Below are 109883 nucleotides of genomic sequence, written 5' to 3' on the forward strand. Positions count from 1 at the left end.
GCGACCTCTCCCGGTCGGCCGCGAGGCCGCCGGAGATGGCGGCGCGCGTCGCCGGGTCCGGCGGCACGGGGCGGGCCGGCACGCTCGCCAGGTTGGGCCAGGGCTGGTCGAGGCCGGGCGGCGGCTCCCGCCCCTCCAGATGCGCGCCGAAGACGTTGCCGACCATGCGTGCCACGTCGAGGTCGGGGTGCACCGCGGCGCAGCCGCCGAGCGCGGCGAACAGGCCGAGCGCGGCCAGCGCCCGCCGGGCGCGTGCTTGATCCCCCGCGCGCAAGCCCATACCTTGCCTGGGGGTCCCGTGATGTCCGGCACGCGGGCGCATGGCTTCCCAATCCTTCGCGGGTCGAGGGTTAGCCCGAACGGCAGGCCGGCGGAAGCGCCGAGTGGCAGCCTTCGGCGGGCCGATCCCCTTCCCCGTGACAGGGCCGCAATGCTTCGCGCAATACTTCGGTTGAGGACGGGACGCGCATGGCGCAGGACCAGAACGGCGACAAGACCAGCTTCCGCCTGCCGGACCCTGCCGTCGTCTCCCGCACCATGGCCGATGTCGCGGAGCGCGGGCAGCGCATCGTGGCGGATTTCCTGAAGCGCCAGGCGGAATCCGGCGCCAAGGGACCCGACCCGCTGAACATCGGTTCCGCCTTCATGGAAATGACGACGCGGCTGATGACCAATCCCGCGCGGCTGATGCAGGCGCAGATCGGCTTCTGGCAGGACTACCTGACGCTGTGGCAGAACACCGCGCGGCGCATGATGGGCGAACCCGTCGGCCCGGTGATCGAGGAGCCGAAGGGCGACCGCCGCTTCAAGGACGATGCCTGGCGGGAGAACGAGGTCTTCGACTTCATCCGCCAGTCCTACCTGCTGTCGGCGCGCTTCTTCACCAACGTGGTGCAGGGCGCCGAGGGGCTGGACCAGAAGACGGCGCAGAAGGTGGACTTCTACACGCGGCAATTCGTCGACGCGATGAGCCCGTCCAACTTCCTGATGACCAACCCCGAGGTCCTGCGCCGCACCGCCGAGACGGGCGGCGAGAACCTGCTGAAGGGCCTGTCGAACCTTCTCGCCGACCTCGAGCGCGGGCGCGGGCAGCTGCGCATCCGCATGACCGACGACAGCAAGTTCAAGGTCGGCGAGAACATCGCGGTCACGCCGGGCAAGGTGGTCTATCGCAACGACCTGATGGAGCTGATCCAGTACGCGCCGGCCACCGAGACGGTGCTGAAGCGCCCGCTGCTGATCCTGCCGCCCTGGATCAACAAGTTCTACATCCTCGACCTGCGGCCGAAGAACAGCTTCATCCGCTGGGCGGTGGAGCAGGGCCACACGGTCTTCGTCTGCTCCTGGGTGAACCCGGACGAGAAGCTGGCGGAGAAGGGCTTCGACGACTACATGCGCGAAGGCCCCTATGCCGCGCTCGACGCCATCGAGAAGGCGACGGGGGAGAAGACGATCAACGCCATCGGCTATTGCCTGGGCGGCACGCTGCTGGCCTGCACGCTGGCGCACATGGCGGCGCGGAAGGACAACCGCATCCGCTCCGCCACCTACTTCGTCACCATGACGGACTTCGAGGAGGCGGGGGAGCTTGGCGTCTTCATCGACGAGGAACAGCTGCAGGGCCTCGAGGAGAAGATGTCGAAGCGCGGCTTCCTGGAGGGGCGCGAGATGGCGACCACCTTCAACATGCTCCGCGCCAACGACCTGATCTGGTCCTTCGTGGTGAACAACTACCTGCTGGGGCAGGAGCCCTTCCCCTTCGACCTGCTCTACTGGAACGACGACAGCACGCGCATGCCGGCGCGGATGCACAGCTTCTACCTGCGGCGGATGTACCAGGCGAACGACCTGGTTAAGCCCGGCGCGATCGAGCTCGACGGCGTCGCGCTCGACCTGCGGAAGATCAAGGTGCCGACCTACATGATCTCGACGCGGGAGGACCACATCGCGCCCTGGAAGTCCACCTATCGCGGCACGCAGGTCTATGGCGGCAAGGTGCGCTTCGTGCTGGCGGCGTCGGGGCACATCGCCGGTGTGGTGAACCCGCCGGAAAGCGGGAAATACAGCCACTGGGTGAACGAGGACCTGCCCCCCGACCCTGAGGACTGGTTCAAGGGCGCGACAGAACTCGCCGGGTCCTGGTGGCCGGACTGGCAGCGCTGGGTCGGCGGGCTCGACAAGGCGACGGTGCCGGCCCGGACCCCGGGCGACGGCGCGCTGGCGCCGATCTGCGACGCGCCGGGCGAGTACGTGAAAGTGCAGGCGAAGGACTGATGCGCCCGGCGTGAGGAACGCCGGCCGCCATCGGATCGCCGGCAAGGCCGTTCCGTATGGCCGGGAACGGCCGCCCTATCGTCCGAAGCGCATCCCCGGCCGCGGGTCGAGCAGCATCGCATCCGGGTCGAGCGCACCGGTGAGGCCGCCGAGGCGCGATTCGGCCAGCCCCGTCGCCTCGGTCTGCGCCAGCGCGGTGGCGATGCGGGCCTGCGGCAGCGGGCCGGGATTGGCCAGCCGCGCCAGCACGACATTCCCCCCCGGCTCGAACAGCGCGGGGTCGAGCGCCGCCGCGGCCGCCGCCCTGTCGCCGCGGGCAAGCGCCGCCTGCGCGGCTGCCAGCGCGCGCGCCACCGCATCCGGATCGGCCCCCGCGCGGGTGCCGAGGGCGGCGCGGATTTCGGTGCGGGCGGCCCGCATCTCAAGGTTGACGCCGGCCGGCAGCGGCGCCCAGCGCGTGTCGCGCGCCAGTTCGGCGGTCACCAGTTCCAGCTGCGCCGCGGCGCGCGCCAGGCGCGCGGGGTCGCCCAGCATGGACCGCCCGCCATCGGCGAAGGCGGCGGCGGCCTCGGCCAGCATCTGCCGCACCGGGTCGATCGCCCCGGGCGCAAGCGCGGGCGGGATGCGGGCCGAGGCGGGCGGCGTGCGCATCTCCGCGCAGCCCGCGGCCAGCGTCAGACAGCAGAGCAGCGTCACCAGGCGCATGGAACCCTCCGGCCGCCAGCCTTGGCGGCAAGAGGGCCGGGACTCAACCCCCCATCGCCTCAATCGACGTCATGGGTGCGGAAGAAGAGCGGTTCGCGACGCTGCAGCGCCACCCAGGCGGCCTCCGTCCCCTCCCGCGCCGCGGGCAGGGGCGGCAGCCGGCCCAGGCGGTCCACCGCATCCCCCCCCGCGCCGAGGGTCGCGAGGGCGGCGGCCGCGCGGGCGCGGTCCCCCGAACGCAGCGCCGTGGCGGCGGCGTGCAGCGCATCCACCGCGGCCTGCGGCGGGGCATCGGCGCGCAGGCCGAGCGCGGCGCGCGCCTCCGCCCGGCCGCGCCGCAGCGGGATGGCCGCGCGCGGGTCAAGATCCCGCGCCGGCCCGCCACGCCCCATCACGGCGGCCAGGTATTCAAGCTGCCACAGCGCCTCCGCCGCGGCGGCGGGGTTGCCGGCCAGCCGGCCCGGATCGACGAAGGCCCGCTGCGCAGCCAGGATGATCTCCGGCGTCGGCTCCGGCCCGCGCGGCCGCTGCACGGGGAGGGGCAGCGTCGCCTCCTCACGCGCGGGAAGGGCGGCGCAGCCGGCGATCAGCGCCGGCAGCAGCAGGGCGGTGCGGCGCGGCAGGGCGGTGCGGGGGGGAAGGGGCATGGCGGGTTCCTTCGTCACCGGACCCAACGTGCCACCCGCCCCGCCCGCAGGCTGGCGCTGGCCGTCAACCTCCCGCGAGGCTGGCTCGGTGGCGCTTCGACAGCGCGACGTAGTTCGGCGCGGTGCGGTCGAAGCGCGCGCGCTCCTCCGGCTCCATCACGCGGACCAGCTTCGCGGGGTTGCCCATCCACAGCTCGTTCGGGCCGATGCGCTTGCCGGGCGGCAGCACGCCGCCCGCGCCGAGCATGCCGCCTTCCTCGATCACCGCGCGGTCCAGCACGGTGGCGCCCATGCCGACGAAGGCGCGGTCCTTCAGCGTGCAGGCATGGACGATGCAGGCATGGCCGATGGTCACGTCGTCGCCGATGATCAGCGGCTCCGCCCCCGCATTCAGGTGCAGGATGGAGCCGTCCTGGATGTTGGTGCGCGCGCCGATGCGCATGACGTTGGTGTCGCCGCGCAGGACGCAGTGGTACCAGACGGAGCTGTCGGCCCCGATCTCGACATCGCCGATCACCACGGCGGTGGGCGCGACCCAGGCCTCGGGGTGGATCACCGGCAGCTTGCCCTCGAAGGGCAGGACCGGGCCGCGGGCGCGCGGCGGGTGCAGGTCGTCCAAGGTGGTCCTCCCCTTATTCGGCGGCGAGCGGCAGCGCCGGCGCGACATCGACACCGAGCATCAGCCCGATGTTCTGCACCGCCGCGCCGGATGCGCCCTTGCCGAGGTTGTCGAGCTTCGCGACCAGCACCGCCTGGCCGCGCGCCTCGTTCCCGTAGACGCGGAGTTCGAGCCAGTTGGAGCCGTTCAGCTCCTCGGGCGCAAGTCGCGCCTTCGGGTCCGCCGCCTCGACCCGCACCCAGGCGGAGCGCGCATAGGCGGCGCGCAGGCATTCCTCCAGCGCCGCCGGCTTCGGCGCGCCCGACAGCAGGTCGAGGTGCAGCGGCACGCTGACCAGCATGCCCTGCGCGAAGTCGCCGACGGAGGGGACGAAGATCGGCCGGCGCGACAGGCCGGAATAGTGCTGCATCTCCGCCAGGTGCTTGTGTTCCAGCGTCAGGCCATAGAGGAAGAAGGGCGGCGCGGTGCGCGCGGGCTCGAACTCCGCGATCATGGACTTGCCGCCGCCGCTGTAGCCGGACACGGCGTTGACTGTGACGGGGTAGTCGGGCGGCAGGATCCCGGCTTCCACCAGCGGGCGCAGCAGGGCGATGCCGCCGGTCGGGTAGCAGCCGGGATTGGCGACGCGCGCGGCGCCGCGGATGGCGTCTTCCTGCGCCGGCGACAACTCGGCGAAGCCGTAGACCCAGTCCGGGTGGACGCGGTGCGCGGTCGAGGCGTCGATCAGCTTCGGGGCGTCGGCGCCGAGGGAGGCGGCCATGGCCGCGCTGTCCTTCGCGGCGTCGTCGGGCAGGCAGAGCACCACCAGGTCCACTTCCGCCATCAGCGCGCGCTTGGCGGCGGGGTCCTTGCGGAGCGCGTCGGGGATGGAACGCAGCGCCAGGCCCGGGAAGCGCGCCAGGCGTTCGCGGATCTGCAGGCCGGTGGTTCCGGCCTCGCCATCGATGAAGACGCTCGGGATGGGTCCCTTGGGCATGGTCGTTGTCCTCTCGCCACACAGATGGGGGCGGCAGCGGCCCCGGAAAAGCAAGAGGGGCGGGCCCTTGCGGACCCGCCCCCCTGGTATCGCAGCCATGCGGCCGGGCGCGACGCCCGGTCCGCCCGGCGTCAGCGCTTGGAGAACTGGAAGGAACGTCGGGCCTTGGCCTTGCCGTACTTCTTCCGCTCGACCACGCGGGGGTCGCGCGTCAGGAAGCCGGCCTTCTTCAGGATCGGGCGCAGCGCCGGCTCGTAGTAGGTGAGCGCGCGGGAGATGCCGTGGCGCAGCGCGCCGGCCTGGCCGGACAGGCCGCCGCCGACCACCGTCGCAAAGACGTCGAACTGCTGGTAGCGGTCGGCCACCAGGAAGGGCTGGTTGATCAGCATGCGCAGGACCGGGCGCGCGAAATACTTCGACGCGGTCTTGCCGTTGATCTCCATGTTGCCCTTGCCGGGCTTCACCCACACGCGGGCGACGGCGTTCTTGCGCTTGCCGGTGGCGTAGGACCGGCCAAGCGCATCGCGCTTCGGCTCGCGCATGGCTTCGGCGGGCGCGGCGGCGGCGGGGCCGCCGGCGGCGTTCACCAGGTCCTTCAGCTCGGCCAGCGAGCCGCCGGTACGCGGCGAGGAGGTCTGCTCGCTCATGCTCAGATCGCCTTGTTGGTGGCGCCGCCCGAGGCGACGTTCTTGCGGTTCAGCGCGGCCACGTCGAGCGACGCGGGCGTGTTGCCGCCGTGCGGATGCTCGGGCCCCGCATAGACATGCAGGTTGCGCATCTGGCGCCGGCCGAGCGGGCCGCGGGTGATCATGCGTTCCACCGCCTTCTCGATCACGCGCTCGGGGTGCGCGCTCTCAAGCCGTTCCCGCACGGTGCGGCCCTTGATGCCGCCGGGATAGCCGGTGTGCCAGTAGAAGACGGACTGCTCCGCCTTCTGGCCGGTGACGCGCACCTTCTTCGCGTTGATGACGACGACATGGTCGCCGCAATCGACATGCGGGGTGAATTGCGGCTTGCCCTTGCCGCGCAGGCGGTTGGCGATGAGCACCGCGAGGCGGCCGAGCACGAGGCCCTCCGCGTCGATCAGCACCCATCCCTTCTGAACCTCCGCCGGCTTCAGCGAGCGGGTCTCTCTCGTCAGCATCTTCGTTCCGGTCGTCCGGGTTGAACGTGGCCGGCCTTATCGGGGCGGGGGGCGCGGAAGTCAAGCGAAAGCCCCGGGTCCGGGGCTGTGGTATCATGCTACCGGCACCCTGCGCGAGGCGCCGCGCCGGGCTTCCGCCGCGCCGCCACGCTGCTATCGTCCCCGTCCCGAGACGACGGAGACCCGCATGCGCCGCCCCGCGATGGCCGCCCTGGCCTGCATCCTCGGGGCGCTCGCCCCCCTGCCCGGAAAGGCCACCGGGATCGCGCTGAACCACGAGCCGCTGCCGCCCGGCACCACGCTCGCGGCCTGCATCGAGCATGGCCGTGCCGCCATCGTCGCGGCGGGGCTGCGCTTCCTGCGCACCACGCCGAACGCCGCCTGGGGCGAGGGGATCGCGCCGCAGGGCCAGGCCTCGGACACGCTCTACACCATCTATTGCACGCCCGACGGGCGCTTCGCCTTCGTCGTCGGCGCCGCCGACCGCTACGCGCAGGTGGATGGCACCGTCTCCGCCCTGATGACCGCGCTGCGCGCCTCGACCCGCGGCGGCGTGGTGCAGGGCGCACCGGGAGGGCAGCGCAAGTGACCGACCTCCCCCTCGGCCTGCGCCGCAACACCTCGAACTACGGCGACCGCGACTTCGCGCTCTACCTCCGCCGGTCCTTCGCCAAGTCGATGGGCTATTCGCAGGCGATGCTGGACAAGCCCGTGGTCGGCATCGCCGACACCGGCAGCGACTACAACAACTGCCACCGCACCGCGCCCGAACTGGTGGAGGCGGTGAAGCGCGGCGTGCTGGCGGCGGGCGGCCTGCCGCTGGCCTTCCCGACCGTCAGCCTCTGCGAGCCCTCGCTCAGCCCCTGCTCCATGCACTACCGCAACCTCATGGCGCTCGATACCGAGGCGATGCTGGCGGCGCAGCCGATGGACGCCGCCGTGCTGGTCGGCGGCTGCGACAAGACCGTCCCCGCGCAGCTGATGGCCGCGGTCAGCGCGGGCATCCCGAGCGTGATGCTCGTCACCGGCCCGATGCTGGCGCAGAGCTTCGAGGGCGAGCGCCTGTCCGCCTGCACCGACTGCCGCCGCTACTGGGCGAAATACCGCGCGGGCGAGGTGGACGAGGCCCGCATCGGCGAGATCGAGGGCAAGCTCGCCACCACCGCGGGCACCTGCGGCGTGATGGGCACGGCCAGCACCATGGCCTGCATCGCCGCCACGCTCGGCTTCATGCCGCTGGACGCGGCGAGCGCGCCGGCGGTCCATGCCGACCGGCTGCGCATGGCCGAGGAGGCGGGCGCGCAGGCGGTGCGGCTGATCGCGAAGCCGGTCGCCCCCGCCGCGCTGGTCACGCGGGAGAGCGTGGAGAACGCCGCGCGTGTGCTGCTGGCGCTCGGCGGATCCACCAACGCCGTCGTCCACCTGGCCGCCATCGCCGGGCGCGCGGGGCTCGCGCTCGACCTCGCCCGGCTCGACGCGCTGAGCGAGGAGACGCCGGTGCTGGTGGACCTGAAGCCCACCGGCGAGGGCTACATGGAGGATTTCCATGCCGCGGGCGGCATGCGCGCCCTGCTGTGGGAACTGCGCGACCTGCTGCATCCCGGCACGCCCGACCTCGACGGCGTGACGCTCGCCGAGCGGATCGGCGACGGGCGGCACTTCGTGGACCGCCGCTACATCCGCGCCCGCGCGGCACCCGTCAGCCCGGTGGGCGGGATCGTGACGCTGCGCGGCAGCCTCGCCCCCGACGGCGCCATCCTGAAGCGCAGCGCCGCCACCCCCGCCCTGTTCGAGACGGAGGCACGCTGCATCGTCTTCGACGGGCTCGAGGATCTGGCGCGGCGGATCGACGACCCCGCGCTCGACGTGACGGCGGCGGACATCCTGGTGCTGAAGGGCGCGGGCCCGCGCAGCCCGGCGGGGATGCCGGAGGCGGGGTATCTTCCCATCCCGAAGAAGCTGGCGCGGGCAGGCGTGAAGGACATGGTGCGGATCAGCGACTGCCGGATGTCCGGCACCGCCTTCGGCACCATCGTGCTGCATGTCTCGCCCGAGGCGGCGGTGGGCGGGCCGCTGGCGCTGGCCGAGACGGGCGACCGCATCCGCCTGTCGGTGCGCGACCGCCGGCTCGACCTGCTGGTGGAGGAGGCGGAGCTTGCGCGCCGCCGCGCCGCCTGGACGCCCGCCCCCGCGCCCGCACGCGGCTGGGACCGGCTGGTTCACGAACAGGTGACGCAGGCGCCGCTCGGCGCCGATCTAGCGTTCCTGCGACCGCCGGAGGGCTGAGCCGCCCCGCCCCCGGTTCCGGGGATGGCGGCGGGAGGTCGGGACAACGCTCGTCATCATCGGAGCCTCGGGCCGCACGGGGGCGGAGCTGTGCCGCGCGCTGCATGCGGCGGGCCTGCCCTTCCGGCCGGTGGCGCGCGACCTGTCGCGCTGGCGGGCCTGCGGAATCCCGGTCTCCGGCCGGCCGGGCGACCTGACGCAGCCGGAGGGCCTGGCGCGGGCCGTGGCCGGCGCGACGGCGATCGTGAACTGTGCCCATGCCCGCCACACGCCGGCGCTGCTTGCCGCCGCGCCACCGGCGGCGAAGCTCATCCTGCTCGGCTCAACCCGGCGCCATTCCCGCTGGCGGGACGCGCATGGGGATGGGGTGCGCGCGGGGGAGGCCGCCTTCCTCGGCTCGGACCGGCGGGGCGTCATGCTGCACCCGACGATGATCTACGGCGCGACGGGGGAGGACAACGTGCAGCGCCTGGCGGCGCTGCTGCGCCACCTGCCCGTGGCGCCGCTGCCGGGCGGCGGGCGGGCGCTGGTGCAGCCGATCCACCAGGCGGACCTGACGCGCTGCATCCTGGCGGCGCTGGCGCGCGAATGGGACGCGGCGCGGGCGCTGGTGGTGGCGGGGCCGGCGCCCCTGCCCTATCGCGACTTCACCGCCGCCGTGGCGCGCGCCGCCGGGCTGCGGCCGCCGCCCGTGGTGCCGCTGCCGGGCGCGCTGCTGCGGGCGCTGGCGCCGCTGGCGCGGCTGCTGCCCGGCCTGCCGCGGATCCGCGGCGACGAGATCCGCCGCCTGCTGGAGGACAAGGCCTTCGATGTCGGGCCGATGCGACGGGAACTCGGCGTGACGGGGATGCCGCTGGAGCGCGGCCTGGCGCTGACCTTCGGCGCGTCGCCCCTTGCATCCCCGCCCGCCCCGCCGCACACAGCCGCCGAACACCCGGCGGAGGCCCCGACATGCCCGTCATCAACCGAATTGCCGAATTCCATCCCGAGATGACCGCCTGGCGGCGGGACTTCCACGAACACCCCGAACTCGGCTTCGAGGAGGTGCGGACCGCCGGCATCGTCGCCGCGAAGCTGCGCGAATTCGGCTGCGACGAGGTGGTGACCGGCCTCGCGCGGACCGGCGTGGTCGGCGTGATCCGCGGCCAGGGCGCATCGTCGCGCGCGGTCGGCTTCCGCGCGGACATGGACGCGCTGCCGATCGAGGAGCAGACGGGCAAGCCCTACGCCTCGAAGACGCCGGGGAAGATGCATGCCTGCGGCCATGACGGGCACACGACCATGCTGCTCGGCGCCGCGAAATACCTGGCGGAGACGCGCAACTTCGACGGCACCGTCTACCTCGTCTTCCAGCCCGCCGAGGAGAACCTGGCGGGCGGCGAGGTGATGGTGAAGGAAGGCCTGTTCGACCGCTTCCCGATGGACCGCATCTTCGGCCTGCACAACTGGCCCGGCGCGCCGGAAGGCGTCTTCCTGCACGCGCCCGGCCCGGTGATGGCGGCGGTGGCGAACCTGGAGGCGCGGATCACCGGCCGCGGCGCGCATGGCGCCATGCCGCACAACGGCGTCGATCCCATCCTGATCGCGTCCCACGTCGTCACCGCGCTGCAGAGCATCGTCGCGCGCAACGTGAACCCGCTGGAGGCGGGCGTGGTCACCATCGCGCACATGGAAGGCGGCCACACCTTCAACGTCATCCCGGAAAGCGTCGCGCTGCGCGGCACCGCGCGCTGGTTCCTGCCGGAGGTGGGCGACCTGCTGGAGGGGAAGTTCAAGGCCATCGTCACCGGCATCGCCTCCGCGATGGGCGCGACGGCCGAATGCAGCTTCACCCGCGCCTATCCCGCGACGGTGAACGAGGCGGAGAGCACCGGCATCGCCGCCCGCGCCGCCGCCGCGGTGGTGGGGGAAGCCCGCGCGCGCCCGCTGCCGCAGCCCACCATGGGGGGCGAGGACTTCTCCTTCATGCTGAACGAGAAGCCAGGCGCCTACCTGTTCCTCGGCGGCGGCACGGGCGAGGGGGACGCGATGGTCCACCACCCGAGATACGATTTCAACGACGCGATCCTGCCCATCGGCGCGTCCTGGTTCGCCACCCTGGCGGAGACGGTGCTGCGGCGCGGATAGCGCGGCGGCCGGCCGGGGGGCACCGCCCCCCGGTGCTCAGCTTCCGACCTTCAGCGTGCTCGTCAGCCCGCGCAGGCAGGCCAGGATCGACAGCGGCGTGATCCTGCCGGTGCGGGGGTTCTCCTCGCTCGGCACGTTCTCGATCGTCATGGTCAGGCGCGCGGCGGCGGCGTCCACGCGGATGGTGTGGGTGTTGCGCGTGACGCCCGGGTCGGCCCAGATCTCGACCGTCGTGCGCTGCGGGCCGATGCCGGCCAGCGCCAGGGCGGCGGCGACGTTGACATTGGCGGGGAAGCCCTGCGCGGCGTCGAAGGCGTTGCCCTTGAAGACCAGCAGCGGCGCGCCGGTCACCGCCATCACGTCGATCCCGTGCTTCTCGAGGTGCGGCGCGCCCACCAGGCCGCGCGGGGGCTTGCGCGTCTCGATGGTGACGGACGCGACCTCCCCTTCCGCCGCGGCGCGCACGGCATCGAGGCCGAGCAGCGCGCCCGTCGGCACGACGATGCGCGCGCCGGTCCGCCGCGCCTCCTCCACCAGGTGCATCCGCGGCAGCAGCGCGCCGACGGAGGAGGGGACGAAGATCCGCCCGCGCGCGATGGCAGCGGTCGCCACCTCCTCGAAGACGGAGGCCGGCGCGGCTTCCACCACGATGTCGGCCTCGGCCAGCGCGGCCAGGCCCACGATGGGGGGCGTGGCGCGGAAGCCGGCGAGGTTGGCGCGCGCCTTCGCATGGTCTCGCGCCGCGACGGAATGCAGGCGCAGCCCCTCCACCCCGGCATCGAGCGCACGCGCCAGGTGCAGCCCGATGGCGCCGAGCCCGGCGATCCCGACGGTCAGTTCACGCGACATTGGACAGCACCCCCAGGCGAAGCCGCCGCCGCGGCTGCGGCGGGAAAGGGGCGGGCTAGCATGGCGCGCAGGCGCTTCCCACCCCCTGCGCGCGGCGGCATCATGCGGGCCGGCGTGACTGCTGACGCATTCCCGCCCCCTCAAGCGCCGGGCGGCCGCATCCGCGGCCTCGGCTTCGCGGCAGCTGCCGCGGCCGCCATCCGGCGGCTCGCCCGGCATGAAGAACGCCGGGCGGCATCGGACCGCCGACGAAGCCGTTCGGCATCACACCACCGGGCTGCGCCCGCCATCGACGTTGATCGCGGTGCCGGTGATGTAGCCGCCCTTGTCGGAGGCGAGCAGCGTGGCGAGGGCCGCGAATTCCTCCGCCCTGCCGATGCGGCCGAGCGGGACGCCGCGGCCCTGCTCGGCCTTCCACTCCTCCCACGACAGGCCGCGCGGGTCCTTCGCGTGGCGCTGCACCCACTGGTCGCTCTCGATGATGCCGACCAGCATGGCGTTCACCAGGATGCCGTGCGGCGCCCCTTCCCCGGCCAGAACCTTGGTCAGCGCCATCCCGGCGGCGCGGGAGACGGCGGTGGGCGCGCCGCCGGCGGGGGGCGCCTTCGCGCCGGTGTTCAGCACGTTGATGACGCGGCCCCAGCGGCGCTCCGCCATGCCCGGCCAGACCGCGCGCGTCAGGCGGATGGCGGCGAACAGCTTGAGGTCGAGATCCGCCTGCCACAGCGCGTCGTCCACCTGCAGGAAGGGCGCGCGCTGGCTGGTGCCGGCGTTGTTCACCAGGATGTCCACCGGCCCGAGTTCGGCCACCGCCTGCCGCGCGGCGCCTTCGCAGCCCTCCGCAGTGCTGACATCGGCGGCGACGGTGGCGATGCGCGCGCCCTGGAAACGGCCGGCGATCCCGGCCTTCGCGGCATCCAGCGCCGACTGGTTGCGGGCGACGATGGCGACGGCGGCGCCGGCTTCCACGAAATGCTCGGCGATGGCGCGGCCGAGGCCCTTGGAGCCGCCGGTGATCAGCGCGGTGCGGCCATCGAGACGGACTTGCATGGTTTCCCCCCAGGATTGCCGCGGGAGGATAGGGGCATGCGGCGTGGCGCACCACCGCAGGGCCGGGCCCGCCCCGCCCTGCACGAGGCCGCACCGCTGCGCCGCCAGCTGCGGCGCATGCCATCGGGGGTGGGGGGAGTGGGGCGACCTACGGGACTCGAACCCGTGACATCCAAGACCACAACCTGGCGCTCTACCAACTGAGCTAAGGCCGCCGCACAGGGGGCGGCATGTAGGCCAGAGGGGGTGGTGGCGTCAACCGGCCGCGGCGCGCACCGCCCCTGCCCGCCGCCCCTCGATCCAGCGGCCCATCCGCTCCAGCGCCGCGTCCAGCACCGCGTCGCCCTTGCAGAAGGCGAAGCGGGCATAGTGGTTGGGCGCGTCGGGGCCGGCGAAGAAGGCGGTGACCGGGATGGCGGTGACCTTCGCCTCCACCGTCAGGGCGCGGCAGAAGGCCACGTCGTCGCCGGCGAAGCCGAGGGGGCGGAAATCGGCGGTGATGAAGTAGCTCCCCTGCGTCGGCAGCACCCCGAAGCCGAGCCGCGCCAGCCCCTCGCCCAGCCGGTCGCGCTTGGCCTGCAGCGCGGCGGACAGTCCCGCGAAATAGGCGTCGTCCTTCGCGAGCCCGACGGCGACGCCGCGCTGGAGGTTGGGCGGGGTCGTGAAGGTGAGGTTCTGGTGCGCCTTGGCGACGTTGGGCGCGAGGCTGCGGTCGCAGGTGACGTAGCCGATCTTCCAGCCCGTCAGGCTGAAGGTCTTGCCGGCCGAGCCGACCCGCATGCAGCGTTCGCGCATCCCGGGCAGGGTCATCAGCGGGATGTGCTTCCAGCCGTCGAAGGTCAGGTGCTCGTACACCTCGTCGCAGACCGCGTAGCAGTCATGGCGCTGCAGCAGTTCGGCGACGAAGGCGAGCTCGGCGGCGGTGAAGACCTTGCCGGCCGGGTTCATCGGCGTGTTGAGCAGGATGGCCTTGGTCTTCGGCCCGAAGGCGGCCGCAAGCTCGGCGCGCGGCAATTCCCACCTCGGCGGGCTCAGGCGCACCAGCTTCGGCACGGCGCCGAGAAGCTTCACCACCGGCAGGTAGGTGTCGTAGAGCGGCTCGATCAGCACGCATTCGTCGCCGGGGTTCAGGACGGCCATCAGGCAGGCGGTGATCGCCTCCGTCGCGCCGGAGGTGACGACGACCTCGGCATCCGGGTCGACCTCGATCCCGTAGAAGCGGCGATTCGCGGCGGCGACGGCCTGGCGCAGCTCCGGGCTGCCGGTCATCGGGGGATACTGGTTGCGGCCGTCGAGCAGGGCGGCGGCGGCGGCGTGGATCACGTCCGGCGGGCCGTCATAGTCGGGGAAGCCCTGGCCGAGGTTGATCGCGCCGTGCTCGACCGCGAGCGCCGACATGACGGTGAAGATGGTGGTGCCGGTGGCGGAGAGCAGGTCGTTCTGGGGCTTCACGGGGGTGTCCGGGGCGTCAGGGGGCGCGGATATTGGCGGGGCGAGGCGGGCGGCGCAACGGCCCGGCACCCCGACGCCCAACAAACGTGCTGTTTGCACAAAAAAAGTGCGGTCCGTGTCGCGAGGCCGCGAGAAACCGCGGCGCGCGGCGTTGCCGGGCTGGCACGCCCCATGCAAAACGACGCCGCGCGACCGGGTGGCCCGGAGATGCGGCAGCCGGGTGACGGACGGCGCGCAGCATCGGGCCGGGGCGGCGTGGCGCGGGGGCAGGCCCCGACGCCTGGACTTCCGGGGAGGGACGGCGCGCGGGCCATGCGGCCGGCGGGCGGAGCACGGAGCCGATGAAGAAGATCGAAGCGATCATCAAGCCCTTCAAGCTCGACGAGGTGAAGGACGCGCTGCACGAGATCGGGCTGCAGGGCCTCACCGTGGTGGAGGCGAAGGGCTTCGGGCGGCAGAAGGGCCATACCGAGCTCTATCGCGGCGCCGAATACGTCGTGGACTTCCTGCCGAAGGTGAAGATCGAGGTGGTCTGCCCGGACGAGCTGGCCGAGCGCGCGATCGAGGCGATCACCACCGCTGCGCGCACGGGCCGGATCGGCGACGGCAAGATCTTCGTCAGCGACGTGCAGGAGGTGATCCGCATCCGCACCGGGGAGCGCGGCGAGGAAGCGGTGTAGCCCACGCGGCCCCGCCGGGGCCGCGGGATTTTCACGCCCCCGCATGGCGCGGGGGTGGAAACGGGCCGGGGCGGCGCTTGCGCCGCGGACGGCTGGCCGGATCGCCGATGGGCCCCGAGGGGGACGCGGCGGCACCGGGCGCGAGGCAGGGGACCGGTCCCCGCCCCGCGGCATCTGGACCGGGACGAGCAGGGGAACAGGACCGCACACGATGGCGAAGAAGCCGGCATCCGGGGGCGCCAGCGCCGCCGTCTCCAAGGTCATGGAGATGATCAAGGAGCACAGCGTCGAGTACGTCGATTTCCGCTTCACCGATCCGCGCGGCAAGTGGCACCACACCGCGCAGCATGTCTCCACCATGGAGGAGGACATGTTCACGGACGGGATCATGTTCGACGGCTCGTCCATCGCCGGCTGGAAGGCGATCAACGAGTCCGACATGATCCTGATGCCGGATGCCGCGACCGCGGTGATGGATCCCTTCTCGGCCAAGCCGCAGATGATCCTGTTCTGCGACATCGTGGAGCCGTCGACGGGCCAGATGTACTCGCGCGACCCGCGCAGCACGGCCAAGCGCGCCGAGGCCTACCTGAAGTCCACCGGCATCGGCGACACGGCCTTCTTCGGCCCCGAGGCCGAGTTCTTCGTGTTCGACAGCGTGAAGTTCGGCACGGGCGGCAATTTCGGCCACTACAGCCTCGACAGCGTCGAGGGGCCGGGCGCCAGCATGAAGGACTACCCCGAGGGCAACATGGGCCATCGCCCGGTGGTCAAGGGCGGCTACTTCCCGGTGCCCCCCGTGGACAGCGAGAGCGACCTGCGCGCCGAGATGCTGTCGACCATGGGCGAGATGGGCCTGGCGATCGAGAAGCACCACCACGAGGTGGCGCAGTCCCAGCATGAACTCGGCACCAAGTTCGGCCCGCTGGTGCAGCAGGCCGACCACATGCAGATCTACAAGTACTGCGTGCACAACGTGGCGCACAGCTACGGCAAGACCGCGACCTTCATGCCGAAGCCGATCTACGGCGACAACGGCAGCGGCATGCATGTGCACCAGTCGATCTGGAAGGCCGGCAAGCCGGTCTTCGCGGGCAACGGCTATGCCGACCTCAGCGAGATGGCGCTCTACTACATCGGCGGCATCATCAAGCACGCCAAGGCGCTGAACGCCTTCACCAACCCGACCACCAATTCCTACAAGCGCCTGATCCCGGGCTTCGAGGCGCCGGTGCTGCTGGCCTATTCGGCCCGCAACCGCTCCGCCTCCTGCCGCATCCCCTATGCGACGAGCCCGAAGGCCAAGCGCGTCGAGGTGCGCTTCCCCGATCCGGGCGCGAACCCCTACCTCGCCTTCGCGGCGATGCTGATGGCGGGCCTCGATGGCATCAAGAACAAGATCCATCCCGGCGACGCCATGGACAAGGACCTGTACGACCTGCCGCCGGAGGAGCTGAAGGGCATCCCGACGGTGTGCGGCAGCCTGCGCGAGGCGCTCGGCGCCCTTGCCGCCGACCACGACTTCCTGCTGGCCGGCGACGTGTTCTCGAAGGACCAGATCGAGAGCTACATCGAGCTGAAGTGGTCCGAGGTGTACAAGTTCGAGCACACCCCGCACCCGGTCGAGTTCGAGATGTACTACTCGGTCTGAACCGGGCGGCATCCGGCCCGGCGCGCAGGCGCCGGGCCTCTCCTCGCCAGGGGCCGGGTCGCGACAGGGGTCGCGGCCCGGCCCCCTTGCCTGTACGCCCCCGGCGCATGGCTTGATCGCGCGGCCTGGGCGGGAATATCGTGCGGCCCGCAGGGTCCGGCGCGGCCGCTGCGTCGCCCCCCGCCGCCATCCGGCCCCGCCGGATCCCGGCCGTCACCCATCGGGGCGGATCATGCAGGCGGCCTGACGGATCAATGGCCACGCGGCGACGAGCCCGCGCGGCAACGGAGAATGGCTCGATGCCCGATCTCGCCACCCTGACCTTCGCAGGGGCGTCCTTCGGGATCCGGCGCGACGATCCGCGCCCCGCCTGGTTCCTGTTCGGCGTGCGCAAGTCCGGCAGCTCCATCATGAACGCGATGGGCGCGGCGCTGGCTGGGATGAACGGCGTCAACTACGTGGACGTGGCGGGAAAGCTGTTCGAGACGGGCGTCGCCGTGCCGGCCTGGCAGCGCGACCCGGGCATGGGGGCGCTGCTGGCGGGCGGCAACCTCTATGGCGGCTTCCGCAACGCGCCGCTTGCCATCGCCGGCCATCCGCTGCTGCGCGCGGGGCGGGCGGCGCTGCTGGTGCGCGACCCGCGCGACGCGCTGGTGAGCGAGTATTTCTCCAACGCCTATTCCCATTCGGTCCCGGCCGGGGGCGAGGCGCGCGACCTGATGCTGGAGCAGCGCGCGACCGCGCTGCGCGCGCCGGTGGCGGAATATGTGCGCCGCATGGCGCCGGCCCTGCGGGAGACGCTGCGCGAATACCGCCCCTTCCTCGGCAACCCCAACCTGAAGCTGTACCGCTACGAGAGCGCGATCATCGACAAGGGCGCCTTCCTGCGCGACCTCTGCGAGCATTTCGGCTGGACGGCGACGGACCACCAGATCAGCCTCATCCTCGGCTGGGCGGACGTGATCCCGGCGGAGGAGAACCCGACGCGCTTCGTCCGCAAGGTCGTCCCGGGCGACCACCGGGAGAAGCTGGACCCCGCCACCATCGACGCCCTGGACGGCATCCTCGCCGAGGAGCTCCGCCTGTTCGGATATGCTCCGCACGGGGCATGAGGCATGGCCTTTCCGCTTGCATCATGGCCCGGGCTGGCACATGTCTGTCGGCGCCCCGAATGATTGAACAAGACCCGGTATGTTCCACCCTGCGTGCTGGACTGGACGTCGCGCGCGGTCCCCGCAGGGTCCGACGGGCAGCTCTCACCCCTTCCATCACAACATCGTGATCCCGAGGCGGCACCATGCCGGATGATCTGACGGTCGCGGCCGGCCGGCGCGTGCCCGGCCCGGCCGAGCGGGTGCTGCCCTACATCGCGAACGAACGGCAGCGCTATGCGGGCGCGGTCGACCACCTTGAGCCCCATTGCGGGCTGCGCGGCTGGGCGCTGGACACAGCGAGCCCCGGCCTGCCGCTGCGGCTGCAGGCGCGTTCCGGCGGCCGTGTCCTGGCCGAGGCCCCCTGCATCATGGACCGGCCGGACATCGACGCAGTGGTCGGGCGGCTGACGCAGTGCGGCTTCATCATCGGCTGGAGCCGCTTCGACCGGGCGGCGCTGAGGGAACTGGCCGATGCCGCGCCCGACGCGCCGGTCGAGGTCGTGGTCGCGGCCACGGGCGCGGTGGTGCCCGTGGTGTGCGACCCGCTGAAGCTGGGCGAGATCGCGCGCCTCGCGCTCGGCGCGCCCGCCGGCGACCTGATCCCGCCCTTCCGCTACGTCAACGACTACCTCGCGATCGAAGGGTCCGGCCTGTTCGACGCCGAGTGGTACCGCGCGGCCGAAGGCGCCCGGTTCGACCCGGGCATGCCGCCGCTGCTGGACTACATCCGGCGGGGCGAGGCCGCGGGCGCGCGGCCCAGCTTCTATTTCGACCCGTCCCGCTACGCCGCCGCGGCGGGGCTGCCCACGCCCGCGGGGGCGCTGCTGCATGCCATCCGCGAAGGGGCCGGCAGGCTGCCCGGCCCGCATTTCGACGAGGCCTGGTACGCCGCGGCGCACGCCACGCCGCCCGGCGCAGCGGCGCTGGCGCACTACCTGGCGCATCGCGACGCGCATGCGCCGAACCCCTGGTTCGACCGCGCCCACTACGCCGCCGCCAGCGGCGCCGCCGGCGCGCGCGACCTGTACCGGCACTTCGTCTCGATCGGCTTCCGGCAGGGGCTCCTCCCCTCCGCCCGCTTCGAGGCGGCGGAGGACGCCCTGCCGGCCGAGGCGCGGGCGTGGCTCGTCGCGCTGCGGCGCGAACTCGGCCTGGTCGCGGCGCCGGCGGAAACCCCGCCCGAGGCCGGGGCGACGCGCCTGCCGGATGTGGCGCGGCTCGGCCATGCCGGGACCGAGGCGCTGCTGCGCGGATTGGCCCCCCCGGCGCGCGCCGCGGTGGAGGCCGCGGCGCAGGACGCGCTGGACGCGGACCCGCCCCTGCGCGCGCGCGCCGCGCTGACGTTGGCGATCGCGCGCGGCCTGGCGGGCGATGCGCCCGGCGCCGCCCGTGCTGCGGCGGTGTTCCTGGAGACGCCCTTCGACCTGGACGCCGCGACGCGCACCGAGATCGAGGGCCGCCTGGAGGCCGCGAACCACGCCCTGCACGAACGCATGCGCGCCGAGGAGGCGCAGGTGGTCTACCGCCTGCTGCACGCCCGCGGGGTGCGCAGCACGCTGGTGGTGCTGCGCCTGCTGGAAGGCGCGCTGGACCGGCGCGACGTCGAGGCCGCCGCCCCCTATGCGGCGGAGCTGGAGGCGGCGACGGCCGGCGGGCTCAGCACCTGGGCGCGCGTCGCGCTCAGCCGCTACCACCACCTGCGGCGGGACGAGGCGCGCGCCGCCGCGGTGCTGGCCGGGATCCCCCCGCTGGCCGGCACCGAGCCGGTGGCGGAGGCGGTCGTGCTCAACCGCCTGATCGAGAGCGACGCGCTGGATGCGGCCGCGGCGCGGCTGGCCGCGGCGCCGGAGCCGCTGCCGCCGCAGCTCTTCGCGCCCGCCTTCCGGCTGGCCGTCTGGCGCCGCGACGCCGCGGCGGCGGATGCGATGCTGGACCACCCCGAGGCGCGCAACCTGGCGGACTGGCTGCTGGCGGAGGCGATCTTCCGCGTGACGGTGCCGGGCGATGCCGCGGTGGGGCCGCGCGGGCGGCTGCTGGGGCGCGTCCACGCCCTGCTCGAGGCGCAGGGCCTGCGCAGCAACGCGGTGGTGCAGGCGCGCATCTACCACCTGCTGCACAGCCGCCGCTGGGACGAGCTGGGCGCGCTGTTCGAGGAGATCGCCCGCACCCCCTTCGGCACGAGCCGCGAGACCCTGCTGCGGAAGCTCGAATACTACTGCTACGCCGACAACACCGACGGCGCGGAGGAGATCTACCAGCGCCATTTCGGCGGCACCGACCTCGACAAGTGGGAAGGCATCACCATCCTGCGGCTGCTGAGCGAGCTGAAGCGGTGGGACGAGGCCGGGCGCGTGCTGCGCACGCACATCGCCAAGGGCCACGACTTCGGCGCGGCGGTCCACATGGCGATGCGCGTGGTCCGCAAGGCCGAGCTGCACGAGGCGGTGCTGGACGCCGCCCGCGAGGCCGCGCCGCGGCAGGAGCCGGGGGTGCGCGACTTCCTGTCGCTCGTGAACGAGGACCTGGCCATCATCCGCAGCGCGCGGGCGCTGACCACCAACATGCAGGGCGGCGGCGCGGGCGCGCGCTACCGCAGCAGCTGGGTGCTGCAGGGGACCGAGCCGCCGGAGGAGGAGGAGGCGGAGCTCTGCACCTTCCTCTGCACCAACCAGCGCTACTTCCTGTCGATGCTGACCTTCCTCTGCTCCTTCCTCGGCCAGGCGCCGCAGGTGGGCGGGCGGGTCTTCGTGTTCCTCGACAAGGACGTGCCACGCCACTGGTACGGGTCGGTCGCCATGGTGGCCGCGCGCTTCAACCGCCCGGTGGAGGTGGTGCCGGAAGCCGACTTCCTGGGGCGGGAGGTCGAGCACCGCGTGGACTACGGCTTCTTCGCGCAGGGCGGCAACCTCTCCCGCGCCGCATATTTCCGGCTCTACGCCGCGCGCTGGCTGCTGGACCGCCACGCCTTCCGCCGCGCCGCCTACATCGACACGGACACCATCTGCCGCGGCGACCTGTCGGGGCTGTTCCGGCTCGACCTCGGCGACAAGCTGATCGCGGCGGCGACGGAGGACTACTCGCTCGACGTCGCGAACGCCGCGGCGCGCAACGACCTCGACCCGACCGCCTACTTCAATTCCGGCGTGCTGCTGCTGCGCTTCGACAGCGCGGAACTGCGCGCGGGGATCGAGGAGGCGATCCGCGTGTCGGAGAAGGAGCCGCAGCGCCTGGTCTTCCACGACCAGTGCGCGCTCAACATCGCCTTCCGCGACCGCGTCGCGGCGCTGCCGCCCCGCTACAACTTCTTCCTGCGGCCGAGCCGGGAGCGCAACGGCCACATCGAGGACGGGCTGATCCTGCACTTCCTCGACCGACCGAAGCCCTGGGACATCGTCTTCGACCGCACCTACCGCGAGGAATGGCGCGTCTGGGCGCTGATGCTCGGCTCCATCCTGCCGCAGGGGCTCTATGTCGACATCTTCGCGGCGGCGAACCGGGACTGAGCCCGGCGCCGCCCCTTCCAGACCGACCGAGGTACCAGCATGACGTCCACCGCCGAACCCGGCCCCCAGCCCGCCCGCACCCCCCCCGCCCGCCCCGGCGCGCCCGCCGACGTGCCGACGCGCGAAGTGGCGATCGCGGCCGGCGATGGCGGGCGGCTCGTCTTCCGCGTGGCCGAGGACGCGGCGGGCGGCGCGCCGCCGGTCTTCAGCCTCGGCGTGCGCAAGTCGGGCAGCACCATGCTGCACAAGATCGTCCACTACCTGGCGCGGCGGAACAACGTGAACGCGGTGGACGTGCCGGGCACCTTCTTCCGGCAGGGCTTCACGGTGGCGGACTGGATGAAGGCGGACCTGTCCGAGGTGATCGCGCCGGGCAATGTCTATCTCGGCTTCCGGTCATTCCCGGCGAACCTCGCCGCCCTGCCCGCCTTCGCCTCGGCGAAGAAGATCTTCATGTTCCGCGACCCGCGCGACGCGCTGGTCAGCCAGTATTTCTCGGACGCCTATTCCCACTCCCTCCCCTCGCGCGAGACGGAGAAGGGCGCGAAGGCGGCGGAGCATTTCGAGAAGAAGCGCGCGGAGGCGCTCGCCTCCGACATCGAGACCTATGTGCTGAAGCATGCGCGGGGCTTCGACAACACGCTGCTGGCCTTCGGCGCGATGCTGCACGACCCGACCTGCCTGCAGCTGCGCTACGAGGAATACATCTTCCAGAAGAAGCGCATGATCCACAAGATCCTGCAGCATTTCGGCTGGAGCCTGCCGCCCGGCCAGGTGGAGGCGCTGCTGAAGACTGTGGACGAGGTGCCGAACACCGAGGAGAAGCAGCGTTTCGTCCGCCGCGTCATCCCCGGCGACCACCGCGCCAAGCTGAGCCCGGAAGCCATCCGCCGGCTCAATAACATCCTGCGCGAGTCGATGCGGCTCTACGACTACTACTGACGGCCGGCGGGCGCCCGGAGCGGGGGCGCCCGCCGCCCGCCGCGCTCAGGCCGGCGCGAGCCGCGCGCGCGGGTCGTGCCGCGCCACGCGGGACAGCAGGTATTCCACCTCCGCCCGCGCCGCCGGCGTCAGCCCGCTGCCCGGGCGGCGCTGCGCGTCGGCGGCAATGATGCCGCGCCGCTTCAGGACGTGCTTGCGCACCGCGAGGCCGAGGCCCGGCTGCTGTTCGTAGCGGATCAGCGGCAGGTGCGCGTCGAACAGGTCGTGCGCGCGGTCCCGCTCGCCGGCCGCGGACAGCCGCACGAGGTCGACCAGCATGTCGGGGAAGGCGTAGCCCGTCATCGCGCCGTCGGCGCCGCGCTCCATCTCGAAATCCAGGAAGATCCCGCCATTGCCGCAGAGGATGGACAGCGCCCGCATCTCCCCCTTCGACTGCGCCGCGCGGATAGCCGCAATCTTTTCGAGCCCCGGCCAGTCCTCCGCCTTCAGCATGACGCAGGACGGGCAGGCCTCGACGATGCGACGGATGGTGCCGAAGGGCATCTGCACCTGGAACAACTGCGGATAGTCCTGCAGGACGAAGGGGATGTCCTCGCCGATCGCCTCGACCGCCTGGCGGAAATAGGTGACGACGGCGTCGTCGGTGCGCAGGTGGCTCGGCGGCGCGATCATCACCCCGGCCGCGCCTGCTTCCATGCTGTTGCGCGCCAGCCAGCGCATCTGCGCGAAGCCCGGCGCGGTGACGCCGACGATGATGCCCGCCTTCCCCGCGCGCGCCGTGATGCGCCGGACGAGCGCGAGCGATTCCTCGGCGTCCAGCTTCGGCGCCTCCCCCATCACGCCGAGCACGGTCATCCCGTCGCAGCCCGCTTCGAGGAAGAAGTCCGTCATGCGGTCGATCGAGGCGTCGTCCACGCGCCCGTCGTCGTGGAAGGGCGTCGGCGCGATGACGTAGACGCCCTTCGCGGTGGCATCGAGCAGCGGCATCCGTGGTCTCTCCTCAGTCGGTGAGCGGGGCGGGCATGGCGAGGCCGAGCTTCGCCGCGGCCGCCTCCAGCCCGGACAGGATGGCGGGGGACAGGGCCACGCCCGCGGCCAGCGCCTGGCGGCGATGGGCAAGCCCGGCCTCGCCAGGCAGGCGCACGCGTTCCACCCCCGGCAGGGGCGGCGCGGCGCGGCAGGCGGCGGCGGTCCAGCTGGTCTGGCGCAGGAAGGCCTCTCGCCCGCCGAAGGCGTCCGGGTCGAGGACCTGCACGGTGACGGCGCCGCAGAGCCCCTTCGGCGCATCGGCGCGGCCGAAGCCGGAAAGCCCCTGGGTCAGCGCCTCGGTCAGCAGCGCCCAGCCATAGCCCTTCTGCCCGTGGTCCAGCCCGCCAGCCGGCAGCAGCGCGCCTCCGGCGTCCAGCACGCGCGGGTCCCGGCTGGGGTTGCCCGCAGCGTCGATCAGCCACTCATGGGGATAGAGCCGGCCCTCGCGCGCCATGCGCATCGCCATGTTGTTGGTGGTGATGGAGGCGCTGATATCGATCAGGATGGGGTCGCCATCGGTCGGGATGCCGGCGGCCACGGGGTCCGGCGCCAGCACGCCGCCGCGCCCGCCGAAGGGGGCGACGGTGGCGGCCGCGGGGGCGGAGGTGGAGAGCACCACCATGCAGCCGCGGTCGGTCGCCTGCGTCAGGTAGGCGGCGAGGCAGGCGATGTGGTGGCTGTCGGCGATGGCGACGGTGCAGCTTCCGTAGGTGGCCGCCCGGTCCAGCGCCAGGTCGATCGCGCGGCGCACCAGCCAGGGGCCGGGCAGGCGCAGGCCCCGCCAAGCGATGGCGGCGCCACGGTCGCGCACCACCTCCGGCTCTCCCTCTCGGCGCATCGCGCCGGTCGCGATGTCGTCGAGGTAGCGCGGCAGCAGCGCCAGGCCGTGCGTGCCGTGGCCCAGCAGGTCGGCCTCCACCAGCACCTCGGCCAGCACCCCGGCCTTCTCCGCCTCCAGCCCCGCCCGGGTGGCAAGTTCCGCGGCAAGCCGCACGAGCGCGGCGGCCGCATGGCGCGGCGTGGCGTCTCCCCCGATGGCGTCCATCTCCCCCCTCACCCGATCCGTGGCGGCTTCGCGCATAGCACCGGAACGGCCGCGGGGGGACTGGCACGGGCGCGCATCGGGCATGGCGGGCGGTTCGGGGTGGACCCATATGGCGGGGATGATCCCGCTGTCCGTCCTCGACCTCTCCCCGATCCCCGAAGGCAGCGAGGCCGGCGACGCGCTGCGCAACTCCGCCGACCTCGCCCGCCATGCCGAGGCGCTGGGCTACCGGCGCTTCTGGATGGCGGAGCACCACAACATGCCGGGGATCGCCAGCGCAGCGACCGCGGTGGCGCTGGCGCATGTGGCGGCCGGCACGCGGACCATCCGCATCGGCGCGGGCGGGATCATGCTGCCGAACCACGCGCCGCTGGTGGTGGCGGAGCAGTTCGGCACGCTGGCCGCGCTGCATCCCGGGCGGATCGACCTCGGCCTCGGCCGCGCGCCGGGGACGGACGGGCTGGCGGCGCGCGCGCTGCGCCGCAACCTGGACGGCGACGTCGACGACTTCCCACGCGACGTGGTGGAGCTGCTGGAGTATTTCCGCCCCGCCGCGCCGGGCCAGGCGCTGCGGGCGGTGCCCGGCGCGGGGCTTGCGGTGGAGGCCTGGATCCTGGGGTCCAGCACCTATGGCGCGCAGCTCGCGGCGCATCTCGGCCTGCCCTACGCCTTCGCCTCGCATTTCGCACCGGCGATGATGGAGCAGGCGGTGGCGATCTACCGGGAGCGGTTCCGCCCCTCCGAACGGCTCGCCGCGCCGCATGTCATGCTCGGCGTCAACGTCTTCGCGGCGGAGACGGATGCCGAGGCGCAGCGCCTGTTCTCCTCGCTCCAGCAGGCCTTCCTGAACCTGCGCCGCGGGCTGCCGGGCAAGCTGCCCGCGCCGGTGGAGGGGCTGGAGGCGCGGCTCGACCGGCGGGAGGCCGCGATGCTGTCGCAGGCGCTGTCCTGTTCGGTCGTCGGCGGGCCGGAGACGGTGCGCGCGGGGATCGAGGCCTTCGCGGCCCGCACCGGCGCCGACGAGCTGATGGTGACCGCGCAGGTCCATGACCACGCGGCGCGGCGGCGGTCCTTCGAGATCCTGGCCGAGGTCGCGATCCAGGGGCGGGCGGCACTTATCCACGCCTGATCCGCCCCGGACGCGGCGCGGGCCGTTGCCGGGGCCGGGCGGGACCGGGTACGAGGCGGGCCATGCGCAGCCCCTTCCCTTCCATCCCCGACCGTCCGGGCCTTGTCGCCCTGGCCCTTGCGTCGCTGCTGCTGCTCGGCGCGGCGGGCGACATCGCGGCGCCGCTGCTGCCGGCGGTGCCGATCCTGCTGGCGCTGTCGCTGCTGGGCCTCGGCGCGGGGCTGGTGCTGGCGCGCCGCCGGCCCGGGGCGGGCTGGCCGCGGGGGCTGTCCGGCGCCTGCGCGATCCTCGCGCTCGGCTTCGGGCTGCTCGCGGCGCTGCAACATCTGGCGGGCACGGGGCGCGGCTTCCTCGCGGCCCGCTTCGATGCGCCGGCGGCGCTGCAGGATGCGCTGATCGGCCCGTCGCCGGGCACCCCGCGGGAGGCGGCGGAGCTGCGCGCCGCCCTGGCCCTGCCCGATGCATCGCTGCGCCCCCGCCCGGCCTCGGCCGACGAGTTCCTCTACAACGCGCTGCTGCTGCGCGCGCGCGACGAGCCGGTGCGCGCGGCGCTGTCCCTGGCCGAGGCGCTGCGGCGCGCGCCGGAGCCGCGGCCGGATGCGATGCTGCTCCAGGCCGGGCTGCTGGCCGGCGGCCTGCCTGCGGTGCGCGAGGCGCTGTCCGACCCGCCCGCGAGCCTGTCCCCGTCCGCGCGCGCGCACCTGGCCGCGCTCGCCCTGCCGCCGGCCGGGCGCGCGGCGGCGTTGGCGGAGCTGCTGGCGCGGGAGCCGGACCGCCTCCTCCTCGCGGCCGACCTGGCGCGGGCGCTGCTGGCGGCATCGCTGCCCCAGGGGCCCACCATCGCCACCGCCCGGCGCATCGCCGCCGCGCTCGACCTGATGGAGGATGCGGACCGGGCGGAGCCCTTCGCCGCCGCCTTCCTCGACCCCGCGGGCCCGGCGCGGCTGGGGCAGGAGCTGGCGGATCTGGCGTGGGTGCGGGACGTCGCCACGCGCCGGCTCGGCGTCGCCGCGCTGGCGCCGCCGCCGGGGATGCCGAACGCGCCGATCCTGGTGCGCGTGACGCCGCCCGAACCCGCCACGGCGGTGCAGTTCCTGCGCACCGTCGATGCGCAGGGGGAGGTCTGGGCCGACATCCCACAGCGCACCGACGACACGCGCGAGGCGGCGCGCGACCCGGTGCCGACGCTCCGGCTGATGCGGCCGCACCGGGTGCAGCCGATGCGCTTCCGCTACCTCGACCGCGACGGCGTCGCCTCGGACCCCGTGGAGTGGACCTTCGACCCGGCGCAGGCGATGCGGGATGCGGCGCAGCGGGCCTTGCAGCGCCAGGGGGCCTTCGCGCTGTACCAGCCCGGCCGCGTTGCGCGCGACAGGCTGAACCCGCTGCCGATCGCCGGCCAGTTCCGCGCCGGGCTCGCCGCCGTGGAATGGTTCACCGACGCCGATGGGCGGCCGCGTTCGGTCGCGGTCGGCATCCCGGACGAGGCGGTGCTGGCGGGCGAGGCGCAGCGCACCCTGGTGGAGTTCAGCGTGCCGCAGGGGGCGCGGACGCTGTTCCTGGCCGCGGTCTATGCCGATGGCTCGCGTTCCGCGGTGGCGGAACTGCCGATCCGGTAGCTTGCCGGAGCGCCGCGATGCGGGCAGACGTACGGGCTCGACCCCAGGGAAACGACAGATGCCCCACGCCGCCCCCGCCGGTTTCCAGCACGGCCTGACCCTCGATGCCGCGCGGACCATCGCGGATGCCACCCTCGCCAAGGGGCGGGAGCTTGGCCTCGCGCCGCTCACGGTCGTGGTGCTGGACCAGGCGGCGGTGCCGAAGGCGGTGCTGCGGGAGGACGGGGCGAGCCTCGCGCGGGTCGAGATCGCCTGGGGCAAGGCGAATGGCGTGATGGCGATGGGACTCGGCGGGCGGGAACTGCTGCGCCGGTCCACCGCGATGGCCGGCTTCGTCAATGCGCTGTCGGACCTGACGGGTGGGCGCGCCGTGCCGGTGCCGGGCGGCGTGCTGGTGAAGGATGCGGATGGCGCGGTGCTGGGCGCGGTCGGCGTCTCGGGCGATGCGTCGGACAAGGACGAGGTCTGCGCGGTGGCGGGCATCCGCGCCGCGGGCCTCGCGCCCGACACCGGCGACCCGGCCTGACCCGCGCCCTTGTCGCGTGGCGGGAAAGGGAGTGACTCTCCTTCCCGTCCCACGGCAAGGAGCAGGACATGCTGAAGATCCACGGCGTCGCGCGCAGCCGCGCCTTCCGCTGCATCTGGGCGGCGGAGGAGGCGGGGCAGGCCTATGAAGTCGTCCCGGTCGGCTTCGGGCCGGGGCTGAAGGCGGCGGTGGCCGGGGTGAACCCGAACGGCAAGATCCCGGCGTTGCAGGACGGCGCGCTGACGCTGTTCGAGAGCCTGGCCATCAACCTGCACATCGCGGCGAAGGCGGGCGCGCCCTTCATGCCGGCCGGCGACGATGCGTCCCGCGTGATGCAATGGACGCTCTGGGCCGCGACGGAGGCGGAGCCGGCGCACCAGCAATGGGGCTACAACACCTATCTGCTGCCGGCCGAGAGGCGCGACGCCGCGGCGGCGCGGGCGGGCGCCGAGGCGCTGGCGCAGCGGCTCGCGGTGCTCGAGGGCCATCTGGCCGCTGGCGGGCCCTGGCTGCTCGGCAAGGCCTTCACGGTCGCGGATGTGAACCTGGCCGGGGTGCTCTACGGGTCCTGGATGAACGGCTTCGACTACGGCCCCTTCCCGCGGACGAAGGCGTGGCTGGATGCCTGCCTGAACCGGCCGGCGGCGCTGGCCGCGCGGAAGCAGCGGGAAGGCTGAGCGGCGGGGAGGACGGCCGCCGGGCCGCCCTCCCCTGGCCCGGCGTCAGCGCCAGACGAAGTCGCTGACGCTGCAGGTCTCGATCCGGCGGCGTTCGGCGGCGCGGCCATCCATGTAGACCACCCGCATGTCCACGGTGCAGACGCCGGTGGCCGGCAGGCTGATGGACATGCGCTGGCCCGGCTGCATCACGTTGGCGCCCAGCCGGTCCGGGCCCCAGTTGCCGTCGCTGGAGAGCGAGACGTAGATCTCGCGGATCGTCACGCCGGTGCCGTTGACGAAGTTGAAGGACGGGTTGCCGACCACTCGGCCCGGCTGGACCATCGCGCCGGCCCCGCCGCCGATGCCCGCCCCGGCGCCCGCGCCCGACCTGCCGAAGACGATCTGCGACAGGTTGCAGGCATTCACCTGCATCCGCGTCTCCTCGCCGCCGCCCTGGTAGGTCACGCGCACGTCGAGCAGGCAGTCGCCGAAATTCGGCGTCACCCACACCCGGTTGCCGGGCGGCAGCACGCCGGTGCCCAGGATGTCCGGGCCCCAGTCGGAGATGCGGGAGGAGGAGACATAGGCGCGTTCGATCACGCGGCCGGTGTCGTTGACCAGCCAGAAGCGGTTCTGCGCCTGCGCCTGGCCGGGCGAGGCGAATAGCCCGGCAAGCCCTGCCAGCACGGCAAGGGCGACGAGCAGGTGGCGACGCATGCGCGGTTCTCCGTCAAGGGCTGTTTCGCGCGCCGAAGAGTAACAGGCCTCGCGTGACGGGCGAGTGAAAGCGTCGTCATCTGTCATGACGCGATTGTCCGTTTCGATGTCAGGCGTCACGCTGTCGCGACCTCACGCATGCGTGAGCGCGGCGGGCTTCGTGACCAGACGGGATGGAGTGCGGGATGTCGGGACGGATGGATCAGGCCGAGGAGATCAGGCGGCTTTCGGCGGCGCTGGTGGAGCTGCGCGCGGAGCTGCTGGTGACGCAGGCCTCGCTGGCCGGCGTCATCGCCGAGATCGCGAGGGCGACGCCGGAGCCCCGGCTGGCGGTGGGCGAGGCGGTGGCGCGGATGCTCGGCTTCGCCGAGGCCGCGTCGGTCGGCCTCACCGCGCAGCGGGGCGCGCGCGCCCAGGCGCCGACCGAGGCGGCGCTGCGGATGGCGGACTGGGCGGAAGGGATGGTCGCCGCGAAGGCCTGACCGCCGGGCGCCAAGGCCCGGCGTGACAATTCGGCACTACCTCGGCACCGCATGTTGCAGCGCAGCCATGCTGCGGTGGCGCGGCGGGCGGGGGCGCTGCTAGGCTGCGCGCGATGTCCCCGTCCGTTCCGCCCCGCCGCGCGGCGCTGCTCGCCGTCGCGTTGCTGTCCGCCTGCGGCGCCGCAGGGTCCCCGCAGCCGGCCACCCCCCCGGGCGGGGCGGCGGAACCGGCGGGCGTGTTCGGCAACTACCTGTCCGGCCGCTTCGCGCAATCCGAGACGGATACGCGCATCGCCGCGGACCGCCTGCTGGAGGCGCTGCGGCGCGAGCCGGACCAGCCGGAGGTGCTGGCCCGCGCCTTCCTCGCCACGCTGCTCGACGGCCGGGCGGATGCGTTGCGCCTGGCGCGCCGCCTGCCGGACAACCAGGCGGCGGCGCTGCTGCTGGTGGGGTCCGAGGCGCAGGCCGGGCGCTGGGACCGCGCGGAACAGCGCGTCCGCGCCCTGCCGCGCACCGGCCCGGCGCAGATCCTCCAGCCGCTGCTGCTGGCCTGGGCGTTGCAGGGCAGGGGCCAGACCGACCAGGCCATCGCCACGCTGCGGCCGCTGAGCGAGGGGGGGCGGCTGCGTGGCCTGCACGCCCTGCACCTGGCGCTGATCGCCGACCTCGCCGGCCGCCCGAGGGAGGCGGAGCGCGCCATCCGCACCGCGCTGGCCGAAAGCCCGGAACCGTCGCTGCGGCTGCTGCAACTCGCGGCCGGCGTGCTTGCCCGCAGCGGGCGGGAGGCGGAGGGGCTGCGCCTCGTCGAAGGGCTCGGCCGCGGGCTCGGCGACATCGCCGTGGCGGCGGGGACCGAGGCGGGGCGCCGGGCGCTGGTCGCGCCGCGCGGCGTCGCCTCGGCGGTGGAAGGCATGGCGGAGGCGAAGCTTGCCCTGGCCGCCGCGCTGCGCCAGCAGGGCGCGGGGGAGGCGGCGCTGATCCTGGCGCGGCTGTCGCTGCGGCTGCGGCCGAACTTCGCCGCCACCCTCCTGCTGGTGGCCGACCACTATGCCGAGGAACGCCACCCGGAGACCGCGCTGGCGGTGCTGGAGCAGGTGTCGCCGGGCGACCCGCTCGGCCGCGTCGCGGCCCTGAAGCGCGCCGCCATGCTCGACCGCATGGACCGGGTGGACGAGGCGGAGGCGCTGCTGCGCAGGATCGGCGCCGAGGCGCCGGAGGCGCCGCAGCCGGCCGCGCGGCTCGGCGACATGCTGCGCGCGCGCAACCGCTTCGCCGATGCGGCCGCCGCCTATGACGAGGCGATCGGGCGCATCGCGGCGCCGCAGGCGCCGGACTGGCCGCTGTTCTACGCGCGAGGCATCGCGCTGGAACGCGCGGGCGACTGGCCGCGGGCCGAGGCGGATTTCCAGCGCGCGCTGCAACTCTCGCCCGAACAGCCCTATGTGCTGAACTACCTCGCCTATACCTGGGTCGAGCTGGGCCGGAACCTGGCCGAGGCGCGCCGCATGCTGGAACGCGCGGTGGAGTTGCGGCCGAATGACGGCAACATCGTCGACAGCCTCGGCTGGGCGCTGTTCAAGCTGGGCGACATCCCCGCCGCGGTGCGCTGGCTGGAGCGTGCGGTGGAGCTGGAGCCGCGCAACAGCATCATCAACGACCACCTGGGCGACGCCTACTGGGTGGCGGGGCGGCGGAGCGAGGCGCAGTTCCAGTGGCGCCGCGCGCTGGGGCTGGAGCCGGAGGCGGGCGACGTCCCGAAGATCGAGGCCAAGATCCGCGACGGCCTGGCCAACCCGCCCGCCGCCACGGCGCGCCGGACGGACTGAGGGGACGGGGCACGCCCCCCGGGGGCGCCCCTGCCGCAGCCATGCCCAGCAGCTTCGCCGCCGCCAAGGTCAACCTCTATCTCCGCGTCACCGGCCGACGCGCCGATGGCTACCACCTGCTCGACAGCCTCGCGGTCTTCGCGGGGGTGGGGGACGAGGTCGCGGCGGCGCCCACCGATACGCTGACGCTGTCGGTCGGCGGGCCGGAAGCGGGGGCGCTGGCGGCGGAGGCGGACAACCTGGTCCTGCGCGCCGCGCGCGCCCTGGCAACGGAGGCCGGGGTGGCGCCGTATGCCGCGCTGACGCTGACCAAGCGCCTGCCGGTCGCCTCCGGCATCGGCGGCGGGTCGGCCGACGCGGCGGCGGCGCTGCGCGTGCTGGATGCGCTCTGGGGCACGGCGGCCGGAGCCGCGCGGCTGCGGCGGGTGGCGGCGACGCTCGGCGCCGACGTGCCGGTCTGCGTGGAGAGCCGCCCCGCGCGCATGGGCGGCATCGGGGAGGTGCTGGAGGAGGCCCCGCCCCTGCCCCGCTTCGGCCTGCTGCTGGCCAATCCACGCATCGCGCTGGCGACGCCGGCGGTGTTCCGCGCGCGCGGCGGCGGCTTCTCGGCCCCGGCCGCGATGCCGCCGCGGCTGGCGGATGCGGCGGGGCTGGCGGCCTGGCTGCGGCCGCTCGGCAACGACCTGGAGGCGGCGGCCGTCTCGCTCTGTCCCGCGGTGGCCGATGTGCTGGCGGCCATCGCGGCCCGGCCGGGCTGCCTGCTGGCGCGGATGAGCGGGTCCGGCGCGACCTGCTTCGGGATCTTCCCCGACCCGGCGGCGGCGGAGCGCGAGGCGGCGGCGCTGCCGGGCGGGTGGTGGCGCTGGGGCGGGGCGCTCATACCGGGCTCATGAAGTGCTGACGCACTTCATGCTTCAAGCGCCAGCGCGCCTCCGGCGCTCGGCTTCGCCGCACTTGCGGCGGCGCCCGTTCGGGCGCTCGGCCCGCTGCGCGGGCCGCAGGTCGGGACTTCGTGGGCAGGGCATCAGCGCCCCAGCCATGCCTTCAGCCGCGCCGGCGCCTGCGCCATCGCCGCCTCCGGCCCGCAATAGCTGAGCCGCAGGAAGCGCGCGCCGCGGTCGCGGTCGAAATCCACCCCCGCGCTGGCCGCGATGCCCGCGCCGTCCAGCATGCGGGCGCAGAAGTCGAGGCTGTCATTGGTCAGGTGTCCGACATCGCACCACAGGTAGAAGGCGCCGTCGGCCTGCGCGATGCGGTTGAGCCCCGCCGCCGGCAGGCCGGCGAGGAGCGCGGCGCGGGACCGGGCGTAGCGCGCCTTGTTCGCCTCCAGCTCCTCCGTGCAGTCGAAGGCGGCCTCGGCGGCGACCTGCGCGACATGGGGGGCGCTGATGAAGAAGTTCTGCGCCAGGCATTCCACCGGGCGGACCAGGTCGTCGGGCAGGACCAGCCAGCCGATGCGCCAGCCGGTCATCGAGAAATACTTGCTGAAGCTGTTCACCACGATGGCGCTGTCGCTGAAGGCCGCGGCGCTGGCCTCCGCCACCGTGCCGTAGGACAGGCCGTGGTAGATCTCGTCCGAGACGAGCCGCACGCCGTTGGCATGGCACCAGCGCGCGATGTCGCGCAGTTCCGCGGGCGCCAGCATCGTGCCGGCGGGGTTGCAGGGGCTGGCGACGATCAGGCCGGCCGGGCGCGGGTCCAGCCTTTCCAGCATGGCGAGGGTGGGCTGGAAGCGCGTCGCGGCATCGCAGGGCAGCAGCTGCGGCACCATGCCGAGCGCGGTGAGGATATTCGCATAGGGCGGGTAGAAGGGTGCCGCCATCGCCACGCGGTCGCCGGCATCGAAGGCGGCGAGGAAGGCGAGCGGGAAGGCCCCCGACGCCCCGACCGTGACCGCGACGCGCGCGGCCGGCACCTCCACCCCGTAGCGGTCGGCGCAGTGCCGCGCGATGCGTGCGCGCAGCGAGGGCAGGCCGAAGGCTTCCGTATAGCCCATCGGCGCGCCGGCGCCGAGCGCGCGGATCGCGGCTTCCGCCGCGCCGCGCGGGGCGCCGGTGCCGGGCTGCCCGACCTCCATCCGCAGGATGCCGGGCGCATCGGGCGGCAGCGCCGCGGCGCGCGCATTCGCGGCCGCGATCACGTCCATCACCAGGAAGGGCGGCGCAGCGGCCCCCTTCCCCACCTTGAGCGCCATCAGCGGTCCACGGCGCCGAGCGCGAGGCCGGCACCGCGCGGGTCCGTCGCGCCGGTGCAGGAGGAATTGGCGCCGGGCAGGTAGCCCGGGCAGCTCAGCAGCTGCGCGCGGCCGGGATCGGGCACCGCCGCGACCGCCGCCGGGGCATCGGCCCCGCGCAGCGCGCCGAACAGCGGCAGCGCGACGGCCAGCGGCGCCATGTGCTGCCCGCTGCCCGCCGCCGCCGCGCGGAAGCTGCGGAGATTGGCGTTGTGCGCGATGCCGGCCGAGAGCAACGGCGGCGCCACCTGCCCGATGCCCGGCGCGGCCGCCAGCAGGATGCCCGTGCCCGGCGCGACGCGGCCGGTGCCGAACAGGTTGTTCATGGTGAAGGCGCAGCTGACCGCCATGCCGTCGCGGTCCACCACGGCAAGCCCGGCGGAGGCCGGCAGCACGGGCCATGCGGCATCGGCCGGGACCTCCGCCGTCACCAGCGCGGCCGGGTCGCCGCCGCGCTCGCGCCAGGCGCGGGCCACGGCGACGCCACGCGCCGCGGCGGCATCCGGCGCCGCGCCGGACTGAAGGGCGGCGAAGGCGGCGGCGGCGGCCAGCCCGCCATCGGCCGGCACCGGCAGGAAGGACAGCGTGTCCTGCCCGGCGCGGAAGGCCAGCGGGGGGGCGAGACGCGGCAAGGCGGCGCGCATCTCGGCCGCGGTCAGCCCGCCGCCGGCGGGGGTGGAGGCTTCCTCCAGCCGTCGCGCCAGCTGGCCCTGGTGGAGATCGCCCACCCCCGCGGTCCGCAACGCGCCGAGCGTGCCGCCGAGATCCGGTTGCAGCAGGCGTTCCCCGGTGGCCAGCGGCTGGCCGTTCGGCCCGGCGAAGACCGCCGCCGCCCAGGGATCCGCCAGCAGCGGGCCGGCGACAGCGGCCAGGTCGGTGGCCAGCGCGCGGCTGACCTCGAGCCCGAGCCGCGCGGCGCCCTCGGCCGGGGCGACCAGTTCCTCGAAGGGGCGACGGCCGCCGCGGCTGTGCAGCGCGAACAACCCGCGCGCCATCATCGGCAGCGCGGCGGGCCGGTCCGCGCGGGGCGGCACCGCTTCCCGCCCACCGGGGGGGAACAGCACCGCCTCCGCCTCGTTGCGGCGGGGGTTGAAGACGAGGCAGGCGCCGCCGCCGCCGAGCCCGGCGCGGGAGGGGAGCGAGGCCGTCATCATGAAGCCGGCCGCCACCGCCGCATCCACCGCCGACCCGCCGGCCGAGAGCACGTTGCGGGCGGCGAGCGCGGCGCGCGGCTCCTCCGCCGCGACGCCGCCGAGGAAGCCGCGGACGAAGCCCTGTTGCCCCGCCTGGGGCTGGCCGCCGCCGCCCACCGCATTGCCGGCCGATTCGAGCAGGCCGCAGCCCGGCAGCAGCAGCGCCGCCGCGGTGGCAAGGACAGCCGCGCGGGATGCACGGCGCGGTTCGGGGTTCGCCGGGCGGGCGAAAGCCTCTAGGCTGGGCGCCATGCGCCGCCGCCGCCGGGCCTCACCCTGGGCAATGCCCCCCTGGCTCTCCCCCGCCACGCTGTTCGCCATCCTGTTCGCCCTCGCCGTGCTCGCCCCTGGCCTGGCATCGGCGCAGGCCCCGCCGCCGCGGATCATCACCATCAGGGATGCGGAGACGGAACACCTCATCCGGCGCTTTTCCCATCCCCTGTTCCGCACCGCCGGGGTCGATCCCGCCCTGGTGCGCGTCACGCTGATCCAGAACCGGGCCATAAACGCCTTCGTCAGCACCGGCAACCGGCTGTTCATCCATACCGGCCTCATCCAGCAGGCGACCTCCGCGCAGGAGTTGATCGGCGTGCTGGCGCATGAGACCGGCCACATCGCCGGCGGCCACCTGGCGCGGCTGCCGGAGGAGATGCGCGCGGCGATGATCCGCAGCATCGCGGCCATGCTGCTCGGCGGCGCGGCGGCCGTCGCCTCGGGCCAGGGCGGCGCGGCGGCGGCGGGGATGCTGGGCGGGCAGGCCGCGGCGATGGGGGAGTTCTACGCCTTCACCCGCAGCCAGGAACAGGCGGCGGACCAGGCGGCGGTGGGCTACCTGGAGCGGCTCGGCTGGCCCGCGCGGGGGACCGAACGCCTGCTGGAGCGGCTGCTGGAGCAGGAGTTGCTCGCCGTCGGCCGGCAGGACCCGTATTTCCGCACCCATCCCCTGTCGCGCGACCGGCTCGACTTCATCCGCGAGCACCTGTCGCGCAGCCGCAACGCCGACGCCGCCCTGCCCGCGGGGTTCGAGGAGGGCTTCGCGATGGTGCGCGCCAAGCTCGACGGCTTCATCGACGCGCCGGCGATGACCTGGCGGCGCTGGCCGGAAACCGACACCTCGGCGCCTGCGCGCTATGCCCGCGCCATAGCGCAGTTCCGCTCCGGCCGGATCGCGGAGGCGGTGGCGATGGTGGACGCGCTCCTGCGCGAAAGCCCCGCCAGCCCCTGGCTGCACGAGCTGAAGGGCCAGATCCTGTTCGAGGGGCACCGCCCGGCCGAGGCGCTGGCGCCCTACGCCCAGGCGGCGCGGCTGGCACCGGACGAGGGGCTGATCCGCCTGAACCACGCCCGCGTGCTGATCGAGCTGGGCGCCCCCGCGCAACTGCGGCTGGCGGTGGCGGAGCTGGAGGCGGCGCTGCGGACGGAACGCGAGAGCGCCTTCCTGTGGCGCCAGATCGCCACCGCGCGCGGCCGGCTGGGCGAGATGCCGCTGGCCGACCTCGCGCTCGCGGAGGAGGCGCTGCTGCTGGGCGATGCCCGCACCGCCCGCACGCTGGCGCGGCGGGCGGAAGCGGCGCTGCCCCCTGGCCCGATGCGGCTGCGCGCGCAGGACCTTGCCAATGCCGCCGCGCCGGAGAACCTGCCCGCGCGGTCGCGGAACTGACCCCGAAAGGACCACCCATGCGCTGGCTCGCCCTTCCCGTCCTCGCGCTCGGCCTCGCCGGCCCGGCGCTCGCCCAGGGGTTCACCGCGGAGCAGCGGGCGGAGATCGTGCGGATCCTGCGCGACGCGCTGCGCCAGGACCCCGCCATCCTGCGCGAGGCGCTGCAGGGGCTGGAGGAGGCCGACCAGCGCGACCGGGCCGAGGCGCGGCGCGCCGCCATCGCGCAACAGGGCGACGCGCTGTTCCGCGACGCCGCCGACCCGGTGAAGGGCAACCCGCGCGGCGACGTGACCATCGTGGAGTTCTTCGACGCGCGCTGCGGCTACTGCAAGCAGATGCACCCGGCGATGGAGGCGCTGCTGCGGCGCGACGCCAATGTCCGGGTGGTGCTGAAGGACCTGCCGATCCTGGGGCCGGCCAGCGTCGTCGCGGCCCGCGCCCTGCTCGCCTCGCACCGGCAGGGGCGCTACCCGGCCTTCCAGGATGCGCTGATGGCGCTGCGCGTGGAGCCGACCGAGGCGGTGCTGCGCCAGCAGGCGGAACGCATCGGGCTCGACTGGGCGCGGCTGCGGCGCGACATGGACGACCCGGCGCTGCAACGCCGGATCGAGGCGAATCTGCGCCTGGCCCAGGCGCTGGGCATCGAGGGCACGCCGGCGCTGGTGATCGGCGAGACGCTGGTGCCCGGCGCGGTGGACCTGCCCGCGCTGGAGCGGCTGGTGGCGGAGGCGCGCGGCGCGGCGCGGCGATAGGCGCCGCCCCCGGATTGCCCCCCCGACGCGGCCGTATAGACTGCCCGCCGGGAGAGGGGTGAATGGGGGCGGGCCTCGACACGATCGGGATGCTGGCGCGGCTGGTGTCGTTCGACACCACCAGCGCGCGCTCGAACCTTGCCCTGGTCGGGTTCGTGCGGGAAAGCCTCGGCGCGCACGGCATCGACAGCCACCTGGTCTTCGACCCGGGCGGGGAGAAGGCGGCGCTGCATGCGGTGATCGGCCCGCGCGTGGCGGGCGGCGTCGCGCTGTCGGCCCACAGCGACTGCGTGCCGGTGGAGGGGCAGGCCTGGCAGGCGGACCCCTTCGCGCTGCGCCGGCGGGACGGCCGGCTGGTCGGGCGCGGCACGGTGGACATGAAGGGCTTCTGGGCCAGCGTCATGGCCGCGGCGCCGCGGCTGGCGGCGAAGGGGCTGAAGCGCCCCGTGCATCTCTGCCTGTCCTTCGACGAGGAGACGACCTTCGCCGGCGCGCCGCTGCTGGTGGACAGCCTGGCCGCCCACGCCCCGCCGCCGGCCATGTGCATCGTGGGGGAGCCGACGGCGATGGCGCCGGTGGTGGCGCACAAGGGCTATGCGTCCTGGAACGTGACGGCGACCGGGCTGACCGGCCATTCCTCGCTGACCCACCGCACCGCCAATGCGCTGGAGGCGGCGGCGGAAGCGGTGGCGGTGCTGAAGCGCATCGCCCGCCGCTTCGCCGCCTCCGGCCGCCGCGCGGCGGGATTCGAGCCGCCATGGACGACCGTCCACACCGGCACCTTCCGGGCGGGCACCATCCTCAACATCGTGCCCGACCGCGCCGACTTCGTCTTCGAGGTCCGCACCGTCCCCGGCGACGATGCCGGGGCGGTGCTGGCGGAGCTGGAGGCGGAACTTGCGCGCGAGGTGCTGCCGGAGCTGCGCGCGGTGGCGCCGGGGGCGGGCTTCGCCTTCGCGCGGCGCTGCCACGCGCCGCCCTGCGACCTGCCGGAGGACAGCCCGCTGCTGGCGCTGGCGCAGGGCTGCGGGGCGCGCGGCCCCGCCGCGCGCGTGCCCTACGGGACCGAGGCGGGGGTGTTCCAGGCGGCGGGCATCGCGAGCCTCGTCTGCGGCCCCGGCGACGTGGCGCAGGCGCACCAGCCGGAGGAATGGATCGCCGAGGCGGAACTCGCCGCCTGCGACCGCTTCCTCGACGCGCTCGGCGACCGGCTGGCGGCCTGAGATGGGGGCGCCGGGCGACCTTGGCGGGATGCAGTCGGGCATGCCGCGGCTGGATGTCCGGCTGCCGCGGCCGGACCTCGCGCCCTGGCGCGCGGGGAATGCGGGGCTTCCCGGCGTGTGGCGCTTCGCGGCGGCCGAGCCGGGGCCGCATCTCGTCCTCTGCTCCCTCGTGCATGGCAACGAGATCGCGGGCGCGCTGGTGCTGGCGCGCTGGCTGCGCGACGGCATCCGGCCGCGGCGCGGCACGCTGACGCTGGTCTTCGCCAACCTGGCCGCCTTCGACCGCTTCGACCCGCAGGACCCGACCGCGAGCCGCTTCGTGGACGAGGACATGAACCGCGTCTGGGCGCCGGAACTGCTGGCCGGCGCGCGACGGTCGGCGGAGCTGGACCGCGCGCGGGCGCTGGTGCCGGTGATCGAGGGCGCGGATGTGCTGCTCGACCTGCATTCGATGCTGTGGCCGTCCGACCCGCTGATGATCGCGGGGCCGGGGGCCGGGTCGCGGGCGCTCGGCAGCGCCATCGGCTCGCCGGGGCTGGTGGTGTCGGATGAGGGGCACGCGGCGGGGCTGCGGATGATCGACCATGCGCGCTTCTCGGCCGGCGGGCGCGCGTTGCTGGTGGAAGGCGGGCCGCATTGGCAGCCGGAGACGGTGGCGCAGCTGGAGGACACGGCGGCGCGGCTCCTGCGGCACCTCGGCATGGCGGAGGAAGGCGCGGGGCTGCCGCCCGCCCCGCCCCTGCCCCCTGGCCGCCTGGCGCGGGTGACGCGCACGGTGACGGCGCAGAGCGCGCGCTTCGTCTTCCTGCGCGGCTATCGCGGGGGCGAGGTGATCGCGCGCCGCAACACCGTCATCGCGCTGGACGGCGAGGCGGAGGTCCGCACGCCGCACGACGAATGCCTGCTGGTCATGCCGAGCCCGCGCACGATGCGCGGCCACACCGCGGTGCGGCTGGCGCGCTTCGAGGGGTGATGCCGGCTACCCTTCCAGCCCCAGGTCACGCAGCGCGTGCTCGCGCAGCTTGCTTTTCTGCACCTTGGCGCTGGCGGTCATGCCGATGGCGTCGAAGCTGTCCACCAGCCGCAGGTGGCGCGGCACGCGGAAGCCGGCGCAGCGTTCGCGGCACCAGGCGATCAGGTCCTCGGGCGTCGCCGCCGCGCCGGCGCGCAGGATGACATAGGCCGCCGGCACCTCCACCAGCCGCGGGTCGGGCACGCCGACGACCTGCGCCTGCACGACATCGGGATGCTGGTGCAGCACGTCCTCCACCTCGGCCGGCGCCACGTTCTCGCCGCCGACGCGGATCAGTTCCTTCGCGCGGCCGGCGAAGCGCAGCCGGCCCTCGGCGTCCATCACGCCGAGGTCGCCGGTGTGCAGCCAGCCCGCGGCGTCGATCGCGCGGGCCGTCTGCTCCGGCATGTTCCAGTAGCCCTTCATCACCGCCCAGCCGCGCACCAGGATCTCGCCCAGCGCGCCGGGCGGGCAGTCCCCGCCGGTGGCGGCATCCAGGATCCGCACCTCGAGCCCCGGCAGCGGGCGCGCGAAGCCTTCGAGCCGCGGGCCCGGATCGTCGTCCCACGGGCCCATCGCGACATTCGGCGAGGCTTCCGACTGGCCGTAGGCGGCGCATAGGCCCGGCATGCCGAAGCGTTCCTGCGCCTGGCGCAGCACCGTCGTGCTGGCGGCCGCCCAGCCGCCGCGAAGGCGGATCGCCTCGTCCGGCGCGCGCGGCTCTCCCAGCATCATCAGGAACATCGTGTCGTTGCCGGAGATGTGGGTGATCCCTTCCTCCTTCATCAGGCGGATGGCTTCCGCCGCGTCGAAGGTGGGGGTGGTGACGTAGCAGGCGCCGGCGACGAGCGAGGTGAGGAGCGAGAGCGTGACGCCCGCGACGTGGAACAGCGGCCGCTGGCTGAGGTAGCGGTCCCCCGGCCGCAGGCCGAGCCGCCGGCCGGCATGGAAGGCGTCGCGCAGCAGGCTGTCATGCGACAGCATCGCGCCCTTCGGCGCGGAGGTGGTGCCGGAGGTGTACTGGATCAGCGCGACGTCGTCCGGCGCGGTGGGCAGGGTGCCGGGGTCGAAGCCCGGATCGGCCGCCATCTCCAGTTCCGCCGCGCGCGTCGCCGCGGCGGGCAGGTCGGTGCCGGCGACGATGACGCGGCGCAGCCGCGGCAGGCCGGGCGCGGGCAGGCTGTCATCGATGCCGGGCAGGATGGCGCGCAGCATCGCGATGAAGTCCACCTTCAGCAGCCGGTCCTGCGTGACCAGCACCGCGACCTCCGCCTGGCGGAGGCAGTACTCGATCTCCGGCCCCTTCCAGCGCGTGTTGACCGGCACCACCACGGCGCCGAGCGAGCCCGCCGCCAGCAGCAGCACGGCCCAGCGCACCGAATTGCCCATGCAGAGCGCCATGTGGTCGCCGCGCCGGAGGCCGAGGCGGTGCAGGTTCGCCGCCGTCCGCCGCACCTCCTCCCGCAGCTGCGCGAAGGTGATGCGTTCGCCGGCCGCGACGATCGCCTCCGCCTCGGGCCAGGCATCGGCGGAGCGGGTCAGCGCGCCCCAGAAGGTCGTCCTCGGCCAGTCTTCCATCATCCGCCCCTCACGCCAGCAAGCCGCGCGCGATGACCATGCGCTGCACCTCGGACGAACCCTCGCCGATGCGGAACAGGCGCATGTCGCGGAAGGCGCGCTCCACCTCCTGCCCGCGCATCACGCCCATCGCGCCGTGGATCTGCACCGCGCGGTCGGCGACGCGGCCGGCCATCTCGGAACAGTGGAGCTTGCACATGCTCGACGCCACCGCGATGGGCTCGCCGCGCGCGCCGGCGCGGATGGTCTCGTAGAGCATGGCGCGCGCGGCCATCACCTCGGTCGCGCTGTCGGCCAGCATCCACTGGATCGCCTGGCGTTCCGCCAGCGGCGCGCCGAAGGTGGTGCGCGACTTGGCGCGCGCGATCGACAGTTCCAGCATCCGGTCGGCGGTGCCGAGGCAGATGGAGGCGACGCCGAGCCGCCCCTCGGCCAGCGATTCCAGCGCCAGCGTCATCCCCTGCCCGACCTCGCCCAGCACGGCGTCGGCGCCGAGGCGGCAGTCGTCCAGCGTCACCTCCGCGACGGTCCAGGCATCGGTGCCCATGGTGCGGTCGACGCGCCCGACATGCAGCCCCGGCGTGCCGCGTTCCACCAGGAAGCCCGTCACGCGGCCGCGGCCACGCCTGGCGGGGTCGGTGACGGCGAGGATGAGGAAGAGATCGGCGACATCGGCGTTGGAGATGAACTGCTTGGCGCCGGACAGGCGCCAGCCCTTGCCGTCGGGCACGGCGCGGGTGCGGATGGCGGCGGCGTCCGACCCGGCTTCCGGCTCGCTCAGCGCGAAGGCGGTGCGGCTTTCGCCGCGCGGCAGCTTCGGCAGGTAGCGCGCGCGCTGCGCGGGGGTGCCGTGCCGCTGGATCGCCATGGGCGTCAGCCCGCTGCTGCTGGCGACGAGGACGGGCAGGATCGGGTGGCAGCGCGCCAGCTCCTCCTGCACCAGGCAGTATTCCGCGAGGCCCATGCCGGCGCCGCCATGTTCCTCGGCGAGGCGGAGGCCGAGGATGCGCTGCCGCGCGAGCGCTTCCGCAAGGCCCGGCGGATAGTCGCCGCCCTGGTCCATCAGCCGCGCGAAGGGCACGAGTTCGCGTTCCGCGAAGCGGCGCAGGCCCGCCCGCATCTCCGCAAGCTCCGGTCCGATCTCCATGGCGATCATGCGGCGGGAAGGGCTGGAATTGACGTATCCTCCGCTGCGAGTATGGCGATGCCGCGGAACGGGGGTCAACGCCACGCCTGACCCGCGGGTAAGCCGGGGGGGGCCACGCAGTTGCCGACGAGGACGAGGACGGCCGCGAAGCCCGTGCCCTTCGACCGCAGCCAGGACTACGGCGCGCGGCGCGCGGTGATCCTGGCGGAGGCGGCACGGCAGTTCAACGCGCGCGGCTTCGCGCTCTGCTCGATCGACGACATCGCGGAGCGGCTGCGGATCACCAAGCCCGCCATCTACTACTACTTCCGCAACAAGCAGCAGCTTCTGTACGAATGCTACGTCCAGGCCTTCGACGCGGCGGATGACGCGCTGTCCCGCGCCACCGCCGAGGGCCGGACGGGGCGCGAGAGGCTCGAGCTCTATGTCCGGGCCTGGCTGCTGAACGGGCTTTCGCCGGACGCGCATATCGTGCCGCTGCGCGAGCAGCGCGCCCTGCAGCCGGCGCTGCGCCAGAAGCTGGACCGCCGGCGCCGGGCCCGGCGCGACCGGCTGCGGGCCCTGGTGGCCGAGGGGATCGCGGACGGCTCCATCCGCCCCTGCGAGCCGAAGGTGGTGGTCAGCGCCTGGGCCGGGGCGGTAGCTTGGATCCTGGAAAGCTACGACCCGACGGGGCCGCTGAAATTCGAACAGGTGGCGGAGGAGCTGATCGCGCTGCTGCTGCGGGGCCTGGCGACGTAGCGGGCCCGGCTCGCCCGGCGATTCACGCCCTTCGCATGCCCGCCTGCGGCGCGCACGCCCAGGACGATCGCGGGCTATTCCAGCGTGATCCGGTTCTCACGGATCACCCGCGCCCAGAAGGCCGTCTCGCTTTCGAGATAGGCGCCGAACTCGGCGGGCGGCATCGGTGCGGGGGCCGAGCCGAAGGTGGCGAGGCGTTCGCGGATGGCGGGTTCGGCCAGCGCCTTCGCGATCGCCGCCGCGATGCGCGCGGTGACGGCGGGCGGCGTGTCGGGCGGGGCGACGATGCCGGACCAGCTGAGCCCGTCGACGCCGGGGAAGCCCTGTTCGCGGATGGTCGGGATCTGCGGCTGGGCGGGGTGGCGGTCCGGCCCGATGAGGCCGAGGATCTTCGCCCGCCCGTCGCGCACCAGCGGCAGCTGCACCAGCAGGTCGGCGAACAGCCCATCCACCTGCCCGCCCGCCAGGTCGACCAGCGCCGGCCCCGCGCCGCGATAGGGCACGTGCAGGATGTCGAGCCCGGTCGCGCGGCGGAACAGCTCCAGCCAGGCATGGCTGATGCTGCCCATGCCGTTGGACGCCAGGCGCAGCGGCTCACCCCGGCCGCGCACCCAGGCCACCAGCGCCGGCACGGTGTCGGCGGGGATGCGGGCATTCACCGCCAGGCCGGACCCGCTGACCACCACCCGCGTCACCGGGGCGAAGCGGCGCGGGTCGTAGGCGATGTTCGTCTCCAGATGCGGGGTGATGGCGAAGGTGGACACCGCGCCGAACAGCAGCACCGAGCCGTCCGCCGGCGCGCGGGCGACGAACTGCCCGGCCACCACCCCGTTGGCGCCCGGGCGGTTGTCCACGATGACATGCCCGCCGAGTTCCCCGCCCAGCCGCTCCGCGATCAGCCGCCCGATGAGGTCGATCGGGCCGCCGGCCGCGAAGGGGATGACGATGCGCGTCAGCGCGGGGAATGCGGGCTGCGCCGCGGCGTGGCGCGCTGACAGCGCCGCGCCGCCGAGAAGGACGCCCTTCGCGAGACCCCGCCGCAGCATCGAAGCGCCTCCTCCACCCTCCCGTTGCCGGCGAGCATGACTTACCCGCCGGTAAGGGGTCAACGGGAAGGTGGCGGGCGGTTCAGTTGATGGCGAAGCAGTAGAACAGCCCCGCCCCGCCGCTGCTGCGCAGCGCGTCCTGGCTGCACCCGCGCGAGGGGTGGGAGGTGTTCCAGGAGCGCGAGGGGGCGTCGTCGCGCAGGCCGATGCGGTCGTGGTGGCCGACCATGGCGGAGCCGTCCGGCCCGCTGTAGGTCCAGTTCCGGCAGGTGCGGTCCTCGGAGCCGGCGATGGCGGTGCCGTCCTCGTTCGAGCCGGTGAGGATGTCGTGCTCGTTGGGGTTGTCGCCGCGGCCGCGCACCACCTGCCCGCGTTCGTCGACATTGGTCTCCTTGGTCATCGCATTCGCCTCGGAATGCAGGTCCGCGACGCTGCGGGCGATGACCGTGCCGTTGGCGTTCCGCCAGGGGCCGGTGCCGATGCGGTCGCGCGCGTTCACGGCGCCCTGGCCCTGGGTGCTGAGATAGGCGCGCCAGGTACGCCCGCCCGCCCCGGCCGCCTGCGCCAGCGCCTGGCAATGCGCATCCGCGCCCGCCAGCCCGCCAAGGTCGGCGCCGCGGCCGAGGCCGGTGCTGGTGACGAAGAAGGTCATGTCGGCGGCGCCGGGCGGCGACTGCGCGTCCACGGACACCGCAGCACCCCCCAGGATGGCGGCCGCGACGGCCAGCCCCAATGCCTTGCGCATGTGCGTTCCTCCCGTTCCTGACGCCGGATCGAGCCGGCGCGGGGCGGGAGTATGCCGCGCCGTGGCGGCAGCGCGACACAAATCGTCGCGCAAGGTCGCGTCAGATCACCTGGTAGCGGGCCTTGGCCGCACGCTCGATCGCGCCGGCGATCAGGCGGTCGATGTCGAGACCGATGCGGAGATCCTGCAGGAAGCGCAGCTCCTCCTGCGTGGTGTCGCCATCCGCCGCGCAGACCTCGCAGGCGAGGAGGTAGGCGGTCTCGCGCAGGCGCATCGGCAGGGCGTCGCGGATCAGCGTCAGCGCGCGGTCGAGGCCATCGGTGCGGGCGAGGAGCTTGGCGACCGAATCGGTCACCGTCTCGATCTCGCTGCTGTGGAAGTCCGAGAAGGCGGGCAGTTCCTGCACGAGGCGCGACATCATCGCGAGTTCGGCATCCGACATCGGGCCGTCCACGACCGACATCAGCACCATGGCGCAGACCAGGGCCTCCTGCGCGGAGAAGGGCGCGACATGGGTTTCGGCGCGGCTGGGCATGGCGTGGTCTCCGGCATCCTGTCGCCGTCTCCCTCGCGCGGCGGGCGGCCGCGGTCAAGGCGCGCGGGCGTCAAGGCTCCGACAGGAAGCCCCGCGTCTCCGCCACCGCGTCGCGCAGGCCGAGGCGGCGCACCACCACGCCGTCCGGCAGCCCCGCCAGCAGGCGCGACGGGCAGGAACGGTCGAGCAGGACGAAGACGCCCTTGTCGTCCCCCCGGCGAATCAGCCGCCCGAAGGCCTGGCGCAGCCGGTGGCGGGCGATCGCGTCGTCATGCGCCTTGGGCTGGCCTTCCGACAGGTGGGTGCGGCGTTCGCGGTGCAGGATGGAGGGGCGCGGCCAGGGCACGCGGTCGAAGACCAGCAGCCGCAGCGACCGGCCCGGCACGTCCACCCCATCCCGCATGGCGTCGGTGCCGAGGAGGCAGGAATTCTCCTCCGCGCGGAAGACGTCGACCAGCGTGGCGTTGTCCATGGCGTCGATGTGCTGGGCGTAGAGCGGGATGCCGCGCGCCGCCAGCGGTTCCGCGATGCGGCCATGCACGTCGCGCAGGCGGCGCACCGCGGTGAACAGGCCGAGCGCGCCGCCGCCCGACGCCAGGAACAGCGCGCGATAGGCGCCGGCAAGCTGGCCGGGATCGCCCTTGTCGATGTCGGTGACGACCAGCGCGCGGGTGCGCGCGGCGTAGTCGAAGGGGGACGGCACGGCGGCGCGGATGGCGGGCGCGGGCAGGTGGGCCGCGCCGGTCCGCGCCTCCGCCCCGCGCCAGGCGGCTTCGGTGTCGTCCCCCGTCGCCTCCGCCGCGTCGCGCAGCGTGGCGGAGGTGATGAGCACGCCATGCGCGGGCGCCGCCACCGCCATGGCGAAGGGCTGGGTGGGGTCGAGGTGGTGGCGGAACATGCCCGCATCCACGTCCCGCCCCTCGCGCCGGTCGAGCGCGAACCAGTCCACGAAGCCGGGCCGGGTGCCGGGCGGGCGCGGCGGGTCCGCCAGCGTCCCCAGCATGGCGCCCCAGGAGCCGAGCGGCGTCAGCGCGCGGCGTTCCAGCCCGCGGCAGGCGGCCTCGATGCGGATGCGGTCGCCGACCTCGAGCTCCTCCGCCTCGTCCTCGAGCCGGGCGGCCAGCCGGTCCCGCAGGGTCTGGAGCGGCGCCTGCAGGCGGCGGAGCGCCTCGGCCAGCGCCTCGCCGGCGGCGGCCACGCCCTCGTTCAGCGGGTGCAGGTCGCATTCGATGCCGTAGCCGAGGTCGTCGTCGCGGGCGCGGGCCAGCACCTGCCGGCGGACGGCGGCCAGGAATTCCTCCGCCGCGCCGCGGCCATCGGCCTCGCCCAGGCGCGAGGGCCAGCCGGGGCCGGGCAGCGCGCGCGCGGCCTGCAACGCCTCCTCGAGCGGCATCAGCAGGTCGGGGCGGTCGCCGACCAGCTCCTCCAGCCGCCGCGCGAGCCCCCGCGCGCGGGACCGGCCGCCTTCGGCGCCGAGCAGCCAGCGGCGCAGCTCCGCCGTCTCGCCGCCCGTCAGGTCGGCGGAGAAGGCGGCGTCCGCCGCGTCGAACAGGTGGTGCCCCTCGTCGAAGACCAGGCGCAGCGGGCGGCTGTCCTCGCCGCCGCCGAGCGCGGCCTGGATCATCACCAGGGCGTGGTTCGCCACCACCAGCGTCGCGACCTTCGCGCGGCGGATCGAGTGTTCGACGAAGCACTGCTTGTAGTGGCCGCAGGCGGAATGGATGCATTCCCCCCGCCGGTCCGCCAGCGGCCAGACGGCGTGGTGGCCGAACAGCTCGCTCAGCCAGCCGGGGAAGTCGCCGCCCATCAGGTCCCCGTCGCGCGTCGCCAGCGCCCAGCGCGCGACCAGCGCCAGCGGGAGCGTCTGCCCGGTCATGGAGGCGGAGCCGACCGCCTCCTCCATGTTCAGCAGGCACAGGTAGTTCTCCCGCCCCTTGCGGACGACGACGCGGCGGCGGCGTTCCGCCGGGTCGGGGTAGAGCCGCGCCGTCTCCTGGTCGATCTGGCGCTGGAGGTTGCGGGTGAAGGTGGAAATCCAGACCGGCGCGCCGTTGCGCTCGGCCCAGAGGCTGGCGGGGGCGACATAGCCGAGCGTCTTGCCGGTGCCGGTGCCGGCCTCGGCCAGCACCAGGTTCGGCACGCCCTGCGCCTCCCGCGCCTGGAAGGCGGCGGCGGCGGCGGAGGCGTAGTCGGCCTGCTGGGGGCGCTGCTCGGCGCCCTCGCCGAGGATGTCGGCCAGGCGGCGGCGCGCCTCGGCCGGGGTGATGGGCTGGTGGGCGGGGGGTGGGGGCGGCGCCTCCTCCTCCCAGTCGGGCAGGCGGCGCCAGACCTTCAGCGGGTCGAGCGAGGCGCGGGCATCGGGCTGGCCGAGGGCGGCGAGGACGGACCGCGCCCAGGGCCAGTCGGCATCGGCCGCGAGCTTCTGCGCCAGCATCGCCGCATCGCGGTTCAGCGGCGCGTGGCGCCCGGCGGCCAGGTGCCGCAGCAGGGCGGTGGCAAGCTCCGGCAGCAGGGCGGCCGCCGTCTCGTCATCCGCCGGCGGGTCGCGGTCGAGCGCGATGGCAAGGCCGCGCGGCGTCGGGGCCGCGGGATGCGCCGGGCGGCAGAAGGCGAACAGCTCCAGCAGGTCATGGCTGGGGAAGGGACGCAGGCCGAGCCGCTTCGCGGTGGCGGGCGCATGGACCAGCAGCGGCGGCGGCAGGTCGCGCAGCCGCCGCCCGATCTCGGCGGCGGGCAGCGTCAGGATCTCGCCATCGGGCGTCAGCAGCGCGCCATGGCCGAAGCCGGCGACGAGGGCAGGCGCCTCGGGCAGCAGCAGGCGGGGCTGGCCAGCCGCCGCGGCGGCGCGGGGGGCGCTCATGCCGCCCATGTGGCGGCGCGGCGGGCGCGGGCAAAGGGGAAGGGCGACATCATCCCGCCCCACGCGGCAGGACCCCCCGCCCCACCCCCTTCCCGCGGGCGGGGAAGGCAGGGGCCGGGCGGGGAAGAGGCCGTGCCTGGGGTCAGGCCGCGGCCTTCAGCGCGGGCATGCGTTCGGCGATCTGCACGGCGTTCAGCGCCGCGCCCTTCAGCAGCTGGTCGCCGCAGACGAAGAAGTCGAGCCCGTGGTCGCCGAAGACGAGGCTCTGGCGGATGCGGCCGACCTCGCAGTCATCCTGGCCGGTGGCGGTCAGGGGCATCGGGTAGAGCTTCGCCGCGGGGTCGTCCACCAGCTTCACGCCGCGGGCGGCGCGCAGGACCTCCCGCGCGGCGTCGGGGGTGACGGGGCGCTCGGTCTCGATCGTCACGCTCTCGGCATGGACGCGCATGGTCGGGATGCGGACGGCGGTGCAGGAAACGGGAAGGTCGGGCAGGCCCATGATCTTCCGGGTCTCCCACACGACCTTCATCTCCTCCCGCGTGTAGCCGTTCGGCTGGAAGGAATCGATGTGCGGGATGACGTTGAAGGCGATGGGGTGGGCGAAGACCTCGTTGCGCGCCTTCTCCCCTTCCACCAGCACGCGCCGCGTCTCGCGCTCCAGCTCGGCCATGCCCTCGGCGCCGGCGCCGGAGGTGGCCTGGTAGGTCGAGACGATGACGCGCTTCACGCCGAAGGCGGCGTGCAGCGGGGCCAGGGCCACGACCAGGATGGCGGTGGTGCAGTTGGGGTTGGCGATCAGCCGCGCATCGCCGGCCGCGGCCGCGTTCACTTCCGGCACCACGAGCGGCACGGCGTCGTCCAGTCGGAAGGCGGAGGAATTGTCCACCACCGCGACGCCCGCCGCGACCAGGCCCGGCGCGTGCTGCTTCGCGAAGTCGCCCGACACCGCGAGCAGCGCGAGGTCGAGCCCGCGCGCGGCTTCCGGCGTGAACTCCTCGATCGCGATCTCGCCGAAGGGGGTGGCGACCCGCGTCCCGGCCGAACGGCCCGAGGCGAAGAGGCGGAGTTTCGTCACCGGGAAGCGCCGCCGCCCCAGGACCTCCACCAGCTCCCGCCCCACCGCACCGGTGGCGCCGATCACTCCGACCCGCATCGCAGGCTGCTCCCTTCCGTCCCGCCGGGCGGAAGGCCCGCGGCAGCGGCGGCATAGCGCAAAACCCGGGCCGGGGCCAAATGCGCGAAAACGTGGCCAGCCCTGCCGGCGGCGGTGGCACCCCGGCCGGGGTCGCCTCCCCCGCCCGGCCCGCCTATAAGGCCCGTCCGCCAGACCGCATGAGACGCAGCAGCCCATGACCGCCCCCGACCTCTCCACCGTGAAGGCCTGGCCGTTCGAGGAGGCCCGCAAGGTCGCCGCCCGGGTCCAGGGTTCGGGCAAGGGCTCGGCGCTGTTCGAGACGGGCTACGGCCCGTCCGGACTGCCGCATATCGGCACCTTCGGGGAAGTGGCGCGCACCTCCTGGGTGCGGCACGCCTTCGGGCTGCTGACCGGCCTGCCCTCGCGCCTCGTCGCCTTCTCGGACGACATGGACGGGCTGCGGAAGGTGCCGGACAACGTGCCGAACCGGGAGATGCTGGCGCGGCACATCGGCCGGCCGGTGACCGCCATCCCCGACCCCTTCGGCACGCATGAGAGCTTCGGGCACCACAACAACGCCCGGCTGCGCGCCTTCCTGGACCGCTTCGGCTTCGACTACGAATTCGCCTCCTCCTCGGACTACTACCGGTCGGGCCGCTTCGACGCGGCGCTGATCCGCATGGCGGAACGGCACGAGGAGGTGCGCGGCGTGATCCTGCCCACCCTCGGCCCCGACCGGCGCGCGACCTATTCCCCCTTCCTGCCGATCCACCCGAGGACCGGCGTGGTGATGCAGGTGCCGATGGAGGAGGTGCGGCCCGCGGAGGACCTGCTGGTCTGGACCGACCCGGAGACGGGGGAGCGGCACGGCACGCGCATCACCGGCGGGCATTGCAAGGCGCAGTGGAAGGCGGACTGGGCGCTGCGCTGGCACGCGCTCGGCGTCGACTACGAGATGTCGGGCAAGGACCTGATCGACAGCGTGCGCCTGTCCTCGCGCATCTGCGCCGTGCTGGGAGGCGAGCCGCCGGTGGGCTTCACCTACGAGCACTTCCTCGACGAGGAAGGCGGCAAGATCAGCAAGTCCAAGGGCAATGGGCTGACCATCGAGGAATGGCTGCACTACGGCCCGCCGGAAAGCCTGAGCCAGTTCATGTACAACCAGCCCTCCCGCGCGAAGCGGCTGTTCTTCGACGTGATCCCCCGCGCGGTGGACGAGTACCTGCAGAACCTGGACCGCCTGCGCGCCAACCCCGCGCCGGACAACCCGGCCTGGCACATCAACGGCGGCGCGACGAACGACGCGGGATCGCCGGTGTCCTTCGCGATGCTGCTGAACCTGGCCAGCGTGATCAACGCCGACCGGCCGGAGATGCTGTGGGGCTTCCTGCGGCGCTACGCCCCCCATGCCAGCGCGGAGACGCACCCGATGCTGGAGCGGCTGGTGGGCCATGCCGTCGCCTACTACCGCGACCGCGTGCTGCCGACGAAGCGGCACCGCCCGCCGACGGAGGGCGAGCGCGTGGCGCTCGCGGCGCTGGCCGCGAGCCTGCGGGACCGGGTCACCGACCTCGGGGCGATGCCGCCGGAGGACCAGGCCCGCGCCATCCAGGACCTGGTCTACGACGCCGGCCGGCGCGAGCCCTTCCTGGAGCCGGCGAAGGATGGCGGGCGGCCGGGCGTGTCCCGCGCGTGGTTCAACGCGCTCTACCAGGTGCTGCTGGGCCAGCCGGAGGGGCCGCGCTTCGGCGGCTTCGTCGCGCTCTACGGCATCGAGGCGACGATCGCGCTGATCGAGGGCGCGCTGGCGCAGGACGCCGCCCCGGCATGAAGGCCCTGCTGCCGCTGCTGCGCAAGCACGGGATGACGGTGTTCGGGCTCCTGCTGCTCGTCGCCGCGGTCTTCGTGGTGCAGAAGGAATTCCGCACCCTGTCGGTCGCCGACATCCGCCGGGCGCTGGGCGCGATCCCGACGGCGTCGCTGTGGATCGCGGCGGGCTGGACGCTGCTGGCCTATGCGGTGCTGACCATCTACGACCGGCTGGGCAGCGTCTATGCGGGACATCCGGTCAGCTACGCGCGGACCTCGCTGGCGTCCTTCTGCGCCTACACGCTGGCGCACAACCTGGGCTTCGCCGCGGTGTCGGGCGCCGCCGTGCGCTACCGCTTCTATGCCGCCTGGGGGCTGCCGCCTCTGGCCATCGCGAAGGTGGTCGCCTTCACCAGCCTGACCTTCGGCCTCGGCGGCTTCGCGCTGGGGGGGCTGGTGCTGGTGGTGGAGCCGGAGGTGGTGCCCGGCCTCGGCGAGCATGTGCCGCACCTCATCATGCAGGCGCTCGGCCTCGTCATGTGGGCGATCGTCATCGCCTACGTCACCATGTCGCGCATCCGCAGCCATGTCGTGATCCTCGGCCACCGGATCGACCTGCCGGGCTTCCGGATGGCGGTGGCGCAGACGGTGCTGGCCAGCGTCGACGTCGCGGTGACGGCGATGATCTTCTACACGCTGCTGCCGCCGGCGGAGGGGCTGACCTTCCTCCATTTCCTCGGCATCTACATCGCCGCCTACATCGCCGGCATCGCGGCGAGCCTGCCGGGCGGCATCGGCGTGTTCGACACCGCCATCCTGATCGGCCTGCAGCCCTGGCTGAGTGCGCCGGAGGTGATCGGGGCGCTGCTGGTGTTCCGGCTGTACTACTACGTCGCGCCGCTGTTCATCGCGGGCATCCTGTTCGCGGGCTTCGAGGTGGCGCAGCGGCGCCACCTGCTCGGCCGGTTCGGGGCGGAGCAGCGGGTGGCGGATGCGCTGGAGGTGCCGGCGACGGCCGGGCTGGTCGGGCTCGGCGGGACGGTGCTGCTGTTCCTCGGCGCGCTGCCGACGCGGGGCAGCGCGATCGACGAATGGGCGGGCTACGAGGCCGCGGTCGCGTCGCAATTCGCGGCCTCCATCGTCGGGTCGCTGCTGCTGGTGATGGGCTACGGCCTGCTGCGGCGGCTGAAGCTCGCCTGGGGCATGGGCGTGCTGCTGCTGCTGAACGGCGTGCTGATCTGCCTGCTGCGGGGCGAGGCCTGGTGGCTCTGGGGCGCCTTCCTGCTGGTGGCAGCGATCCTGGCCGCCATGCGCAGCGCCTTCTACCGCGAGGCGCGGCTGATCGGGGAGCCGCTGGGGGCGGAGACGCTGGTGCCGCTGGTGGTGGTCGGGCTCGGCGCCATCCTGCTGGCGATGGTGTCCTATGGCGGACGGGTCGGGGAGGAGAACTGGCTGCAGGTCGTCGTCTCCCCCCTCGCCTCGGACAGCCTGCGCTTCACCGTGGGCCTGGCCGCGCTGCTGGTGCTGGTGGGCACGGTGCGGCTGCTGCGCCCCGCGCGGCTGGCTCCGGAACCCTGGGACGGGGCGACGCGGGCGCGGCTGCTCGCGCTCGGCGCCGTCGCGCCGGAGGCGGCGGATGGCGCGGTGTTCGGGGAAGGCGGACGCGCCGGCTTCGCCTTCGTCCGGCGCGACAGCGTGTGGCTCGCCCTCGGCGACCCGGTGGGGGAGGAGCGGGACCGCGTCTCGGCCATCTGGCGCTTCCGCGACATCTGCGACCGCGCCGGGGTGGACCCGGCCTTCTGGCGCGTCACCCCCGCGCTGCTGCGCGTCTACGGCGACATCGGGCTGACCGCCTTCCCGCTCGGCGCGCCGGGGATCGGGGAAGCGCAGCGCTACCTCGCCTGCCGGGCGGAACGCGATCTCGAGAAGCTGATGCCGCTGCTCCCGCAGGAGCCGTCGCAGGCGATGCGGCGGTAGCGGGTCCGCCGGCCATCGGCGGGCTTCCGCCGATGCGGCGGGCCGGGGCAGTCTTGCCGCAGGGGGCATGCAGAAGCACCCCGGGAGGACAACCAGGATGAACCGCCGCACCCTGCTCATCGCCGCGGCCGCGGGCCCCGGCCTGCTTGCGGCCCCCGCGCTGCGCGCGCAGGATTTCAACCAGACCATCCGCATCATCGTCCCCAACGCGCCGGGCGGCACCAGCGACATCCTGGCGCGGCTGATCGCGCCGGCGCTGGCGGCGCGGGCCGGGCAGAACGTGGTGGTGGAGAACCGCGCCGGCGCGGGCGGCAACATCGGCGCGGACGCGGTGGCGAAGAGCCGCCCCGACGGGCACACGATGCTGCTGCTCGACGTGTCGGTGCTGGCGACCAACCCCTTCCTGTTCCAGCGCATGCCCTTCGATGCGGAACGCGACCTGGCGCCCGTGCAGATGATGATCTACGCGCCCTACATCCTGGCGGTGAACAACGCCCTTCCCGTGCAGGACGCGGCAGGGCTGGTGGAGCATGCGAAGCGCAACCCGGGCCGGCTGAACGCCGCCAATTCCGGCACCGGCACGCTGTCCCACCTGGTCGCGCTGTCGCTGGCCGCGGCCTGGGGCACGACGATGGAGCACGTCCCCTATCGCGGCGGCGCGCCGGCGCTGCTGTCGCTGGTGTCGAACGAGGCGAACCTGACGATGGCGGGCGCGACGCAGTCCATGCCCCATGTGGTGAACGGGGCGATGCGCGGCATCGCGGTGACGGGGCCGCGGCGCTTCCCGAACCTGCCGGACCTGCCCACCTTCCGCGAACTCGGCTGGCCGGAGCCCGATGCCGGCACCTGGCAGGGGCTGCTGGTGCAGGGGCAGACCCCGCCGGCCATGCTGGCCCGGCTGGAGCGGGAGGTGGCGGCCGTGCTGAACGAACCCGCGATCCGCGCGCGGATCGGTGAGCTGGGCGGCGAGGTGCAGGCGGACGGCGCCGCGGCGTTCCGCGCGCGCCTGGCCGAGCAGACGGCCGCCTATGGGCGCATCATCCGCGCCAACGGCGTACGGCTCGAATAGCGGGGCGACGGGCGGGCCTCCTGCATCCCGCCTTCATGTTTGCACGCAAACGCCCCGGCAGGTCCCGCTCATCCGTGCCGGCCTTCGGCAAGCCGGCTGGCGCGGATGTGCTCCAGGGCGGTGCCGCTGCCGTCGAACGGCGTGTCGACGCGACCGACCATGAGGTCGGTGCCGGAAGCGTCACTCCGCCCGGATGCCACGGCTGCGGACGAGGTCCCCCCAGCGGCGGAATTCTTCCGGGAAGAGTGCGGCAAAGGCAGCGCGATCGGCGCTGGCCGGCAGGACGCCGAATCCGGCGATGCGCTCACGCAGGGCAGGGTCGGCCATCGCTTCCTGCAGCAGCGCAGCCATGCGCTCGACGCTCGCGGCCGGGGTGGCGCGCGGGGCGAGCAGGGCCTGCCATCCATCCACTTCCAGCCCGGCCACGTCAGCCTCGGCGAAGGTGGGAGTTTCGGGCAGCCCGGCCAGGCGAGCCGGCCCGGCGACAGCGAGCGCCCGCAGGCGGCCGGCGCGAATGTGCGGCAGGACGGTGGAGAGCGTCAGGAAACCCAGTGCGACGGTGCCGTTCAGAAGATCCGGCATCAGCACGCCCTCGCCGCGATAGGCGACGCTCTCGATCGCCGTGCCGGTACGGGCGTTGAACAACTCGGTCGCCAGGTGGGAGAGCGTGCCGTTGCCTGAATTGGCCGCGGTGATCGCGCGCGGCCCGGCCTTCGCCGCGGCGACGAGGCCGGCGACGTCGCGGATCGGGGAGGAAGCGGGGACCACCGCGACGAAGGGCGTCGAGCCGACGAGGCCGAGCGGCACGAAGTCCCGCACCACGTCGTAGGGCACGGGCTGCGCCTGCAGGTGCGGCACGATGGTCATGCTGACCGAGCCGAACAGCAGCGTGTGCCCGTCGGCAGCCGCGGCCGCGGCGCCGGTGCCGATGATGCCGCCGGCGCCCGCGCGGTTCTCCACCACCACGGGCTGGCCGAGCCGTGGGGCGAAGACCTCCGCCAGCATGCGCGCCAGCCCGTCGGCGGGGCCGCCGGCGGCGAAGGGGACGATGATCCGGACGGGGCGGAGGGGCCAGTCGGCGGCCCGGGCCGGCAGGGCCAGCAGCGCGGGGAGGCAGAAGGCGGCGCGGCGCGTGATCATGGCAGTTCCTTCACGGCAGGATCGCGCCATCCCGGCGCAGGCGGTCCTGAAGGCGGGGGAGGTCCGTCGTGGCGAGCGTCGCATTGCCGCGCAGCGCCTGGGCGGCCGCGGTTCCGGCGGCCTGCCCCATCGCCATGACGGTCGGCATCACGCGTGTCGCCGCATGCGCCTTGTGCGTGGCGGAGATCCCGCGCCCCGCGACAAGCACATTGTCCAGCCCATCCGGCACGAGGCTCGCGAAGGGGATGGCATAGGCGTGGTCGTCGCCGAACTCCTCGAACTGCAGCCCGGCGCCTTTCGCCGGGTGGATGTCCATCGGATAGGCGCCCCATGCGATGCGGTCGGGGAAGACGTGGCCGGCGCGGAGCTCGGCCTCCGTCAGGACGTGCCGGCCGGCGATGCGGCGGCTCTCCCGCACGCCGAGCACGGGCGCGAGGGCGACGAGCCGCCCCTCGGCACAGCCCGGTATGCGATCCCGCAGGAAGGACGCGGCGGCAAGCGCCTGCCGGCGGCCTTCCATCTCCGCCGCCGACAGCGCGAGCGGGTCGGTGGCGTCGAGGGCGATGCGGGAGATGTTGAACCAGGCGTCGCGCGTGCCCTGGATGAAGCTGCCATGCAGCGCGGCGCGCGCCAGCCGCCCCTCCGCCACGCCCTGCCGCGCCAGCGCCGCCAGCTCGGCGCCGGGAACGGCGGCGAAGGCATCGAGGTCGATCGGACCGAAGCGGAACATGGCGGTGGCGGGCTGGGCCGTCTCGCCCTCCTGCAAGGGCAGGAAGGCAGCACCGGCGGCGGCCAGCAGGTCGAGGTCGCCGGAGGCGTCGATCACCATCCGCGGGCGCAGCGTCCAGGGCCCGGCCTTGGTCAGCAGCCGGACGGAGACGATGGTCTCGCCCGCGCGCTCCGCGTCCAGCAGCGCGGCGTGGAACAGCACCCGCGCGCCGGCCTCCGTCACCATCGCGTCGAGCGCGCATTTCAGGATCTCGGGGTCGTACTGCACCCGGTCCATGACATGGCCGGTGGACATGGTGAAGCGCGCATGCCCGTCGCTGGCCCCGAGGGCGACGAGGCGCCCGACGATCTCCTCCGCGATTCCGGCCACGACGCGGCGACCGGCGGCGGTTTCCCAACCCACGAACTGCCCGACGGCTGCGGCGGTCGCGGCGCCGCCGAGGAAGCCTTGCCGCTCCACCAGGAACGTCTCCGCACCGGCGCGTGCCGCGGCGATGGCGGCCACCGCGCCGCCCATGCCGCCGCCCACCACCAGCACCTCGGGCAGGAGGGTCGTCATCGTGCGCCTTTCATGTCGGCGGCCGGTAGCCGGTGCGCGTGCGTGGCGTCAGCGCGCCGTAGCTCGGCCATGCGATGGGCGCGCCCAGTCGGTGCAGCGCCGCCTGGAATTCGGCAAGCAACTCGGGCCTCGACCGCACCGCCCGTGGCGGCACGCCGCGCGCGAGGGCGAAGGCGGCGAGGGCGCCGCTCGCCTCGCCGATGCTCCACTCGTTCTGGTGGACGCGCGCGGCGCCGTTCGTGATGCGCGTCGTGCCGAGGTTCTTGCAGGCGGGCAGCAGGTTCTCGACCCGCACCGGCAGCAGCGCGCCGAGCGGGACCTGGAAGGGGAAGGTGTCGATGTCCACCGTGTCGCGCGTGCCGACCGTGCTGGGATGCAGGTCGATGCGGTAGGCGCAGATCGCCACGCTGTCGTGGAACGGCTCCGCCGACGTGGCGCCGGGCCGGGCCGCGACGCCGATATGTCCCTCCAGCAGACGCTGCTCGGGCACGATGCGGTAGCCCTCGCGCCAATAGACGTTCTGCGCGAGCCCATCCGCGGTGCCCAGCACGTCGCCGCGGGGCTTCAGGCCCGGATAGCCCGTGCCGCCATCGTGCCGCGGCGCCTCGGTCTGCATCCAGTGGAGGAACGAGAGCGTGCAGCGCCGGCATTCGTCGAGCGCCAGCGCCGCATCCGCTGCGGGCACGCCGAGCGCGGGGCGCCACCAGTAGTCCATCTGCGGCCAGTTCGCGACCGTGATGTCGCTGTCGTAGAAGCCGGGCTCGAATCCGCGGCGCCAGGCGATGCGGCGGGCATGCCACAGGTCGAACAGCGTCGGCGCGTCGCTGTCGCCGGCGAAGAGGGGGCGGTCGAGCGGTTCGTGCGTGACGTGGTTGCTGACGGTCCAGCCGAAGAGCGGCCCGGGCCAGAAGGGCGGTCGGAAGTCGCGGAAGGCCGCGTAGCCCTCGGGGCGGGGGATCGTGTGGTCCTCGCCGGGATGGTGGGACAGGGCCATGCACCAGGTCAGGGCCTGCTGATCCAGCGGGTCCGCGGCCCCCTCGATCGCGTGCAGCTCGCCGGTGTCGTCGCGGCTCTCGGCGCCCAGCGCATGCTCGACGCCGGCGAGCGGCAGCAATTCGCCCGTCTCGGTCGCGTCCAGGACCAGCGCGGCCTCGACCGTCGTGTCCCGCCCGGTCAGGAGGTCGCGCAGCGTGACTGCGCGGATGCGGTCGCCCTCCGCATGGGCGGCGACGGGCTTGTGGCGGCGCAGGACCGTCAGGCGTCCCGCGCCCTGCCAGGGGCCCAGCATCTCCTCGATCACCCGCACCGCGACGGCAGGCTCGGCGCAGAGCGTCCCGACATTGCCCATCCCGGGATTGAAGGGCACGGCGCGGCGCTGCGCCTCGGTCAGCGGATAGCGGCGGCGATACCCGTCGCGGATGCCCTCGCGCAGCGCGGCGTAGGAGCGGGAGCCGACCCCGCTCTCGATCCAGGGCCCCTCGTCCAGCGGCACGCCCTGGCTGGTGAGCTGGCCGCCGAGCCAGGGGAACTCCTCGGTCAGCACGACGTGGCGCGCGCCGAGGGCGAGGGCCGAGAGCGCCGCGGCGATGCCGCCGAGGCCGCCGCCGACGACCAGGATCCCGGCGCGCCCGCCGCGTTCCATGGCGCTCAATCCGCCCGCAACCCGAGCTCGCGGATCAGCCCGCCCCAGCGCGCCGTCTCCGACCGGACGAGCGCGGCGAAGTCGGCGGCGGAGCCGCCGAGGCGTTCCAGGCCGAGGTCGCGGATGCGCGGCTCGACCGCAGGGCTGGCCAGGGCCGCGTTGATCTCGGCGTTCAGGCGCTCGACCACCGGCGCCGGGGTGGCCACGGGCGCCATGACGCCGAACCAGCCGATGACGTCGAAGCCGGGCGCGACGGTTTCGGCGAGCGTCGGCACCTCCGGCACGCGCGGCGAACGGCGCGCGGAGGTGACGGCGAGGGCGCGCATCCGCCCGCCCTCGATCTGGCCGGTGGCGGAGGAGAGTGTGTCCACGAGGAAGTCGAGCTGCCCGGCCAGCAGCGCCGTCTGGCTCGGCGCGGAGCCCGGGTAGTTCACCGCCTCGGCCTGGATGCCCGTCGCGCGCTGCAGCAGGATGGCGGACATCGCTGTCAGCGTCGCCCCGCTGCCGCCCGCGCCGAAGTTCAGCGCGCCGCGGCGCGCGCGGGCATCGGCCACGAGATCCGCGATGCCGCGATGGGGCGAATCCGCCCGCACCAGCACGACGTTGGGCGTGGCGGCGAGCGAGGCGACGGGCGCGAAATCGGCGTCGGGAGAATAGGGCAGGTTCGGGTAGAGCGCCGAAGTCCCGGCATGGCCGCTGGTGACGAACAGAAGGGTGTGGCCATCGGCCGGGGCACGCGCGACGGCCGCGGCGGCCAGGGTACCGCCCGCGCCAGCGCGGTTCTCCACCAGCACGGGCACGCCGAGCGAGGCGGCAAGCTGGGTCGTGATGAGCCGGGCAAGGGTATCGGCCGGGCCGCCGGCCGCGAAGCCGACGACCAGCCGCACCGGCCGGTTCGCGGGGAAGGCCGCCTGCGCCGCCGCATGCCGTCCAGGGCTGGCCAGCAGGGGCAGGGCAAGGAGCGGCAGGAGCTGACGGCGATTCATGGCTTCCTCACCCCGGGACGGCAGGTCACGGCCCCGATCACGGTTGTTCATCCTGTTAAACGCAGCCCTGCCGGATGGCAAGAACGCCTGCCGGCAAGCCCAAATCCAGACGGGATTCAACGGGCGGCCTTGCCTTTGTTCAACAGGCTGAACAGAGTGCCCGCATGGAAACCCCCGCGGCGCCTGCCGCCCCCTCCGCCCTTCGGGCTCTCGACCTGCTGGCCCTGCTCGCCCGGACGGGACGGGCCATGACGCATGCCGAACTGGCGGCCACGCTGGGAGTGCCGAAGAGCAGCCTCACCCTGCTGCTGCGGACCCTGGCCGAGCGCGACTACGTGATCGCAGAGGGCCGCGGCTGGCGGACCGGCCCGGCCGTCGCGGCCCTCGCCGCCCCGCCGACGCCGGCCTTCGATCTGGCGCGCGTCGTGCAGCAGATCCTGCGCCGGCTTTCCGAGGCCGTGGACGAAAGCGCCGGCTTCGTGGTGCCGGAAGGCGCTGCGGGCCGCGTCCTGCTCTCCGTCAACGCGCGGCACCCGCTGACCTACGCCTATCGTACGGGGCAGCTTCTGCCGCTGCATGCGACGTCCTCGGGCAAGGCGATCCTCGCCGCCCTGCCGCCGGCGCGCAGGGCAGCGATCCTCGGCGGGATGCAGTATCCGGCCTTCACGCCGCGGACGATCACCGACCCCGTGGCCCTGGACACCCAGCTCAGGACACTGGGCCGCACCGGCCTCGCCTACTCCTTCGAGGAGCGGCACCTCGGGATCATCGGCATGGCGCGCGCGGCAACCATCGGCGCACGCCTGCTCGGCGCCTTCAACGTCGCCCTGCCTTCGGCGCGCTTCTCGAAGGAAGCGGAGGAGCGCATCGCTGCCGCGCTTGCCCACGCGACGACCACCCTCCGAGAGCGGGCCGGGTCCGGGCGGGGGTGACCGGAAGCGGACCCGTGCTTCGGCCTGGGCAAGGACCTCCTCCGGCCCGGACGGGACACCGGCGGCGTCCGACATACTTTGTCATGAACCCGAGCGGCGCCGTCGCATAACCGGTGACAGAAAACAGGCTCACCGGAGTTTGCCGATGCGCCTGCCGCTGATCCTTGCCCTCCTGCTCGGCCTTGCCTGGCCCGCCGCCGCCCATCCCGGGCACGACGAGGAGGCTCCGCCGGTGGCGGCGGCGCTCCCCCGGGCGGAGGCCCACAGCGAGGCATTCGAGATCGTCGCGGTGCTCGGCCCCGGCGGCGTCCTGACCGTGTGGCTCGACCGCTGGGCGGACAATGCGCCCGTGGACGGCGCCGTCACCCTGACCATCGACGGGCAGGAGGTCGCGGCCGAGCGCCAGGGCATCGGGCTGTTCGTCGCCCGCCACGCGGCCTTGGCCCAGGCCGGAAAGCGGGACATCGTCTTCACCGTGGCCGCGGGCGAGGAGATGGACCTGCTCACCGCGTCGCTCGACGTGCCGCAGCCGCCCGCCGCGCCGGCCGCCGGGGCCGGCGTCATGGCCCTCCTCCGGGACGGCACGGTGCAGGTCGCGATCGGCCGGGGCTCCGTCCGGCGGCCTCTCCCGCCGATGGTGGAGGAGGGTCCTGCCATCGAGCCGGCCCTCGTCGCCACGCTTCCGAAGCCGGCGGTCCCGCGGCGGGCCGCCGCGCTCGCCCTCGCCCTCGCAGCCGGCGCGGCGCCGGCGCGGGCCGACCTGCACGGCACGGTCCCGGGCGCGATCGTGCCGTCGGAGGCTCCACGGCGCCTGGACGACGGGGCGATCTTCGTCCCGAAGGCCTCCCAACGGCTGCTGACCATCCGGACGCAGGTCACGGAAGCCGGCGAGGCCGCCGCTGCCGTCCGGATGGTGGGCAACCTGGTGCCCGACCCCAACGCTTCCGGCCGCGTCCAGCCGGGCCAGACCGGGCGGCTGGAACCGGGCGAGCGCGGCTTCCCGACACTCGGCCAACGCGTGGAGCGCGGCCAGGTGCTCGCCTACGTCACGCCCACCTACACGGCCGCCGAGCGCGGCGGGCTGATCCAGAACGCGGCCGAGCTCGATGCGCAGATCACCATCCTGGAAGCGCGCGTGCGCCGCCTGGTCGCGCTGCGCGGGACGGTGGCCGAGCGCGACATCCAGGACGCCCAGGCCGAACTCGCCGGGGCGCGCCAGCGCCGCACCGCGATCCAGCCGGCGCTGTCGGGGCGGGAGCCGCTTCCCGCCTCTGGGTGGAGGCGCTGGCCTTCGACCGGGCGGCGCTGGACCGGGTGACGGGCGCGACCGCCCGGAGGTGAAGGGCGTCGGCCGCCGCACCGGCCGCGCCGAGCTCGACGAGCACGCGGAGGGTGTCCATTCCTCCGAGCTCGACCTCGACCTGCGCGAGGGCGGGCGCCCGCGGGCGGAGGTGCTGGCCGATATCCGGGGCCGGCTCTCCGCGCTGCCGGCCTCGGTCAACCTCGGCCAGCCGATCAGCCACCGGCTCGACCACATGCTCTCCGGCGTGCGGGCGCAGATCGCCCTGAAGGTCTTCGGCGACGACCTCGACACACTGCGGGCGCTGTCGGAGACGCTGCGCGCGCGTCTGGCGGCCAACGTCCCCGGCCTCGCCGACCTCCAGCTCGAACGGCAGGTACGCGTCCCCCAGCTCCGGATCGCCGTGGACCACGAGCGGGCGGCGCTCTACGGCGTCTCCGCCGCCACGCTGACCGAGATCATGCAGTCGCTCACCGGCGGCACCGTGGTCAGCCAGATCACCGACGGCGTGCGGCGCTTCGACGTCGTGCTGCGCCTGGCCGACGAGGACCGCACCACCGCGCGCCTCGCCGAGGCGCTGGTCGAGACGCCGGGCGGCCGCGTGCCGCTGCGCATGCTGGCGCGCGTGGAGGAGGCGGACGGCCCGAACCAGATCCTGCGCGAGGGGGCGCGCCGGCGGATGGTCGTGCTGGCCAATACCGCGCCGGGCGCCGACATGGCGGCCGTGGTTGCGGCGATCCGGGCCGAGGTCGCTCGGGTTCCGATGCCGCCCGGCTACACCGCCAGCCTGGAAGGCACATTCCAGGCGCAGGAGGAGGCGATGCGCACCATCGCGGTGCTGGCCGCCATCTCGCTCTCGCTCATCTTCGTCGTGCTCTATTCGCGCTACCGGTCGGCGATGCTGGCGGCCATCATCATGGGCAACGTGCCGCTCGCCCTCATCGGGGCGGTGGCCGCGCTCTGGATCGCCGGCCAGCCGCTCTCGGTCGCCACCCTCGTCGGCTTCGTCACGCTGACCGGCATCACCACCCGCAACGGCATCCTCAAGGTCAGCCACTGCCTCAACCTCGCCCTGCACGAGGGCGAGCGCTGGGGCCTGGCGCTGGTGCTGCGCGGGTCGGCCGAGCGGCTGACGCCGGTGCTGATGACGGCGCTCTCGGCGGGCCTCGCGCTGATCCCGCTCGCCATCGGGGCCGACGCGCCGGGCAAGGAGATCCTGCACCCGGTCGCCATCACCATCCTCGGCGGGCTCGTCAGCGCGACGCTGCTCGACACCTTCGTCACGCCCATCCTGTTCCACCGCTTCGGCCGCCCGGCCCTGGACCGGCTGCGGGCCGAGGCGGCGGCACGTGCCGCCGTGCCCGTTCCCGGCCGGGCGGATGTCGGGGATGAGCAGCCCCGGCGCGAATTCCCCCGACAGCCGGGGCTACATGGAGGCGATGACGCGCATGCAGCACGGCATGGGCATGCCCATGTCGGGCAATGCCGACCGCGACTTCGTCGCCATGATGATCCCGCATCACGAGAGCGCCGTGGAGATGGCGCGCGTGGTGCTGCAGCACGGCAGCGACCCCGAGGTCCGCGCCCTGGCGGAGGCCATCATCGGCGACCAGGAGCGCGAGATCGCGCAGATGCGCAGGCTGCTCCAACGCCTGCCCGGCCGGTGAGGAGCCGCGTCATGCTCACGCGACGCACACTCGGCATCGGCGCGGCCATCTTCGCGGCGGGTCGTGCCGTGGCGCAGCCGCTGCGCGTCGAGGTCTGGCGCGACCCGAATTGCGGGTGCTGCTCCGGCTGGGTGAAGCACCTCCGCGACGAGGGCTTCGCAGTCGAGGATCGCGTCGTCTCCTCGGTGGCGCCCATCCGCCGTATGCTCGGCACCCCCGCCGACCTGCTGTCCTGCCACGCCGCGCGCGTCGCCGGGTTTGCGCTGGAGGGGCACGTCCCGGCCCTGGCCGTGCGCCGCCTGCTGGCCACGCGCCCGGAGGGGATCGTGGGCCTTGCCGTCCCGGCGATGCCGGTCGGCTCGCCCGGCATGGAGGTGCCCGGCCAGGCGCCGGACACCTACGACGTCATGGCATGGCGGGCCGATGGCTCGCACGCGCCCTTCATGCGCTTTACCGGCGCGCGCCCAGCCTGATGCGGGCCTGAAGCGCCCTGCACGGGTGCCGGGCGGGACCCTCGGCGCCCGGTCGATCGGTCCCGGAGGACAAGGCCATGAGGAAGGTCACGAGCATTCCGGTCGCCGCCCTGCTCGCGCTCGGCATCGCGAGCGGCGCGACCGCGCAGGCCCCGGCGGCGGACGACGCCGACCATGGGGCGCACCACCCGGACACCGCGCAGGTGGCACCCCAGCCAGCGCCCCAGGCCCCGCCGGCGCCCGGACGCGGCGCGCCGGGCATGGCCGGGCCCGGCGGGATGATGGGCGGGCCCGGCGAGATGATGGGCCAGATGATGCAGCAGCGGATGGCGACCGCCGCGATGCAGCCCTTCCGTCGCATCGAGGGCCAGCTCGCCTATTTCCGCGCCGAGCTGCGCATCACCGACGCCCTGGCGCCGCAGTGGAACACCTTCGCGGACGTCGTCCGCGCGCAGGCCGAGCGGCTCCGCGCAGCGACCCGATCGGCGATGTCGGGCGGCCCTGGCCCCCTCCCCGCGCCGCAGCAGATGGAACGGCGCATGGCGCTGCTGGCCGCCCATCTCGAGGCGATGCGCGCCGTCTCGGCCGCGGCGGGGCCGCTCTACGCAGCGCTGTCGGAGGAGCAGCGGCGCACGGCCGACGAACTGATGGCCGAGCACCTCCGCGGCATGCGGATGGGGATGATGTGACGTGAGCGGGGGCCACGCCCGCGGGTCGCACGCACATGCCGGACATGGCGACGCCACGGCCCCCGTGAAGGACCCGGTCTGCGGGATGGCCGTGGCCCCGCGAGGACGCCGCACCGCGCCACGCATGGCTGGGCCGAGTACCATTTCTGCTCGGCGGGATGCCGGACCAAGTTCGTCGCGGACCCGGCGGCATATGTGGGAACGAAGCCCGCGCTCCGGGCGGAGCCGGTTGCGCCCGGCACGATCTACACCTGCCCGATGCACCCGCAGATCCGGCAGCCCGGCCCCGGCAGCCGCCCCATCTGCGGCATGGCGCTCGAGCCGGAGATGCCCACCGCCGGGGCGGGGCCGAACCCGGAGCTGGCGGACCTCACCCGCCGCTTCCGGATCGGCCTCGCGCTGACGGTACCCGTGTTCCTGCTGGAGATGGGTGGCCACCTGACCGGGATGATGCACCTGGTCGGCGGGCCGCGCGTCGGCAACTGGATCCAGCTCCTGCTGGCCACGCCGGTGGTGCTCTGGGCGGGCTGGCCATTCTTCGAGCGCGGATGGCGCAGCCTCGTCACCCGCAGCCTGAACATGTTCACGCTCATCGCGCTGGGCACCGGCGTCGCGTGGGTGTTCAGCGTCGTTGCCACCCTCGCCCCCGGCATCTTCCCGGCGGCCTTCCGCGCGCCGGACGGCTCTGTCGCGGTCTGTTTCGAGGCAGCGGCCGTCATCGTGGTGCTGGTCCTGCTCGGCCAGGTGCTGGAGTCGCGGGTACGGGAGCGGACGGGCGGCGCCATCCGCGCGCTGCTGAACCTGGCGCCTGCCGTCGCCCGGCGCATCCGGCCGGACGGCGCGGAGGAGGAGATCCCGCTCGGCCTACAATGCCGCGGGCGTGCCGGTCGCGGCGGGGGTGCTGTATCCGTTCCTCGGCATCCTGCTCTCGCCGGTGATCGCGGCGGCCGCCATGGCATTGTCCTCGGTCAGCGTCGTTGGGAACGCGCTGAGGCTCCGTCGCATTCGGCTGACGTAACCGGCGCCCACCCGCCGATGATACCCGGCTCACGAAGTTCCGACCTGCGGCCCGCGAAGCGGGCCGAGCGCCCGAACGGGCGCCGCCGCAAGTGCGGCGAAGCCGAGCGCCGGAGGCCCGCCGCGCCCGTCATACCGGCCGGCGTTGAAGGTGATCCGATGGCGGCGGGCGAAGCCCGCCGAGCCGCCGGATGGCGGCCGCCGCATCTGCGGCGAAGCCGGGGGATGCGGATGCGGCCCGCCCGGCGTCTGAGGGGCGTGAATGTGTCAGCATTCACGCCGGTCAGTATGAAGCATGAAGTGCGCCAGCACCTCATGAGCCAAGTATGAGGCGCCGCGGCACGGCGACGACACTTCCTTGGCGGGCGTGCCGGGAACTCTCCCTCGGGATCCTTGCCTGCCGGACCGGTCATGCCGCGGTCGCCGCACACCTGCCCTGGTCGGGGCAGGTCACGCAGCCGGAGCCGGGAACGGTCGGGGAAGGGGGTCGACTTCGCAGGCCGTGCAGGGGGGCCGCCCCGGCCACCTCGCCGCGCCCGGTCTCGCCCGGCCTCATGCCGCCCTCCCCTCGCCCACGGCCCGCGGCATTCAAGGGTTGAACGCCACCGCCCCCGTGCTGGCCACGTCGTAGCCGCCCATGCGCCGTGCCCGCGCGGCGAAGACCGGCCCGCGCGCGAAGCCGAGCAGCGCCTGCATCGGCGCGCCGAAATAGTGCCGCCGCTCCATCACCAGGTCGAAGCGCTCGCGGATGAGGGGAACGAAGCAGAGCCCGCGCGCCGCAGCTTCCGCACGGATGCCGAAGCCCGCATCGGCGCGGCCCTCGGCCACCGCCGCCGCGACCTCGTCCTCGGAGAGCGCCGGCTCGGGCAGGAAGGCGATCCCGTCGAGCCGGACGCCCGCCTCGGTGAGGAGATGGGTCAGCAGCACATGGCTGCCCGCCCGCGGCTGCCGGCCGGCAACGCGCACGCCGCCGGTCAGGTCGCGCACCTCCGCAAACCCGCGCGGATTGCCGGGTGGCACGATGAGGCCCTGTTCCCGCCAGGCCCAGGTGATGCCGACGGCGGCGCGCCGCGGCAGCATCTCGCGCACCGCAGGCTCGTTCCATGTGCCGCTGTCCGGGTCCAGCAGGTGGCTCGCGGCCACCTGCGCCGTGCCGGCCGCCAGCTCCGCCAGCCCGTCCAGGCTGCCGCCGGCGCGGGTGGCAAGGCCGCAGCCCGATTGCCGTACCGCCCAGTCCAGCAGGGGATCGTGGCTGCCGGCGAGGATGGGCGGCGGGTCGAGCCGGTGCGCGACATCGGGCCCGTCCGCCTGCGCCGCGAGCCAGCGTTCGAGCTGCGCGCGGGGGAACAGCCACTTCCCGCCGACCTGGGCGGCAGGCAGCCGCCGGCTTCGCGCCAGCTCGTAGAGCGACCGCTCCGACAGGCGGAGCCAGGCCGCCGCCTCCTTCATCGTCAGGACATCCGGCATCGGTCGGCAAAATCCGGCAGGATCCGCTTTGGCGTCAAGCTCCCCGGTCGATTGACGCCCCGACCTGCCGCCAGCAAGTAGGAGCGCAGCTGGAGAACCATGTGAACGACCTTGGCAGCGCCTTCTCGACCGCGATCGGCCTGGTCGCCTCCGCCGATCCGGCGGTGGTGCAGATCGTGCTGCTCAGCCTGCGCGTCAGCCTGACGGCAGTGGCCGTCGCGGCGCTGGTCGGCCTGCCGCTCGGCGCCCTGCTCGCCGTGGCGCGCTTCCCAGGCCGGGGCGGCGTCATCGTGGTGCTGAACGCGCTGATGGGGCTGCCGCCGGTCGTCGCGGGCCTGCTGATCTACCTGCTGCTGTCGCGCTCCGGCCCGCTCGGGCCGCTCGGCCTGCTGTTCACGCCGACCGCCATGGTCATCGCCCAGGCCGTGCTGATCACCCCGATCCTCGCCGCGCTGACGCGCGGGGTGCTGGAGGGACTGTGGGAGGAATACGCCGAGCAGCTGCGTTCCTTCGGCGCCGGCCCGTGGCGCGCGGTTCCGACCCTGCTGTGGGACGGGCGGTTCATGCTGCTGACCGTGCTGCTCGCGGGCTTCGGGCGCGCCGCGGCGGAGGTCGGCGCGGTGATGGTGGTGGGCGGCAACATCGAGGGCTTCACCCGGGTGATGACGACCGCCATCGCGCTGGAGACGAGCAAGGGCGACCTGCCGCTGGCACTCGCGCTCGGCACCGTGCTGATGACGATCGTCGTGGCGGTGAACGCGCTGGCGCAGGGCCTGCGCGATGCCGCCGCCCGGTGGGCGGGCTGATGCGCGCGCCCGACACCGTCCTGCCGCTGCGCGCCGAGGGCCTCGGCTTCGTCGCGGGCGGCGTGCGCATCCTGCGCGGCGTCTCGCTGGCGATCGAGGCGGGTGCGCCGACGCTCCTCATCGGCCCGAACGGCGCGGGCAAGTCCGTGCTGCTGCGCCTGCTGCACGGGCTGCTCGCGCCGACCGAGGGGCGCATCGCCTGGGGCGGCCTGCCCGGCACCGCGGCGCGGCGGCAGGCCATGGTGTTCCAGCGCCCCGTGCTGCTGCGCCGCTCGGTCCTGGCGAACGCCGTCTATCCGCTGCGGCTCTCGGGCATGGCGCGGGCCGAGCGCGAGGCGCGCGCGCGAGAGGCGCTGTCGCTGGTCGGCCTCGCCGCCCTGGCGGACCGTCCGGCGCGCCGGCTCTCGGGCGGGGAGGGGCAGCGCCTCGCGCTCGCCCGCGCCGCCGCGCTGCGCCCGGAGGTGCTGTTCCTCGACGAGCCCTGCGCCAGCCTCGACCCGGCGGCGACGAAGGCGGTGGAGGAGATCGTCGCCGCGCTCGCCGCGCGCGGCACCAAGATCGTGATGACGACGCACGACCTCGGCCAGGCGCGGCGTCTCGCGGGCGAGGTGGTGTTCCTCCATCGCGGCCGCGTCACGGAACACGCCCCGGCCGCCGCCTTCTTCGCCGGCCCCGCCACGCCGGAGGCCGCGGCCTTCCTGCGCGGCGAGCTGGTCTGGTGACCCCTTCCGACAGGAAAGCCCGGAGACACGGCATGTTCTCGACGCTTCGACGCAGCGTGATCGCCGCAGCCATCGCCGCGACGGCCGCCCTGCCCGCCGTCGTGCCGGGGCGCGCGGACGCCCAGGCACAGGGGAAGTTCATCACCGTCTCCTCCACCACCAGCACCGAGCAGTCGGGCCTGTTCGGGCACATCCTGCCGATCTTCACGCGGGAGAGCGGGATCACCGTGCGCGTCGTCGCGCTCGGCACCGGCCAGGCGCTCGATGTCGGCCGGCGTGGCGACGCGGACGTGGTCTTCGTGCATGACCGCGCGGCGGAGGAGCGCTTCGTGGCGGAGGGCTTCGGCGGCCCGCGACGGCATGTGATGTTCAACGACTTCGTCATCACCGGCCCCGCCGCCGATCCCGCCCGCATCGCCGGGCTGCGCGACACGAACGAGGCGCTGCGCCGCATCGCGGCCGCCCGCGCGCCCTTCGTCAGCCGCGGCGACCGCAGCGGCACGCATGCCGCCGAGCTGCGCCTGTGGGGGATGGCCGGCGTCGATCCCGCGCAGGGCCGCGGCCAATGGTACCGCGAGGTCGGGCAGGGCATGGGCCCGGCGCTCAACACCGCCGCCGCCCAGGGCGCCTACATCCTGACCGACCGCGGCACCTGGCTCAGCTTCCGCAACCGCCAGGACCAGCGCATCCTCGTCGAGGGCGACACGCGGCTGTTCAACCAGTACGGCGTCATGCTCGTGAACCCGCAGCGCCACCCGCATGTGAAGGCCGCCGACGGCGAGCGCTTCATCGACTGGATCCTCTCGCCCGCCGGCCAGTCCGCGATCGAGGGCTACAGGATCAACGGCGAGCAGCTGTTCTTCCCGAACGCGAGCCGGCCGGAGCCGACTTCCTGAGGCGAGGGACCTGCTGCCGGCCGCGTGCCCCCTTGCGGCACGGCGCGGGGCGGCCGATGAGGCGGTCATGCTGATCCATCGCGACATCCCGGGCCTGCGCGCGGCCCTCGGCGCCTGGCGTGCCCGCGGCGCGCGCATCGGCCTCGTGCCGACCATGGGCGCGCTGCATGACGGCCACCTCTCGCTGGTGGCGGCGGCGCGGGCGGCGGCGGATGTGGTCGTCGCATCCATCTTCGTGAACCCGACCCAGTTCGGGCCGAACGAGGACCTCTCCCGCTATCCGCGCGACGAGGCAGGCGACCTCGCGAAGCTCCGCGCCGCCGGCTGCGACCTGGCCTGGCTGCCGACGGTGGAGGCGATGTACCCGCCGGGCGGCGCGACCGCCGTCGAGGTGCGCGGCGTGTCCGAGGGGTTCGAGGGCGCGGCCCGGCCCGGCCATTTCCGCGGCGTCGCCACCGTCTGCACGAAGCTGTTCCTGCAGACCGGCGCGGATGCCGCGGCCTTCGGCGAGAAGGACTGGCAGCAGCTGCAGGTGGTGCGCCGCGCGGCGCGCGACCTCGACATCCCCGTCCGCATCCTGCCCGTGCCGACGGTGCGGGAAGCGGACGGGCTCGCGCTGTCCTCGCGCAACCGCTTCCTCAGCCCGGGGGAGCGTGAGCGCGCGCCGCTGCTGCACGCATCCCTCCTCCGCGCGGCCGCGGCCATCGCCGCCGGCCGGGACGCGGCGGAGGCGCTGGCGACCGGGGAGGACGCGCTCCGGCGCGGCGGCCTGATGCCGGACTACCTGGCGCTGGTGGAGGCGGAGACGATGCGGCCGCTCGACCGCGCCGCGCCGGGCACCGCGATGCGGATCGTCGCCGCCGCGCGGCTCGGCACGGTGCGGCTGCTCGACAACGTCGCGGTGCCCTGACCGGGGGGCGGAATTCCGGCGGGCGGGGCGGAATGGACGGCCCCGCCCGCGCGTCCCATCCCCCGCAACGGCATCGTGGCCAAGCGGCGGCGCCTTGCGCCTGTCCGGGATGGGGGATCCTCAGCGCGCCTCCGCCCCGTCCTTCAGCTTCACGGGAATGCGGAGGTAGCGCACGCCGTTCGCCTCCGCTTCCGGGAAGCGTCCGGCGCGGATGTTCACCTGGATGGAGGGCAGCAGCAGCAGCGGCGCGGCGAGCCCCGCGTCGCGCCCGGTGCGGAAGGCCACGAACTCCTCCTCCGTCACACCGTCCTTCACATGCGGGTTGTGGGCGCGCTGGTCGGCCACGGTGCTCTGCCAGGCGTAGCTGTCGCGGCCGGGCGCCTTGTAGTCGTGGCACATCCACAGCCGCGTCCCGGGTGGCAGCGAGAGCAGGCGCCGGATCGAGTGGAACAGCTGCCGCGCGTCGCCGCCCGGGAAGTCGGCGCGGGCCGTGCCGTAGTCATGCATGAAGATCGTGTCGCCCACGAGGACGTCCTGCCCGCCGCGCGGGTCCCCCGCCACCCCGATGCGATAGGCGACATCGGCCGGCGTGTGGCCGGGCAGGTGCATCACCTCCACCTCCAGCCCGCCAAGCGCGAAGCGTTCGCCGTCGCGGAACAGCCGGTCGAAGTCGCCTCCCCCCGGCTTCACGTCCTGCGCGTCGAAGACCGGGCGGAAGATGCGCTGCACCTCCGTGATGTGCTCGCCGATGCCGATCGGCGCGCCGGTCTTCGCCTTGATGTAGGGCGCAGCCGTCAGGTGGTCGGCATGGGCGTGGGTCTCCAGCACCCAGCGGATCGCCACCCCCTCGTCGCGCGCCGCATCCAGGATGCGGTCGGCGAAGGCGGTGTCGGCCGTGCCGGACCGGTTGTCCCAGTCGAGCACGGGATCGACCACGGCGCCGTCCTTCGTCGCGGGGTCCCAGACCAGGTAGCTGACGGTGTTGGTCGGTTCATCGAAGAAGGCGCGGATGGCCGGTCTTTCCATGATGTCCTCCGTCGCCCCGGGCCGGGGCTTGAACTGCATATAAGATTTCCCTTATTCAGCGCAAGCTTATGGATGAGGCGCGGATGAGGGTGGGAACGACACCTGGCCAGGACCTCGCGGCCTTGCAGGACAACGCGGAGCAGGCGGCGCGGCTGCTCCGCCTGCTCGCGAACGAGAGGCGGCTGCTGCTCCTCTGCCTCCTCGTGTCCGAGGGCGAGATGGGCGTGGGCGCGCTGGCGGAGGCGGTGGGCCTTTCCCAGCCCGCGCTGTCCCAGCATCTCGCGCTGCTGCGGGAGGAAGGCCTGGTGGCGGCCCGGAAGGAGGCACAGGCGGTGTTCTACCGCCTCGCCGACCCGAAGGCCGCGCGCGTGCTGGCCGTGCTGCGGGATCTCTACTGCCCCCCCGGGGACTGACCGACGGAAGGACATCGCCATGCTGAAGACCATCACGCCCGAGGACGCCGCCCGCCTGCTGCGCGAAGGCGGCGCGACGCTGGTGGATGTGCGCGAGCCGGACGAGCATGCGCGGGAGCGCATCCCCGGCGCGCGGAACCTGCCGCTCTCGCGCCTCGAGGAGGCGGAACTCGCGCTCCACCACGGCAAGCCGGTGCTGTTCCACTGCCGCTCCGGCGCGCGCACCGCGGGCAATGCCGCGCAGCTCGCCGCCCGTGCCGGCCTGGTGGAAGCCTATGCGGTCGAGGGCGGGCTGGAGGCCTGGAAGCGCGCGGGCCTGCCGGTGGCCGAGGACCGGCGCCAGCCGCTCGAACTGATGCGGCAGGTCCAGATCGCGGCGGGCTCCATGGTGGTGCTCGGCGTGGTGCTGGGCGCGCTTCTGGCGCCGGCCTTCTACGCGCTCGCGGGCTTCGTCGGCGCGGGCCTGGTCTTCGCCGGCGCGACCGGCACCTGCGGCCTCGCACGCCTGCTGCGGCTGATGCCCTGGAACCGCGCGGCCGCCGCCTGAACGCCGCGCCCGCCGCGACCCGGCGGGCGCATTCCCCGACCCGGACCGCCCGCCGCCGCGCCCGCCGGACGCGACGCGGGGGAGGCCTTGCCCATGACCATCCTGTCCACGCTCCAGGTGCTGCTCGGCGGTCTGGCGGGCGGGCTCGTCGGCTTCTCGCTCGGGCTGGTGGGCGGCGGCGGGTCGATCCTGGCCGTGCCGCTGCTGGTCTACCTGGTGGGCGTGCCAGCGCCGCACCTCGCGATCGGGACGAGCGCGGTCGCGGTCGCGGCGAATGCGGCGATGAGCCTGCTGAACCATGCGCGCGCCGGCAATGTCCGCTGGCCCTGCGCCTCGGTCTTCGCGGGCGCCGGCGTGATCGGCGCCCTTGCCGGCGCGCGGCTCGGCAGGATGGTGGACGGGCAGGCGCTGCTCGCGGCCTTCGCGGTGATGATGGCCGTCGTCGCCGGGCTGATGCTGCGCCGGCGCGAGCCCGCCGAGGACCGCCGCGTGCGCCTGAACCGCGGCAACGCGCCGGCGCTGGTCGGCACGGGCCTCGCGGTCGGCGCGCTGTCGGGCTTCTTCGGGATCGGCGGCGGCTTCCTGGTCGTGCCGGGCCTGATCCTCGCCAGCGGGATGCCGATGCTGCAGGCGGTCGGCACCTCGCTGGTCGCCGTGACGGCCTTCGGCCTGGCCACGGCGGGCAGCTACGCTGCGGCGGGGCTGGTGGATTGGCCGCTCGCGGCGGTCTTCGTCGGGGGCGGCGTGCTGGGCAGCCTGGGCGGGGCACGCGCGGCGGGGCGCCTGGCGCGCCGGCGCGGGCTGCTCACCAGGGTCTTCGCCGGGCTGATCCTGCTCGTCGCCGCCTATGTCCTCGCCCGCAGCCTCGGCATGATGGGCTGACGGAGGGGGCAGGCCGGGGCGGGGCGGCATCACAGGCTCATCAGGGTCGCGTTGCCGCCGGCGGCGGCGGTGTTGGTGGAGATGCTGCGCTCCGCCAGCAGCATGTCGGGCGGGTAGGGATGCCCGTCGGCCAGTTCCGCCGGCGTGGCGGCGAGGACCGGGCGGATCGGCCCGTCGGAGGCCGCGACCGCGGCCAGGAGGCGCCGCAGCGCCCCGTCCTCGCCCTCGAACAGCACCGCGTCGCAGCCCTCCGCATCCCCCCCCGCCGCGGGGCCGACCTGCCCGGCAAGGGCGGGCGGCAGGTCCTGGAGGATGGCGGCGGCGGCGGCCGGCGCCCGGATGCGGGCGGCGTTGCCGGTGGACAGGCAGGCGGCGAGTTGCCGCAGCAGGCCCGCCTCGGTGGCGGCGTGGCACAGCACCCGGCCGCGCGGGCGCAGCGCGTAGCGGTTCTCCTCCCCCACCGGGCCGGGCAGCGGCATGTCGAGGCCGAGGCGGGACGCCGCGACCTGCCGGGCGCAGGCCGCCGCGTCCCGCCCGGTGGCGCGCAGCCAGCCGAGGAAGGCGGTGGCGGCTGGCGCGGGCGGCGTGGCGGGCAGGTCCGGCGCGGCCGGGCCGGCGCCGAGCAGGCGGCGCAGGTAGAGCGGGCCGCCCGCCTTCGGCCCGGTGCCGGACAGCCGCTGCCCGCCGAAGGGCTGCACGCCCACCACCGCGCCGATGAGGTTGCGGTTGACATAGGCGTTGCCGGCCGCGCTGCCGCCGATGGCGCGGGCCACCGCATCGTCGATGCGGGAATGCACGCCGAAGGTCAGCCCGTAGCCGGTGGCGTCGATCTCCCGCAGGGTCGCCTCCATCCCGCCGCGCGGGAAGCGCAGGACGTGCAGCACGGGCCCGAACACCTCGCGTTCCACATCGGCGACGCGCGCGACCTCGACCAGAGTCGGCGCGACGAAGGTGCCGCGGCGGCAGGCCTCCGGCAGCGGCGCGGCATGGACCGCATGGCCCCGCGCGCGCATCGCCCCGACATGGCCGAGGATGCCGTCCCGCGCCGCCGCGCCGATGACCGGGCCGACATCGGTGGAGAGCCGGTCGGGCACGCCCACCGAAAGCTCCGCCATCGCGCCGCGCAGCATCGCCAGCACGCGCCCCGCCACATCCTCCTGCACGCAGAGCAGCCGCAGCGCGGAGCAGCGCTGCCCCGCGCTGTCGAAGGCGGAGGCGAGCACGTCGGCCACCACCTGCTCCGGCAGGGCGGAACTGTCGACCACCAGCGCGTTCAGCCCGCCCGTCTCCGCCACCAGCGGCACCGGACGGCCATCGGGGTCCAGCCGCCGGGCCAGCGCGCGGTTGATCAGCCGCGCCACCTCGGTCGAGCCGGTGAACATCACGCCGCGGATGCGCGCATCCTCCACCAGCCGCGCGCCCACCGCGCCGTCGCCGGGCAGGAACTGCAGCGCGCCCGGCGGCACCCCCGCCTCGTGCAGCAGCCCGACCGCGAGGGAGGCGACCAGCGGCGTCTCCTCGGCCGGCTTGGCCAGCACGACATTTCCCGCCGCCAGCGCCGCCGCCACCTGGCCGGTGAAGATCGCGAGCGGGAAGTTCCAGGGCGAGATGCAGGCCACGGGGCCGAGGGGGCGGTGCGTCGCCGCGTCCCAGCCGCGCAGCCCCGCGGCGTAGTAGCGCAGGAAGTCCACCGCCTCCCGCACCTCGCCCACCGCGTTCGGGATCGACTTGCCGGCCTCGCGCACGATCGGGCCGATGAGGGCGCCGAGGCGCGCCTCCATCAGCCCCGCCGCGCGCAGCAGCATCGCCGCGCGTTCGGCCGGCGGAACCGCCGCCCAGGCCGGGGCGGCCGCCACGGCGGCGGCGAGGGCGGCCTCCGCATCCTCGGCCGTCGCGTCGGCCACGCTGCCCACCAGGTCGTCCCGGTCGGCGGGGTTCCGCATCTCCCGCCGCGCGCCCCCCGCGGCGCGGCCTTCCACCACCGGCGCGGCGAGGATCGGCGCGGCCGCGCCGTCCGGCAGGGTCCGCGCGAGCGTCGCGATGACCGCCTCGTCCGCCAGGTCGATCCCCGCGGAGTTCGGCCGCTCCGCGCCGAACAGGTCGCGCGGGGCGGCGATGCCGTCATGCGGACGGCCGATGGGGCGCAGCGCGCGCGCCTCCGCCACCGGGTCGGCGACCAGCGCCTCCACCGGCACCGCCGGGTCGTTGATGCGGTTGACGAAGGAGGAGTTGGCGCCGTTCTCCAGCAGGCGCCGCACCAGGTAGGCCAGCAGCGTCTCATGCGTGCCGACGGGGGCGTAGATGCGGCAGGGACGGTCGAGCTTCGCGGGCCCCACCACCTCGTCGTAGAGCGCCTCCCCCATGCCGTGCAGGCACTGGAACTCGTAGTCGCCGGGGCGGAAGACGGGCCCCGCCATCGCGTGGATGGCAGCCAGCGTGCGCGCATTGTGGGTGGCGAACTGGGGGAAGGCCGCGTCGCGCGCCTCCAGCAGCCTGCGCGCGCAGGCGAGGTAGGAGACGTCGGTGTGGACCTTGCGGGTGAAGACCGGGAAATCCTCCATCCCGTCCTGCTGCGCGCGCTTGATCTCGCTGTCCCAGTACGCGCCCTTGACCAGCCGCACCATCATCCGCCGCCGCGTCCGCCGCGCCAGGTCCAGCACCTCGTCGATGACCAGGGGCGCGCGCTTCCCGTAGGCCTGCACGACGAAGCCGAGCCCGTCCCAGCCCGCCAGCGCCGGGTCGATGGCCAGCGCGCCCAGGATGTCGAGCGAGAGGTCGAGCCGGTCCTGCTCCTCCGCGTCGATGTTGAGCCCGATTCCGTGCCCGCGCGCGAGGGCGGCGAGATGCTGCACGCGCGGCAGCAGCTCCGCCATCACCCGCCCGCGCTGCGCGCGGGCGTAGCGGGGATGCAGCGCCGACAGCTTGATCGAGATGCCCGGCCCCTCGATCGGCCCGCGCCCGGCGGCGGCGGCGCCGATCGCGCCGATCGCCTCCCCATAGGCCGCGAGGTAGCGCGCCGCGTCCCCCGCCGTCGCCGCGGCCTCGCCCAGCATGTCGTAGGAATGGCGGTAGCCCCGCGCCTCCCGCCGGGCGGCGCGGGCCAGCGCCTCGGCGATCGTCTCGCCGGTGACGAACTGCTCGCCCAGCATCCGCATCGCGAGGTCGACGCCGCGGCGGATCACCGGCTCCCCCGCCCGCGCGACGAGGCGCGTCAGCGCCGCGCCGAGCCCCGCCTCGCCCTCGACCGAGGCGAGCCGCCCGGTCACCACCAGCCCCCAGGTCGCGGCGTTCACGAACAGCGAACGGCCGGGGCCGAGATGCGCGGCCCAGTCACCCCGCCCCAGCTTGTCGCGGATCAGCGCGTCGCGCGTCGCCGCATCGGGGATGCGCAGCAGCGCCTCGGCCAGGCACATCAGCGCGACGCCCTCGGCCGAGGAGAGCGAGAATTCCTGCACCAGCGCGGCCACGCCCCCGCCCGTGCCCTTCGCGCGCAGCGCGGCGACCAGGCGGCGCGCCAGCGCCGCCGCCGCCGCATCCTCGGCGGGCGGCAGGGCGGCGGCGGCGAGCAGGGGCGGCAGGCAGGCCGTCTCGGCGCGCCGGTACGCGCCGGTGATCGCGGCCCGCAGCGGCGGCTGCGGCACCGCCTCGGCGGCGAGCGCCGCGAAGGGGCGTGGCGGCGCGGAGGCCCGGGGGGCGGTGGTGTCCATCGTGATGCGCCGTCCTGTCCGGCCGCGGCCCGCGGCCCGTGGTCCCCAGCCTATCGCGCCCGCCGCATCCGTGCATCACGCTGTCGCGCCTTCCCGCGCTTGGCCCGCTGTCGGGCGGGCGGAACCGGCGGCGCGGGGCGGCGGTTATCCGCACCCGTAACCCGCAGGGAGCCCCGCATGCCGCGCCGCCATGCCATCAGGCCCGCCGCTGCCGCCCCCGCGGGGCCTGCGGATGCGTCCCATGGCTGACGCCCCCTTCCCCGGCGATGCGCCGCGCGAGGGGACGCGCTTCCCCCGCTCGGCCGGCATCCTGCTCGGCCTCGGCCTCGGCGGCTTCTTCGACGGGATCGTGCTGCACCAGGTCTTGCAATGGCACCACCTGCTGACCAGCGCCGGCTATCCGCCGGACAGCGTGGCGAACCTGCGGGTCAACACGCTGGCCGACGGGCTGTTCCACGCCAGCACCTACGTCTTCGTCGTGCTCGGCCTCGCGGTGCTGTGGCGGCACGCGCGGCGGCCGCATCCGCGCTGGGCGCGCGGCGTGCTCGCGGCGACGGTCCTGATGGGCTTCGGGATCTTCAACCTCGTCGAGGGGATCGTGGACCACCACATCCTCGGCATCCACCACGTCAACGAGACGGTCCCGAGGGAGCAGTGGATCCTGTGGGACCTGGGCTTCCTCGCCTGGGGCGCGGCGATGCTGGCGGGCGGTTGGTGGTGGCTGCGGCGCCTGCGCCACCGCGCCTGACCGCCCGGCCCCCCGTCAGCCGCCCCCGGCCCGGCCCGCGGCCTTCGCCAGCGCGGCATCGACGGCGGCGGCAAGCTGGTGCTGCTCGTACGGCTTGGCCAGGCGCGGCAGGTCCGCGGGGGCCGCGCCCACGGCCATGTCGGCGAAGCCGGTGGCCAGCACCGTCGGCAGCCGGGGCCGCAGCGCGCGCGCGGCCAGCGCAAGTTCCAGCCCCGTCATCCCCGGCATGGCGTAGTCGGTCACCAGCAGGTCGAAGGGAACGCCGCCGTTCAGCAGGTCCAGCGCCGCCGCCGCCGACCCGGCCGCGACGACGCTGTGGCCCAGATCCTCCAGCATCTCCGCCGTGCTGCGCGCGATCAGCGGGTCGTCGTCGACCAGCAGGACGCGGGACGGCGGCGCCGGGCCGGGCGCCGCGCGCCCGGTGCCCCTCGCCGTGCCCGCCGGCGGCTCGGCGCCGGTCGCGGGCGGGGCGACGGGCAGCAGGATCTCGGCCACCGTCCCCTGCCCCTCCACGCTGGACAGCCGCAGGTCGCCGCCGAGCTGCCGCGCGACCCCGTGCACCATGGACAGGCCGAGCCCCGTGCCCTGCCCGGGCGACTTGGTCGAGAAGAAGGGCTCCACCGCGCGCGCCAGCGTCGCGGCATCCATCCCGCGCCCGGTATCCGCCACGGCCAGGCGCAGGAAGCGGCCGCCTTCCGCCTCCTCCGCGGCGGCGCCGACGCGGATGTCGATGCGCCCGCCCTCAGGCATCGCGTCGCGCGCGTTCACCGCCAGGTTCAGCAGCGCCAGCTCGATCTGGTTGGCATCCGCCAGGGCTGGCGGCAGGCCGGGCGCCGCCTCGATCCGCAGCTCGATCCGCGGCCCGACGGACCGCCGCAGCAGTTCCGCGATGCCGTCCACCAGCTGGGCGAGGTCGACCGCCTCCGCCCGCAGGTCCTGCCGGCGCGCGAAGGCCAGCAGCCGCTGGGTCAGCGCCGCGCCGCGCTTCGCGCCCTGCATGGCGCCGTCCACCAGCCGGTGCAGGCGGGCATCCCCCGCCGGCAGGCGCTTGCGCAGCAGCGACAGGTTGCCGAGCACGGCCATCAGCAGGTTGTTGAAGTCGTGCGCGACGCCGCCGGTCAGCTGTCCGATCGCCTCCACCTTCTGCGACTGGCGCAGCTGCGCCTCCACCTGCTCGCGCCCGGCCATTTGCTCCTGCAGGCGCGCATTCGCCTCGCGCAGCTCGCGCGTGCGCCCGGCCACGCGTTCCTCCAGCGTCTCGTTCACCCGCTTCAGCGCCTCCTCGCCCAGCCGCAAGTCCTCCAGCCGCGCGCGCGCCTCGTATTGCCGGCGCCGCGCGCGCAGCGCGGCGCGGGCGACGCTGACCAGCGTCGTCGGATGGAAGGGACGTTCGAGGAAGGAGACGTTCCCCAGCACCTCCCACAGCCGGGCCGCGGCGGGGTTGCGTTCCGGCCCGCCGCCATGTCCGGTCAGCAGGATGAAGGGGAAGTCGGACCATGGCGGCTGCGCCGCCAGCCGCGCGGCGAGCGGGGCGAGGTCCACGTCGCGGAACGCCTCCTCCGCCACCACCGCCAGCCCGGCTCCCGCCTCGATCCCGGCCAGCAGGCCCGCGGTCCCGCCGACCGGATCGGCCGCCATGCCGGCCTCGCGCAGCAGCATGGCGGCGAGGGTCGCGTCGCGCCCGCGCGGCGCCAGCACCAGCGCGCGCTCCGACAGGCCGGCATCGCCGGCGCTCATCCGGCCTGGTCGTCCATCAGCGGCGCATCCGCCCCGACATAGACCGGCACGCCCCGCAGCACGCCCTGGAAGGCCGCCAGCGGCTGGCCGATCCGGATGCCGCCGTCATCGATGCGGAATTCGCGGATCGTGTCCTCGTGCCCGCTGGCTCGCTTCTTGATGACGGAGATGGCGCGCCGCACCCGCCCCAGCGCCTCGAAGTAGCGCAGCAGCACCACCGTGTCGGCCAGGTAGGTGACATCCACCGGCGCCTTCATGTCGCCGACCAGCCCGTGCTGCGCGACCGGCAGGAAGGTGGTGGTGCCCTGGCGGTTCAGGTACTGCAGCAGCTCGTGGATGTGCAGCACCAGGTCGCGCTCGTCAGGCATCGCCGACTGGTAGCCGTTCAGGCTGTCGATCACCACGACGCTGACGCCGCGGGAATCGACGCGGTGCCGGACGCGGTGGGAGAATTCGCCGGGGGAGAGTTCGGCCGCATCCACCTGCTCCACTGTCAGCAGGCCGTCGCGCTGCATCGCGGCCAGGTCGATGCCCATCGCCCGGACGCGGCTGAGCAGCAGGCCGAGCTCCTCGTCGAAGACGAACAGCGCCGCCTTCTCGCCGCGCGCCACCGCCGCCATCGCGAACTGGATGGCCAGCAGCGACTTGCCGGTGCCGGCCGGGCCGATGATCAGCGTGCTCGACCCCCTCTCCACCCCGCCGCCGAGCAGCCGGTCGAGATCCTCGACGCCGCTGCCCTGGGGGTCGCGCGCGAAGTCCCGGCGGTGCTCGGCCGCCACCAGGCGGGGGAAGACGCGGATCCCGCCGGTCTCGATCGTGTAGTCGTGGAAGCCGCCGCGGAAGCGCTGGCCGCGGTACTTCACCACCCGCATCCGCCGCCTTTCCGCCCCGTAGCTGGGGGCGAGTTCCTCGAGGCGGATCACGCCATGCGCGACGCTGTGCACGGTCTTGTCCTCGACTTCGGTGGTCAGGTCGTCGAGCATCAGCACGGTCGCGCCATGGCGGGCGAAGTAGTGCTTCAGCGCCAGGATCTGCCGGCGATAGCGCAGCGACCCCTGCGCGAGCAGCCGGATCTCCGACAGGCTGTCCAGCACCAGGCGTGACGGGACCGCGCGTTCCACCGCCGTGAAGATCGCGCGAGTCGTCTCGCCGAGCTCGAGGTCGGAGGAGTAGAGCAGGCTCTGCTGCTGGTCGGCGTCGAGCAGGCTTTCCGGCGGCGTCAGCTCGAACACCTCGATCTCCGGGTCGATCGCCCAGCCATGGGATGCGGCGCCGTCGCGCAGCTCCGCCTCCGACTCCGACAGCGTGATGTAGAGCCCGCGCTCGCCCCTCGCCGCGCCGTCCATCAGGAACTGCAGCGCGACCGTCGTCTTGCCCGTGCCCGGGCTTCCCTCCAGCAGGTAGACGCGCCCGCGCGACAGGCCGCCGGAGAGCACGTTGTCCAGGCCCGCGATGCCGGTGGCGGCCTTGCCGTGTCCCGCCTGCGGCGCTTCCTTCATCCGGTCATCCTCTTGCGTCATGGGCGCGTCCCGCCTGTGGTCGGCAGGACAGAAAGCCGCCCGAGGCTGGAAAGCGGCGGGCGGTCGATCCGGTTCCGTCCCCTGACGGCAGCGTGGCCGCGGCCACGGGGGCGCGGAAGGGCGGCGCCGCGCCACGAAGCCGTGATGGACAGGGTGGGACGGCCATGACCACATGATCCCGCGTGGCGGTCCTGGACGTCGCCTCCGGCGGGCAGGCCCGCCCGGCTCGCGCGGGCCACCCTGCCGTTCCCGCGGCTCCGCCCCATCGAAGGACATCGCAGCATGACCCCGGCACAGGCCACCGACGTCGCCGCCCCGCGCTGGGACGGGCGGCGCATCCTGTTCGACCTGGCCTGGGAAGGCGGCGACGTCGCCTGCGCCATCTCCCCCGACGCATTGCGGGAGCTGAGCGCGCGGCGCTGCTTCCGCCCCGCCGACCTGCTGCGCTGCTTCGAGGCGGAGCGCGGCCGGGTGGAGGCGATCGCGCGCGGCAAGCTGCGCGCCCGCACGGTGCGCGTGCCCGGCATCCTGGCCATCTGGTCGGACGACGTGGAGGATGCGCGCCCCGCGCCCGGCTGACGCCGCCCCGCGGCCCGCGGGACCCCGCCCCCCGCGCGGCGCGGGCGGGGCCGCGGCGTTTCGCCTTGCGTCCGGCCCCGGCAGCGCCCATGTTGGTGGCGTCAATCTCGTCTGGTTCGGCCTGCTCCCCTGCTCATGATCGAGCGCCGAGCCCGCGTCCGTTGCCCTGCGACCTTGATCCGCTGCGCGATCGGCGCGCGGCGTACCTCAGCGCGAACGGAACACCGCCATGTCCACCGGCACCGTGAAATGGTTCAACGCCACCAAGGGCTACGGCTTCATCCAGCCCGATGATGGCGGCAACGACGTCTTCCTCCACATCTCCGACGTGCAGCGCTCCGGCCTGCAGGACGTGCGCGAGGGCGACAAGCTGGAATTCGACGTGCAGCGCGGCCAGCAGGGCAAGCTGTCCGCCTGCAACCTGAAGCAGGCCTGACACCGACCGATGCCACCCGGGCGGCCGGCGCGAACCCCGCGCCGGCCGCCCGGCCGCCATCCGACCACCCAAGGAGGGGCACCGTGATGAAACGCCATGGCTTCAGCGTGGGGCAGCGCGTCGAACTCGTGCCCGGCCGGATGGACGGCAACATGCCTCGCGGGGTCTACACCATCGTCCGGCAACTGCCGAACGACGCCGCGGACCGCGAATACCACGTCCGCAGCGCGCAGGACGGCCACCAGCGCGTGGTGCGCGAAAGCCAGCTGCGCGCGGATGGCCGCCCCTCGGTCGGCTGACCCGATCCGAAGGCGCCGCCGCCCCGCATAAGACGACGACAGCCCGGACCGCGGGCCGCGCCCGCGGGCGCGGCGCTGGCCCGGGGACGCCCCGGTGCATTCCGCCCCGGCCGGGATGCGCCAGCCACCCAGTCCGGGCCGCCATCTGGCGCCCGCCGGGGATGACAGACCAGAACGACAGGTGACGCGTGTCCCAGACCAGGAAGGGCGGCCCCGTGGACGAGGCCGCCGCGGCGCAAGCCGAGGAAGAGATCGCCTACCTCGCCAAGCGCCACCGCATCTCCCCCGCCATCGTGCGGGAGATCATCCGTCGCCTCGGGTCGAGCGAACGCTCGGCGGTGGAGCGCGAGATCAAGAAGGGGATGATGCGCCGCTGACGGCGCGCGGCCCCCGTTCCGCTTTCCGCACGGAATACCTGGCTCCGCACAAGAAAAGGTGATGCAATCTTGGTTTGACTCACGGGCTGGTGTGTTGATCCTCCGATGCGCGACGGCGCGGCGGATCTCCACAACCGCCGGGTGAAGTCGCGGGGTGGCGGAGGCTGTCGGAACGGAGGCGGAGCGGCATCGCATGGGCGGGCACTCAGGCGGGCGTGACCGTGCCCCGGCCGGCGTGGAGGACGCACCCCCGGCAGGGGCCCGGCGGGCATGGCTGCAGGGCATGCGGATCTCCACCCGCCTGCTGCTCGTCGTCGCGACCTGCCTTTTGCCGATCGTCGGGCTCTACGCCGCCGTCAGCTGGCAGCAGTGGAAGGACCGCCGCGTGCAGCTGGACACGCTGGTCATCCAGCAGGCGCAGCTCCTTGCCGGGAATGTCGAGGGGATCGCCAACGGGGCGCGCATCCTGCTCGGCGCCGCCACGCAGTTCCAGCAGGTCCGCATCATGGGGGATGCGTGCAGCGACCGCCTGCGCGGCGCGCTCGACCATGCCCCGGGCTTCGCCTTCCTCGCCCTCGTGGACCCGGAGGGCGCGGTCCGCTGCGCGTCCCACCCCGCGCTGATGGCCGGGCGGACGGACCCGAGCTGGGCGTCGAGCGCGCCGGCCGCCCCCGGCTTCTCGGCCGGGCGCTTCGCCCGCTCCGCGATGCTGCCGGGCGGCTTCCTGCCCTTCTACAGGCGGATCGAGGGCACGGACCCCGCCGCGGGCCACACCCTCGTCGCCGCGCTCGACATCGGCTGGCTGGAGGCGCATCTGCGCGGCCTGAAGGGCGGCGGGTCGCCCTTCCTCAGCCATGGCGTCCTGACCGTGGCGGATGCGGACGGCATCATCCTGGCGCGCGACACCCGCCACGCCGATTTCGTCGGGCGCCGCTTCCCCGATGCGGCGCTGCCGCTGCTCTCGGCCAGCGGGCCGGGCATCCTGCGGCTGCGCAGCATCGACGGCACCGACCGCCTGGTGGGCTACTCCCCGCCGACCGCCGCCAACAGCCACCTGGCCGTGGTGGTCGGCTTCCACCAGCCGGAGCTGATGGCCGACCTCGCGCGGGCACTGCGCCAGGGCTCGCTGCTGCTCGGCCTCGCCCTGCTGGTGGCCACGGGCGTCACGCTGCTGGTGGCGCGGCAGTTCATCACCGCGCCCACGCAATCCCTCCTCGCCGTCGCGCGGCGGTGGCGGGAAGGCGACCTCTCGGCGCGTGCCCCCGCCGCCGACCGCGGCTCGGAATTCGGGCAGATCGGCATCGCCTTCAACGACATGGCCCGCGCCCTGCAACGCCGCGAGGTGCAGCTCCGCGCCGAGGCGGAGGCGCTGGAGGCCCGCGTGGCGGAGCGCACGCGGGAGCTGGTGCTGGCCAACCAGCGCCTGCAGGCCGAGATCGCGGAGCGCCGCGGGACCGAGGCGGCGCTGCTGCAGGCGCAGAAGGTGCAGGCGGTGGGCCAGCTTGCCGGCGGCATCGCGCATGACTTCAACAACGTCCTCCAGGCGGTGCTGGGCGGCGTCGCGCTGATCCGCCGCCGCGCCGGCGACGCGGAGGCGGTGCGCCGGCTCGTCGGCATGGTGGAGGAGGCCGCCCGCCGCGGCGAATCCGTCACCCGCCGCCTGCTCGCCTTCTCCCGGCGGGAGGAGCTGCGCTCCGCCGCCCTCGATGTCGGCGGCCTGCTCTCCGGCCTGAGGGAGGTGCTGTCCGCCACCCTCGGCTCCCGCATCCGGGTGGAGGTCTCGGCGCCGGCCGACCTGCCGCCGGTCTTCGCCGACCGCGGCCAGCTGGAGACGGTGCTGGTCAACCTCGCGACCAATGCGCGCGACGCGATGCGCAGCGGCGGCGTGCTGACGCTGGCCGCCCTGCCCGAACGGGTCGTCCCCACGGCGGAGCCCGGCGCGCTGCCGCCGGGCGACTATGTCCGCATCACCGTGGGCGACACCGGCGAGGGAATGCAGCCCGAGACGCTGGCCCGCGCGGCGGAGCCGTTCTTCACCACCAAGCCTCTCGGGCAGGGCACCGGGCTCGGCCTCGCGATGGCGCGCAGCTTCGCGCAGGGCTCCGGCGGCAGGCTGTCGATCGACAGCGCACCCGGCCAGGGCACGCGCATCTCGCTTTGGCTGCCGGTCGCGCCGGAGCCGGCGCAGCCCGCCCAGCCACCCGCCGCGCCCGCCGCCGGCGACCCGGGCCGCCAGCCCTGGCGCCTGCGGGTCCTGGTGGTGGATGACGACGACGCGGTGCGCCACACCGTGGGCGCGGAGCTGGAGGATGCGGGCTGCGACGTGACGCAGGCCAGCAACGGCGCCGCCGCGCTCGCCCTGCTCGACCGCGGCGCACCCTTCGACGTGCTCGTCTCCGACCTCGCGATGCCGGGCCTCGACGGCATCGCCACCATCCGCGAGGCGCAGAGCCGCCTGCCCGGCCTGCCCGCCATCCTGGTGACCGGCTATGTCGACCAGGCCACCGCCCTCGCCTCCGAGGCGCCGCACGGGGCGCGCTTCACGCTGCTGCGCAAGCCCATCTCCGGCGCCACCCTGGCGGAGGAGGTGGCGCGGCTCGCCCGCGGGCGGGCCAGGGTCCACGCGACGGCGGAGTGAAGGCGCCGCCCGGCGCGGTGGTTCCCCTGCGGCCCCGGTCCTGCGACGCTGCGCCCCACAGGCGCGGCCCGGCGGCCGCGCAGGGAGGGCAGCGGATGACGCATTCTCAAGCAGCCGGCGCGGCCGGGCCACGCGGCGGGCGCGCGTGACGGCGCCGCACCCGGCGGGCGGCCACCCGCTCCGCGAGATCCGGCTGAACGCCTTCGACATGGCGACCCCCGGCCACATCCAGCAGGGCATGTGGACGCATCCGCGCGACGACAGCGCCGGCTACGCCCGGCTCGACCACTGGACGGCGCTGGCGCGACGGCTGGAACGCGGGCTGTTCGACGGGCTGTTCCTGGCCGATGTCCTCGGCGTCTACGACGTGCATGGCGGCAGCCCCGACGCCGCGCTGCGGGGCGGCGTGCAGGTGCCGCTGCTCGACCCGCTGATGACCGTGCCGGCCATGGCGGCGGCGACCACCCATCTCGGCTTCGGCGTGACCTGCAACACCGCCCATGAGCCGCCCTACCTGTTCGCCCGGCGGATGAGCACGCTCGACCACCTGACGGGCGGGCGGATCGGCTGGAACATCGTCACCGGCTACCTCGACAGCGCGGCGCGCGCGCTCGGCTACGACGCGCAGATGCAGCATGACGACCGCTACGACCTGGCGGACGAGTACATGGACGCGGTCTATGCGCTGTGGGAGGGAAGCTGGGCCGACGACGCGGTGCGGCGCGACGCCGCGGGCCGCGTCTTCACCGACCCCGCGCGGGTGCGCCGCATCGCCCATCACGGCCGGCAGTTCCGCATCGACGCGATGCACCTGTGCGAACCCTCGCCCCAGCGCACCCCCGTGCTCTACCAGGCGGGGGCGAGCGAACGCGGGCGGCGCTTCGCCGCGACCCATGCCGAATGCGTCTTCGTCAACGGCACCAGCCCCGCCGTGGTGGCAAGGCTGGTGGCGGACCTGCGGGCGCGCGCGGCGCCCCGCCCCATCCTGGTCTTCGTCGGCGCCACCGTCGTGGTCGGCCGCACCGCGGCCGAGGCGCGCGACCTGCTGGCGGACTACGCCGCCCATGCGGATGCCGAGGCGACGCTGGCCCATGCATCCGCCTCGCTCGGCATCGACTTCGCGCGCTACGGCATGGACGAACCGGTGGAGGCCGGGCCGGGCCAGGCCATCCGCTCCAACGTCGAGGCGATGGCGAAGGTCGCGGGCCCGGCCTGGACCAAGCGGAAGCTGCTGGAACAGTCGGTCCTCGGCAGCCGGCAGCCGCCGATCGTGGGCGATCCGGCAGAGGTGGCCGATGCGCTGGCGCGCTGGGTGGCGGAAGCCGATGTGGACGGCTTCAACCTGTCGCGCACCGTCATGCCGGAATGCCTGGAGGCCTTCGTGGACCTGGTGGTGCCGCTGCTGCAGGAACGCGGGCTCTACAAGACCGCCTACGCGCCCGGCACCTACCGCGAGAAGCTGTTCGCCGCCGGGCCGCGCCTGCCGGCGGGCCATGCCGCGGCGCGGCATCGCGCCTGGGGATAGCCGGCGGTCGCCTACTGGCGCGGCCCGCCGGGCAGCGGCGGCGTCGGCTGCGGCGCCGGGGCGGGGGCGCCGGGCGCGCCTTCCAGCACCACGCCGCCGCCCCGATGCGCCGCATCGGCCTGCGGCGTGCGCGGCCCCTGGTCGAGCGGCGGCCCCGGCGACCGCCCCGCCCCGCCCGCCGCCGCGCCTTGTGACGGGGGCGCGGGCGCGGGCGCGGTCTGCGCCCCGGCGGGCAGGGCCAGGGCGAACTGGCCGAGCAGGAGGATGAGGAGGGGCAGGCGACGCATCGGGCCGACCTCGGGTTCCTGGTGCCGGCCGGCAACGCCGTGGCGACGGCGGCGGTTGCGCGCCCGGCGCCCGGTTGAAACGCCACCTTCCCTCGCGCATATCGCGCGCCGCGACATGCGCGACCGACGGAGTGACCCGTGAGCGAGACCGGTGAGACCCTGGAACGGCATGAATTCGGCGCCGAGGTCGGGCGACTGCTCGACCTCGTCGTGCATGCGCTCTACTCCGAGCGCGAGATCTTCCTGCGCGAGCTGGTGGCGAATGCCGCCGATGCGGTAGACCGCCGCCGCTTCGAGGCGCTGACCGACGACAAGCTCGGCCCGCCGGCCGAGGCGCGGCTGCGCATCCTGCCGGACAAGGCGGCGCGGACCCTCACCATCGCCGATCCCGGCATCGGCATGACCAAGGCCGATCTCGCGCAGCATCTCGGCACCATCGCGCGGTCGGGCACGCTGGCCTTCGCGAAGTCGCTCGCCGATGCCCCGGCGGCGGAGAAGCCGAGCCTGATCGGCCAGTTCGGCGTCGGCTTCTACTCCGCCTTCATGGTGGCGGAGCGCGTCGAGGTCACGTCCCGCCGGGCGGGGACGGAGGAAGCCTGGTGCTGGGCGTCGGACGGCAAGGGCGACTACACCCTCGCCCCGGCAGCGCGGGCAGAGGCGGGCACCGACGTGGTGCTGCACATGAAGGCGGATGCGGAGGAGTTCCTCGACCCGCACCGCCTCCAGGCGATCATCCGCAGATGGGCGGACCACATCACCATCCCCATCACCGTCGCCCGCGACGGCGTGGACGAGCCCGCGAACGAGGGCACGGCCCTGTGGCGCAAGCCGCGCGCCGAGGTGACGGAGGAGCAGTACGCCGAATTCTACCGCCACGTCGCCCACGCCTTCGACAAGCCCTGGGCGGTGCTGCACTGGCGCGCGGAAGGGGTGCTGGACTTCTCCGCCCTGCTGTTCATCCCCGGCGCCAGGCCCTTCATGGCGGTGGAGGACGCGCGGGAGAGCCGCGTGCGCCTGCATGTCCGGCGCATGTTCATCACCGAGGAGGCCGGGCTGCTGCCGCCCTGGCTGCGCTTCGTCCAGGGCGTCGTCGACACCGAGGACCTGCCCCTCAACGTCAGCCGCGAGATGCTGCAGTCGACCCCCGTGCTTGCGCGCATCCGCAAGGCGGTGACCGGCCGCGTGCTGGCGGAGCTGAAGACGAAGGCGAAGGACGCCGGGGGCTACGCGGCCTTCTGGGAAGCCTTCGGCGCGACCCTGAAGGAAGGCGTCTGGGAGGATGCGGAGCATCGCCGTGACGTCGCGGCGCTGCTGCGCTTCCGCTCCTCCGCGGTGGAGGGCTGGACCTCGCTCGCGGAATACGTCGCCCGCATGAAGGACGGGCAGGAGGCGATCCACATCCTGGTGGGCGACGACCCGGCGGTGCTGGCGAAGTCGCCCCAGCTGGAAGGCTTCCGCGCCAAGGGGGTGGAGGTGCTGCTGCTGTCCGACGGCATCGACGCCTTCTGGCCCGAGCGCCTGGGCGAGTTCGACGGCCGGCCGATCCGCAGCGTCACCCAGGGCGGCGCCGACCTGTCCAAGGTGGCGGGCGGCGAGCCGGCGGGCGAGGCGGCGGATCTGGCGATGCTGCTGCCGCGGCTGAAGGAGGCGCTGAAGGACGACGTCTCCGACGTGCGCGCGACCGACCGGCTGGTGGACAGCGTCGTGGTGCTCGCCGCGCCGGAATACGGCCCCGACCTGCAGATGGGCCGGATGCTGCGCCGCGCCGGGCGCGCCATGCCCGGCGCCCTGCCGGTGCTGGAAGTGAACCCGCGCCACCCCTTCGTGCGGAAGCTGGCCGAAGGCGCCGCCACCGACACCGCGCTGGAGGAGAAGGCCGGGCTGCTGCTGGACCTCGCCCGCGTGCAGGATGGCGAGCCGCCGCGCGACCCGGCCGGTTTCGCCCGGCGCGTGGCCCAGGCGCTGGCCGCCGGGATGGGCTGAGCGGGCGTGACGGCGGCGCGCCCGCGTGGAAGCATGGGCGCGGGCCAAGCCACGGGGAACGCCGCCATGCCGCCACGCACGCCTCCATCGCCGCGCGGCGCGCGCGCATGAGTGGCCCGGTCGCGCTCGTCACCGGCGCGGGACGCGGCATCGGGCTCGCCACCGCGCAGCGCTTCCTGGCGGAGGGCTGGCGCGTCGCGCTGCTCGACATCGACGGCGGGTTGCTGGGCGCCGCCATGGCGCGCCTCGCGCAGCCGGAGGCGACGCTGGCGCTGCATTGCGACGTGGCGGACGCCACCGCCGCGCCGGCGGCGGTGCGCCGCGCGGCGGCGCATTTCGGCCGGCTCGACGCGCTGGTGAACAATGCCGGCACGGCGGTGTTCAAGCCGCTGCTGGACACGACGGCGGAGGAGTGGAACCGCGTGCTGGCGGTGAACCTCACCGGGCCCTTCCTCTGCACCTCCGCCGCCGCGCCGCTGATGGCGGAAGGGGGCGGCGGGGCGGTGGTGAACGTCACCTCCATCTCCGGGCTGCGCGCCTCCACGCTCCGGGTCGCCTACGGCACCAGCAAGGCGGCGCTCGCGCATCTGACGAAGCAGCAGGCGGTGGAACTCGCCGCGCTCGGCATCCGCGTCAACGCCGTGGCGCCGGGGCCGGTGGACACGGCGATGGCGAAGGCGGTCCACACGCCGGAGATCCGGCGCGACTACCACGACACCATCCCGCTGGACCGCTACGGGCTGGAGGAGGAACTGGCCGAGGCGATCTTCTTCCTCTGCGGCGACCGCGCCGCCTACATCACCGGCCAGGTCATCGCCGTCGATGGCGGGTTCGAGGCTGCGGGGATCGGCCTGCCGACGCTGCGCGCCGCGCGGCGCAACCCGTGACGGCGCGGCTCCGCCGCCGCGGCCTGCTGCTGGCCGCCCCGGCGCTCGCCCTTTCCGGCGCCATCCGCCCGCGCGCGGCGGGGGCGGCGTCCGCGGGCCCCTTCACGCTCGGCGTGGCGTCGGGCGACCCGCACCCGACGGGGATGGTGCTGTGGACGCGCCTTGCCCCCGACCCGCTGCGCGGCGGCGGCATGCCCGACCTGCCCGTGCCCGTGGACTGGGTGGTGGCCGAGGACGAGGCGCTGCGCCGCCCGGTGCGCGCGGGCCGCGTCATGGCCCTGCCGGAGGAGGCGCATTCCGTCCATCTCGAGGTCGAGGGACTGCAACCCGGACGCTGGTACTCCTACCGCTTCACCGCGATGGGGGAGGCGAGCGCGACCGGCCGCACCCGCACCGCGCCCGCGCCCGGCACGGTGCCGGCGGAACTCCGCCTCGCCGTCGCGTCCTGCCAGCACTACGAGCACGGCTTCTACGCGGCGCACCGGCATGTCGCGGAGTCGCGGCCCGACCTCGTCGCCTTCCTCGGCGACGCGATCTACGAGGCATCCTGGGGACGCAACCCGGTCCGCAGCCACGGCGCGCCCACCGCCCGCACGCTGGAGGAGTACCGCAACCGCCACGCGCTGTACCGCACGGATGCGGACCTGCAGGCCGCGCATGCCGCCTGCCCCTGGCTGGTCACCTGGGACGACCACGAGGTGTCGAACGACTACGCCGACGACATCGGCGAGAGGGAGCGCGGCGCCCCATTCCTCGCGCGGCGCGCCGCCGGCTACCAGGCATTCTGGGAACACATGCCGCTGCCCCGCGCGGCGAAGCCCGCCGGGCCGCAGGCGCGCATCTTCCGCCGCAGCGCCTTCGGCGGGCTGGCGGAGTTCCACATCCTCGACGACCGGCAGCACCGCCACCCGCAGCCCTGCCAGCCGCCCGACCGCGGCGGCGCGACGCGGGTGACGGAACAGGCCTGCCCCGCGCTGGCCGATTCCACGCGAAGCATGCTCGGCGCCGCGCAGGAAGCCTGGCTGGCGGAAGGCCTGGCGCGCGGGGGCGCGCGCTGGACCATCCTGGCGCAGCAGACGCGCATGGCGCGGCTCGGCAGCGCCGCGACGCCGCCGGTCTACTGGACCGATGGCTGGGACGGCTACCCGGCCGCCCGGCGCCGCCTGCTGGACGCGCTGGCCGCACGCCCGCGGGATGCCGGGACGCCGCTCGTCATCGGCGGCGACATCCACGCCTTCCTCGCCGCCGAGCTGCGGCCGGATTTCGACCGGCCTTCCGATCCGCCGGCGGCGGTGGAATTCGTCGCCAGCTCCATCACCAGCCAGGGCGGTGCGCGCTTCGCCCTGCCCCTGGCGCGCGACCCGCACATCGCCTTCGGCGACGGGTCGCGCCGCGGCTGGCTGTCGCTGCGCCTCACGCGGCGGGAGGCAGTGGCGGAGATGATGGCGCTCGACGACGCGACGGACCCGGCCAGCGGCGCTTCGGTGCTGCGCCGCTTCGCGGTGGAGGCCGGCGCGCCGCGCCTGCTGCCGGGGTAGCCGCCGCGCCGCGCGGGACTTGGCAAGCGGCGCGCGCTCGCGTACGGCCGGGGCATCGCCGCATCGCAGGGGGACCAGCATGGCCGATGTCGAGATCGAGATCGCGGGCGAGACCTTCCCCGCCGTCTTCGAGGGGAAGGACGCGCCGAAGACCGTGGCCCGATTCCGCGAGCTCCTGCCCTTCACCGACCGCATCATCCATGTCCGCTGGTCGGGCGAGGCCTGCTGGATCCCGATGGGGGAACGCGACCTCTCGCTCGGCTTCGAGAACGCGACGAGCCACCCCGCGCCGGGCCATGTCATCGTCTATCCCGGCGGGATGCCGACGAGCCTGAGCGAGACGGAGATCCTGGTCGCCTACGGCCCGTGCAGCTTCGCCTCGAAGGCGGGGCAGCTGGCGGGCAACCACTTCCTGACCATCACCGAAGGGCTCGACCGCCTGGCGCGGATCGGGCGATCGGTGCTGTGGGACGGCAACAAGCCGATCACCTTCCGCAAGGGCTGACGCCGCCGTCCGCGGCTTGCCGCGACGCCGGTCCGGCGGGAAGCTGCCCGACAGGACTCCTGTGGACGGGGAAGCTGCCATGATGCGGTCGGGCGCGGTCGCCTGCCTCCTGCTCGCGCTCGGCGTCGCGGCGCCGGCCCTGGCGCAACCCCGGCCGGCGCCGGCCTGCGCGGCCCCGGCCGGGCCGCTCCGTGCCGGCATCTGCGCCGATGCGGAACTGCGCGCGGCGGATGCGCGGATGCGCGGGCTGGAACGCGCGCTGGCCGCCACCACGGCCCGCCCCGCGACGATGGCGGAACGCGCCCGCGCCTGGCAGCGGCAACTGGAAGCCGGCGAGCCCGGGCAGCCGCCCCGCGCCTTCGACCGCGACGCGCTGCTCGACGACTACGGCGACCGCATCCGTGCGCTGGAGGAGGCGCTGCGCCAGGACCGCGCATTGCGCCGCCTGGAACAGCCGCGCTGCCCCGACGGCCAGCGCAACTGCCCGCCCAGCCCGGTCTTCCCCCGCCCCGCCGCGATGGAGCGCACATGTCTCGGCAACGCGCTGCGCGACTGCCGCGTGACCGGCGCGGGCCTGGCGGTCAGCGCGGATGGCACGACGCGGGTGCTGTGGCAGGCGCAGCGCGGCTTCACCGAACAGGACGGGCTGCGCGCCGGCATCGTACTGCTGGCCGAGGCGCGGGGCGGCTGGCGCCTGCTCGGCTGGTCCTTCGAGGGGCACCACTTCGACGCCCCGCGCCTGGTGGAGCACGAGGGCGGCTGGCTGCTGCACCTGCCCGGCCGCGGCGGCGGCTCCGGCTCGGTCAACACCGACCTGCTCTACCGGCTGGACCGCACCGGCTGGGCGGAGGTGGAGACGGAAGGCTGGCTTGCCGCCCTGCCCGGCCGGCTGCCGCCCGGCCTCGGCGTCTGGCAGGCGGTGGAGTACGATTTCGAGGACCTCGCCGCCCGCGCCGCCCTGTGGCGTGACGGCGACGCGAATTGCTGCCCCACCGGCGGCCGCGCGCGCTTCGACCTGCGGATCGAGGGACGTTCGGTGGTGCTGGCCGCCGTCGCGCTCGACGGCGTCGCGCGGGCCGCGCAGCCGCAGGTGGAGGCCTGCCCGGCCGAGCGCGCGACCTACCACCTGAACGCGGCCGCCGACTACACGGCGGACCTGCTGCATGCCGGCCCTGGCGCAGGCGCCGCTTCCGACCTGGTGTTCCGCGTCACCTCCGCCGCGACGCGCCGGCAATACTGGTTCGTCTTCGCCGCGGCGCAGGGCTATGGCGGGCTCAGCCTGCTGCCGGTCGCGGCGCCAGGCCCGACGGTGGCGGAGGACGGGCTGCAGCGCCTGGACGCCGGGGACGAGCCGGCGGAGCCGCTGCGGGTCTATCCGATGGCGGAGGATCTCGGCGTCTCCGCCGATGCGCCCGGCAGCGGCCGGCCCGCGCCGCGCCACATCTTCACCCCGACGCTCGGCCTCGCGCTCCACTACGGCAGCGTACCGGGCACGCCGCCGGCGACGGAGCCGCGGGAAGCGATGCCGCCCGCGGTCTGGACGCTTGGCGCCTGCCGGGCGCGATAGTCCGGCGCCTTACCAGGGCAGCAGCGCCACCGCAGCCGCGGCCGCCGTGGCGCCGCCCGCCAGCCGCTGCGCGACGCGCCCGCGCGACGCCAGCCGGGGCGAGGCCAGCAGCAGCCCCGCGCCGTGCAGCAGCGCGGTCGCCGCCATCATGGCCGCCAGGTAGCCGACCGCCCCGCCGGCGGCTTCCGTGCCATGCGCGTGGCCGTGCAGCAGGCCGAAGCCCGCCAGCAGCGGCAGCGCCGCGGCCAGCGGCAGCCGGGCCGCCGCCGCAACCATCAGGCCGAGCACGACGAGGGAGGCGAGGATGCCTGCCTCCACCATCGGCACGCCGATCCCCGTCAGCCCGAGCACGCCGCCCGCCGCCATGCCGCCGAGGAAGGCGGCCGGCGCCATCCAGCGCGCGCGCCCGCCCGCCATCCCCGCCCAGAGCCCGACCGCCACCATCGCCGCCAGGTGGTCGAGCCCGCCGAAGGGGTGCGCGAAGCCGGCGGCCAGCCCGTGCAGGTGGTCCCCGCCGGGATGGGCCAGCGCCGGCAGCGGCGCCAGCAGCGCCGCCGCAACCAGGATCTTCCGCATCGTCATGCCGCCTTCCCGCGGGATGTCAGCCCGCCTGCCTTGAGGATGAACGCGGCGATCTCCGCCACGCCCCTGTTCTCCTTCATGTTGGTGAACATGAAGGGCCGCTGCCCGCGCATCCTGCGCGCGTCCCGGTCCATGACGGCAAGGTCGGCGCCGACCAGGGGCGCGAGGTCGATCTTGTTGATCACCAGCAGGTCGCTGCGCGTGATGCCCGGCCCGCCCTTGCGCGGGATCTTGTCGCCCGCCGAGACGTCGATGACGTAGATCGTCAGGTCCGCCAGTTCCGGGCTGAAGGTGGCGGCCAGGTTGTCGCCGCCGCTCTCGATGAACAGGATCTCGAGCCCGGGGAATCGCTGCGACATCTCCGCCACGGCGGCGAGGTTGATCGACGCATCCTCGCGGATCGCGGTGTGGGGGCAGCCGCCCGTCTCCACCCCCATGATGCGGTCGGGTGCGAGCGCGCCGGAGCGGGTGAGGAATTCCGCATCCTCCTTCGTGTAGATGTCGTTGGTGATCGCCGCCACCTCGTTGGCCTCGCGCATGTGCTTGCACAGGCGATCGACCAGCGCCGTCTTGCCGGAGCCGACGGGGCCGCCGACGCCGACGCGGAAGGGTCCGTTCATCATGAGCGAAACAGCCTCGTGTACTGCGTCTCGTGACGCATGGAGAAGATGTCGATGGCAAGCGCCGCGGCGCCGAGCTCCTCCGCGTCGGTGACGGCCAGCGCCCGGTCGGTCGCGGCCTCCACCGCGGGCAGCAGCGCAGCGGTGGCGACCTGCCCGTCGGTCTGGCCGAGCGGCACCAGCCGCACCCCGGCCGAGACGATGTTGGCCGCGAAGGCGGCGAGCCAGGCGAAGCAGGCGGCGCGCAGCGGCACGCCCCCGAAGCCGGCCGCCGCACCGCAGGCCACCGCATGGGTCAGCCGCCCGGCATGGCGCGCGGCGAAGGCGGCGAAGCGCGGCTCCGGCCAGGCGGCCTGCGTCACCTGCGCGAAGGCGGCGCCCGGCTGCGTGGCCTCCAGCGCGAGTTCGGCCGTGCCGCGCCAGGCGGCCGCAAGCTCCGTCACCGCATCCAGCGCCGCGTCCTGCCCCGCTTCCGCTGCGCGCCAGGCCAGCGCCAGCAGACCGGCATCCACCGCGCCCGCGCCGTGCAGCAGCGCGGCCTCGGCATAGGCCACCAGGTCGTCGCGCCGCGCCACCAGCCCATCCTCCACCGCCGTCTCCAGCCCGTGGCTGTAGCTGAAGGCGCCGACCGGATAGGCCGGCGACAGCCAGGCGAGCAGCCGCGCGAGGGCCGCGTCAGTGGTGGTGGTCGCAGGGGCCGTCATGGTCGTGATGGCCGTGGTCGTGGTGATGGTGCCCGTGCGGGTGGGACGGCGCGCGGTTGTGCTCGCCATAGGCGCCGCCTTCCGGGTTGAAGGGGGCGTCGACCGCCCGCAGCGTCGCGCCGAGCCCTTCCAGCATGCGGATGATGACATGGTCGTGCCGGATCAGGATGCGCGCCCCGTCGATCTCCGCCGGCAGGTGCCGGTTGCCGAGATGCCAGGCGAGCCGCAGCAGATGCGCCTGCGTCGGCGCCGTCACCTCCACCAGCGGCTCCGGCGCCGCCCTGACGCGCACATAGCCGCCGCTGGCCAGCACCAGCCCGTCGCCGTCGCGCAGCACCTGCGCCTCCGGCAGGTCGAGCAGGAAGGCGAGGCCGCCTTCGGCCGTGTAGAGCCTGCGGCGGCGGAAGCGGTCGTCGAAATCCACTGTCACCGTGTCGCGCGCCTGTTCCGCCGGCCAGTCGCCGGCGGGCACCACGGCCAGCGCGCGGGGGATGCTCTCGTCCATTCTCGTCCTCAGAACAGGAAGTAGCGTTGCGCCAGCGGCAGCACGGTGGCGGGTTCGCAGATCAGCAATTCGCCATCGGCGCGGACCTCGTAGGTCTCGGGGTCCACCTCGATCCGCGGCAGCGCGGCGTTCAGCCGCATGTCGCGCTTGCCGATGCCGCGCGTGCCGCGCACCGCCAGCAGCGGCCGCGTCAGCCCGAAGCGGTCCGCGATCCCCGCATCGAGCCCCGCCTGCGAGACGAAGGTGACGGAGGAGAGCAGGCCGGCGCGGCCGAAGGCGCCGAACATCGGGCGGTAATGCACCGGCTGCGGCGTCGGGATGGAGGCGTTGGGGTCGCCCATCGGCGCCATGGCGATGCTGCCGCATTTCAGCACGTAGTCCGGCTTCGCGCCGAAGAAGGCCGGCGACCACAGCACCAGGTCCGCCAGCTTGCCGACCTCCACGCTGCCGACATGCGCCGCGATGCCCTGCGCGATGGCGGGGTTGATCGTGTATTTCGCGACGTAGCGCTTCACGCGGGCATTGTCGTTGTCGCCCGTCTCCTCCGCCAGCCGGCCGCGCTGCTGCTTCATCTTGTGCGCGGTCTGCCAGGTCCGCAGGATCACCTCGCCCACGCGCCCCATCGCCTGGCTGTCGGACGACATCATGCTGATGGCGCCCATGTCGTGCAGGATGTCCTCGGCCGCGATGGTCTCCTTGCGGATGCGGCTCTCGGCGAAGGCCACGTCCTCCGGGATGCGGGGGTCGAGGTGGTGGCACACCATCAGCATGTCGAGATGCTCGTCCACCGTGTTGCGGGTGTAGGGCATCGTCGGGTTGGTGCTGCTCGGCAGGAAGTTCGGCTCCCCCACCACGCGCAGGATGTCGGGCGCATGGCCGCCGCCCGCGCCTTCGGTGTGGAAGGCCTGGATGGCGCGGCCGCCCACCGCGCGGATCGTGTCGTCCACGAAGCCGCTCTCGTTCAGCGTGTCGGTGTGGATCGCCACCTGCACGTCGAAGGCGTCCGCCACGCGCAGGCAGCTGTCGATGGCCTTGGGCGTGGTGCCCCAGTCCTCGTGCAGCTTGAAGCCGGCCGCGCCGGCCAGCACCTGCTCCTCCAGCCCCGCCGGCAGGGACACGTTGCCCTTGCCGAGGAAGCCGAGATTCATCGGGAAGGCTTCCGCCGCCTGCAGCATCCGCTGCATGTGCCACGGCCCCGGCGTGACGGTGGTGGCGAGCGTGCCATGCGCCGGCCCGGTGCCGCCGCCGAACATGGTGGTGACGCCCGCTGCCAGCGCCTCCTCGATCTGCTGGGGGCAGATGAAGTGGATGTGCGGGTCGATGCCGCCGGCCGTCAGGATCCGCCCCTCGCCGGCCAGGATCTCGGTGCCCGGGCCGATGACGATGGTGACGGCGGGTTGCGTGTCGGGGTTGCCGGCCTTGCCGATGGCGGCGATGCGGCCATCCCGCAGGCCGACATCGGCCTTGTAGATGCCGGTGTGGTCGAGGATCAGCGCGTTGGTGACGACGGTGTCCATCGCGCCGCCGTCGCGCGTCACCTGCGACTGGCCCATGCCGTCGCGGATCACCTTGCCGCCGCCGAACTTCACCTCCTCGCCATAGGTCGTCAGGTCGCGCTCCACCTCGATCACCAGGTCGGTGTCGGCCAGGCGCAGCCGGTCGCCGGTGGTCGGGCCGTACATGCCGGCATAGGCGCGGCGGGACAGGCGCGCGGGCATCAGGCCTTCCCCTCCGTCTCACCGCGGAAGCCGTGGATGACGCGGGCGCCCGCGAAGGGGATCAGCCGCACGCTGCGCGCCTGCCCCGGCTCGAACCGCACCGCCGTGCCCGCGGGGATGTCGAGCCGCATGCCGCGCGCCGCCGCCCGGTCGAAGCGAAGGGCGGGGTTGGTCTCCGCGAAGTGGTAGTGGCTGCCGACCTGGATCGGGCGGTCGCCGGTGTTCGCCACCTCCAGCGCCACCACCGGGCGGCCGGCATTCAGCTCGATCTCGCCCTCGGCGGGGAACAGCTCGCCCGGGATCATGCGGAGATCATCCGATTCACGCTCCCGCTCCTCGCTCCACTGCGTTCCGCTGCGGTGCTTCGCGACCGGATGGATGTCGGGACCATCCGATTCACGCTCCCGCTCCTCGCTCCACTGCGTTCCGCTGCGGTGCTTCGCGACCGGATGCTCATCGGATCGGCTCGTGCACGGTGACGAGCTTGGTGCCGTCGGGGAAGGTCGCCTCGACCTGGATCTCGTGGATCATCTCCGCCACGCCCTCCATCACCTGCCCGCGGGCGATCACCGCCGCGCCGTCGCGCATCAGTTCCGCCACCGTGCGGCCGTCGCGCGCGCCTTCCACGACGAAATCGGTGATCAGGGCCACCGCCTCCGGGTGGTTCAGCTTCACGCCGCGTTCCAGCCTGCGGCGCGCCACCGCCGCCGCCATGGCGACCAGCAGCTTGTCCTTCTCACGCGGGGTCAGGTTCATCCGTCACCTCTCGCCGTCGTCCAGCATGCCGCGTGCCACGTCACGTGCGCCAGAGCCTCGGCAGCCGCGCGGGATGGCCCAGCGCATCTGCCCGCAAAACGGTCACCGCGCCGCCGATCGCGGCACGCACCGCCCCCGCCTCGCCCGCCCAGCGCGCCACCAGCAGACCGGGCGCGACGAGGCTGGCCGCGCCCGCGGCAAGCTCCCTCGCCCGGTCGCGATGGGCGGCCGCGTCCGGCGCGGCGAGCAGCAGCGTCGCCACCGCGCCCGCGCCGCTGAGCACGAAGCGCGCATCCCGCGCCGCCGCCGGATCGTCAAGCCGCAGGGCGTCCGCCCAGGCCAGCCGCCCGCCGCGCGCGACGCGCCATCGGTCCATCAGCACGCCGCGCGCGAAGGCTTCCCCATGCGCGGCACGGCCCAGCACCAGCATCTCCGCCGCTAGCAGCCGCGCGCCGGGCGCGAGCGCGATGTCGAAGCGGCGTCGCAGCCTTGCGCCGTCGAACAGGATCGTCTCCTGCGGCAGCCATTCGCAGCAGGCGTCATCCTCCACCCGCAGGCCGCAGGCGATCTCCGTCCCGGCGCCGAGGCTACGATAGACCTTCTCCGCCGCCGGCGTCGTCGCGACGAAGCGCGCCCCCGCCTCCAGCCCGAGCGTGGTCGCCACGCGGTCGCCCCCCGCAAGGCCGCCCGCGACATTCACCAGCGCGCCGGCCTTCGGCTCGCCCGGATCGGCATCCGGGAACAGCCAGCGCAGCGGCGCCGCCTGGTACAGGTGCCGCAGCCACGCGGACCCGCCCGGCGCCGGCGCGAGCACAAGGTCCGCGCGCCCGTCGGCGCGCTGGTGCGAAGGCGGGCTGGGGGCGTCGTCGCGCAGCATCGCGCGCAACCTTGCACGGCCCGTGCCAGCCGCACATCGCCCCTGCGGCGCGCCCGCCGGGCCCGCAGGCGCGGTGTGCGGCCGGTGCTACGCCGCCGCCGCTTCCCACCCCGCGTCGCGCAGGGCGCGCTCGATCGCCGCGGCTTCGGATGCCGCGGCGTCCACGCTCACCTCCCGCCGGTCCAGCGCGATCTCGACCTTCGCGGCCGGCGCGGCTTCCCGCAGCGTGGCGGTGACGCCCTTGGCGCAGCCGCCGCAGGTCATGTTGGGAATGTGGAACCTCAGCATCGCGACCCTCCTCGGGATGACGCCCCCACAGATGGGGGCTTCCCGCATGGGAGGGTCAAGGCCCCCGTCACGCGCGCAACAAGGCCCTGACATGCGCCGCGGTGGAACTCGCCAGCGCGTCGAGGTCGTAGCCGCCTTCCAGCAGGCTCACCATCCGCCCGCCGCAATGCCGGTCCGCCAGGCGGCACAGCTCCGTCGTCAGCCAGCCGAAATCCCCCTCCCGCACGCGGAGCTGCGCCAGCGGGTCGCGCGCATGCGCGTCGAAGCCCGCGGAGACGACCAGCAGCCCCGGCGCGAAGGCGTCGAGCGCGGGCAGCAGCGTGTCGGCCCAGGCGGCGCGGAAGGCGGCGCCGTCCGCGCCGGGGGGCAGCGGCAGGTTGACGATGTTGCCCACCCCGGTCTCATGCGCCTCCCCCGTGCCGGGATAGCAGGGGGACTGGTGGGAGCTTGCGTAGAACAGGCTGGCATCGGCCTCGAAGCAGGCCTGGGTGCCGTTGCCGTGGTGCACGTCGAAATCCACCACCGCGACGCGCGCGATGCCGTGTTCCGCCTGCGCGTGGCGCGCCGCGACGGCGGCGTTGGCGAAGAAGCAGAAGCCCATCGGCCGCCCCGGCTCGGCATGGTGGCCGGGCGGGCGGGTGGCGCAGAAGACGCGCCGCACCTCGCCCCGGCAGACGGCATCCACCCCCGCCACCGCGGCGCCGGCGGCGCGCAGCGCGGCTTCCGCGCTGCCCCAGTTCATCACCGTGTCGCCGTCCAGCGCCACATGGTCGTCCGGCTCCGGCCGGATGCCGAGTATGGCGTCCACGTAGTTGCGCGGATGCACCCGCGCCAGCTGCTCCACCGTCGCCTGCGGCGCCTCGTCCCGGATGAGGTCGGAGAACTCCTCCGTGTCCAGCGCGCGCAGCACGGCGCGCAGCCGGTCCGGGCATTCCGGGTGGTGCGGGCCGGGGTCGTGGTGCAGGCAGGCGCGGTGGGTGAACAGCAGCACGCTCATCCCGGCGGCTCCTCCCGCTTCTTCAGCGTGAAGCGGAACACCCCCTTCTCCTCGCTGAAGGCAACCAGCGCATGCCCGGTCTCCGCGGCATAGGCGCGGAAGTCCTTCACGCTGGCGGGGTCGGTCGCCAGCACGGTCAGCCGCGCGCCGGGCTTCATCCCGCGCAGCGCCTTGTTGGCCTTCAGCACGGGCAGCGGGCAGGTCAGCCCCTGCACGTCGAGCAGCGTATCTCCCATGCCCGCCAATGCAGCACCCGCCGCGCCGCGGGGCAAGCCGCTTGCCGGCGCGCACCCGCGCGGGCCATCTTCCGCCCATGTCCTGGCGCATCGGCATCGACCTCGGCGGCACCAAGATCGAGGTGGCGGCCCTCGACCCCGCGGGCGCGCCCCGCCTGCGCCGCCGCGTCGCGACGCCGCGCGGCTATCCCGCCGCGATCGAGGCCATCGCCCGCCTGGTGGAAGGTGCGGAAGCCGAGATCGGCGCCCCCGCCACGGTCGGCATCGGCATCCCCGGCAGCGAGAACCCCGTGACGCGCCGGGTGCGCGGCGCCAATTCCACCTTCCTGAACGGACAGCCGCTCGGCGCCGACCTCGAGGCGCGGCTCGGCCGCCCCGTGCGCCTGTCCAACGACGCGAACTGCCTGGCGCTGTCGGAATTCGCCGACGGCGCCTCGGGCTTCGCCGTCATCCTCGGCACCGGGGTCGGCGGCGGGCTCGTGGTGAACGGCCGCATCGTGGAGGGGCGCAACCGTGTGGCCGGCGAATGGGGCCACAACCCCCTGCCCTGGATGACGGCGGAGGAACATCCGGGCCCGCGCTGCTGGTGCGGCCAGCGCGGCTGCATCGAGGCCTTCCTCTGCGGCCCCGCCCTTGCGGCCGATGCGGATGGTCCCGGCGCGCGCGACGCCAGCCCCCTGCCCGCCCGCGCCGCGGCCGGGGATGCGGCCGCGCGGGCGGCGCTGGACCGCCATGCGGACCGCCTGGCGCGGGCGCTGGCGGCGGTGGTGAACCTGGTGGACCCGGATGCCATCGTGCTCGGCGGCGGCCTGTCCAACATGGACCACCTGTACGAGGCGCTGCCGCGGCTGATCCCGCGCCACGTCTTCTCCGACGCGTGTTCCACCCCGGTGCTGCGCGCGCGGCACGGGGACAGTTCCGGCGTGCTCGGCGCCGCGCGGCTCTGGCCGTGATCCTCGGCGCGGGGGCGTTGTGGTTCGCGGTGATGTTCGGGCTCGGCTTCCTGCTCGGCCCGGTCCGCATCCTGCTGCTGGAACCGCGGCTCGGCCCCACCCTGGCGGTGCTGGTGGAGGCGGTGCCGATGACGGCCGCGATGGTGCTGCTGGCCCCCTGGGTCGCGCGGCTGTTCGGCGTGCCGCCCGCCCCGGGCCCGCGGCTGCTGATGGGCGCGGTCGGGCTGGTGCTGCTGGTGCTGGCGGAGACGCTGCTGGGCATGCTGCTGTTCGGGCGCGGCCCCGGCTTCTGGCTGGAACGGCCGCGCAGCCCCGACGGGCGCATCTATCTCGGCCTGCTGGCGCTGTTCTTCCTGATGCCCCTGCTGCGCCGCGGCGCGCGCTGAGATGCCCGCGCTGTGCCGCGACTGCGACCGGATCGAGGACGCGCCCTTCCCGCGCTGCCCCGCCTGCGGATCGCGCCGCGTCGCGGCGCATCCCGAACTGCTGGCGCTGACGGTGGCGCATGTGGATTGCGACGCCTTCTTCGCCAGCGTCGAGAAGCGCGACCGGCCGGAGCTGCTGACGAAGCCCGTCATCGTCGGCGGCGGGCGGCGCGGCGTCGTCTCGGCGGCCTGCTACATCGCCCGCACCCGCGGCGTGCGCAGCGCCATGCCGATGTTCAAGGCGCTCGCGCTCTGCCCCGATGCGGTGGTGATCAAGCCGGAGATGGCGAAATACGCCGCCGCCGCGCGGCAGGTGCGCGCGCTGATGGAGGCGCTGACGCCCCTGGTGCAGCCGCTGTCGATCGACGAGGCCGTGCTCGACCTGGCGGGGACCGAGGCGCTGCACCGCGCCCCGCCCGCCGTGGTGCTGGCCCGCTTCGCCCGCGCGGTGGAGCGCGAGGTCGGCATCACCGTCTCCATCGGCCTCGCGCCCAACCGCCTGCTGGCGAAGCTGACGGCGGAACGCGACAAGCCCCGCGGCTTCGCCGTGACCGGGGCCGAGGCCGCGCAATGGCTGGCCGACCAGCCCGTCACCGTGCTGCCCGGCATCGGCCCGGCGCTGGCGCGGAAGCTGCACGCCGCCGGCTTCACGCGCCTCGGCCAGCTTGCCGCGCTGGAGGCGCGGGAGGCCGCGCGCCGCTTCGGCGAGGACGGCCCCGCCCTGGCCGCCCGCGCCCGCGGGGAGGACACGCGCCGCGTCAGCCCCGAGCGCGAGACGAAGAGCATCTCCGCCGAGACCACCTTCGACGCCGACCTCCGCACCCTGCCCGACCTTGAGGTGCCGCTGTGGCACCTGTGCGAGAAGCTGGCGCGCCGCCTGCGGGAGAAGGGCTTCGCCGCCGCTGGCGTGGTGCTGAAGCTGAAGACCGCGGGCTTCGAGACCCGCACCCGCACCGCCCGCCTCGCCCGCCCCACTTCCCTGCCCGAGACCCTGTTCCGCGCCGCCCGGCCGATGCTGGCGAAGGAGGCGACCGGCCCCGCCTTCCGCCTCATCGGCATCGGCGCCCAACCGCTCGCCCCCGGCACGGATGCCGACCTTCCGGACCTGGCGGACCCCGATGCGGGGCGGCGCGCGGCGAAGTGGGAAGCGGTGGAGAAGCTGCGGGCGCGCTTCGGCGCGGCGGCGGTGGTGGCCGGGCGGGGGTTGGCGCGGAAGGGGTGATGCGGCGGGGGCGGGAACCCGGCCGCTGCCGCTCCGCGCTCAGCGCCGGGCGCGGCGGCCCGCCAGGCGCTTGGGCTTGGTCTTGGTCTTGGGCTTCGTCCCGGGCCGGGTTGCTGGCAGGGCGACGACCACGGGCCGGGGCGCGGGGATGCCCTCCATGCCCTCATAGCGTTGCAGCGTCGCGCCGGCGGCGAGGTGCGGATAGGCCTGCGCGCCCTTCGCCCATGTCCTGGAGAAGGCCGCGACTTCGGCGTGGTCCTGCCTGCGGATGGTCTCGACGAGGAAGGACGCCGCCTGCGCCGGTCGAAGCCGCTGCCGGCGCAGCAGGTCGAGGTGCCATTCGCGGGCGCGCAGGGGACACCAGTCCACCAAGGCTTCCTGCAGGGCCTTGCGTACCTCGGCCGGAAGTTCCTCATAGGCGCGGTAGGGATCGCCCTTGAGCCTGCTGTAGGGCCGGGTGGCCATGCTGTTGTCCATGCCCGCCTTCTACCGACGGGCAGCCGCCGGGGAAACCGTGGCGCGGGATGCCGGGTGCCCGGCACCTGCGCCACCTTCCCGCCCGGAACCCCGCCCCTCCCGCGCACGCTCCCGCCGCGCAGGAGGACAGCATGCCGGACCCCGCCCCCGTCGCCCTCGTCACCGGCGCCGCCCATGGCATCGGCCTTGCCATCGCGCGGCGCCTCGCCCGTGACGGCTGGCGCGTCGTCGCGGCGGACCGCGCGGCGCCGCCGCGCGACCTGACGGCGCGCCCCGTCGCGGCCGATGTGGCGGAGGAGGCGCAGGTCCGGGCGCTGGTCGCGGGCGTCGCGGCGCGGGAAGGGCGGCTCGACGCCCTCGTCTCCAATGCCGGCATCATGGCCCGCAAGCCGCTCCGCGACCTGGCGCTGGCCGAATGGTCCTCCGTCCTCGCCACCAACCTCACCGCCACCTTCCTGCTGGCGCGGGAGGCGGAGGCGATGCTGCGCGCGGCGCGCGGCGCCATCGTCACCATCGCCTCCACCCGCGCCCGGCAGTCGGAACGGCACACCGAAAGCTATGCCGCCTCCAAGGGCGGCCTCGTCGCGCTGACCCATGCGCTGGCGGTCAGCCTCGGCCCCGATGTGCGGGCCAACTGCGTCAGCCCCGGCTGGATCGACGTGGCAGGGGAGCCCCTGCGGCCGGAGGACCACGCCCAGCACCCCGCCGGCCGCGTCGGCCGGCCGGAGGACATCGCCGCCCTCGTCGCCTGGCTCGTCGGGCCGGAGAGCGGCTTCGTCACCGGCGCGGAGTTCGTGAGCGACGGCGGGATGACGCGGAAGATGATCTACGCGGAATAGGCCGCCGCGCTACGCCCCTTCCCGCAGCATCCGGATGATGCCGGAGAAATCGGTGCCGCCGCCGCCCGCCGCCACGAAGTCGCGGTACAGCGCCAGCGCCTGCGCGCCCATCGGCGTCGCCGCGCCGGTCGCCGCCGCCGCCTCCGCCGCAAGGCCCAGGTCCTTCAGCATCAGCCCCGCCGCGAAGCCCGGCGCGTAGTCCCGGTTCGCGGGGCTGCCGGGCACCGGGCCGGGGACGGGGCAGTATGTCGTCAGGCTCCAGGACTGGCCGGAGGATTTCGAGGCCACCTCGAACAGCGCCTGATGCGACAGGCCGAGCTTCTCGGCCAGCACGAAGGCCTCGCAGGTCGCGATCATCGTCGCGGCCAGGATCATGTTGTTGCAGGCCTTGGCCGCCTGCCCCGCCCCCGCCCTGCCGCAATGGATCGCGGCGCGGCCCATCTGCCGCAGCACCGGCTCGGCGCGGGCGAAGGCCGCCTCCTCGCCGCCCACCATGAAGGTCAGCGTCGCGCCTTCCGCCCCCATGACGCCGCCTGAGACGGGGGCGTCCAGGAAGGCGCGGCCGCTGCCCGCGGCCACCTCCCGCGCGGTGGCGACATCGATGGTGGAGCAGTCGACCAGCACGGCCTCGGCCGCGCTCGCCGCCGCCATGCCGCCGGCGCCGAGCCAGGCGTCGCGCACCTGCGCCCCGGCGGGCAGCATGGTCAGCACGAATTCCGCCCCCCGCGCGGCTTCCGCCGCGCTGGCGGCCGGGCGCGCGCCGGCGCAGCGCGCCACCAGCTCCGGCACGATGTCGAAGACCGCCACCTCGTGCCCGGCCTTCACCAGGTTGCGGGCCATCGGCCCGCCCATGTTGCCGAGCCCGACGAAGCCGATCCGTGCCATGGCGCCATCCTCCTGCCGCGGGATCATCCAATCGGAGGAGGTGCGACGCGGCAAGGGCGGGGCCATGCGGAGATCGCGGGTGGCGCGGGGCGGCGGCCTCCCCTATGGGACGGGCGCCATGCGTGCCGCTCCCACCCTCCTCCTGCCGCTCCTCCTGCTGGCCTGCGGCCCGCGCTATTCGCCCGATGCCTACGCCACGCGCGCGGTGCAGCAGATGAACCGCGTCGACCAGGGCACCGTCATCGGCCGCCGCGACGTCACCGTGCAGGCCGAGGGCGCGACCGGCGCGGCCACCGGCGGCGCGGCGGGCGGCATCATCGGGTCCCAGGCACCGGGCGGGAACATGGCGGGCGCCATCGGCGCGGTGGGCGGGGCGCTGGTGGGCGGCCTGTTCGGCTCGGCGGCGGAGCGCGTGGCGGGCGACACCACCGCCTCCGAATACATCGTGCGGATGGCGAACAACGACCTCGTCTCGGTGACGCAGCGGGACCGGACCCCGCTCGAGATCGGGGCGCGGGTGCTGGTGATCGGCGGCACCCAGGCGCGGATCGTGCCGGACTACACCGCGCCCGTCCCGGCCGGCACCGCGCCCGCGCCGGCCGCCACGGTGCCCGCGCCGGCCGATACCGCGCCGGACGCGCCGCCCCCGGCCGCCGCGCCGCCGGCCCCGGCCTCCGAAGCCGCCCCGGCGCCGTAGCAGCGCCGCCCTGGCATGGCGCTTGCGCCAGGCCGGGGCCATGCGCCCCCTTCTCCTCCTGCTCCTGCTCCTCCTCGCCGCCCCGGCGCTGGCCGAGCCCGGCCGGCTGTGCCGCGCCGCCATCCAGGCGGCGGAGCGGGAGGCCGGGATCCCCGCGCAGCTGCTGATGGCCATCGGCCGCGTCGAATCCGGCCGGCGCGACCCGGACAGCGGCGCCGTCCACCCCTGGCCCTGGACCATCAACGCCGAGGGTCGCGGGCAATACTTTCCCACCCGGGCGGCAGCCATCGCCGAGGTGCAGGCACTTCAGGCCCGGGGGGTGCGGTCCATCGACGTGGGCTGCATGCAGGTGAACCTGCGCCACCACCCGGCCGCCTTCGCCAGCCTGGAGGACGCCTTCGACCCGCTCACCAATGCCCGCTACGCGGCGCGCTTCCTGTCCGAGCTGCAGGCCGCCCGCAACGACTGGGCGCGCGCCGCCAGCGCCTACCACTCCGCGACGCCGGACCTCGCCGAACCCTACCGCGCCCGCGTCATGGCCGCCTGGGCGGAGGAACAGCAGCGGCCGCACCCGCCCCTGCCGCCGCCCCTGCCGCCGCCCCTGCCGCGCACCGCGCTGGCCGCGGCGCCGGGCGGCGGTGGGGGTTTCCTGTCCAACGGGGCGGACCGCGCGGCCGCCCTGCCCGCGACCGGCGGCCCGACGGGGCGGGGGCTCGACGCCTATCGCAGCCTGCCGGTGCCGATCGCGGCGCGCTCCACCCTCGGGACGCTCGCCGCGCTGGGCCGCCGTTAGCCCGACGACAACCTTCAGGTGCGACCACGGCACCGAACGACCGCCAAGACCGCGTGGAGCCGCCCATGTCCCTTCGCACCCGCATCCTTCTGCCCCTGCTGCTGCTGGGGGCCGTGCTGATCGGCCTGGTGGCGCGGCAGGGCCTCGACGCCTGGGAGGGCCTGTCGGCCGCCGCGGCGCAGGGCCGCGCCGAGGCGATCGTCACTCGCCTGCTGGAAGCCGAGGTCGCCTTCGCGCTGGAACGCGGGACCACCAACGGCCTGCTCGCCGCCCCCGGCGCCGCCACCCCCGCCGCGCGGCAGGCCGCGCTGGCCGCCCGGCGGGAGGGGGAGGCGGCGCTGGACGCCGCGCTCGGCGCGCTGGCCGCGGACCCGGCGCTGCTGCGCGATGCCGGCGTCGTGCGGATGCGGGAGGCGGTGGCCGGCCTCCGCGCCGCCACCGCCGCCCTGCGCGCCGCCTTCGATGCCGGGGCGGCGCCGCCCGCCCCGCCCGCCTGGTTCGCCGCCGCCACGGCGCAGATCGACGGCGCGGCGGCGCTGCGGCTCGCCATCGACGTCGCGCTGCGCGGCAGCGGGGAGGATGCGGCGAAGCTCGCGGAGCTTCGCGCCGCCCTGGCGGAAGTGGCCGAGCAGGGCGGGCGGGAACGCGGCCTGACCAACGGCATCCTCGCCGCCGGCCGAGCGCCGACGCCCGCCGAGTGGCGCAGCCTCGGCGGCTTCGCCGCGCGCGGCGATCTCGGGCTGGCACGCGCCGCCGCGCTGGCCGCCACCCTGCCGGCCGAGGTGGCAGGGCCCGTGCGGGCGGCCGAGGCCGCCTGGCGCGAGGGGGTCGCGGCACCGCGCCGCGCGCTGCAGGCCGCGGCGGAAGCCGGCGCGCCCTATCCGATGGCGCCCGCCGAATGGTTCGCCGCCACCACCCGCGCGATCGGGGCGGTGATCGCCGCGGAACGCGCCGCGAGCCACGCGCTGGCCGCCGCGGGCGCGGCGCGGGAAGCGGCGCACCGGCGCGCGCTGCTGCTGGCCGGGCTCGGCCTGCTGGCGGCCGCGGCGGTGGTGGCCGGGGCGGTGCTGCTGGTCGGCCGCCGCGTGATCCTGCCGCTGAAGCGCGCCGTCACCGCGTTGCAGCGCGTGGCCCAGGGCGGGCTGGAGGAGCCGATCCCGCAGCGCGCCGGCCGCCGTGCGGACGAGGTGGACGCGCTGCTGGCCGCCGCCGAGGGCTTCCGCCTTGCCGCGCGCGCCGCGCGGGAAGCCGATGCCGCCGCCGCCGCGGCCCGTCTCACGGCGGAGAACGAGCGCGCGGCCGCGCTGCGGGCGGTGGCCGACCGCGTGGACACCGAGGTGCGCGCGGGGGTGGAGCGCGTGGTGGCGCGGATGCACGCGCTGCGCCTCGGCGCCGACGCCATCGCGGGCTCGGCCGATTCCATCGCGCGCGACGGCGGGTCGGTCGCGGCGGCGGCGGAGGAATCGCTGACGGCCGCGCAGTCGGTCTCCGCCGCGACGGTGGAGCTCTCCGCCTCGGTCGAGGAGATCTCGCGCCAGGTGCAGACCACCGCGCAGGCCGCACGCGGGGCTGCGGTGCTCGGCACGCAGGGCAGCGCCACCATCCATGGCCTGTCCGAGGCGGTCGGGCGCATCGGCGGCGCCGCCGCGCTGATCGCCGATGTCGCGTCCCGCACCAACCTCCTCGCCCTCAACGCCACCATCGAGGCGGCGCGCGCGGGCGAAGCCGGCAAGGGCTTCGCCGTGGTGGCGGGGGAGGTCAAGGAACTCGCCCAGACCACCGCCCGCGCCACCGAGGACATCGCCCGCCAGATCGCCGCCGTGACCACCGCGACGCGGGAGGCGACGGATGCGGTGGAGCGCATCGCCGGCGCGGTGGCGGAGGTGAACGCCGCCGCGGGCGCCATCGCCGGCGCGGTGGAACAGCAGGCCGCCACCACGAGGGAGATTGCCGGCGTGATCGGCCGCACCACCGGCAGCTCGCGCGAGGTGACGGAGCGCATCGCCGCGGTGGCGCGCGAGACGACGGCGGCGAGCCGGCGCATCGAGGAGGTGCGCGCCGAGACCCGCCAGGCGGAGGACGCCGTGACCGAGTTGCGCCGGACCCTGCTGTCGGCCATGCAGGACCCGGCGCGCGCGGCCTGAGGCGGCCCCGCGGGGGGGCCGCGCCGCTTCGCGATGGACATGGCCGCCGCGGGCGCCCATCTAGGCGGGATGGATTGGAACGCGGTCTTCGCCCTGGTCGGCTTCCTCGGCGCCTGCTTCGCGGCGGCGACGACAGGGGCGCTGTTCAAGCCCGGGGCCTGGTACGACCGGCTCGACCGCCCGTCCTGGCTGCCGCCGGACTGGCTGTTCCCGGTGGCGTGGTCGGTGCTCTACGTCATGATCGCCGTCGCGGCCTGGCTGGTCTGGCGCGCCGACGGCTTCGGGCCGCCGCTGTGGCTGTGGTGGCTGCAGCTGGCGCTGAACGCGGCCTGGTCGGTGCTGTTCTTCGGCATCCGCCGGCTCGGCCTCGCCTTCGCCGAGGCGGTGGCGCTCTGGGCCTCCATCCTCGGCTGCATCCTGGCCTTCGCCCCCGTCTCGCCCGCCGCAGCCTGGCTGATGGTGCCCTACCTTGCCTGGGTCAGCTTCGCCTGCGTGCTGAACTGGTCCATGTGGCGCCGCAACCCCGGGCCGCATCCGGTGATCACCGCGGCGGAGATCAAGGCGCCGCAGCGGCGCATCGCGCGCTGACCGGGCGGGCGCGACGGGTCACCGCGCCCAGTAGAGCCGTTCCGGGTTCTCCACCGTCACCCGGCGGATCAGCGCGGGGTCGTCCGTCATCTCGCCCAGCAGGTCCACCAGGTCGCCGTCATTCGGCATGTCGCCCGCGATGTTCGGATGCGGCCAGTCGGTGCCCCACAGGGTGCGGTCCGGCGCGGCGGCCAGCAGCGCCTGCGCGAAGGGCACGGCATCGCGGAAGGGCGCGCCGGCGCTGCTGACGCGTTCGGACCCGCAGATCTTCACCCAGGCCAGCGGGTTGCGCATGAGGTCCAGCAACTGACGGAAGGCCGGCTGCCCGACGCCTTCCTTCGCCTTCACCCGGCCCATGTGGTCGATCACGAAGGGGATGCGGATGGCGGAGATGACCGGCGCCAGCGGCACGATGTCCTGCGCGTCGAGGTGCAGCACCACATGCCAGCCCAGCGGCTCCACCTGCGCCAGCACGCGCTGGAAGAAGGCCATGTCCGGCATGCCGCCGAGATGCTTGACGAAGTTGAAGCGCACGCCGCGGATGCCGCCCGCGTCCAGCGCGGCAAGCTGCGCGTCCGTCACGCCGGGGTCCACCACCGCCACGCCGCGCATCGCGCCGTTGCTGCGGCGGATGC

Annotated in this window: 103 protein-coding genes, 1 tRNA gene and 2 pseudogenes (1 of these 106 running past the window's edge); 59 read left to right on the forward strand and 47 right to left on the reverse strand. The window is 74.4% G+C overall.

Annotated features, from left to right (window positions below; translation table 11 throughout):
- Positions 1-274 (reverse strand): annotated as a pseudogene (locus ACK8OX_RS12190) (hypothetical protein); the annotation flags it as partial.
- Positions 275-468: 194 nt separating this feature from the next.
- On the opposite strand from ACK8OX_RS12190, the gene ACK8OX_RS12195 reads away from it, so the two are divergent.
- Positions 469-2274 carry a PHA/PHB synthase family protein gene (locus ACK8OX_RS12195; protein ID WP_430664373.1) on the forward strand — a complete coding sequence of 602 codons (1806 nt, stop codon included), beginning with the start codon at positions 469-471 and terminating at the stop codon, positions 2272-2274.
- Between the two features lie 75 nt (positions 2275-2349).
- Here the strand turns inward: ACK8OX_RS12195 and ACK8OX_RS12200 are convergent, their stop codons facing one another.
- From ACK8OX_RS12200 to rplM, 6 genes are all read right to left on the reverse strand, one after another.
- On the reverse strand, positions 2350-2979 hold the full coding sequence (locus ACK8OX_RS12200; RefSeq protein WP_430664374.1) for a hypothetical protein: 630 nt from the start codon (positions 2977-2979) through the stop codon (positions 2350-2352).
- A gap of 59 nt (positions 2980-3038) precedes the next feature.
- The gene (locus ACK8OX_RS12205; protein WP_430664375.1) at positions 3039-3626 is read right to left on the reverse strand and encodes a hypothetical protein; all 588 of its coding nucleotides are present in this window, start codon (positions 3624-3626) and stop codon (positions 3039-3041) included.
- 64 nt (positions 3627-3690) lie between these two features.
- Positions 3691-4245: a gamma carbonic anhydrase family protein gene (locus tag ACK8OX_RS12210; RefSeq protein WP_430664376.1), complete on the reverse strand. Its 555-nt coding sequence runs from the start codon at positions 4243-4245 to the stop codon at positions 3691-3693.
- A gap of 13 nt (positions 4246-4258) precedes the next feature.
- Positions 4259-5221 (reverse strand): N-acetyl-gamma-glutamyl-phosphate reductase, encoded by a 963-nt coding sequence (gene argC, locus ACK8OX_RS12215; RefSeq protein ID WP_430664377.1) that lies wholly within the window; start codon positions 5219-5221, stop codon positions 4259-4261.
- A gap of 131 nt (positions 5222-5352) precedes the next feature.
- Complete coding sequence (gene rpsI, locus ACK8OX_RS12220) at positions 5353-5868, reverse strand: 30S ribosomal protein S9 (protein ID WP_430664378.1); 516 nt, start codon at positions 5866-5868, stop codon at positions 5353-5355.
- A gap of 2 nt (positions 5869-5870) precedes the next feature.
- Positions 5871-6365, reverse strand: a complete 495-nt coding sequence (gene rplM / locus ACK8OX_RS12225; protein WP_430664379.1) for a 50S ribosomal protein L13 — start codon at positions 6363-6365, stop codon at positions 5871-5873.
- Positions 6366-6552: 187 nt separating this feature from the next.
- Here rplM and ACK8OX_RS12230 point away from each other — a divergent pair, with 187 nt between their 5' ends.
- Genes ACK8OX_RS12230 through ACK8OX_RS12245 form a run of 4 tightly spaced genes read left to right on the forward strand, consistent with a single transcriptional unit; the run spans position 6553 to position 10778 of the window.
- Entirely contained in the window at positions 6553-6954 is a 402-nt protein-coding gene (locus tag ACK8OX_RS12230) for a hypothetical protein (RefSeq protein ID WP_430664380.1), read from the forward strand.
- Positions 6951-8651 (forward strand): dihydroxy-acid dehydratase, encoded by a 1701-nt coding sequence (locus ACK8OX_RS12235; RefSeq protein ID WP_430664381.1) that lies wholly within the window; start codon positions 6951-6953, stop codon positions 8649-8651. Before ACK8OX_RS12230 ends, ACK8OX_RS12235 begins: the two co-directional genes overlap by 4 nt.
- A gap of 55 nt (positions 8652-8706) precedes the next feature.
- Positions 8707-9645, forward strand: a complete 939-nt coding sequence (locus ACK8OX_RS12240) for an SDR family oxidoreductase (RefSeq protein ID WP_430664510.1) — start codon at positions 8707-8709, stop codon at positions 9643-9645.
- Entirely contained in the window at positions 9603-10778 is a 1176-nt protein-coding gene (locus tag ACK8OX_RS12245; RefSeq protein WP_430664382.1) for a M20 aminoacylase family protein, read from the forward strand. The genes ACK8OX_RS12240 and ACK8OX_RS12245 overlap by 43 nt, the downstream gene beginning before the upstream one ends.
- A gap of 36 nt (positions 10779-10814) precedes the next feature.
- On the opposite strand, the gene ACK8OX_RS12250 is transcribed toward ACK8OX_RS12245, so the two are convergent.
- The 4 genes from ACK8OX_RS12250 to ACK8OX_RS12265 all read right to left on the reverse strand — a co-directional run bounded on the left by ACK8OX_RS12250 (position 10815) and on the right by ACK8OX_RS12265 (position 14129).
- Entirely contained in the window at positions 10815-11627 is an 813-nt protein-coding gene (locus ACK8OX_RS12250; RefSeq protein WP_430664383.1) for an aspartate dehydrogenase, read from the reverse strand.
- A 264-nt stretch (positions 11628-11891) separates the two neighbouring features.
- The gene (locus ACK8OX_RS12255) at positions 11892-12677 is read right to left on the reverse strand and encodes an SDR family NAD(P)-dependent oxidoreductase (protein ID WP_430664384.1); all 786 of its coding nucleotides are present in this window, start codon (positions 12675-12677) and stop codon (positions 11892-11894) included.
- Positions 12678-12816: 139 nt separating this feature from the next.
- Positions 12817-12892 (reverse strand) — tRNA-His (locus tag ACK8OX_RS12260).
- 40 nt (positions 12893-12932) lie between these two features.
- A complete protein-coding gene (locus ACK8OX_RS12265) occupies positions 12933-14129 on the reverse strand; it encodes an aminotransferase (protein ID WP_430664386.1) in 1197 nt (398 codons plus the stop codon).
- Between the two features lie 341 nt (positions 14130-14470).
- On the opposite strand from ACK8OX_RS12265, the gene ACK8OX_RS12270 reads away from it, so the two are divergent.
- The 5 genes from ACK8OX_RS12270 to ACK8OX_RS12290 all read left to right on the forward strand — a co-directional run bounded on the left by ACK8OX_RS12270 (position 14471) and on the right by ACK8OX_RS12290 (position 22059).
- The gene (locus ACK8OX_RS12270) at positions 14471-14809 is read left to right on the forward strand and encodes a P-II family nitrogen regulator (protein WP_430664387.1); all 339 of its coding nucleotides are present in this window, start codon (positions 14471-14473) and stop codon (positions 14807-14809) included.
- A gap of 211 nt (positions 14810-15020) precedes the next feature.
- The gene (gene glnA, locus ACK8OX_RS12275) at positions 15021-16460 is read left to right on the forward strand and encodes a type I glutamate--ammonia ligase (protein WP_430664388.1); all 1440 of its coding nucleotides are present in this window, start codon (positions 15021-15023) and stop codon (positions 16458-16460) included.
- A gap of 299 nt (positions 16461-16759) precedes the next feature.
- Positions 16760-17572: a hypothetical protein gene (locus ACK8OX_RS12280; protein ID WP_430664389.1), complete on the forward strand. Its 813-nt coding sequence runs from the start codon at positions 16760-16762 to the stop codon at positions 17570-17572.
- Between the two features lie 185 nt (positions 17573-17757).
- Positions 17758-21117: a glycosyltransferase gene (locus ACK8OX_RS12285; RefSeq protein ID WP_430664390.1), complete on the forward strand. Its 3360-nt coding sequence runs from the start codon at positions 17758-17760 to the stop codon at positions 21115-21117.
- 39 nt (positions 21118-21156) lie between these two features.
- Positions 21157-22059, forward strand: a complete 903-nt coding sequence (locus ACK8OX_RS12290; protein WP_430664391.1) for a sulfotransferase domain-containing protein — start codon at positions 21157-21159, stop codon at positions 22057-22059.
- Positions 22060-22104: 45 nt separating this feature from the next.
- Here ACK8OX_RS12290 and ACK8OX_RS12295 read toward each other — a convergent pair whose 3' ends face one another.
- Both ACK8OX_RS12295 and ACK8OX_RS12300 read right to left on the reverse strand, forming a co-directional pair.
- Entirely contained in the window at positions 22105-23046 is a 942-nt protein-coding gene (locus ACK8OX_RS12295; RefSeq protein ID WP_430664392.1) for a dihydrodipicolinate synthase family protein, read from the reverse strand.
- 13 nt (positions 23047-23059) lie between these two features.
- On the reverse strand, positions 23060-24133 hold the full coding sequence (locus tag ACK8OX_RS12300; protein ID WP_430664393.1) for an Ldh family oxidoreductase: 1074 nt from the start codon (positions 24131-24133) through the stop codon (positions 23060-23062).
- A 118-nt stretch (positions 24134-24251) separates the two neighbouring features.
- On the opposite strand from ACK8OX_RS12300, the gene ACK8OX_RS12305 reads away from it, so the two are divergent.
- The 4 genes from ACK8OX_RS12305 (at position 24252) to ACK8OX_RS12320 (ending at position 28084) form a co-directional block, all read left to right on the forward strand.
- Positions 24252-25262, forward strand: coding sequence for an LLM class flavin-dependent oxidoreductase (locus ACK8OX_RS12305; RefSeq protein WP_430664394.1), 1011 nt, complete (start codon positions 24252-24254; stop codon positions 25260-25262).
- Positions 25263-25324: 62 nt separating this feature from the next.
- Positions 25325-26881, forward strand: a complete 1557-nt coding sequence (locus tag ACK8OX_RS12310; protein ID WP_430664395.1) for a hypothetical protein — start codon at positions 25325-25327, stop codon at positions 26879-26881.
- A 58-nt stretch (positions 26882-26939) separates the two neighbouring features.
- A complete protein-coding gene (locus tag ACK8OX_RS12315; RefSeq protein WP_430664396.1) occupies positions 26940-27407 on the forward strand; it encodes a GlcG/HbpS family heme-binding protein in 468 nt (155 codons plus the stop codon).
- A gap of 68 nt (positions 27408-27475) precedes the next feature.
- Positions 27476-28084 carry a glutathione S-transferase family protein gene (locus tag ACK8OX_RS12320; protein ID WP_430664397.1) on the forward strand — a complete coding sequence of 203 codons (609 nt, stop codon included), beginning with the start codon at positions 27476-27478 and terminating at the stop codon, positions 28082-28084.
- A 45-nt stretch (positions 28085-28129) separates the two neighbouring features.
- Here the strand turns inward: ACK8OX_RS12320 and ACK8OX_RS12325 are convergent, their stop codons facing one another.
- Positions 28130-28783, reverse strand: a complete 654-nt coding sequence (locus tag ACK8OX_RS12325; protein ID WP_430664398.1) for a Tat pathway signal protein — start codon at positions 28781-28783, stop codon at positions 28130-28132.
- Between the two features lie 197 nt (positions 28784-28980).
- On the opposite strand from ACK8OX_RS12325, the gene ACK8OX_RS12330 reads away from it, so the two are divergent.
- The 3 genes from ACK8OX_RS12330 to ACK8OX_RS12340 all read left to right on the forward strand — a co-directional run bounded on the left by ACK8OX_RS12330 (position 28981) and on the right by ACK8OX_RS12340 (position 31984).
- Positions 28981-29265 (forward strand): hypothetical protein, encoded by a 285-nt coding sequence (locus tag ACK8OX_RS12330; protein ID WP_430664399.1) that lies wholly within the window; start codon positions 28981-28983, stop codon positions 29263-29265.
- Between the two features lie 113 nt (positions 29266-29378).
- On the forward strand, positions 29379-31091 hold the full coding sequence (locus ACK8OX_RS12335) for a tetratricopeptide repeat protein (RefSeq protein WP_430664400.1): 1713 nt from the start codon (positions 29379-29381) through the stop codon (positions 31089-31091).
- Positions 31092-31132: 41 nt separating this feature from the next.
- On the forward strand, positions 31133-31984 hold the full coding sequence (locus ACK8OX_RS12340) for a 4-(cytidine 5'-diphospho)-2-C-methyl-D-erythritol kinase (protein WP_430664401.1): 852 nt from the start codon (positions 31133-31135) through the stop codon (positions 31982-31984).
- 131 nt (positions 31985-32115) lie between these two features.
- On the opposite strand, the gene ACK8OX_RS12345 is transcribed toward ACK8OX_RS12340, so the two are convergent.
- Both ACK8OX_RS12345 and ACK8OX_RS12350 read right to left on the reverse strand, forming a co-directional pair.
- Positions 32116-33285, reverse strand: a complete 1170-nt coding sequence (locus ACK8OX_RS12345) for a pyridoxal phosphate-dependent aminotransferase (protein ID WP_430664402.1) — start codon at positions 33283-33285, stop codon at positions 32116-32118.
- Positions 33285-34769, reverse strand: coding sequence for a gamma-glutamyltransferase (locus ACK8OX_RS12350; RefSeq protein WP_430664403.1), 1485 nt, complete (start codon positions 34767-34769; stop codon positions 33285-33287). Before ACK8OX_RS12350 ends, ACK8OX_RS12345 begins: the two co-directional genes overlap by 1 nt.
- Positions 34770-34800: 31 nt before the next feature.
- Here ACK8OX_RS12350 and ACK8OX_RS12355 point away from each other — a divergent pair, with 31 nt between their 5' ends.
- The 4 genes from ACK8OX_RS12355 (at position 34801) to ACK8OX_RS12370 (ending at position 39125) form a co-directional block, all read left to right on the forward strand.
- The gene (locus ACK8OX_RS12355) at positions 34801-36177 is read left to right on the forward strand and encodes a M48 family metalloprotease (RefSeq protein ID WP_430664404.1); all 1377 of its coding nucleotides are present in this window, start codon (positions 34801-34803) and stop codon (positions 36175-36177) included.
- 17 nt (positions 36178-36194) lie between these two features.
- Complete coding sequence (locus ACK8OX_RS12360; protein ID WP_430664405.1) at positions 36195-36929, forward strand: DsbA family protein; 735 nt, start codon at positions 36195-36197, stop codon at positions 36927-36929.
- 62 nt (positions 36930-36991) lie between these two features.
- On the forward strand, positions 36992-38152 hold the full coding sequence (argE, locus tag ACK8OX_RS12365) for an acetylornithine deacetylase (RefSeq protein WP_430664406.1): 1161 nt from the start codon (positions 36992-36994) through the stop codon (positions 38150-38152).
- 28 nt (positions 38153-38180) lie between these two features.
- Positions 38181-39125, forward strand: coding sequence for a peptidase M14 (locus ACK8OX_RS12370; RefSeq protein WP_430664407.1), 945 nt, complete (start codon positions 38181-38183; stop codon positions 39123-39125).
- A 6-nt stretch (positions 39126-39131) separates the two neighbouring features.
- On the opposite strand, the gene ACK8OX_RS12375 is transcribed toward ACK8OX_RS12370, so the two are convergent.
- Together ACK8OX_RS12375 and ACK8OX_RS12380 are read right to left on the reverse strand one after the other, a co-directional pair.
- Positions 39132-40745, reverse strand: coding sequence for a class I adenylate-forming enzyme family protein (locus ACK8OX_RS12375; protein ID WP_430664408.1), 1614 nt, complete (start codon positions 40743-40745; stop codon positions 39132-39134).
- 7 nt (positions 40746-40752) lie between these two features.
- Positions 40753-41889 carry an acyl-CoA dehydrogenase family protein gene (locus ACK8OX_RS12380; RefSeq protein ID WP_430664409.1) on the reverse strand — a complete coding sequence of 379 codons (1137 nt, stop codon included), beginning with the start codon at positions 41887-41889 and terminating at the stop codon, positions 40753-40755.
- Between the two features lie 120 nt (positions 41890-42009).
- Between ACK8OX_RS12380 and ACK8OX_RS12385 the strand changes: the two genes are divergently transcribed.
- Positions 42010-42630, forward strand: a complete 621-nt coding sequence (locus ACK8OX_RS12385) for a TetR/AcrR family transcriptional regulator (protein WP_430664410.1) — start codon at positions 42010-42012, stop codon at positions 42628-42630.
- Between the two features lie 74 nt (positions 42631-42704).
- Here ACK8OX_RS12385 and ACK8OX_RS12390 read toward each other — a convergent pair whose 3' ends face one another.
- From ACK8OX_RS12390 to ACK8OX_RS12410, 5 genes are all read right to left on the reverse strand, one after another.
- Positions 42705-43676, reverse strand: coding sequence for a Bug family tripartite tricarboxylate transporter substrate binding protein (locus ACK8OX_RS12390; RefSeq protein WP_430664411.1), 972 nt, complete (start codon positions 43674-43676; stop codon positions 42705-42707).
- A gap of 82 nt (positions 43677-43758) precedes the next feature.
- Positions 43759-44421, reverse strand: a complete 663-nt coding sequence (locus ACK8OX_RS12395; RefSeq protein ID WP_430664412.1) for a hypothetical protein — start codon at positions 44419-44421, stop codon at positions 43759-43761.
- Positions 44422-44521: 100 nt separating this feature from the next.
- Positions 44522-44956, reverse strand: coding sequence for a tellurite resistance TerB family protein (locus ACK8OX_RS12400; protein WP_430664413.1), 435 nt, complete (start codon positions 44954-44956; stop codon positions 44522-44524).
- 70 nt (positions 44957-45026) lie between these two features.
- Entirely contained in the window at positions 45027-47816 is a 2790-nt protein-coding gene (locus tag ACK8OX_RS12405) for an ATP-dependent DNA helicase (protein ID WP_430664415.1), read from the reverse strand.
- A gap of 142 nt (positions 47817-47958) precedes the next feature.
- Positions 47959-48969, reverse strand: coding sequence for an aspartate-semialdehyde dehydrogenase (locus ACK8OX_RS12410; protein ID WP_430664416.1), 1011 nt, complete (start codon positions 48967-48969; stop codon positions 47959-47961).
- A gap of 196 nt (positions 48970-49165) precedes the next feature.
- Here ACK8OX_RS12410 and ACK8OX_RS12415 point away from each other — a divergent pair, with 196 nt between their 5' ends.
- From ACK8OX_RS12415 to ACK8OX_RS12425, 3 genes are all read left to right on the forward strand, one after another.
- A complete protein-coding gene (locus tag ACK8OX_RS12415; RefSeq protein WP_430664418.1) occupies positions 49166-50782 on the forward strand; it encodes a lysine--tRNA ligase in 1617 nt (538 codons plus the stop codon).
- Complete coding sequence (locus ACK8OX_RS12420; protein ID WP_430664419.1) at positions 50779-52737, forward strand: phosphatidylglycerol lysyltransferase domain-containing protein; 1959 nt, start codon at positions 50779-50781, stop codon at positions 52735-52737. Before ACK8OX_RS12415 ends, ACK8OX_RS12420 begins: the two co-directional genes overlap by 4 nt.
- Before the next feature lie 97 nt (positions 52738-52834).
- Complete coding sequence (locus ACK8OX_RS12425) at positions 52835-53806, forward strand: Bug family tripartite tricarboxylate transporter substrate binding protein (protein ID WP_430664420.1); 972 nt, start codon at positions 52835-52837, stop codon at positions 53804-53806.
- A gap of 180 nt (positions 53807-53986) precedes the next feature.
- Here ACK8OX_RS12425 and ACK8OX_RS12430 read toward each other — a convergent pair whose 3' ends face one another.
- From ACK8OX_RS12430 to ACK8OX_RS12445, 4 genes are read right to left on the reverse strand one after another with little or no spacing between them, the layout of a single operon-like run.
- Positions 53987-54946 carry a Bug family tripartite tricarboxylate transporter substrate binding protein gene (locus ACK8OX_RS12430; RefSeq protein ID WP_430664421.1) on the reverse strand — a complete coding sequence of 320 codons (960 nt, stop codon included), beginning with the start codon at positions 54944-54946 and terminating at the stop codon, positions 53987-53989.
- Between the two features lie 10 nt (positions 54947-54956).
- Positions 54957-56234, reverse strand: a complete 1278-nt coding sequence (locus ACK8OX_RS12435; protein ID WP_430664423.1) for an FAD-dependent oxidoreductase — start codon at positions 56232-56234, stop codon at positions 54957-54959.
- Between the two features lie 10 nt (positions 56235-56244).
- Entirely contained in the window at positions 56245-57876 is a 1632-nt protein-coding gene (locus ACK8OX_RS12440) for an FAD-dependent oxidoreductase (protein WP_430664424.1), read from the reverse strand.
- Between the two features lie 5 nt (positions 57877-57881).
- Positions 57882-58862: a tripartite tricarboxylate transporter substrate-binding protein gene (locus tag ACK8OX_RS12445; protein ID WP_430664425.1), complete on the reverse strand. Its 981-nt coding sequence runs from the start codon at positions 58860-58862 to the stop codon at positions 57882-57884.
- Positions 58863-59026: 164 nt separating this feature from the next.
- Here ACK8OX_RS12445 and ACK8OX_RS12450 point away from each other — a divergent pair, with 164 nt between their 5' ends.
- From ACK8OX_RS12450 to ACK8OX_RS12480, 7 genes and pseudogenes are all read left to right on the forward strand, one after another.
- On the forward strand, positions 59027-59794 hold the full coding sequence (locus ACK8OX_RS12450; RefSeq protein WP_430664426.1) for an IclR family transcriptional regulator: 768 nt from the start codon (positions 59027-59029) through the stop codon (positions 59792-59794).
- A 145-nt stretch (positions 59795-59939) separates the two neighbouring features.
- The gene (locus tag ACK8OX_RS12455) at positions 59940-61112 is read left to right on the forward strand and encodes a hypothetical protein (protein ID WP_430664428.1); all 1173 of its coding nucleotides are present in this window, start codon (positions 59940-59942) and stop codon (positions 61110-61112) included.
- A 19-nt stretch (positions 61113-61131) separates the two neighbouring features.
- A pseudogene (locus ACK8OX_RS12460) lies at positions 61132-62382 on the forward strand (efflux RND transporter permease subunit); the annotation flags it as partial.
- Between the two features lie 184 nt (positions 62383-62566).
- Entirely contained in the window at positions 62567-62761 is a 195-nt protein-coding gene (locus ACK8OX_RS12465) for a DUF305 domain-containing protein (RefSeq protein WP_430664511.1), read from the forward strand.
- A gap of 203 nt (positions 62762-62964) precedes the next feature.
- Positions 62965-63234 (forward strand): DUF411 domain-containing protein, encoded by a 270-nt coding sequence (locus ACK8OX_RS12470; protein ID WP_430664512.1) that lies wholly within the window; start codon positions 62965-62967, stop codon positions 63232-63234.
- A gap of 77 nt (positions 63235-63311) precedes the next feature.
- Positions 63312-63923 (forward strand): Spy/CpxP family protein refolding chaperone, encoded by a 612-nt coding sequence (locus ACK8OX_RS12475; RefSeq protein WP_430664429.1) that lies wholly within the window; start codon positions 63312-63314, stop codon positions 63921-63923.
- Positions 63924-64181: 258 nt separating this feature from the next.
- Complete coding sequence (locus ACK8OX_RS12480) at positions 64182-65270, forward strand: heavy metal-binding domain-containing protein (RefSeq protein WP_430664430.1); 1089 nt, start codon at positions 64182-64184, stop codon at positions 65268-65270.
- A 258-nt stretch (positions 65271-65528) separates the two neighbouring features.
- Here ACK8OX_RS12480 and ACK8OX_RS12485 read toward each other — a convergent pair whose 3' ends face one another.
- Complete coding sequence (locus ACK8OX_RS12485; protein WP_430664431.1) at positions 65529-66407, reverse strand: substrate-binding domain-containing protein; 879 nt, start codon at positions 66405-66407, stop codon at positions 65529-65531.
- A gap of 101 nt (positions 66408-66508) precedes the next feature.
- Between ACK8OX_RS12485 and ACK8OX_RS12490 the strand changes: the two genes are divergently transcribed.
- The 4 genes from ACK8OX_RS12490 (at position 66509) to panC (ending at position 69741) form a co-directional block, all read left to right on the forward strand.
- Positions 66509-67213, forward strand: coding sequence for an ABC transporter permease (locus ACK8OX_RS12490; protein WP_430664432.1), 705 nt, complete (start codon positions 66509-66511; stop codon positions 67211-67213).
- A complete protein-coding gene (locus tag ACK8OX_RS12495; protein WP_430664433.1) occupies positions 67213-67935 on the forward strand; it encodes an ATP-binding cassette domain-containing protein in 723 nt (240 codons plus the stop codon). Before ACK8OX_RS12490 ends, ACK8OX_RS12495 begins: the two co-directional genes overlap by 1 nt.
- A 32-nt stretch (positions 67936-67967) precedes the next feature.
- Positions 67968-68831, forward strand: coding sequence for a substrate-binding domain-containing protein (locus ACK8OX_RS12500; RefSeq protein WP_430664435.1), 864 nt, complete (start codon positions 67968-67970; stop codon positions 68829-68831).
- A gap of 67 nt (positions 68832-68898) precedes the next feature.
- Complete coding sequence (panC, locus tag ACK8OX_RS12505) at positions 68899-69741, forward strand: pantoate--beta-alanine ligase (RefSeq protein ID WP_430664437.1); 843 nt, start codon at positions 68899-68901, stop codon at positions 69739-69741.
- Between the two features lie 120 nt (positions 69742-69861).
- Here the strand turns inward: panC and ACK8OX_RS12510 are convergent, their stop codons facing one another.
- A complete protein-coding gene (locus ACK8OX_RS12510; RefSeq protein ID WP_430664438.1) occupies positions 69862-70767 on the reverse strand; it encodes an MBL fold metallo-hydrolase in 906 nt (301 codons plus the stop codon).
- 83 nt (positions 70768-70850) lie between these two features.
- On the opposite strand from ACK8OX_RS12510, the gene ACK8OX_RS12515 reads away from it, so the two are divergent.
- From ACK8OX_RS12515 to ACK8OX_RS12525, 3 genes are all read left to right on the forward strand, one after another.
- Positions 70851-71180, forward strand: a complete 330-nt coding sequence (locus ACK8OX_RS12515; RefSeq protein WP_430664439.1) for an ArsR/SmtB family transcription factor — start codon at positions 70851-70853, stop codon at positions 71178-71180.
- A gap of 19 nt (positions 71181-71199) precedes the next feature.
- Positions 71200-71727, forward strand: coding sequence for a rhodanese family protein (locus ACK8OX_RS12520; protein WP_430664440.1), 528 nt, complete (start codon positions 71200-71202; stop codon positions 71725-71727).
- A 93-nt stretch (positions 71728-71820) separates the two neighbouring features.
- The gene (locus tag ACK8OX_RS12525) at positions 71821-72609 is read left to right on the forward strand and encodes a sulfite exporter TauE/SafE family protein (protein ID WP_430664441.1); all 789 of its coding nucleotides are present in this window, start codon (positions 71821-71823) and stop codon (positions 72607-72609) included.
- Between the two features lie 29 nt (positions 72610-72638).
- Here ACK8OX_RS12525 and putA read toward each other — a convergent pair whose 3' ends face one another.
- Positions 72639-76316, reverse strand: coding sequence for a trifunctional transcriptional regulator/proline dehydrogenase/L-glutamate gamma-semialdehyde dehydrogenase (gene putA / locus ACK8OX_RS12530; protein WP_430664442.1), 3678 nt, complete (start codon positions 76314-76316; stop codon positions 72639-72641).
- 241 nt (positions 76317-76557) lie between these two features.
- Here putA and ACK8OX_RS12535 point away from each other — a divergent pair, with 241 nt between their 5' ends.
- Positions 76558-77064 carry a DUF2243 domain-containing protein gene (locus ACK8OX_RS12535; protein WP_430664443.1) on the forward strand — a complete coding sequence of 169 codons (507 nt, stop codon included), beginning with the start codon at positions 76558-76560 and terminating at the stop codon, positions 77062-77064.
- A 15-nt stretch (positions 77065-77079) separates the two neighbouring features.
- Here ACK8OX_RS12535 and ACK8OX_RS12540 read toward each other — a convergent pair whose 3' ends face one another.
- Together ACK8OX_RS12540 and ACK8OX_RS12545 are read right to left on the reverse strand one after the other, a co-directional pair.
- Complete coding sequence (locus ACK8OX_RS12540) at positions 77080-78801, reverse strand: ATP-binding protein (protein ID WP_430664444.1); 1722 nt, start codon at positions 78799-78801, stop codon at positions 77080-77082.
- Positions 78798-80321 (reverse strand): ATPase domain-containing protein, encoded by a 1524-nt coding sequence (locus ACK8OX_RS12545; RefSeq protein ID WP_430664445.1) that lies wholly within the window; start codon positions 80319-80321, stop codon positions 78798-78800. Before ACK8OX_RS12545 ends, ACK8OX_RS12540 begins: the two co-directional genes overlap by 4 nt.
- 282 nt (positions 80322-80603) lie before the next feature.
- Between ACK8OX_RS12545 and ACK8OX_RS12550 the strand changes: the two genes are divergently transcribed.
- The 6 genes from ACK8OX_RS12550 (at position 80604) to ACK8OX_RS12575 (ending at position 86175) form a co-directional block, all read left to right on the forward strand.
- Positions 80604-80900, forward strand: a complete 297-nt coding sequence (locus tag ACK8OX_RS12550) for a DUF1488 family protein (RefSeq protein WP_430664446.1) — start codon at positions 80604-80606, stop codon at positions 80898-80900.
- Positions 80901-81129: 229 nt separating this feature from the next.
- Positions 81130-81336 carry a cold-shock protein gene (locus tag ACK8OX_RS12555; protein ID WP_430664447.1) on the forward strand — a complete coding sequence of 69 codons (207 nt, stop codon included), beginning with the start codon at positions 81130-81132 and terminating at the stop codon, positions 81334-81336.
- 86 nt (positions 81337-81422) lie between these two features.
- Positions 81423-81635, forward strand: a complete 213-nt coding sequence (locus tag ACK8OX_RS12560; RefSeq protein ID WP_430664448.1) for a hypothetical protein — start codon at positions 81423-81425, stop codon at positions 81633-81635.
- Between the two features lie 215 nt (positions 81636-81850).
- The gene (locus ACK8OX_RS12565) at positions 81851-82012 is read left to right on the forward strand and encodes a hypothetical protein (RefSeq protein ID WP_430664449.1); all 162 of its coding nucleotides are present in this window, start codon (positions 81851-81853) and stop codon (positions 82010-82012) included.
- Between the two features lie 283 nt (positions 82013-82295).
- Entirely contained in the window at positions 82296-84650 is a 2355-nt protein-coding gene (locus ACK8OX_RS12570) for an ATP-binding protein (RefSeq protein ID WP_430664450.1), read from the forward strand.
- A 145-nt stretch (positions 84651-84795) separates the two neighbouring features.
- On the forward strand, positions 84796-86175 hold the full coding sequence (locus tag ACK8OX_RS12575) for an LLM class flavin-dependent oxidoreductase (RefSeq protein WP_430664451.1): 1380 nt from the start codon (positions 84796-84798) through the stop codon (positions 86173-86175).
- An 11-nt stretch (positions 86176-86186) separates the two neighbouring features.
- Here ACK8OX_RS12575 and ACK8OX_RS12580 read toward each other — a convergent pair whose 3' ends face one another.
- Complete coding sequence (locus tag ACK8OX_RS12580) at positions 86187-86462, reverse strand: hypothetical protein (protein WP_430664452.1); 276 nt, start codon at positions 86460-86462, stop codon at positions 86187-86189.
- 138 nt (positions 86463-86600) lie between these two features.
- Here ACK8OX_RS12580 and htpG point away from each other — a divergent pair, with 138 nt between their 5' ends.
- From htpG to ACK8OX_RS12605, 5 genes are all read left to right on the forward strand, one after another.
- Complete coding sequence (htpG, locus tag ACK8OX_RS12585) at positions 86601-88445, forward strand: molecular chaperone HtpG (RefSeq protein ID WP_430664453.1); 1845 nt, start codon at positions 86601-86603, stop codon at positions 88443-88445.
- 107 nt (positions 88446-88552) lie between these two features.
- Positions 88553-89332 carry an SDR family NAD(P)-dependent oxidoreductase gene (locus tag ACK8OX_RS12590; protein WP_430664454.1) on the forward strand — a complete coding sequence of 260 codons (780 nt, stop codon included), beginning with the start codon at positions 88553-88555 and terminating at the stop codon, positions 89330-89332.
- Positions 89329-90870, forward strand: a complete 1542-nt coding sequence (locus ACK8OX_RS12595; protein WP_430664455.1) for an alkaline phosphatase D family protein — start codon at positions 89329-89331, stop codon at positions 90868-90870. The genes ACK8OX_RS12590 and ACK8OX_RS12595 overlap by 4 nt, the downstream gene beginning before the upstream one ends.
- Before the next feature lie 79 nt (positions 90871-90949).
- The gene (locus tag ACK8OX_RS12600) at positions 90950-91375 is read left to right on the forward strand and encodes a DUF3830 family protein (RefSeq protein ID WP_430664456.1); all 426 of its coding nucleotides are present in this window, start codon (positions 90950-90952) and stop codon (positions 91373-91375) included.
- Positions 91376-91454: 79 nt separating this feature from the next.
- Complete coding sequence (locus tag ACK8OX_RS12605; RefSeq protein WP_430664457.1) at positions 91455-92942, forward strand: hypothetical protein; 1488 nt, start codon at positions 91455-91457, stop codon at positions 92940-92942.
- 9 nt (positions 92943-92951) lie between these two features.
- Here the strand turns inward: ACK8OX_RS12605 and ACK8OX_RS12610 are convergent, their stop codons facing one another.
- From ACK8OX_RS12610 to ACK8OX_RS12660, 11 genes are all read right to left on the reverse strand, one after another.
- Complete coding sequence (locus tag ACK8OX_RS12610) at positions 92952-93524, reverse strand: HupE/UreJ family protein (protein WP_430664458.1); 573 nt, start codon at positions 93522-93524, stop codon at positions 92952-92954.
- Positions 93521-94147: an urease accessory protein UreG gene (gene ureG, locus ACK8OX_RS12615; RefSeq protein ID WP_430664459.1), complete on the reverse strand. Its 627-nt coding sequence runs from the start codon at positions 94145-94147 to the stop codon at positions 93521-93523. The genes ACK8OX_RS12610 and ureG overlap by 4 nt, the downstream gene beginning before the upstream one ends.
- Positions 94144-94848, reverse strand: a complete 705-nt coding sequence (locus ACK8OX_RS12620; protein WP_430664460.1) for an urease accessory protein UreF — start codon at positions 94846-94848, stop codon at positions 94144-94146. The genes ureG and ACK8OX_RS12620 overlap by 4 nt, the downstream gene beginning before the upstream one ends.
- Positions 94820-95353 (reverse strand): urease accessory protein UreE, encoded by a 534-nt coding sequence (locus ACK8OX_RS12625; protein ID WP_430664461.1) that lies wholly within the window; start codon positions 95351-95353, stop codon positions 94820-94822. Before ACK8OX_RS12625 ends, ACK8OX_RS12620 begins: the two co-directional genes overlap by 29 nt.
- An 8-nt stretch (positions 95354-95361) precedes the next feature.
- Positions 95362-97071 (reverse strand): urease subunit alpha, encoded by a 1710-nt coding sequence (gene ureC / locus ACK8OX_RS12630; RefSeq protein WP_430664462.1) that lies wholly within the window; start codon positions 97069-97071, stop codon positions 95362-95364.
- A complete protein-coding gene (locus ACK8OX_RS12635; RefSeq protein ID WP_430664463.1) occupies positions 97071-97376 on the reverse strand; it encodes an urease subunit beta in 306 nt (101 codons plus the stop codon). The genes ureC and ACK8OX_RS12635 overlap by 1 nt, the downstream gene beginning before the upstream one ends.
- 148 nt (positions 97377-97524) lie before the next feature.
- Positions 97525-97827, reverse strand: a complete 303-nt coding sequence (locus ACK8OX_RS12640) for an urease subunit gamma (protein ID WP_430664464.1) — start codon at positions 97825-97827, stop codon at positions 97525-97527.
- 40 nt (positions 97828-97867) lie between these two features.
- On the reverse strand, positions 97868-98704 hold the full coding sequence (locus ACK8OX_RS12645; RefSeq protein ID WP_430664466.1) for an urease accessory protein UreD: 837 nt from the start codon (positions 98702-98704) through the stop codon (positions 97868-97870).
- A gap of 87 nt (positions 98705-98791) precedes the next feature.
- Positions 98792-98992, reverse strand: a complete 201-nt coding sequence (locus ACK8OX_RS12650) for a heavy-metal-associated domain-containing protein (protein ID WP_430664468.1) — start codon at positions 98990-98992, stop codon at positions 98792-98794.
- Positions 98993-99059: 67 nt separating this feature from the next.
- The gene (locus ACK8OX_RS12655) at positions 99060-99989 is read right to left on the reverse strand and encodes a histone deacetylase family protein (protein ID WP_430664470.1); all 930 of its coding nucleotides are present in this window, start codon (positions 99987-99989) and stop codon (positions 99060-99062) included.
- A complete protein-coding gene (locus ACK8OX_RS12660) occupies positions 99986-100225 on the reverse strand; it encodes a sulfurtransferase TusA family protein (protein WP_430664472.1) in 240 nt (79 codons plus the stop codon). Before ACK8OX_RS12660 ends, ACK8OX_RS12655 begins: the two co-directional genes overlap by 4 nt.
- Positions 100226-100302: 77 nt before the next feature.
- On the opposite strand from ACK8OX_RS12660, the gene ACK8OX_RS12665 reads away from it, so the two are divergent.
- Genes ACK8OX_RS12665 through ACK8OX_RS12675 form a run of 3 tightly spaced genes read left to right on the forward strand, consistent with a single transcriptional unit; the run spans position 100303 to position 102825 of the window.
- A complete protein-coding gene (locus ACK8OX_RS12665) occupies positions 100303-101178 on the forward strand; it encodes an ROK family protein (protein ID WP_430664474.1) in 876 nt (291 codons plus the stop codon).
- Positions 101175-101564 (forward strand): hypothetical protein, encoded by a 390-nt coding sequence (locus tag ACK8OX_RS12670; RefSeq protein ID WP_430664476.1) that lies wholly within the window; start codon positions 101175-101177, stop codon positions 101562-101564. Before ACK8OX_RS12665 ends, ACK8OX_RS12670 begins: the two co-directional genes overlap by 4 nt.
- Position 101565: 1 nt before the next feature.
- Positions 101566-102825, forward strand: a complete 1260-nt coding sequence (locus ACK8OX_RS12675; protein WP_430664478.1) for a DNA polymerase IV — start codon at positions 101566-101568, stop codon at positions 102823-102825.
- A gap of 39 nt (positions 102826-102864) precedes the next feature.
- On the opposite strand, the gene ACK8OX_RS12680 is transcribed toward ACK8OX_RS12675, so the two are convergent.
- Positions 102865-103302 carry a DUF6525 family protein gene (locus ACK8OX_RS12680; protein WP_430664479.1) on the reverse strand — a complete coding sequence of 146 codons (438 nt, stop codon included), beginning with the start codon at positions 103300-103302 and terminating at the stop codon, positions 102865-102867.
- A 131-nt stretch (positions 103303-103433) separates the two neighbouring features.
- Between ACK8OX_RS12680 and ACK8OX_RS12685 the strand changes: the two genes are divergently transcribed.
- Complete coding sequence (locus ACK8OX_RS12685; protein ID WP_430664480.1) at positions 103434-104141, forward strand: SDR family oxidoreductase; 708 nt, start codon at positions 103434-103436, stop codon at positions 104139-104141.
- Between the two features lie 9 nt (positions 104142-104150).
- Here ACK8OX_RS12685 and mmsB read toward each other — a convergent pair whose 3' ends face one another.
- Positions 104151-105026, reverse strand: coding sequence for a 3-hydroxyisobutyrate dehydrogenase (gene mmsB / locus ACK8OX_RS12690; protein ID WP_430664481.1), 876 nt, complete (start codon positions 105024-105026; stop codon positions 104151-104153).
- 118 nt (positions 105027-105144) lie between these two features.
- Between mmsB and ACK8OX_RS12695 the strand changes: the two genes are divergently transcribed.
- From ACK8OX_RS12695 to ACK8OX_RS12710, 4 genes are all read left to right on the forward strand, one after another.
- A complete protein-coding gene (locus ACK8OX_RS12695) occupies positions 105145-105723 on the forward strand; it encodes a hypothetical protein (RefSeq protein WP_430664482.1) in 579 nt (192 codons plus the stop codon).
- Between the two features lie 40 nt (positions 105724-105763).
- Positions 105764-106516: a lytic transglycosylase domain-containing protein gene (locus ACK8OX_RS12700; protein ID WP_430664483.1), complete on the forward strand. Its 753-nt coding sequence runs from the start codon at positions 105764-105766 to the stop codon at positions 106514-106516.
- 65 nt (positions 106517-106581) lie between these two features.
- Positions 106582-108660, forward strand: a complete 2079-nt coding sequence (locus ACK8OX_RS12705) for a methyl-accepting chemotaxis protein (protein ID WP_430664484.1) — start codon at positions 106582-106584, stop codon at positions 108658-108660.
- 69 nt (positions 108661-108729) lie between these two features.
- Entirely contained in the window at positions 108730-109248 is a 519-nt protein-coding gene (locus ACK8OX_RS12710; RefSeq protein WP_430664485.1) for a TspO/MBR family protein, read from the forward strand.
- A gap of 18 nt (positions 109249-109266) precedes the next feature.
- Here ACK8OX_RS12710 and ACK8OX_RS12715 read toward each other — a convergent pair whose 3' ends face one another.
- A protein-coding gene (locus ACK8OX_RS12715) for an amidohydrolase family protein (protein WP_430664486.1) crosses the window boundary here: on the reverse strand, positions 109267-109883 show its 3' portion. It continues 265 nt past the right edge of the window; 617 of the gene's 882 nt are visible here — the last part of the coding sequence; its start codon lies off the right edge, out of view — the gene reads right to left on this strand; the stop codon is at positions 109267-109269.

It is taken from the genome of Falsiroseomonas sp. CW058 (assembly GCF_050563535.1).
In the GTDB taxonomy this organism is placed as follows: Bacteria; Pseudomonadota; Alphaproteobacteria; order Acetobacterales; family Acetobacteraceae; genus Falsiroseomonas.

Coding starts and splice junctions, on each gene's coding strand:
- ACK8OX_RS12195 (WP_430664373.1), top strand. CDS start 469: ATGGCGCAGGACCAGAACGGCGACAAGACCAGCTTCCGCCTGCCGGAC.
- ACK8OX_RS12200 (WP_430664374.1), bottom strand. CDS start 2,979: ATGCGCCTGGTGACGCTGCTCTGCTGTCTGACGCTGGCCGCGGGCTGC.
- ACK8OX_RS12205 (WP_430664375.1), bottom strand. CDS start 3,626: ATGCCCCTTCCCCCCCGCACCGCCCTGCCGCGCCGCACCGCCCTGCTG.
- argC (WP_430664377.1), bottom strand. CDS start 5,221: ATGCCCAAGGGACCCATCCCGAGCGTCTTCATCGATGGCGAGGCCGGA.
- rpsI (WP_430664378.1), bottom strand. CDS start 5,868: ATGAGCGAGCAGACCTCCTCGCCGCGTACCGGCGGCTCGCTGGCCGAG.
- rplM (WP_430664379.1), bottom strand. CDS start 6,365: ATGCTGACGAGAGAGACCCGCTCGCTGAAGCCGGCGGAGGTTCAGAAG.
- ACK8OX_RS12230 (WP_430664380.1), top strand. CDS start 6,553: ATGCGCCGCCCCGCGATGGCCGCCCTGGCCTGCATCCTCGGGGCGCTC.
- ACK8OX_RS12245 (WP_430664382.1), top strand. CDS start 9,603: ATGCCCGTCATCAACCGAATTGCCGAATTCCATCCCGAGATGACCGCC.
- ACK8OX_RS12250 (WP_430664383.1), bottom strand. CDS start 11,627: ATGTCGCGTGAACTGACCGTCGGGATCGCCGGGCTCGGCGCCATCGGG.
- ACK8OX_RS12255 (WP_430664384.1), bottom strand. CDS start 12,677: ATGCAAGTCCGTCTCGATGGCCGCACCGCGCTGATCACCGGCGGCTCC.
- ACK8OX_RS12270 (WP_430664387.1), top strand. CDS start 14,471: ATGAAGAAGATCGAAGCGATCATCAAGCCCTTCAAGCTCGACGAGGTG.
- glnA (WP_430664388.1), top strand. CDS start 15,021: ATGGCGAAGAAGCCGGCATCCGGGGGCGCCAGCGCCGCCGTCTCCAAG.
- ACK8OX_RS12280 (WP_430664389.1), top strand. CDS start 16,760: ATGCCCGATCTCGCCACCCTGACCTTCGCAGGGGCGTCCTTCGGGATC.
- ACK8OX_RS12285 (WP_430664390.1), top strand. CDS start 17,758: ATGCCGGATGATCTGACGGTCGCGGCCGGCCGGCGCGTGCCCGGCCCG.
- ACK8OX_RS12290 (WP_430664391.1), top strand. CDS start 21,157: ATGACGTCCACCGCCGAACCCGGCCCCCAGCCCGCCCGCACCCCCCCC.
- ACK8OX_RS12295 (WP_430664392.1), bottom strand. CDS start 23,046: ATGCCGCTGCTCGATGCCACCGCGAAGGGCGTCTACGTCATCGCGCCG.
- ACK8OX_RS12300 (WP_430664393.1), bottom strand. CDS start 24,133: ATGGACGCCATCGGGGGAGACGCCACGCCGCGCCATGCGGCCGCCGCG.
- ACK8OX_RS12305 (WP_430664394.1), top strand. CDS start 24,252: ATGATCCCGCTGTCCGTCCTCGACCTCTCCCCGATCCCCGAAGGCAGC.
- ACK8OX_RS12310 (WP_430664395.1), top strand. CDS start 25,325: ATGCGCAGCCCCTTCCCTTCCATCCCCGACCGTCCGGGCCTTGTCGCC.
- ACK8OX_RS12315 (WP_430664396.1), top strand. CDS start 26,940: ATGCCCCACGCCGCCCCCGCCGGTTTCCAGCACGGCCTGACCCTCGAT.
- ACK8OX_RS12320 (WP_430664397.1), top strand. CDS start 27,476: ATGCTGAAGATCCACGGCGTCGCGCGCAGCCGCGCCTTCCGCTGCATC.
- ACK8OX_RS12325 (WP_430664398.1), bottom strand. CDS start 28,783: ATGCGTCGCCACCTGCTCGTCGCCCTTGCCGTGCTGGCAGGGCTTGCC.
- ACK8OX_RS12330 (WP_430664399.1), top strand. CDS start 28,981: ATGGATCAGGCCGAGGAGATCAGGCGGCTTTCGGCGGCGCTGGTGGAG.
- ACK8OX_RS12335 (WP_430664400.1), top strand. CDS start 29,379: ATGTCCCCGTCCGTTCCGCCCCGCCGCGCGGCGCTGCTCGCCGTCGCG.
- ACK8OX_RS12340 (WP_430664401.1), top strand. CDS start 31,133: ATGCCCAGCAGCTTCGCCGCCGCCAAGGTCAACCTCTATCTCCGCGTC.
- ACK8OX_RS12345 (WP_430664402.1), bottom strand. CDS start 33,285: ATGGCGCTCAAGGTGGGGAAGGGGGCCGCTGCGCCGCCCTTCCTGGTG.
- ACK8OX_RS12350 (WP_430664403.1), bottom strand. CDS start 34,769: ATGGCGCCCAGCCTAGAGGCTTTCGCCCGCCCGGCGAACCCCGAACCG.
- ACK8OX_RS12355 (WP_430664404.1), top strand. CDS start 34,801: ATGCCCCCCTGGCTCTCCCCCGCCACGCTGTTCGCCATCCTGTTCGCC.
- ACK8OX_RS12360 (WP_430664405.1), top strand. CDS start 36,195: ATGCGCTGGCTCGCCCTTCCCGTCCTCGCGCTCGGCCTCGCCGGCCCG.
- argE (WP_430664406.1), top strand. CDS start 36,992: ATGGGGGCGGGCCTCGACACGATCGGGATGCTGGCGCGGCTGGTGTCG.
- ACK8OX_RS12370 (WP_430664407.1), top strand. CDS start 38,181: ATGCAGTCGGGCATGCCGCGGCTGGATGTCCGGCTGCCGCGGCCGGAC.
- ACK8OX_RS12375 (WP_430664408.1), bottom strand. CDS start 40,745: ATGATGGAAGACTGGCCGAGGACGACCTTCTGGGGCGCGCTGACCCGC.
- ACK8OX_RS12380 (WP_430664409.1), bottom strand. CDS start 41,889: ATGGAGATCGGACCGGAGCTTGCGGAGATGCGGGCGGGCCTGCGCCGC.
- ACK8OX_RS12390 (WP_430664411.1), bottom strand. CDS start 43,676: ATGCTGCGGCGGGGTCTCGCGAAGGGCGTCCTTCTCGGCGGCGCGGCG.
- ACK8OX_RS12395 (WP_430664412.1), bottom strand. CDS start 44,421: ATGCGCAAGGCATTGGGGCTGGCCGTCGCGGCCGCCATCCTGGGGGGT.
- ACK8OX_RS12400 (WP_430664413.1), bottom strand. CDS start 44,956: ATGCCCAGCCGCGCCGAAACCCATGTCGCGCCCTTCTCCGCGCAGGAG.
- ACK8OX_RS12405 (WP_430664415.1), bottom strand. CDS start 47,816: ATGAGCGCCCCCCGCGCCGCCGCGGCGGCTGGCCAGCCCCGCCTGCTG.
- ACK8OX_RS12410 (WP_430664416.1), bottom strand. CDS start 48,969: ATGCGGGTCGGAGTGATCGGCGCCACCGGTGCGGTGGGGCGGGAGCTG.
- ACK8OX_RS12415 (WP_430664418.1), top strand. CDS start 49,166: ATGACCGCCCCCGACCTCTCCACCGTGAAGGCCTGGCCGTTCGAGGAG.
- ACK8OX_RS12420 (WP_430664419.1), top strand. CDS start 50,779: ATGAAGGCCCTGCTGCCGCTGCTGCGCAAGCACGGGATGACGGTGTTC.
- ACK8OX_RS12425 (WP_430664420.1), top strand. CDS start 52,835: ATGAACCGCCGCACCCTGCTCATCGCCGCGGCCGCGGGCCCCGGCCTG.
- ACK8OX_RS12430 (WP_430664421.1), bottom strand. CDS start 54,946: ATGATCACGCGCCGCGCCGCCTTCTGCCTCCCCGCGCTGCTGGCCCTG.
- ACK8OX_RS12435 (WP_430664423.1), bottom strand. CDS start 56,234: ATGACGACCCTCCTGCCCGAGGTGCTGGTGGTGGGCGGCGGCATGGGC.
- ACK8OX_RS12440 (WP_430664424.1), bottom strand. CDS start 57,876: ATGGAACGCGGCGGGCGCGCCGGGATCCTGGTCGTCGGCGGCGGCCTC.
- ACK8OX_RS12445 (WP_430664425.1), bottom strand. CDS start 58,862: ATGAATCGCCGTCAGCTCCTGCCGCTCCTTGCCCTGCCCCTGCTGGCC.
- ACK8OX_RS12450 (WP_430664426.1), top strand. CDS start 59,027: ATGGAAACCCCCGCGGCGCCTGCCGCCCCCTCCGCCCTTCGGGCTCTC.
- ACK8OX_RS12455 (WP_430664428.1), top strand. CDS start 59,940: ATGCGCCTGCCGCTGATCCTTGCCCTCCTGCTCGGCCTTGCCTGGCCC.
- ACK8OX_RS12465 (WP_430664511.1), top strand. CDS start 62,567: ATGTCGGGCAATGCCGACCGCGACTTCGTCGCCATGATGATCCCGCAT.
- ACK8OX_RS12470 (WP_430664512.1), top strand. CDS start 62,965: ATGCTCGGCACCCCCGCCGACCTGCTGTCCTGCCACGCCGCGCGCGTC.
- ACK8OX_RS12475 (WP_430664429.1), top strand. CDS start 63,312: ATGAGGAAGGTCACGAGCATTCCGGTCGCCGCCCTGCTCGCGCTCGGC.
- ACK8OX_RS12480 (WP_430664430.1), top strand. CDS start 64,182: ATGCACCCGCAGATCCGGCAGCCCGGCCCCGGCAGCCGCCCCATCTGC.
- ACK8OX_RS12485 (WP_430664431.1), bottom strand. CDS start 66,407: ATGCCGGATGTCCTGACGATGAAGGAGGCGGCGGCCTGGCTCCGCCTG.
- ACK8OX_RS12495 (WP_430664433.1), top strand. CDS start 67,213: ATGCGCGCGCCCGACACCGTCCTGCCGCTGCGCGCCGAGGGCCTCGGC.
- ACK8OX_RS12500 (WP_430664435.1), top strand. CDS start 67,968: ATGTTCTCGACGCTTCGACGCAGCGTGATCGCCGCAGCCATCGCCGCG.
- panC (WP_430664437.1), top strand. CDS start 68,899: ATGCTGATCCATCGCGACATCCCGGGCCTGCGCGCGGCCCTCGGCGCC.
- ACK8OX_RS12510 (WP_430664438.1), bottom strand. CDS start 70,767: ATGGAAAGACCGGCCATCCGCGCCTTCTTCGATGAACCGACCAACACC.
- ACK8OX_RS12515 (WP_430664439.1), top strand. CDS start 70,851: ATGAGGGTGGGAACGACACCTGGCCAGGACCTCGCGGCCTTGCAGGAC.
- ACK8OX_RS12520 (WP_430664440.1), top strand. CDS start 71,200: ATGCTGAAGACCATCACGCCCGAGGACGCCGCCCGCCTGCTGCGCGAA.
- ACK8OX_RS12525 (WP_430664441.1), top strand. CDS start 71,821: ATGACCATCCTGTCCACGCTCCAGGTGCTGCTCGGCGGTCTGGCGGGC.
- putA (WP_430664442.1), bottom strand. CDS start 76,316: ATGGACACCACCGCCCCCCGGGCCTCCGCGCCGCCACGCCCCTTCGCG.
- ACK8OX_RS12535 (WP_430664443.1), top strand. CDS start 76,558: ATGGCTGACGCCCCCTTCCCCGGCGATGCGCCGCGCGAGGGGACGCGC.
- ACK8OX_RS12540 (WP_430664444.1), bottom strand. CDS start 78,801: ATGAGCGCCGGCGATGCCGGCCTGTCGGAGCGCGCGCTGGTGCTGGCG.
- ACK8OX_RS12545 (WP_430664445.1), bottom strand. CDS start 80,321: ATGACGCAAGAGGATGACCGGATGAAGGAAGCGCCGCAGGCGGGACAC.
- ACK8OX_RS12550 (WP_430664446.1), top strand. CDS start 80,604: ATGACCCCGGCACAGGCCACCGACGTCGCCGCCCCGCGCTGGGACGGG.
- ACK8OX_RS12555 (WP_430664447.1), top strand. CDS start 81,130: ATGTCCACCGGCACCGTGAAATGGTTCAACGCCACCAAGGGCTACGGC.
- ACK8OX_RS12560 (WP_430664448.1), top strand. CDS start 81,423: ATGAAACGCCATGGCTTCAGCGTGGGGCAGCGCGTCGAACTCGTGCCC.
- ACK8OX_RS12570 (WP_430664450.1), top strand. CDS start 82,296: ATGCGGATCTCCACCCGCCTGCTGCTCGTCGTCGCGACCTGCCTTTTG.
- ACK8OX_RS12580 (WP_430664452.1), bottom strand. CDS start 86,462: ATGCGTCGCCTGCCCCTCCTCATCCTCCTGCTCGGCCAGTTCGCCCTG.
- ACK8OX_RS12590 (WP_430664454.1), top strand. CDS start 88,553: ATGAGTGGCCCGGTCGCGCTCGTCACCGGCGCGGGACGCGGCATCGGG.
- ACK8OX_RS12600 (WP_430664456.1), top strand. CDS start 90,950: ATGGCCGATGTCGAGATCGAGATCGCGGGCGAGACCTTCCCCGCCGTC.
- ACK8OX_RS12605 (WP_430664457.1), top strand. CDS start 91,455: ATGATGCGGTCGGGCGCGGTCGCCTGCCTCCTGCTCGCGCTCGGCGTC.
- ACK8OX_RS12610 (WP_430664458.1), bottom strand. CDS start 93,524: ATGACGATGCGGAAGATCCTGGTTGCGGCGGCGCTGCTGGCGCCGCTG.
- ureG (WP_430664459.1), bottom strand. CDS start 94,147: ATGATGAACGGACCCTTCCGCGTCGGCGTCGGCGGCCCCGTCGGCTCC.
- ACK8OX_RS12620 (WP_430664460.1), bottom strand. CDS start 94,848: ATGACGGCCCCTGCGACCACCACCACTGACGCGGCCCTCGCGCGGCTG.
- ACK8OX_RS12625 (WP_430664461.1), bottom strand. CDS start 95,353: ATGGACGAGAGCATCCCCCGCGCGCTGGCCGTGGTGCCCGCCGGCGAC.
- ureC (WP_430664462.1), bottom strand. CDS start 97,071: ATGCCCGCGCGCCTGTCCCGCCGCGCCTATGCCGGCATGTACGGCCCG.
- ACK8OX_RS12635 (WP_430664463.1), bottom strand. CDS start 97,376: ATGATCCCGGGCGAGCTGTTCCCCGCCGAGGGCGAGATCGAGCTGAAT.
- ACK8OX_RS12640 (WP_430664464.1), bottom strand. CDS start 97,827: ATGAACCTGACCCCGCGTGAGAAGGACAAGCTGCTGGTCGCCATGGCG.
- ACK8OX_RS12645 (WP_430664466.1), bottom strand. CDS start 98,704: ATGCTGCGCGACGACGCCCCCAGCCCGCCTTCGCACCAGCGCGCCGAC.
- ACK8OX_RS12650 (WP_430664468.1), bottom strand. CDS start 98,992: ATGCTGAGGTTCCACATTCCCAACATGACCTGCGGCGGCTGCGCCAAG.
- ACK8OX_RS12655 (WP_430664470.1), bottom strand. CDS start 99,989: ATGAGCGTGCTGCTGTTCACCCACCGCGCCTGCCTGCACCACGACCCC.
- ACK8OX_RS12660 (WP_430664472.1), bottom strand. CDS start 100,225: ATGGGAGATACGCTGCTCGACGTGCAGGGGCTGACCTGCCCGCTGCCC.
- ACK8OX_RS12665 (WP_430664474.1), top strand. CDS start 100,303: ATGTCCTGGCGCATCGGCATCGACCTCGGCGGCACCAAGATCGAGGTG.
- ACK8OX_RS12675 (WP_430664478.1), top strand. CDS start 101,566: ATGCCCGCGCTGTGCCGCGACTGCGACCGGATCGAGGACGCGCCCTTC.
- ACK8OX_RS12680 (WP_430664479.1), bottom strand. CDS start 103,302: ATGGACAACAGCATGGCCACCCGGCCCTACAGCAGGCTCAAGGGCGAT.
- ACK8OX_RS12685 (WP_430664480.1), top strand. CDS start 103,434: ATGCCGGACCCCGCCCCCGTCGCCCTCGTCACCGGCGCCGCCCATGGC.
- mmsB (WP_430664481.1), bottom strand. CDS start 105,026: ATGGCACGGATCGGCTTCGTCGGGCTCGGCAACATGGGCGGGCCGATG.
- ACK8OX_RS12695 (WP_430664482.1), top strand. CDS start 105,145: ATGCGTGCCGCTCCCACCCTCCTCCTGCCGCTCCTCCTGCTGGCCTGC.
- ACK8OX_RS12700 (WP_430664483.1), top strand. CDS start 105,764: ATGCGCCCCCTTCTCCTCCTGCTCCTGCTCCTCCTCGCCGCCCCGGCG.
- ACK8OX_RS12705 (WP_430664484.1), top strand. CDS start 106,582: ATGTCCCTTCGCACCCGCATCCTTCTGCCCCTGCTGCTGCTGGGGGCC.
- ACK8OX_RS12710 (WP_430664485.1), top strand. CDS start 108,730: ATGGATTGGAACGCGGTCTTCGCCCTGGTCGGCTTCCTCGGCGCCTGC.